Source organism: Desulfovibrio litoralis DSM 11393 (assembly GCF_900143255.1).
GTDB classification, from domain to species: Bacteria; Desulfobacterota; Desulfovibrionia; order Desulfovibrionales; family Desulfovibrionaceae; genus Frigididesulfovibrio_A; species Frigididesulfovibrio_A litoralis.
Window position 1 is genome coordinate 172,851 of the sequence record NZ_FRDI01000002.1, and the last position, 115,343, is coordinate 288,193.

General features: G+C 36.8%; 83 protein-coding genes, 1 tRNA gene and 1 pseudogene (1 of these 85 only partly in view). 44 read left to right on the forward strand and 41 right to left on the reverse strand.

Annotation, left to right across the window (positions count from 1 at the left end; all coding sequences use genetic code 11):
• Positions 1-279 precede the first annotated feature (279 nt).
• A complete protein-coding gene (gene tsaE / locus BT999_RS00760) occupies positions 280-831 on the forward strand; it encodes a tRNA (adenosine(37)-N6)-threonylcarbamoyltransferase complex ATPase subunit type 1 TsaE (protein WP_072695491.1) in 552 nt (183 codons plus the stop codon).
• 123 nt (positions 832-954) lie between these two features.
• Positions 955-2,205, forward strand: a complete 1,251-nt coding sequence (locus BT999_RS00765) for an aspartate kinase (protein WP_072695493.1) — start codon at positions 955-957, stop codon at positions 2,203-2,205.
• 74 nt (positions 2,206-2,279) lie between these two features.
• Here BT999_RS00765 and ettA read toward each other — a convergent pair whose 3' ends face one another.
• Positions 2,280-3,962 (reverse strand): energy-dependent translational throttle protein EttA, encoded by a 1,683-nt coding sequence (gene ettA / locus BT999_RS00770; RefSeq protein ID WP_072695495.1) that lies wholly within the window; start codon positions 3,960-3,962, stop codon positions 2,280-2,282.
• A 313-nt stretch (positions 3,963-4,275) separates the two neighbouring features.
• Here ettA and rpoZ point away from each other — a divergent pair.
• From rpoZ to BT999_RS00805, 6 genes and pseudogenes are all read left to right on the forward strand, one after another.
• A pseudogene (gene rpoZ / locus BT999_RS12640) lies at positions 4,276-4,470 on the forward strand (DNA-directed RNA polymerase subunit omega); the annotation flags it as partial.
• A gap of 601 nt (positions 4,471-5,071) precedes the next feature.
• Positions 5,072-6,193: a molecular chaperone DnaJ gene (gene dnaJ, locus BT999_RS00780; RefSeq protein ID WP_072695497.1), complete on the forward strand. Its 1,122-nt coding sequence runs from the start codon at positions 5,072-5,074 to the stop codon at positions 6,191-6,193.
• Between the two features lie 293 nt (positions 6,194-6,486).
• On the forward strand, positions 6,487-10,290 hold the full coding sequence (locus tag BT999_RS00785) for an FAD-binding and (Fe-S)-binding domain-containing protein (RefSeq protein WP_072695499.1): 3,804 nt from the start codon (positions 6,487-6,489) through the stop codon (positions 10,288-10,290).
• 105 nt (positions 10,291-10,395) lie between these two features.
• Positions 10,396-11,385, forward strand: a complete 990-nt coding sequence (locus tag BT999_RS12255) for a LysO family transporter (RefSeq protein WP_084650533.1) — start codon at positions 10,396-10,398, stop codon at positions 11,383-11,385.
• Positions 11,386-11,659: 274 nt separating this feature from the next.
• Positions 11,660-12,229 carry a cupin domain-containing protein gene (locus tag BT999_RS00800; RefSeq protein WP_072695501.1) on the forward strand — a complete coding sequence of 190 codons (570 nt, stop codon included), beginning with the start codon at positions 11,660-11,662 and terminating at the stop codon, positions 12,227-12,229.
• Positions 12,230-12,323: 94 nt separating this feature from the next.
• Positions 12,324-13,982, forward strand: coding sequence for an AMP-binding protein (locus BT999_RS00805; protein ID WP_425429653.1), 1,659 nt, complete (start codon positions 12,324-12,326; stop codon positions 13,980-13,982).
• 326 nt (positions 13,983-14,308) lie between these two features.
• Here BT999_RS00805 and BT999_RS00810 read toward each other — a convergent pair whose 3' ends face one another.
• Both BT999_RS00810 and BT999_RS00815 read right to left on the reverse strand, forming a co-directional pair.
• Complete coding sequence (locus tag BT999_RS00810; protein ID WP_072695503.1) at positions 14,309-16,033, reverse strand: 30S ribosomal protein S1; 1,725 nt, start codon at positions 16,031-16,033, stop codon at positions 14,309-14,311.
• A 218-nt stretch (positions 16,034-16,251) separates the two neighbouring features.
• On the reverse strand, positions 16,252-17,142 hold the full coding sequence (locus tag BT999_RS00815; protein WP_072695505.1) for a PHP domain-containing protein: 891 nt from the start codon (positions 17,140-17,142) through the stop codon (positions 16,252-16,254).
• Positions 17,143-17,246: 104 nt separating this feature from the next.
• On the opposite strand from BT999_RS00815, the gene BT999_RS00820 reads away from it, so the two are divergent.
• From BT999_RS00820 to BT999_RS00860, 9 genes are all read left to right on the forward strand, one after another.
• Entirely contained in the window at positions 17,247-18,191 is a 945-nt protein-coding gene (locus BT999_RS00820) for a glycosyltransferase family 2 protein (protein WP_072695509.1), read from the forward strand.
• Positions 18,192-18,334: 143 nt separating this feature from the next.
• Positions 18,335-22,096 carry a transcription-repair coupling factor gene (gene mfd / locus BT999_RS00825; RefSeq protein WP_072695511.1) on the forward strand — a complete coding sequence of 1,254 codons (3,762 nt, stop codon included), beginning with the start codon at positions 18,335-18,337 and terminating at the stop codon, positions 22,094-22,096.
• A 218-nt stretch (positions 22,097-22,314) separates the two neighbouring features.
• Entirely contained in the window at positions 22,315-23,994 is a 1,680-nt protein-coding gene (gene hflX / locus BT999_RS00830; RefSeq protein ID WP_072695513.1) for a GTPase HflX, read from the forward strand.
• On the forward strand, positions 23,991-24,923 hold the full coding sequence (locus BT999_RS00835) for a sirohydrochlorin cobaltochelatase (RefSeq protein WP_072695515.1): 933 nt from the start codon (positions 23,991-23,993) through the stop codon (positions 24,921-24,923). Before hflX ends, BT999_RS00835 begins: the two co-directional genes overlap by 4 nt.
• Before the next feature lie 75 nt (positions 24,924-24,998).
• A complete protein-coding gene (locus BT999_RS00840) occupies positions 24,999-25,742 on the forward strand; it encodes an AzlC family ABC transporter permease (protein WP_072695517.1) in 744 nt (247 codons plus the stop codon).
• A gap of 67 nt (positions 25,743-25,809) precedes the next feature.
• Positions 25,810-26,172 carry an AzlD domain-containing protein gene (locus tag BT999_RS00845; RefSeq protein ID WP_072695519.1) on the forward strand — a complete coding sequence of 121 codons (363 nt, stop codon included), beginning with the start codon at positions 25,810-25,812 and terminating at the stop codon, positions 26,170-26,172.
• Positions 26,173-27,111 carry a histidine racemase CntK family protein gene (locus BT999_RS00850; RefSeq protein WP_072695521.1) on the forward strand — a complete coding sequence of 313 codons (939 nt, stop codon included), beginning with the start codon at positions 26,173-26,175 and terminating at the stop codon, positions 27,109-27,111. It abuts the gene before it with no gap.
• 75 nt (positions 27,112-27,186) lie between these two features.
• Complete coding sequence (locus BT999_RS00855) at positions 27,187-27,654, forward strand: chemotaxis protein CheX (protein WP_072695523.1); 468 nt, start codon at positions 27,187-27,189, stop codon at positions 27,652-27,654.
• A 137-nt stretch (positions 27,655-27,791) separates the two neighbouring features.
• Positions 27,792-29,564, forward strand: a complete 1,773-nt coding sequence (locus BT999_RS00860) for a methyl-accepting chemotaxis protein (RefSeq protein ID WP_072695525.1) — start codon at positions 27,792-27,794, stop codon at positions 29,562-29,564.
• A gap of 227 nt (positions 29,565-29,791) precedes the next feature.
• Here the strand turns inward: BT999_RS00860 and dnaA are convergent, their stop codons facing one another.
• Positions 29,792-31,342 carry a chromosomal replication initiator protein DnaA gene (gene dnaA, locus BT999_RS00865; RefSeq protein ID WP_072695527.1) on the reverse strand — a complete coding sequence of 517 codons (1,551 nt, stop codon included), beginning with the start codon at positions 31,340-31,342 and terminating at the stop codon, positions 29,792-29,794.
• Between the two features lie 700 nt (positions 31,343-32,042).
• Between dnaA and BT999_RS00870 the strand changes: the two genes are divergently transcribed.
• The 5 genes from BT999_RS00870 (at position 32,043) to murJ (ending at position 37,383) form a co-directional block, all read left to right on the forward strand.
• Positions 32,043-32,873, forward strand: a complete 831-nt coding sequence (locus BT999_RS00870; RefSeq protein ID WP_072695529.1) for an ABC transporter ATP-binding protein — start codon at positions 32,043-32,045, stop codon at positions 32,871-32,873.
• A gap of 81 nt (positions 32,874-32,954) precedes the next feature.
• On the forward strand, positions 32,955-34,118 hold the full coding sequence (locus tag BT999_RS00875) for a SufB/SufD family protein (RefSeq protein ID WP_072695531.1): 1,164 nt from the start codon (positions 32,955-32,957) through the stop codon (positions 34,116-34,118).
• Positions 34,119-34,322: 204 nt separating this feature from the next.
• Complete coding sequence (gene thyX, locus BT999_RS00880) at positions 34,323-35,048, forward strand: FAD-dependent thymidylate synthase (protein WP_072695533.1); 726 nt, start codon at positions 34,323-34,325, stop codon at positions 35,046-35,048.
• 41 nt (positions 35,049-35,089) lie between these two features.
• A complete protein-coding gene (gene yihA, locus BT999_RS00885) occupies positions 35,090-35,719 on the forward strand; it encodes a ribosome biogenesis GTP-binding protein YihA/YsxC (RefSeq protein WP_072695535.1) in 630 nt (209 codons plus the stop codon).
• Between the two features lie 95 nt (positions 35,720-35,814).
• Complete coding sequence (gene murJ / locus BT999_RS00890; protein ID WP_072695538.1) at positions 35,815-37,383, forward strand: murein biosynthesis integral membrane protein MurJ; 1,569 nt, start codon at positions 35,815-35,817, stop codon at positions 37,381-37,383.
• A gap of 108 nt (positions 37,384-37,491) precedes the next feature.
• Here murJ and BT999_RS00895 read toward each other — a convergent pair whose 3' ends face one another.
• From BT999_RS00895 to BT999_RS00910, 4 genes are all read right to left on the reverse strand, one after another.
• Entirely contained in the window at positions 37,492-49,137 is an 11,646-nt protein-coding gene (locus BT999_RS00895; RefSeq protein ID WP_072695540.1) for a hypothetical protein, read from the reverse strand.
• Positions 49,138-49,339: 202 nt separating this feature from the next.
• The gene (gene malQ / locus BT999_RS00900) at positions 49,340-50,854 is read right to left on the reverse strand and encodes a 4-alpha-glucanotransferase (RefSeq protein ID WP_072695542.1); all 1,515 of its coding nucleotides are present in this window, start codon (positions 50,852-50,854) and stop codon (positions 49,340-49,342) included.
• Positions 50,855-50,910: 56 nt separating this feature from the next.
• Entirely contained in the window at positions 50,911-51,819 is a 909-nt protein-coding gene (gene sppA / locus BT999_RS00905) for a signal peptide peptidase SppA (RefSeq protein ID WP_072695544.1), read from the reverse strand.
• Between the two features lie 134 nt (positions 51,820-51,953).
• A complete protein-coding gene (locus tag BT999_RS00910; protein ID WP_072695546.1) occupies positions 51,954-52,868 on the reverse strand; it encodes a manganese-dependent inorganic pyrophosphatase in 915 nt (304 codons plus the stop codon).
• Positions 52,869-53,496: 628 nt separating this feature from the next.
• On the opposite strand from BT999_RS00910, the gene BT999_RS00915 reads away from it, so the two are divergent.
• The 5 genes from BT999_RS00915 to BT999_RS00935 all read left to right on the forward strand — a co-directional run bounded on the left by BT999_RS00915 (position 53,497) and on the right by BT999_RS00935 (position 59,631).
• Positions 53,497-54,936, forward strand: coding sequence for a putative sulfate exporter family transporter (locus BT999_RS00915; protein ID WP_072696096.1), 1,440 nt, complete (start codon positions 53,497-53,499; stop codon positions 54,934-54,936).
• An 18-nt stretch (positions 54,937-54,954) separates the two neighbouring features.
• Positions 54,955-55,161: a hypothetical protein gene (locus tag BT999_RS00920; RefSeq protein ID WP_072695548.1), complete on the forward strand. Its 207-nt coding sequence runs from the start codon at positions 54,955-54,957 to the stop codon at positions 55,159-55,161.
• Positions 55,162-55,165: 4 nt separating this feature from the next.
• Positions 55,166-55,381 carry a hypothetical protein gene (locus BT999_RS00925; RefSeq protein ID WP_072695550.1) on the forward strand — a complete coding sequence of 72 codons (216 nt, stop codon included), beginning with the start codon at positions 55,166-55,168 and terminating at the stop codon, positions 55,379-55,381.
• Positions 55,382-55,746: 365 nt separating this feature from the next.
• Entirely contained in the window at positions 55,747-58,575 is a 2,829-nt protein-coding gene (locus BT999_RS00930; protein ID WP_072695552.1) for an HD domain-containing phosphohydrolase, read from the forward strand.
• A gap of 210 nt (positions 58,576-58,785) precedes the next feature.
• Positions 58,786-59,631, forward strand: coding sequence for a YqhG/Tai3 family protein (locus BT999_RS00935; protein WP_072695554.1), 846 nt, complete (start codon positions 58,786-58,788; stop codon positions 59,629-59,631).
• Here the strand turns inward: BT999_RS00935 and BT999_RS00940 are convergent.
• The 3 genes from BT999_RS00940 to BT999_RS00950 form a co-directional block, all read right to left on the reverse strand.
• Positions 59,621-60,049: an SRPBCC family protein gene (locus tag BT999_RS00940; RefSeq protein ID WP_072695556.1), complete on the reverse strand. Its 429-nt coding sequence runs from the start codon at positions 60,047-60,049 to the stop codon at positions 59,621-59,623. The two genes, BT999_RS00935 and BT999_RS00940, sit on opposite strands and share 11 nt — an antisense overlap.
• Before the next feature lie 83 nt (positions 60,050-60,132).
• Positions 60,133-60,210, reverse strand: a tRNA-Pro gene (locus BT999_RS00945).
• Positions 60,211-60,282: 72 nt separating this feature from the next.
• Positions 60,283-60,822 (reverse strand): BON domain-containing protein, encoded by a 540-nt coding sequence (locus BT999_RS00950; protein ID WP_072695558.1) that lies wholly within the window; start codon positions 60,820-60,822, stop codon positions 60,283-60,285.
• A gap of 339 nt (positions 60,823-61,161) precedes the next feature.
• On the opposite strand from BT999_RS00950, the gene BT999_RS00955 reads away from it, so the two are divergent.
• Positions 61,162-62,637 carry an HlyD family secretion protein gene (locus tag BT999_RS00955; protein ID WP_072695560.1) on the forward strand — a complete coding sequence of 492 codons (1,476 nt, stop codon included), beginning with the start codon at positions 61,162-61,164 and terminating at the stop codon, positions 62,635-62,637.
• Positions 62,638-63,284: 647 nt separating this feature from the next.
• Here the strand turns inward: BT999_RS00955 and BT999_RS00960 are convergent.
• Genes BT999_RS00960 through motA form a run of 3 tightly spaced genes read right to left on the reverse strand, consistent with a single transcriptional unit; the run spans position 63,285 to position 65,605 of the window.
• Entirely contained in the window at positions 63,285-63,992 is a 708-nt protein-coding gene (locus BT999_RS00960) for an OmpA/MotB family protein (protein WP_072695562.1), read from the reverse strand.
• A gap of 12 nt (positions 63,993-64,004) precedes the next feature.
• Complete coding sequence (locus BT999_RS00965) at positions 64,005-64,724, reverse strand: OmpA/MotB family protein (protein ID WP_072695564.1); 720 nt, start codon at positions 64,722-64,724, stop codon at positions 64,005-64,007.
• 44 nt (positions 64,725-64,768) lie between these two features.
• Positions 64,769-65,605: a flagellar motor stator protein MotA gene (gene motA, locus BT999_RS00970; RefSeq protein WP_072695566.1), complete on the reverse strand. Its 837-nt coding sequence runs from the start codon at positions 65,603-65,605 to the stop codon at positions 64,769-64,771.
• 483 nt (positions 65,606-66,088) lie between these two features.
• Between motA and nadA the strand changes: the two genes are divergently transcribed.
• Complete coding sequence (gene nadA, locus BT999_RS00975; protein ID WP_072695568.1) at positions 66,089-67,147, forward strand: quinolinate synthase NadA; 1,059 nt, start codon at positions 66,089-66,091, stop codon at positions 67,145-67,147.
• 3 nt (positions 67,148-67,150) lie between these two features.
• Here the strand turns inward: nadA and BT999_RS00980 are convergent, their stop codons facing one another.
• Positions 67,151-68,140, reverse strand: a complete 990-nt coding sequence (locus BT999_RS00980; protein ID WP_072695570.1) for a hypothetical protein — start codon at positions 68,138-68,140, stop codon at positions 67,151-67,153.
• Positions 68,141-68,330: 190 nt separating this feature from the next.
• Between BT999_RS00980 and epsC the strand changes: the two genes are divergently transcribed.
• The gene (gene epsC, locus BT999_RS00985; protein ID WP_072695572.1) at positions 68,331-69,248 is read left to right on the forward strand and encodes a serine O-acetyltransferase EpsC; all 918 of its coding nucleotides are present in this window, start codon (positions 68,331-68,333) and stop codon (positions 69,246-69,248) included.
• A 107-nt stretch (positions 69,249-69,355) separates the two neighbouring features.
• Here epsC and BT999_RS00990 read toward each other — a convergent pair whose 3' ends face one another.
• The 8 genes from BT999_RS00990 to hisS all read right to left on the reverse strand — a co-directional run bounded on the left by BT999_RS00990 (position 69,356) and on the right by hisS (position 77,007).
• On the reverse strand, positions 69,356-69,772 hold the full coding sequence (locus tag BT999_RS00990) for a hypothetical protein (protein WP_072695574.1): 417 nt from the start codon (positions 69,770-69,772) through the stop codon (positions 69,356-69,358).
• A gap of 32 nt (positions 69,773-69,804) precedes the next feature.
• Positions 69,805-71,232, reverse strand: a complete 1,428-nt coding sequence (locus tag BT999_RS00995; RefSeq protein ID WP_072695576.1) for a S41 family peptidase — start codon at positions 71,230-71,232, stop codon at positions 69,805-69,807.
• A gap of 176 nt (positions 71,233-71,408) precedes the next feature.
• Positions 71,409-71,792, reverse strand: coding sequence for a flagellar basal body rod C-terminal domain-containing protein (locus BT999_RS01000; protein WP_072695578.1), 384 nt, complete (start codon positions 71,790-71,792; stop codon positions 71,409-71,411).
• Between the two features lie 58 nt (positions 71,793-71,850).
• Positions 71,851-72,027: a helix-turn-helix domain-containing protein gene (locus BT999_RS01005; protein ID WP_072695580.1), complete on the reverse strand. Its 177-nt coding sequence runs from the start codon at positions 72,025-72,027 to the stop codon at positions 71,851-71,853.
• A gap of 121 nt (positions 72,028-72,148) precedes the next feature.
• On the reverse strand, positions 72,149-73,198 hold the full coding sequence (gene fmt, locus BT999_RS01010) for a methionyl-tRNA formyltransferase (RefSeq protein ID WP_072695582.1): 1,050 nt from the start codon (positions 73,196-73,198) through the stop codon (positions 72,149-72,151).
• A gap of 117 nt (positions 73,199-73,315) precedes the next feature.
• Positions 73,316-73,828 (reverse strand): peptide deformylase, encoded by a 513-nt coding sequence (gene def / locus BT999_RS01015; protein ID WP_072695584.1) that lies wholly within the window; start codon positions 73,826-73,828, stop codon positions 73,316-73,318.
• A gap of 44 nt (positions 73,829-73,872) precedes the next feature.
• Positions 73,873-75,708 carry an aspartate--tRNA ligase gene (aspS, locus tag BT999_RS01020; protein WP_072695586.1) on the reverse strand — a complete coding sequence of 612 codons (1,836 nt, stop codon included), beginning with the start codon at positions 75,706-75,708 and terminating at the stop codon, positions 73,873-73,875.
• A gap of 60 nt (positions 75,709-75,768) precedes the next feature.
• On the reverse strand, positions 75,769-77,007 hold the full coding sequence (hisS, locus tag BT999_RS01025) for a histidine--tRNA ligase (protein WP_072695588.1): 1,239 nt from the start codon (positions 77,005-77,007) through the stop codon (positions 75,769-75,771).
• Positions 77,008-77,484: 477 nt separating this feature from the next.
• Between hisS and BT999_RS01030 the strand changes: the two genes are divergently transcribed.
• The 4 genes from BT999_RS01030 to BT999_RS01045 all read left to right on the forward strand — a co-directional run bounded on the left by BT999_RS01030 (position 77,485) and on the right by BT999_RS01045 (position 84,708).
• Complete coding sequence (locus tag BT999_RS01030) at positions 77,485-80,838, forward strand: PAS domain-containing hybrid sensor histidine kinase/response regulator (protein ID WP_072695590.1); 3,354 nt, start codon at positions 77,485-77,487, stop codon at positions 80,836-80,838.
• 177 nt (positions 80,839-81,015) lie between these two features.
• On the forward strand, positions 81,016-82,254 hold the full coding sequence (locus tag BT999_RS01035; RefSeq protein WP_072695592.1) for a cyclic di-GMP phosphodiesterase: 1,239 nt from the start codon (positions 81,016-81,018) through the stop codon (positions 82,252-82,254).
• 78 nt (positions 82,255-82,332) lie between these two features.
• Positions 82,333-83,388, forward strand: coding sequence for a dual-specificity RNA methyltransferase RlmN (rlmN, locus tag BT999_RS01040; protein ID WP_072695594.1), 1,056 nt, complete (start codon positions 82,333-82,335; stop codon positions 83,386-83,388).
• A 519-nt stretch (positions 83,389-83,907) separates the two neighbouring features.
• Complete coding sequence (locus BT999_RS01045) at positions 83,908-84,708, forward strand: 2-amino-3,7-dideoxy-D-threo-hept-6-ulosonate synthase (RefSeq protein ID WP_072695596.1); 801 nt, start codon at positions 83,908-83,910, stop codon at positions 84,706-84,708.
• Positions 84,709-84,849: 141 nt separating this feature from the next.
• Here BT999_RS01045 and BT999_RS01050 read toward each other — a convergent pair whose 3' ends face one another.
• Entirely contained in the window at positions 84,850-85,767 is a 918-nt protein-coding gene (locus tag BT999_RS01050; RefSeq protein ID WP_072695599.1) for a lipase family alpha/beta hydrolase, read from the reverse strand.
• A gap of 452 nt (positions 85,768-86,219) precedes the next feature.
• Here BT999_RS01050 and BT999_RS01060 point away from each other — a divergent pair, with 452 nt between their 5' ends.
• The 5 genes from BT999_RS01060 (at position 86,220) to BT999_RS01080 (ending at position 91,313) form a co-directional block, all read left to right on the forward strand.
• Complete coding sequence (locus BT999_RS01060) at positions 86,220-87,137, forward strand: formate dehydrogenase accessory protein FdhE (protein WP_072695602.1); 918 nt, start codon at positions 86,220-86,222, stop codon at positions 87,135-87,137.
• Positions 87,138-87,197: 60 nt separating this feature from the next.
• Positions 87,198-87,821 (forward strand): molybdenum cofactor guanylyltransferase, encoded by a 624-nt coding sequence (locus BT999_RS01065; RefSeq protein WP_072695603.1) that lies wholly within the window; start codon positions 87,198-87,200, stop codon positions 87,819-87,821.
• Positions 87,822-87,831: 10 nt separating this feature from the next.
• Complete coding sequence (locus BT999_RS01070) at positions 87,832-88,326, forward strand: hypothetical protein (RefSeq protein ID WP_072695604.1); 495 nt, start codon at positions 87,832-87,834, stop codon at positions 88,324-88,326.
• An 8-nt stretch (positions 88,327-88,334) separates the two neighbouring features.
• Positions 88,335-90,089 carry a YcaO-like family protein gene (locus tag BT999_RS01075; RefSeq protein WP_072695606.1) on the forward strand — a complete coding sequence of 585 codons (1,755 nt, stop codon included), beginning with the start codon at positions 88,335-88,337 and terminating at the stop codon, positions 90,087-90,089.
• An 84-nt stretch (positions 90,090-90,173) separates the two neighbouring features.
• The gene (locus BT999_RS01080; RefSeq protein ID WP_178139292.1) at positions 90,174-91,313 is read left to right on the forward strand and encodes a lipid A deacylase LpxR family protein; all 1,140 of its coding nucleotides are present in this window, start codon (positions 90,174-90,176) and stop codon (positions 91,311-91,313) included.
• Positions 91,314-91,321: 8 nt separating this feature from the next.
• Here the strand turns inward: BT999_RS01080 and BT999_RS01085 are convergent, their stop codons facing one another.
• The 4 genes from BT999_RS01085 to BT999_RS01100 form a co-directional block, all read right to left on the reverse strand.
• Complete coding sequence (locus BT999_RS01085) at positions 91,322-91,819, reverse strand: DUF7000 family protein (RefSeq protein WP_072695610.1); 498 nt, start codon at positions 91,817-91,819, stop codon at positions 91,322-91,324.
• A 31-nt stretch (positions 91,820-91,850) separates the two neighbouring features.
• Positions 91,851-92,750: a DMT family transporter gene (locus tag BT999_RS01090; protein ID WP_072695612.1), complete on the reverse strand. Its 900-nt coding sequence runs from the start codon at positions 92,748-92,750 to the stop codon at positions 91,851-91,853.
• Between the two features lie 29 nt (positions 92,751-92,779).
• A complete protein-coding gene (locus tag BT999_RS01095) occupies positions 92,780-93,679 on the reverse strand; it encodes a DMT family transporter (protein ID WP_072695614.1) in 900 nt (299 codons plus the stop codon).
• A gap of 81 nt (positions 93,680-93,760) precedes the next feature.
• Positions 93,761-94,966: an MFS transporter gene (locus BT999_RS01100; protein WP_084650534.1), complete on the reverse strand. Its 1,206-nt coding sequence runs from the start codon at positions 94,964-94,966 to the stop codon at positions 93,761-93,763.
• 278 nt (positions 94,967-95,244) lie between these two features.
• Here BT999_RS01100 and BT999_RS01105 point away from each other — a divergent pair, with 278 nt between their 5' ends.
• Positions 95,245-95,724, forward strand: a complete 480-nt coding sequence (locus BT999_RS01105; protein ID WP_072695616.1) for a DinB family protein — start codon at positions 95,245-95,247, stop codon at positions 95,722-95,724.
• A 44-nt stretch (positions 95,725-95,768) separates the two neighbouring features.
• Here BT999_RS01105 and amrA read toward each other — a convergent pair whose 3' ends face one another.
• From amrA to BT999_RS01125, 4 genes are all read right to left on the reverse strand, one after another.
• A complete protein-coding gene (gene amrA / locus BT999_RS01110) occupies positions 95,769-96,338 on the reverse strand; it encodes an AmmeMemoRadiSam system protein A (protein WP_072695618.1) in 570 nt (189 codons plus the stop codon).
• A gap of 64 nt (positions 96,339-96,402) precedes the next feature.
• Positions 96,403-98,955: an ArnT family glycosyltransferase gene (locus BT999_RS01115; RefSeq protein WP_072695620.1), complete on the reverse strand. Its 2,553-nt coding sequence runs from the start codon at positions 98,953-98,955 to the stop codon at positions 96,403-96,405.
• Positions 98,948-99,610, reverse strand: coding sequence for a phosphatase PAP2 family protein (locus BT999_RS01120; RefSeq protein WP_072695622.1), 663 nt, complete (start codon positions 99,608-99,610; stop codon positions 98,948-98,950). The genes BT999_RS01115 and BT999_RS01120 overlap by 8 nt, the downstream gene beginning before the upstream one ends.
• Positions 99,588-100,541, reverse strand: a complete 954-nt coding sequence (locus BT999_RS01125; protein WP_072695624.1) for a hypothetical protein — start codon at positions 100,539-100,541, stop codon at positions 99,588-99,590. Before BT999_RS01125 ends, BT999_RS01120 begins: the two co-directional genes overlap by 23 nt.
• 329 nt (positions 100,542-100,870) lie before the next feature.
• Here BT999_RS01125 and ybgF point away from each other — a divergent pair, with 329 nt between their 5' ends.
• The 4 genes from ybgF to BT999_RS01145 all read left to right on the forward strand — a co-directional run bounded on the left by ybgF (position 100,871) and on the right by BT999_RS01145 (position 105,697).
• Positions 100,871-102,226 (forward strand): tol-pal system protein YbgF, encoded by a 1,356-nt coding sequence (ybgF, locus tag BT999_RS01130; protein WP_072695626.1) that lies wholly within the window; start codon positions 100,871-100,873, stop codon positions 102,224-102,226.
• 97 nt (positions 102,227-102,323) lie between these two features.
• On the forward strand, positions 102,324-103,715 hold the full coding sequence (gene dprA / locus BT999_RS01135) for a DNA-processing protein DprA (protein ID WP_072695628.1): 1,392 nt from the start codon (positions 102,324-102,326) through the stop codon (positions 103,713-103,715).
• Between the two features lie 180 nt (positions 103,716-103,895).
• On the forward strand, positions 103,896-104,726 hold the full coding sequence (locus tag BT999_RS01140) for an HDOD domain-containing protein (RefSeq protein WP_072695630.1): 831 nt from the start codon (positions 103,896-103,898) through the stop codon (positions 104,724-104,726).
• A 23-nt stretch (positions 104,727-104,749) separates the two neighbouring features.
• The gene (locus BT999_RS01145) at positions 104,750-105,697 is read left to right on the forward strand and encodes a GGDEF domain-containing protein (protein WP_072695632.1); all 948 of its coding nucleotides are present in this window, start codon (positions 104,750-104,752) and stop codon (positions 105,695-105,697) included.
• An 81-nt stretch (positions 105,698-105,778) separates the two neighbouring features.
• On the opposite strand, the gene glpX is transcribed toward BT999_RS01145, so the two are convergent.
• The 9 genes from glpX to BT999_RS01190 all read right to left on the reverse strand — a co-directional run.
• On the reverse strand, positions 105,779-106,765 hold the full coding sequence (gene glpX / locus BT999_RS01150) for a class II fructose-bisphosphatase (protein WP_072696100.1): 987 nt from the start codon (positions 106,763-106,765) through the stop codon (positions 105,779-105,781).
• Positions 106,766-106,819: 54 nt separating this feature from the next.
• On the reverse strand, positions 106,820-107,644 hold the full coding sequence (locus BT999_RS01155) for a hypothetical protein (RefSeq protein WP_072695634.1): 825 nt from the start codon (positions 107,642-107,644) through the stop codon (positions 106,820-106,822).
• 26 nt (positions 107,645-107,670) lie between these two features.
• Positions 107,671-109,806, reverse strand: coding sequence for a glycine--tRNA ligase subunit beta (glyS, locus tag BT999_RS01160; RefSeq protein ID WP_072695636.1), 2,136 nt, complete (start codon positions 109,804-109,806; stop codon positions 107,671-107,673).
• Positions 109,807-109,872: 66 nt separating this feature from the next.
• Positions 109,873-110,742: a glycine--tRNA ligase subunit alpha gene (gene glyQ, locus BT999_RS01165; RefSeq protein WP_072695638.1), complete on the reverse strand. Its 870-nt coding sequence runs from the start codon at positions 110,740-110,742 to the stop codon at positions 109,873-109,875.
• A gap of 44 nt (positions 110,743-110,786) precedes the next feature.
• Positions 110,787-111,614 (reverse strand): DNA repair protein RecO, encoded by an 828-nt coding sequence (gene recO / locus BT999_RS01170; RefSeq protein WP_072695640.1) that lies wholly within the window; start codon positions 111,612-111,614, stop codon positions 110,787-110,789.
• A 21-nt stretch (positions 111,615-111,635) separates the two neighbouring features.
• Positions 111,636-112,484, reverse strand: coding sequence for a helix-turn-helix domain-containing protein (locus BT999_RS01175; RefSeq protein ID WP_072695643.1), 849 nt, complete (start codon positions 112,482-112,484; stop codon positions 111,636-111,638).
• A 56-nt stretch (positions 112,485-112,540) separates the two neighbouring features.
• A complete protein-coding gene (locus BT999_RS01180; protein ID WP_072695645.1) occupies positions 112,541-113,656 on the reverse strand; it encodes a peptidyl-prolyl cis-trans isomerase in 1,116 nt (371 codons plus the stop codon).
• A gap of 241 nt (positions 113,657-113,897) precedes the next feature.
• The gene (locus BT999_RS01185) at positions 113,898-115,028 is read right to left on the reverse strand and encodes a SurA N-terminal domain-containing protein (protein ID WP_072695647.1); all 1,131 of its coding nucleotides are present in this window, start codon (positions 115,026-115,028) and stop codon (positions 113,898-113,900) included.
• Positions 115,029-115,130: 102 nt separating this feature from the next.
• Positions 115,131-115,343: the 3' end of a hypothetical protein gene (locus BT999_RS01190; protein WP_072695649.1), read on the reverse strand. The gene runs 438 nt beyond the window's last position; 213 of the gene's 651 nt are visible here — the last part of the coding sequence; its start codon lies beyond the right edge, outside the window; its stop codon occupies positions 115,131-115,133.

Here is a 115,343-nt window from a genome sequence, read left to right on the forward strand (position 1 = left end):
GAAAAACTACTGTTTCCAGAGCTATAGTGCTTTCAAGTTTGAAAAAAGAAGCTGTGGATTTTTCTAGTCCAAGTTTTAATCTCTGTAATATATATTCGACTGTTTTTTGGGGCTTTTGTAAAAAGTTATAGTCTCTTTTTATGTTTATGAGATTATTGAGCAATAATAGTTTAGCAATATTTTATAAAGTGATCAAAATTTATAGTTGTTTTATTTTGTGTTTGGCTTGAGCTTGTAATAAAACTTGACTAGATAAAAAAGTAGTCATAAAATTTATAAATGGATATAATAAAAGTAGATTTTAATATAGACGGCTTGGAAGAAACCGAAAAGCTTGGGGCTATTCTCGCAGGTATTTTAGGTTCATTATTTTCCTCAACAGAAAAAAATAAACCGAGTGGTTCTGTTGATTGTAATAACTTGCCGATTATTTTGTTAAATGGAACTTTAGGTGTGGGAAAAACTACTTTTTCCCGCTCGATAGTGCTTTCAAGTTTGAAGAAAGAAACTGTTGATTTTTCTAGTCCAAGTTTTAATCTTTATAATATATATCCGACTGATCCTTTAATTATTCATGCCGACTTATATCGTTTGGTTCAAGGTTCTGTGCCTGATGAAGAGTTTTTGGAATTTATTGAAAACAAAAATGCCGTGATTTTACTGGAGTGGAGTGAACGATTGCCCGCTTATCTTTATCCGTCCGAGTATTTGCGTTTTGATTTTTCTTTTATAGAACAAGACTTTGAACTTAATCAAAAGCGTAATCTTGAAATAAGTGCCAAAGGGAAAAATGAGTGTTTGATTTTAAAAGAATTAATTTTAGCTTTTTAAAAAAACGTGTAACTTTTTAGTTTGTATAAAGTTATTAAAATGTATAGAATATTTTTTGTCTAAATGCTGTATTACATAGAATTTAGTTTTTTATGATATAAAGTTAAAACATAAGGATATGAAATGTCTATTATAGTACAAAAGTTTGGCGGAACTTCCGTTGCTACTTTAGAGAGAATGAAGTCCGTACAAAAAAAAGTTATGGCAGCCAGAGCCAAAGGTTATAAGGTGCTTGTTGTTTTATCTGCAATGGCCGGTGAAACAAACAGGTTACTCGCTTTGGCGAATGAATGGTCTGCTAATCCTGACCCTGCTGAAACTGATGTTTTGGTTGCTACCGGCGAACAATGTTCCATTGCTTTGTTTGCCATGTTGTTAAAAGATTCCGGTGTTAAGGCTCGCTCTTTACTTGCACATCAAATTCCGATTTATACTGATGACAGTTATGGAAGGGCAAGAATTCACGGCATAGAATCAGGCACTTTGGAAAATCTTTTTAATCATTATGATGTTCTTGTTGCCGCCGGTTTTCAGGGTAAAGACCATAAAGGTAGAATAACCACGCTTGGTCGAGGTGGTTCTGATACTTCTGCTGTTGCTTTGGCTTCGGCTCTTGGTTCGGTTGAGTGTGAAATTTATACTGATGTTGAGGGTGTTTATACGACTGACCCCAATATGTGTAAAGATGCAAGAAAAATATCCCATATTTCTTATGACGAAATGCTCGAAATGGCGAGTATGGGAGCAAAAGTTTTAGAAATTCGCTCTGTTGAGTTTGCAAAAAAATATGATGTACCTGTTCATGTCAGGTCTACCTTCAGTGATAATGTCGGTACACTTGTAACAAAGGAGAATAAAATAATGGAACATGTTTTAGTTTCCAGTATAGCTTATGATAAAGATCAGGCAAGAGTTACCCTGCGTTCTGTTCCGGATACTCCGGGTGTGGCGGCAAAAATTTTCAGCCCTCTAGCTGATGCGGGAATTGTTGTTGATATGATAGTTCAAAACCCGAGTCGTGATGGCGTTACTGATATGACCTTTACTACACCGCGTAAAGATATTAAAAAAACTATCGCCATAGCTGAAGATATTTGCAAAAAACTAGGTGGCAACGCAGAATTGACTTATGACCTTAATGTTGCCAAGGTTTCTGCTATCGGTGTTGGAATGCGTAACCATTCCGGCGTTGCGGCGATTGCTTTTGCGGCTTTACAAAAAGAAAATATTAATATTATGATGATTAGCACATCAGAAATAAAAATTTCTATCTTAATTGAAGAAAAATATATAGAACTTGCCGTAAGAACTTTGCACGATATGTTTATCGGAACAGCCGATAAAATAGTTTGTGATGAAACCAACTATAATTAAATTTTAACAACAATAATAAAAAACAGCCGAATATGTTTAAATATCCGGCTGTTTTTTATTTTGAATTATTTTAATTAACGAGTTAATTTTCTAAATTTAATACGGTGTGGTTGTTCCGCCGCTTTGCCCAGACGTTTTTTACGATCTGCTTCATATTCAGAGTAATTTCCTTCAAAGAAAAATACTTTGGAATCGCCTTCAAAAGCGAGAATATGGCTGGCGATACGGTCTAAAAACCAACGATCGTGGCTGATTGTTAAAACACAGCCGGCGAAGTTTTCTAAAGCATCTTCCAAAGCTCGCATGGTATTTACATCAAGGTCGTTTGTCGGTTCGTCAAGCAGTATAACGTTTGCACCGGATTTAAGCATCTTTGCAAGATGCACTCGGTTACGTTCACCGCCTGATAAAACATCAACGTTTTTTTGTTGGTCAGCACCCATAATATTAAAACGAGAACAATAAGCTCTTGAATTTATTTCTTTATTACCAAGTTTAATGGTGTCATATCCATCGCTTATGACATCATAAACACTTTTACCTTGTTCGAGTGAAGCTCTGTCTTGGTCAACGTAAGCAAGCTTAACGGTTTCACCTATAGTCATTGTTCCGCTGTCAGGCGTTTCTTGTCCGGTAATCATTTTAAACAAGGTGGTTTTACCGGCTCCGTTTGGTCCGATAATTCCAACAATAGCCCCGGCGGGAATAATAAAATTCATATCTTCAATTAAGAGCGTATCGCCTTTAGTTTTAGAAACGTTATTCGCTTCGATAACGAGCTTTCCAAGGCGTGGACCGGGTGGAATATAAATTTCTAAATCTTTTCCGAGTCGTTCTGATTCATGAGAGAGCATGGCTTCATAAGCGTTAATACGGGCTTTGCTTTTTGCGTGGCGACCTTTTGGAGCCATGCGAATCCATTCTAATTCTCTGGCAAGAGTTTTTTGGCGTTCGGCTTCGGTTTTTTCTTCGTTGGCGAGACGTTTTTGTTTTTGTTCAAGCCATGAAGAATAGTTACCTTTCCAAGGAATCCCGCGACCTCTGTCAAGTTCCAAAATCCAACCGGCTACGTTATCTAAAAAGTAACGATCGTGGGTAACGGCGATAACTGTTCCCGGAAAACTTTGAAGAAAGTGTTCAAGCCAAGAAACCGACTCTGCGTCAAGGTGGTTTGTGGGTTCGTCTAATAATAAAATATCAGGGTTTTTCAAAAGTAAGCGACAAAGAGCAACACGGCGACGTTCACCACCGGAAATTACGGAAACAGAAGTTTCGGGAGGTGGACAACGCAGTGCGTCCATAGCCATTTCGAGTTTTGCGTCTAAGTCCCAAACTCCCTTTGCGTCCATAAGTTCTTGAACTTCCGCCTGTTTTTCAATCAAAGCGTCCATTTCGTCAGCTTCCATTGGTTCGGAAAACTTTGCGTTTATGGCTTCAAACTCGTCTCTGATTTTGATAAGCTCACTTACGCCTTCTTCGACAATTTCTTTGACGCTTCTGGTTTCGTCAACGAGAGGTTCTTGAGGAAGATAACCTATAGTATAGTTAGGGGCGAGTACGGTTTCACCATCAAAGCTTTTATCTTCTCCGGCTAAAATTTTTAGGAGCGAGCTTTTTCCGGACCCGTTAAGCCCTAAAACTCCTATTTTTGCTCCATAAAAATAAGATAAAGAAATGTCTTTCAAGACTTCTTTTTGACCATGTTTTTTAGAAACACGAATCATCGAATAAATAATCTTATCAATCTCTTGGCTCATTATGCACCTTTAATAAATGGAAATATTGATTTAATAAATAATCATACTCTATTTTATTTATTTGAACAAGTTGTAAAACAAGCTTTTTATCTTAATGAAATATTTAAACTAATCTAAATTAGGCTGAAAAATAATATTATGCTTGACAGACTTTGAAATAATATATAATGATTTATACCCCCTCTTTAGTGAAAAGGGTCGGATTGGTAATTAAGTTAGTTTTAAAAAGAGTCATATTTTTTATGATTATGGCAATTTTTATTTTTTATAACAGCTAAATTTATAGTACTTTGGCTCTGCCTTAGGAGTTTTCATGGCACGCATTACCGTTGAAGATTGTCAAGAACGTGTGAATAATCGTTTTTTATTGGTGCAAATGGTTATTAAACGTGTGGCTCAATATCGTGAAGGGTATGAGGCACTTGTTGGCTGTAACAACAAAGAAATCGTTACTGCTTTGCGTGAAATTGCCTCAGGAAAAATTATTCCTGATGATTTTGCTCAATATAACCCTATGGAAGGGCAGGTTATGCCTGATCCAAATAATTTAGAGGCACTTTCTGAATCACAAGATTTAAGAAAGCCAAAGATATACTTTGAAGACCATGTAGATTAACATAGTTTTTTAGCTTGTTCTTATATCTTTTAAACCACCGTAACACACTCAAAAAGTGAGGTTATGGTGGTTTAAACTTGGAATCAAATTAAAATTTTGTTTGTTTTTTACCCTTGACATTTGTGTTGGCTGTATAATGTTATTTCATAACTAAGACCATTGCAACACTCGGTTTTGCGTACTTTTGTCATCGTTTTATACTCTGTATGCACATAGCATAAAACGTCTTAAGTCTCAAAAACCACTCATTTTACAGGGAAATTAAATTTTCCCTTTGTTTCGGGGGATTCCCCCGAATCTCCCAAGTCCACTGGCAGGCAAAGCCAGCCTAGTGTCCTTATTCGTGGTTTTTGGAGTGTCTTTCTGGCGAAAGCCACTTTGAGCCTATTGTGCAATAGTCTCTAACTTATGTTTAACCATAAGTTTTTTATTTTATTGTCATCTGAAAAATATTGTTTATAACCCATAAATATTGGAATAATGGCTGTTTTATATGAGTCGACGAGATTATTATGAAATTTTAAGTGTTGAACGTACTATTGATGAAGATGGTTTAAAAAAAGCATATCGTAAAATCGCTTTTCAATATCACCCCGATAGAAACCCTGATGACCCTGAGGCAGAAGAACGCTTTAAAGAAGCGGCGGAAGCCTATGAGATTTTGCGAGATCCAAATAAAAGAGCTCGCTATGATCGTTTTGGACATGAAGGTGTAAGCGGTGGCGGAAGCGGATTTAGTAGTAATGATGATATTTTTAGTAGTTTCGGCGATATTTTCGGCGATCTTTTTGGTTTTTCATCAGGTTCACGCTCTCGTGGCCCTAGGCCTAGCGTTGGAAACGACCTGCGATATAACTTAAATATTAGTTTTCGTCAGGCTGCTAAAGGTGATGAGGTCAATATAAAAATTCCTCGTATGTCGACTTGTCCTGAATGTAAAGGGAACAGATGTGCCGCCGGTTCAAGCCCTGAAACCTGTCCGCAATGTCAGGGCAGTGGGCAAGTTAGGCACAATCAAGGCTTTTTCCAAATTTCCGTTCCTTGTAATCGTTGTAATGGTGAGGGTGTTATTATTACTAACCCTTGTCCAAAATGTAAGGGACGTGGACAAATTCAAGAATTTAGAGAGTTAAGCGTTAAAATTCCTGCCGGTGTTGATAGTGGTAATCGCCTTAGAGTAAGGGGCGAGGGCGAAGCCGGTAAAAACGGCGGCCCTAACGGCGATCTTTATGTGTTTATTAAGGTTGATGATGATAAAACTTTTGAAAGGCAAGACCAAGATTTAATATATACAACTGAAATTACTATGGTTCAGGCGGCTATTGGAAAGCGTATAGAAGTTCCTACCTTAGATAGCCCCGTTCCTATGGAAATTCCCGCCGGAACTCAGAGCGGTGAAGTATTCCGCCTTGACGGTCTTGGATTGCCGAACCCAAATAATCCTAAGATAGTTGGAGATTTGTTGGTTGAAGTTAAGGTTTTAACTCCAAAACGCCTTTCAAAAAGACAACAAGAATTGCTTGAAGAGTTTGAAGCTTTAGAAGAAGAAAGACCAATTAATAAAGCAAAAAATATCTTTAAAAAAGTTGGAAAAGCCATGGGGCTTGATGATTAGTGGCTTACCGCAAAACAACGCCAACCTTTATTGATTAAAAAACCTTTTGGAATAAAGCCTAATTAAGGCTAGACAATCAAAATAAAGACCATTACAATATAAGTTTAACGGCTTATTATAATGGTCTTTGTTGTATAAAATATAAGGTATAATGCCAATAGTTAATTTTTTAGACGTTTTATTCTATTTACAACAGAGCATAAAACGATAAAAAAAGAACGCAAAACCGAGTTTTGCAATGGTCTTTATTTTGAAATTTACCTTTAACTAAATTATTTTTGAGATAAATTTTTATGTTACATAGTGGAACTCATATATCAATTCCGGCATCAGCTTTTATCCGAAAAACTCTTTTTTTGGATCCCGAAAGCTTTAAAGAATATCCTGAAGGCGTGCGTAAGCTTGTTATGGAGCTTGCCTCAGAACTATATTTAGTTTGTTATAACCCTTTTATTGATGCCAAAAGAGTAAAAGCAAGCGTAAATAAGCGTTTTTACTCTTTAAAAAACGGTTTATCCGATGAATACGCTAAAAGTATTCAAGAAGGGATAGATTCTTTTTGGGACGTCTACGAAGGCGACTTACGCTTTCGAGATACGATTATCGAACGTTTAAAAACTGTTTTGCCTGCTGATAGTATAGATATTCGCCCTTCCGCCAGAGTGGAACGTGCGACTGATGCGACCGATTTAAGAATGGAACTGCCTTTAATGGTGCTTTTACCTCATAATACTGAGGAAGTTAGTGCGATTGTGCGTTTAGCTAACGAGCTTGGTTTTGCGATTGTTCCTCGTGGTGGGGGAACGGGCTTAACCGGCGGAGCTATTCCCGCTAAGAGGCGTTCTGTTATTTTAAGTTTGGAAAAATTAACGGCGATTAAAGAGATTAATGTTGAAAATCAATATATTTGTCTTGAAGCCGGCGTAATTACGGTTAATGCATTTAAAGCGGCGGCGACCAAAAAATTGTTGTTTACCGTTGACCCTGCCTCTAAAGCTGCGTCAAGTATAGGCGGAAATATTTCAGAAAACTCAGGCGGACCAATGGCTTTTGAATACGGTTCGGCTATCGACTGTATTTTATCTTATCGCATGGTTTTACCTGATGGAAAGGTTGTGGATATTGAACGCCAAAACCACCCGCGTCATAAAATTATGCCTGATGAAACCGCTGTTTTTATAATGAAAGACTCGGAAAGCGGAAAAGAAATAAAACAAATTTCTTTAAGCGGAACTGTGGTTAGAGCAGAGGGTCTTGGCAAAGACGTTACTAATAAAACCCTTGGCGGATTACCCGGAGTTCAAAAAGAAGGCGTAGACGGTATTATTACCGAAGCCTGTTTTGTGCTTTATCCCAAGCCTGAACATATGCAGGTCATGGTTTTGGAATTTTATGGGCAAAGCATGCGTACCGCCATGAACGTTATTAAAGAAATCGTTGAGTTGCGTAATGCGGAAAGGGAAAATGCGGATAAAGTCAAAATAACCGCCTTAGAAGAATTTAACAGTAAATATGTTAGAGTTATCGAATATAAGAAAAAGTCTCATAAATACGAAGGCGAGCCGATTTCTGTTTTAATTTTACAGTTAGACAGTAACGATAAAACCGCCCTCGAAGAAATGAGTAATAACATTATTGCGATTTGTGAACCTTTAAACGAAGTTGATGCCTTTTTAGCTAAAGACGAGAAAGAAGCCGAACTTTTTTGGGAAGATCGCCATCGTTTATCCGCTATTTCCAAGCGTACTTCTGGCTTTAAAATAAACGAAGATATTGTTATTCCAATGGAAGTAATTCCTGAATTTTCTGTTTTTTTAGAGCGTCTTAATGTAGAATGTTTAGCTAGTGCTTTCCGTGATGCGTTAAGAGATATTGCGGGGCTTGAAGACTTTCCTAACGAAGACAAAGAGTTAAACCAAATGTTTAGTTTGGCGTCTCGCTTGATGCAAGATGGTGGTTTGAATAATTACGAAAATGATTTGAGAGAAGCCAACTTGCTTAAGCGTTTAATGAGACAGGGAAAACGCATTCCTACGCCTACTTTTACTTTAGATGCTTATGTTGAACAGTTAAGAACCAATACCCTTAAACCTTTGGAAAAAGACGAAGAAGGGCTTGAATTACAGTGTAGCTTGTTCTTTTCCGAGTTGGTGGAACGCTATCCTTACTTGGCGGAAGAAATTTATAAAGCTGAAAAAATGATGCAGGATAAGCGTGTTATCGTTGCCAGCCATATGCACGCAGGCGATGGAAATTGCCACGTTAATATTCCCGTAAACTCCAATGATGCCGTTATGTTAAGAAAGGCAGAGTTGGTTGCAGGCGTTGTGATGAGCGTTGCTCAAAAACTTGGTGGTGCGGTTACCGGTGAACACGGCATTGGTATCACAAAAATTGCTTTTTTATCTGATGACGAGATGAATGCGTTAAAGGCATATAAAAAAGAGTGTGATCCCAATGACTTATTTAACCCTGCTAAACTCACTCAAAAAGAACTTCCAACACGCCCCTTTACCTTTTCATTTAACAAGTTAATTCAAGATATTAATCAAAGTGGCTTAAGGGAACAAGATAGAGAAACATTAGCTTCTTTATTAAAAACAGTACAAGTTTGTAACCGTTGTGGAAAATGTAAAGACGTTTGTCCGATGCATTATCCTGACCCGACTTTCTTTTATTATCCACGGAATAAAAATATTTCTATTGGGGCTTTGGTCGAAGCAATTTTTTATTCAAACGGCTACCAGAATACGCCTGATCCCAAACTCTTAGCAGAATTATTGCGTATTATGGAACACTGTACGGGCTGTGGAAAGTGCATGGCGGTTTGTCCGGTTAAAATTAATTCGGCGGAAGTTGCCTTAAAACTACGTTCTTTTGTCGCCGAACGCAAAGCCGGCGGACACCCGATAAAAACTCAAGTTTTAAATTATTTAGCTCACAAACCCGAAGAACGTATTCCTAAAATGGCAAAGATGGCGGCTTTTGGGCAACATGTTCAAGAAAAGCTTTTTCCTTTATTGCAAAAACTGCCCGAAAGTTTCAGATCACGCATCAACAACCCCTTATTTAACAGTAAAACTCCGCCCGTAGGAAATAAAACCCTTGCCGACGCTTTACGTTTAATGCGTGGTAATATCTTTTTGCCTAAGACAGAACCGTCTTTTGATGCACAAAAGTCCGGGGCTTTGCCTGATGCGGTTTTATACTTTCCGGGTTGTGGGGCTTCGTTGTTTTATCGCAATATTGCTTTGTCATCTATTCAGCTTTTGTTGATGGCGGGTTATGCGGTGATTATGCCTGATAAACATTTGTGTTGTGGTTATCCTTTGTTATCTTCCGGTGATGAAAAAAATTATGAAAGAAATCGCCAGCATAACAATGAAACTTTAAAAAGTCTTTTAACTGCTGCTGATAAGCTCGGTTTTGAGGTTACACATTTACTAACCGCCTGTGGTACTTGTCGAGATAGTATTGGGAAACACCAACTCAAGGAATTTTTGCCTGAAAATATGCCTGAACCTGAATATATGGACGTTATTCAGCTTTTAATGGCGAACCACCTTGATTTATTTACTAATGCTTCCGATAAAAAGCCTGTGGTTTATGATAAACTCTTATATCATGCGGCTTGTCATAGTGAGTGGGTGGGTGTGGCTAAAATGAAAGCCGCCGGTATTTATGCAAAAGCTTTGGAAAAGGCGAGCGGCAGTAAGGTGAATATTAGCCCCGGTTGTTGCGGAGAATCAGGATTAGGGGCTTTAAGTTCGCCTGAGATTTATAACTATTTGCGTAAACGTAAGAGTCTACAATTGTTTGAAGAATTGAATAATTATACGGCTGATACTCCTATTATTGTTGGTTGTCCTTCTTGTAAAATAGGTATTTCGCGTATTTTATTGGAACAAGGCGATGAACAAAAACGCGTGGTTCAACACAGCCTTGAATACTTGGCGAATAGAATTTGTCCTGATAATTGGCGTATGCAACTTTTGCATTCACTCAAAGAAACGCAAGCAATAGGTGGATTACGTTATATTGACCCTTATGCCCAAGTTGTATTAAGCCCCGAAGAGTTAAGTCAAAAAGACGACTAATAAAATGACTGTTTAAGTTGGTTAGTATTAAAATATATCTTTTTATTTTTTTAATACTAACCAATTTTTTATTGATATTTTTTATAATAAATAAAGGTAAGTTTAATGCTTGAAGTTATCTGTTCTATGCTTTTAGGCGGATTTATTGGTTTTTTCTTTAAAAAACATACTTGGTTTTTAAACGGTGCGGATAAAATTACTAAACCTGTTCTTTATTTGTTACTTTTTTTATTGGGTTTAAGCTTAGGTAGTAACGCTCAAATTATGAGTCAAATTTCGACTCTTGGTTTGCAGGCGGTAATTATCGGTTTTTGTTGTACTTTTATTTCGGCATTAATAGTTTTTTTCTTGGATAAATTTTATTTTGTTAAGTTGGTTGAGTTTAGTCGTTATATTAAAGTCAACTCTGAACAACAAGCACCTCAAGCTGAACAAGAAAAAAAACAACGCTTTATTTCGTCTTCTATTATTGCGAGTGTATTAAGCAGTTTCTATATTTTAGCCGCTTTTGGGTGTGGAATTGTTATTGCTTTATTTTCATATCACCCTGAATTTTTAACGAATAAAGAATTAGTTCCGAGAGTTTTTTATTTTTTGTTGGTCTGTGTTGGTGTGGGCATTGGTTCAAATTTGAATTGGATTCATATTATACGCCAATATTCTTATAAGGTTGTTTATGTGCCTTTGGTGGTTGCTTTTGGAACCTTGCTTGGGGCTTTTATTGCAACTTTTTTGCTTTGGCTTTTGCCTTTGGAACAAACAACGTTAAGTTTAAAAGATGTGAGTGCCATTTCTTGCGGCTTTGGTTATTATAGTCTAAGTAGCTTATTATTAACACAAATAGCCAACCCCGTAATTGGTTCTATCGCTCTTTTGGCAAATATTTTTCGAGAGCTTTTAAGTTTAGTGGCGACCCCTTTGCTAGTGCGTTGGTTTGGTAAAATGTCGCCGATAGGAGCGGCCGCCTCTACGTCGATGGATACTGCGTTACCTGTGATTACTGCTTACTCCGGTGAAATTTATGGAATTATCGCAATATTTAATGGAATGATTTTGACTTTATCGGTTCCTTTAGTTTTACCTTTGTTTTATTAGAGCTTTTTCCTTGTTATATTATATTGTTAGAACTGAAATGCTCTTTAGGCTTGTATTTTGTTTTTTTTTCGCTTATTTTCTAAAAAGGGCTAAAATTATTGAAAAGGGTAATATTTTATTGTGAGTCTTAGTTAGAGGCTATTGCACAATAGTCTCTTAGTGGCTTTCGCCAGAAAGACACTCCAAAAACCACAAATAAGGAAAATTTAATTTCCCTGTAAAATGAGTGGGTTTTGCGGTTTAAGACGTTTTAACAGTTAAGTAGGAGTAAGTTATGTCTAAAACAACGCTAGGACAAAGAGTTTCTAAATTACGCATAGTAAAAGACTTAACAAGAGAACAACTTGCCGAACTTTCGGGTTTATCGTTGGAATTTATTACTACGCTTGAAGAAGAAGACCTTTACCCTTCTATCGGACCTTTACAAAAAATAGCCAGAGCTTTAGGCGTTCGTCTAGGCACTTTTATGGACGATTTGGTAGCAAAAGATCCGGTTATCATAAAAAAAGATGCCTGTACCAGTGATTTGGTTATGCAAAAAACACGTAATAACTCAGTTAAATATACCTATTATTCTTTAGGAAAAGGCAAAAGTGATCGTAACATGGAGCCTTTTTTGATTGAAATTTCACCCGATGAAGAAGAAACCAAAACACAACAAATGCACCAAGGTGAAGAATTTATTATTGTTCAGGCGGGCAAACTTTTGGTGCGTTATGGAAAAGATGAACATATTTTGTTAGCAGGCGACAGTATCTATTTTAATTCAACAACTCCGCATTATGTTACGGCTTATGGCGACCAACCTTGCACTATTTATGCGGTAATTTATAACCCTGCGTAATTTAGTTTTAACTTGTTTAATGAAAATATAACGATACTGAATCAATTGATATTGTTGTTATTATCTGTACGTACTTTAAACAGGATTTTGAGTTATGAAAATTGAACCTTTTGTATTAAGAGAAAAAACGCTTGGTCAACTTTTGGACGAAACTGTTTCTCGTTATCCTAACAAAGAAGCGTTGGTATATGCAGACAGGGATTATCGCCAAACATGGAAACAGTTTGACGTGCTTGTTGATGATTTGGCTAAGGGGTTAATGGCTCTTGGTGTGCAAAAAGGGGAAAAAGTTGCGGTTTGGGCGACTAATGTTCCTTATTGGATTACTTTACAGTTTGCTACGGCTAAAATCGGGGCAATATTGTTAACTATTAATACTAATTGTCGTGAAAGTGAATTGCGTTATATTTTGACCCAATCAGACTGTGAAAATCTTTTTATTATCAGTAATTTTAAAGATCATAGTTACTTAGAGACGATTTATAAAATAGTGCCTGAACTTGGGGTTCACCCGCGTGAAAATTTGCGTTGTCCTTACTTTCCGCATTTAAAAAGAATCATGTTTTTAGGGGCGGAAAAACATAAAGGTATGTATTCCGTGCCTGAAATTATGGGGCTTTCTTGCATGATTTCCGATGAGGAATATCAAGAACGTCAAGACAGCTTAAGCCCTTATGATGTTGTTAATATGCAATATACCTCAGGAACAACCGGCTTTCCCAAAGGGGTTATGCTTACGCATATAAATATTTTGAATAACGGTTATTGGATTGGGTATCATCAGCGTTTGAGTGCTAATGATGTTGTTTGTATTCCCGTTCCTTTATTTCACTGTTTTGGTTGTGTTTTGGGGGTTTTGGCGTGTGTTAATCACGGGGCAAAGATGGTTGTTTTAGAATCATTTAACCCCGGTTTTGTGATGGCGGCTGTGGAACAAGAGGCTTGTACTGCTCTTTACGGTGTTCCGACCATGTTTATTTCCATAATCGAACACAGAGATTTTAAGAAAACCAACTTTTCATCATTGCGTACTGGTATTATGGCGGGTTCTGTTTGTCCCGAACCTTTAATGCGTAAAGTTATAGAACTTATGAATATGAGTGAAATAACAATTTGTTACGGTTTAACTGAGTCTTCGCCGGTAATGGCACAAACTCATGCCGATGAAGCATTTTTAAGACGTGTTTCGACGGTTGGGCGGTGTATGCCGGGAATGGAAGTAAAAATTGCCGACCCTGAAACTTGCGAAGAATTGCCACGTGGAACTCAAGGCGAGATTATGTGTCGGGGTTATAATATAATGAAGGGCTATTATCATATGCCTGATGCGACAAAAGCGGCAATTACCGATGATGGGTGGTTGCACAGCGGCGACCTTGGAGTAATGGACAACGAAGGTTATATTGTTGTTAACGGGCGTATTAAAGATATGATTATTCGTGGAGGAGAAAACATCTATCCTCGTGAAATCGAAGAATTTATTTTAGGTATGCAGGAAGTCCTAGATGTTCAGGTTGTTGGAGTTTTAAGCCAAAAATATGGCGAAGAAGTAGGGGCGTTTATTATTGTCAAAGAAGGTATGAAGTTAAGTGCAGAGGCAGTGAGATCTTATTGTAGAGGGCGTATTGCCACTTATAAAATTCCTAAATATATTGTTTTTGTTGAGAGTTATCCATTAACCGCCAGTGGAAAAATCCAAAAGTATCTTTTAAGACAACAAGCTGTCGAACTTTTTTCCGAGGCGATGAAGTAAAGCGAATAGATAAATCATTTTGATATTTCTAAGTGTATTTGCCAAAGCTTTTTTGAACATGATATTTTGCTGTTTGTTTACTTATAAAAACAAATAAAATAAACAAATAAAAGATAATAGTGTAATCAATTTATTTTTTATTTTTATATAACCAACGTAGTTAAACTTTTAAGGTTTTATCATGTTGGTTTTTTATTGTGTATTAGTCGAAAAAATAGTTGTGTTATTATTCTTTTTAACCAGAAATAAAAAAAGGTGAGTAAAAATACTCACCTTTTCTATTATTTACGATTTAACGAATTAACGAATTAATTTAAACTCACTAATTATTCTGCGTCTTCTTCCATTTTTTGCTTAAGTAGATCACCTAAGTTTTGTCCGGAAGCTTCGCTTGTTGTATTAGGTAATTCTTTATTTGGTTTTTTGCGTTCTTCGTCTTCTTTAATTTGTTTAATAGAAAGACCAAGACGACGCTCTTCAGCAGAAACATGAATAACTTTTGCTTGAATTGTTACGCCTTCTTTGAAAAGCTCAGAAGGAGATTTGATTTTTTTGGAACTGATTTCAGAAACGTGAACCAAGCCCTCAATTCCTTCTTCTACTTCAACAAAAAGACCAAAATCAGTAATATTGGTAACAACGCCGTTAACTAAAGTTCCAACAGGGTAGCTGGACGGTACGGTTGCCCAAGGGTCTTCCGTAAGTTGTTTGATACCGAGAGTGAACTTTTCATTTTCTTGATCAACGGTAATAACTTTTGCTTGAATGGTGTTACCGACTTGATAAACTTCGTTAGGGTGGCGGATTTTCTTTGTCCATGAAATATCAGAGACGTGGATAAGACCGTCTATTCCGTCTTCTATGCCGATAAATACACCAAATTCAGTGATGTTTTTAATAACACCTTCAATGATAGTACCTTCGGGGAATTTTTCAGCAACAAGTTCCCAAGGGTTTGGTTTAACTTGTTTCATTCCGAGAGAAATACGTTTTTTATCTTGGTCTACGCCTAAGATCACAACTTCTACTTCGTCGCCTACTTTAAGCATTTGAGAAGGGTGGCGTAATTTTCTTGTCCAAGACATTTCAGAAATATGTACAAGCCCTTCAACGCCCGGCTCAAGCTCAACAAAAGCACCGTAATCAACAAGATTGGTTACTTTTCCTTTAAAGCGAGTTTCCGCAGGGAATCTTATGGTTATATCTTGCCAAGGATCAGAGATAAGCTGTTTAAGACCTAAAGATACTTTGTGGTTCTCACGGTCAAAAGATAAAACTTTAAGTTCAAGCTCTTGTCCCATGCTGACCAATTCTTTAGGGTGGCGAATTCTCTTCCAAGACATATCAGTAATATGTAAAAGACCGTCAAGACCGCCAAGATCAACGAATACACCGTATTCGGTAATGTTTTTAACTCTTCCGACCACAACTTGGTGTTCGTCAATATTTAGCAATAAATCATGGCGTTTAGAATCGCGTTCTTCTTCTAATAATACACGGCGAGAAACAATAACGTTGCTTCTGCGACGATTAATTTTTAATACTCTAAACTCATATTCTTGATTAACCAAAGCGTCCATATCAGGCACAGGGCGTAAATCAACATGAGAACCCGGCAAGAAAGCTTCGATTCCGCCGAGGTCAACGGTATAACCACCTTTAATGCGACGTTGAATGCGTCCTTTGCAGATAGTATTCTTTTCTTGAACATCTTCAAGTTTGTCGAATAACTGCATACGCTTGGCTTTTTCATAGGAGAGGGTAATAGTGCCTTCGTTTTCGTTTTTACGCACTACATACACATCAACGGAATCGCCCACATTGTGGTTACAGTCTCCGTTAATATCGTTAAACTCTGATTTAGGTATTTGCCCTTCTGACTTGAAGTTTACGTCTACCAATACATTGTCATTGTCAATTCTAACAATGATGCCTTTAACTATATTCCCGTCTTCTAGTTCGCCAAAGTCAGGGTTTAAATAGTTTTCAAGAGCACTCTCAAAATTGAAATCACCGTCAAAAGTTTGATCCATTTCGTTGTTTGTTGCCATTATTTCCCGATCCTCCACCTATAAACAATAAATTTCCGTATAACGGAATAAACATTATACTGCAAAAATATTGTGTTTGCAAGTGTTAATTTTTTGTATAAAATTCACATATAACACCTGAGGGTACTATCTTTTGTCTAAATATGCAACAGTTTTTGAAAGAGTGTTTCAAATAAAAATATAACTTTTTTAATTTTTTAATCTAATATCTTGTTTTTTTATATCATTAAGCCTTGTCTTTTTCGGCGTTCTTTTAGTTTTTCCAAAACAAACTCGGCAACTCTAAGCCCGCCACGTCCTGACCCTAGTTTTACCCCGGGTTTTAATTCGCCGTGATAATCAGAGCCGCCGCTGATATCAAGGTTATAGTTTTTGGCAAGCTCAACGCAAAATCTGGTTCCTTCGCTTGAATGTTCGCTGTGATATACTTCCAAAGCGTCTAAACCATAATTTGTCATCTCTTTAACTTTTTGTTCAATTAGTTCGTTTGGGGCAGAAGTCAACATTGGGTGGGCCCAGACAACGGTTCCGCCGGCATTTTTTAATATTTCAATAGTTTTTTTAAGGGGAAATAAACGCCGACTTACATAAGCCGGAGCATTTTTTGCCAAATATTTTGTGAAAGCCTCTTTATTGTTTTCCACTTCTTTAAGTTCTATTAAAGCGTGAGCGATATGTGGTCTTCCGAGGCTTGATTCGTTTATTCCCTGAAGCTTGTCTTTGTTACAGATTTCTTTAACGTAATCATATTCAATTTTTATATTTAAACTTTGCAACTTTTTTATAATTTGTATATTTCTTTGATACCTTGCATTTTGAAGTTCTTTTAATTCGTTAATGAGGTTTTTGTCGTCGTGTTTCACCCACAAACCCAAAATATGTATTTCGCCAAACTCCCATTCTGTTGCGAGTTCACAGCCCGGAATAAATTCTATGTTTAGTTCTTGACTTTTGGTCTTTGCTTCGGGAATTCCTGCGATTGTATCATGATCGGTAAGGGCGATCGCCGATAACTTTGATTTTTTAGCTTTTTTTATCAGTTCGCTCGGAGAGTCGCTACCGTCTGAACAGTTGGAATGAGTATGTAAATCTATAAAGTTAAGAGCCATACATTTACCTTGTGTTAAAATACATATATTATATATTTGGGTTTGTTTTTAATGAGTGAATATGATTTCTTTTAATTTACTATAGTTTAGCTTTTGGAGCAAGCATGTCTTTAGAAAATAAATTAACTGTTTTGTTGACTGTATATAATGGAATGCCTTATTTGCCTGATACTGTAAAAAGTGTGTTAAACCAGAATGATAACTCGTCTGGTTCTCATGTTTCGTCTGAGTTGAAAGAAGATAATTCTTTAAAATTCAACTTGTTAATTATTAATAATGCCAGCACAGATGGTACGGCAGAATATTTGAAACAAATAAACGACCCGAGAGTAAAGATAATTCACAATAAAGTTCAAAAAGACCGCACTCAAGCCTTGAACCAAGGTTTAGAATTAATTTTTACCGAATATACCGCAATTATTGATGCAGATGACCTTGCTCTTGACGGGCGTTTTGTCAATCAATTAAACTTTTTGGAAGAAAATCAAAATATTGTATTACTTGGCTCAAACATAGAATATATTGATACCGAAGGAAGAGTTATCGGTTTTGAAACTTACCCCGTTAATCATAAAGATTTATGTAGTCGCCTTCCGCTTTTTAACCAATTTGCCCATGCGGCCTGCATGTTTAGAACAGAGGCGGTTAAGCTTGTTGGTGGGTATCCCGAAGATTTCAAATATGCTCAAGATTTGGCATTATGGCTAAAGCTTATTACAAATAATTATCAGGTTGCGAGTTTAGCTCATAATTATGCGGCAATCAGATTGCACAAAGCCCAAGCAACACGTTCAAAAGAATATCAAGAATTACGCTTGTTAGACGAATTGCGTTTACATAAACTTATGTTGAAATTGCCGAATATTGATGCAAATGTGCGACAGTTTGCGTTGTTTAGAGTGGCGGTTGCCGCCTTTAAACTAGGTAGACGTAATCAGGCAAAAAGAGCTTTTACGGAAGCTTTTAAAGAAAAGTTTTTTCTATTTAACCCCTTGTTTTGGCTCAGGTTAAAAATAGAATTAAAACGTTTGTACAAAAAAAGTATTTAAAAACGACCTTCTTTGAAAGTTTATTTGACTTTTTCTTTTTTATACTAATTTTTATAAAATATTTATAGTTAAAGAATATTTATAGTTAAAGAATATTTATAGTTAAAGAATATTTGTTTAGTTGAATTTTTATAAGGTAAAACATGGATTTTAAAACCAAAGAACCCGCTTCTCAATATCTTGAACTGCTTTCTGTTCTTAGCCAAGCGAATCAAAAGCCAAATTCTGTTAAAGGCGAAACGGAAAAAAACGCAATTTTTATATCACGTTCGGGTTTGGCGACTCGTGCCAGAATGGCTATTTCTCTATTGGAAAAGGGAAATAATGTTCTTTTATTGACTAAAAACTCCGAAGAACTTTCAGAGTTAAAGGCTTTTTGTACTCTTTTTCACCCTGATTACTCTGTTGATAATCAAAATATCGAACGCTCTCTTTGGGAAGAAGAAATTCTTGTCTTGCCTGAATATCCCAATAATTTACAAAGTAAAACCGCTTGGACAAACCGTTTGGCGGCATTTTACGCTTTAAAATGGACAAACAGACCAAGAGTGATTCTTTGTTCTTTGGCGAGTTTGTTATATCGTAGTATTCCTCTTGATTTTTTTGACAAGCGTTCATTAAGCATTAAAAAAGGTGAAAATTTTGCACCCGAACTGATTTTGGAACAAGCTGTCGAATGGGGTTATATCCGAACTCCCTTGGTAAATCGTCCCGGTGAAGTGGCGTTAAGAGGGGATATTTTAGATATTTATTGTCCGGGATATTTAAAGCCGTTACGTCTTGAATTTTTTGGTGATACGCTTGAAGATATTCGTATTTTTGAAGCCTCGAATCAGCGTTCTTTAGCGAAGATTGCGGAAATTACTTTATTACCAAGTTCTGTCGTTTGCGGAAAAGATACGGAAGAGCAAGCCTTAACTTATTGGCAAGCTTTATTAAAAGACAAAAGGCTTAATGAAGACGATATTTATCCTTTAAAGAAATCTTTGCAAAACGGAGCAGGCAATATTTTAGCGGGAATGTTAAACCCTCTGACCAGTACCTTGGAAGACTGGCTACCCGCTCATACTGTTTATCTTTTGCCCTCAGAAAACTGTTTAAAGCCCGAACTTGAAAACGCCGCCAACAATCTTAGCCTAACTTTAGAAAAACAAGAACAAGCGGAAGGGATTCATCAACCTAAAACTCTTGTGATGCGTAGTCCGGAAGAAGCTCTTGAATTAATAAAAAGACAACAAAAAGTCTTTTTTGAAGATTTATTGATGGGCATTGAAAAACGTGGACTTGAGCTTCAAGAACGTAAAATATGTTCTTTTAAAGAACTTTTTTTGAGTGCCAAAAACTTTGAAGAAAAAAATAGTGCCGCTGCTGTTGATGATACGGATAGACCTTGGCAAAAATTGATTACGGCTTTAAAAAAATGGGCTTTAAATAAAAGAAGGGTTTTGCTTTCTTTTTATTCAGACAGAAGCAGGCAAAAATTTTTAAAGTTGGCGGAACAAGACGGAATTTTTCCGCATTTACGCTGGAATGTAAACGAAAGGGGCGTGTTTGCTCTTATTTCTCCCGTTAGTTTTGGGGCTGAACTGTCTTGGGATTCAGATCTGTTAATTATTGGCGAAGAAGTTTTACAACCTAAAACAACTCGCACAACAACCCGTTCGGCAACAGGAGCTTTTAAAGGCTTAAATCGTTACGAGGGGCTTTCTGATGGCGATTTGTTGGTTCATAGAGATTATGGAATTTCTCGATTTGGCGGTCTACACCGTTTAGATTTAGGCGGGGCTTCCAATGATTATTTACTGCTTTATTATGCGGGTAACGACAAAGTCTATTTACCGGTTGACCGTTTAAGTTTAATTCAAAGATATAAGGGCGGAGAAGACGGCGTTGCCTTAGATAAGCTAGGCGGAACAGCTTGGCTTACAAGTAAGAGTAAGGCTAAAAAAGCTATTGAACTTATCGCCCAAGATTTAGTTGAAATGTATGCTTATCGTAAACTTGCCAAAGGTTTTCGCTATGGTCCTTTGCCTGAGCTTTTTAGAGAGTTTGAGGCTTCTTTTGGTTTTGAAGAAACCCCCGATCAAATTCGTACGATTAATGAAGTTTTAGATGATATGGATAAAGACGAACCGATGGATCGTTTGGTTTGCGGTGATGTTGGGTTTGGAAAAACCGAGGTTGCTTTGAGGGCGGCTTTTAGGGCGGCGTGTGCAGGTAGACAAGTCGCCATGCTTTGCCCCACAACGATACTTGCGGAACAACATTATCAAACTTTTCGGGCAAGATTAGCGGCGTTTCCTCTCAATATCGGTTTGTTGTCTCGTTTTGTAACTAAACAGAAACAAAAAGAAGTTTTGGAACAAGCGAGTAAGGGGCAAGTTGACATTCTTGTCGGAACCCATCGTTTGTTGTCTCAAGATGTTGTTTTACCTAAACTTGGTTTACTTATTTTAGATGAGGAACAAAAGTTTGGGGTTAGGCACAAAGAAAAAATGAAACAAATGAAAAAAAATGTTGATGCTTTAACTTTAACCGCAACTCCGATACCCCGTACCTTGCAATTATCTATGTCAGGAGTTAGAGAACTTTCGGTTATTGAAACCGCACCGCCTGAGCGTAAACCCGTTGCGACTGCTTTAATCGAGCGAGATGAAACAACTTTACGAAAAATTTTAGAAAGAGAGCTTGAACGTGGTGGGCAAGTTTTTTGGGTGCATAATCGTATTCAAGGTTTAGAGCGAGTTTGTGATTTTGTGAAAAAACTTGTGCCAAGTGCCAGAGTTGCTATGGCACACGGTCAAATGCATGAAAAAGTATTGGAAGAAACCATGCATAAATTTTGGCATGCCGAATTAGATGTTTTGGTTTGTACGGCGATTGTTGAATCAGGTTTGGATTTTCCGAGGGCAAACACTTTGATTGTGGATCAAGCTCAATTGTTTGGGTTAGGTCAATTATATCAACTACGTGGAAGAGTCGGACGCTCTGATCGTCAGGCTTATGCGGTTTTTGTTGTGCCTGATATTGATACTTTGCCACAGGTTACCAGAGAACGCATGAAAGTTATTTTGGAAATGGATTATCTTGGTGCGGGTTTTCAGGTGGCTATGGAAGATTTGCGTTTGCGTGGAGCAGGCAATATTTTGGGCGAATCACAGTCAGGACACATGACCAGGCTTGGTATTGACTTATTCCTTGAACTTTTGGAAGAAGCCGTGGCAAAACTTAGAGGTCAACCTTTAAGAGAAGAGCAAGAAACCGAACTTAACTTAAGTGTTCCGGCTCATATTCCCGAAAACTATATCGCTGATGCGAGTGAACGTTTAAGTTATTATAAAAAACTAAGTTCTGCTCAAAATGAAAATGAAATGCAAGAAATTTTATATGAGGTACAAGACCGTTTTGGCGTGCTTCCTTTAGAGCTGAAAAACTTTGTGGCAATTTTATATTTCAAACGTTTCTTGCAGGAAAATTTAGTAAATAAAGCAGATATTTATCCTGATAAAGTGCGTTTGACTTGGAATGCGGAAGCTCAAGGATCGGAAAAACAAGCGTCTTATTTAAAGCCTGAAACTTTGTTGCCTTGGCTTGCCAAACGACCAAGAACTGCCAGATTGTTGCCACCAAATACTCTTGAAATTGCTTTTGGCAAAGAAAGTTTGGCTCCTTTGGTTAAAGCCCCGGCTCCTTATCTTTTGCCAAATAAAACAGCGAATAAGCAAGTAAATTCTCAGGTTGTAAAAGGTCAACAGTTTGGCGGCAAAAAACAAAAAACAGAGCATGTAAACACATTGGCAAAATCGGAAAATGTTAAAACGGAACAAGTAAACACAAAACTTGTGCCGGATTTAGAAAAGCTTTTAGATGAGATGAAGGGCGAATTGAAAACACTGTTTATATAATAATTGTTTTATTTTTGTGTTTTTTATATAAACAAATTAAGACCATTGCAAAATCTCGTTTTGTGTATTTTTTCATTGTTTAAAAACATAACTATTTAATTTTTGAGGAGGCTACTATTTCTAAAATAGAAGGAAATCTTAACGGCTTAAAACCTAGTGAAATTAAAGCCTTAAATCGCCTTTATACAAGGCGTTATCCTGCTGATGCCCCTTATCGCTTGGAACAAGCAAGGGAGCTTGCGGCTTTATCTCGTTTAATCGGGCGACAAATTGCCTTGTTAATAGACCGTCAAGGACGTATAGAATTACTTATCGTCGGCGAACCCGGTCGTATCGTTATTCCCGAATTACCTCGTGCCAGAGGGGCAAGCGGGCGTTTGCGTGGTTTGCGTTTATTACATACACATTTAAACGATACTTTGCTTGATCAAGAAGACTTAATGGATATGCTCACTTCTCGCTTAGACAGCTTTTCTGTCTTAAGCGTTTCGGAGTGGGGCGAACCATTATTGCATCAACAAGCACACCTTTCGCCTGTTGTTAAGGAAAATCAAGAACTTTATCAAGTTCACCCGGCAGAACATTGGGAAAAAGCTTCGGTAAATCATACGGAACAAGTTTTAGCTTTGGAAAATGAACTCAGCCGAGTTTATACGGAAGCCCAATCTCTACAGGCGAATACAAAAGATGCTGTAGTTGGTTCTAAAAATATGGGGCGAGCGGTTTTGGTTTCCGTTTCCAATCAAACCAGAGACGAACAGGCTTCGTCTTTAGCCGAGCTTGAAGAACTTGCAAAAACAGCAGGCGTTGTTGTGGTCGGAACTTTGACCCAAAGAGTGCCTGTTGTAAACCCTAAATTTATTATGGGTAAGGGAAAGCTGATGGAACTTGAGGTGCTTGCATTGAGAACGCACGCATCTTTAATTATTTTTGATTCGGAATTAACAGCAACTCAACAGCGTAACTTGGCGAACCTTAGCGAACGCAAAATTTTAGACAGAACTCAATTGATTTTAAGTATATTTGCTCAAAGAGCGAGTTCAAAAGCCGGAAAATTACAAGTAGAATTGGCACAACTTAAATATACTCTACCTCGTTTAACCGGTGGGAATAAATCTTTTGACAGGTTAGCCGGCGGAATAGGCGGAAAGGGACCGGGAGAAACTCAACTTGAAACAGACCGCAGGCGTATCCGTGAACGTATAAGCAAAGTCAATACTGATTTAAAACAGTTACGCAACCAAAGAGCCTTAGCCAGAGACAGACGCTCAAAAGGGTTGATTCCCGTTGTTTCTTTGGTCGGTTATACTAATGCAGGTAAATCAACCTTATTAAATGTGTTAACTCGCTCTGATGTTTTGGCGGAAAACAAGCTTTTCGCTACTCTTGACCCAACGACAAGACGTTTGCGTTTTCCGCATGAACGTGAGTTGATTTTATCTGATACGGTTGGGTTTATTCGTTCTTTGCCGAAAGAACTTAAAGAAGCTTTTCAAGCGACCTTAGAAGAGCTTGAAAGTTCCGACTTGTTGATTCATGTGGTTGACACCTCTCACCCTGAATATGAAATGCAGATGAAATCAGTAGAAAAAATCTTGGCAGAGATGGAATTAAACGATAAAAACTCTTTATTGGTGTTTAATAAATGTGATAAATTAGACGAAGAAACGTTGGGGATTTTGAAAAATCAATATCCCAAGGCAGTGTTTATTTCCGCATTGAATAGTTTTGGACTTTTGGAGTTAAATAAAGCTATTTTGGAAAATTTACACTGGGAGCATTGGTTAAAACAAACCCAAGGTAATATGGTTTCAACAGATGAAACAAGGTCTGACCTTGATGAAGAATATTTGAAAGAGTTATTGAATAATTCGCACAGTGAGTACAGAATACAGTGAAAAAAGCGATATTAATTATTGTTGTGGGTTCAACCGCTCTTGAGGCTCAAGAAACTTTAAGGCGTTTTTGTGAAAAAGTGCAAGTAGCGTTTGTTGATGCCGATGTTTTTTTGGCGTTTACTTCTGATAGAGTAAGACAGCTTTTAAAACAAGAAGGTAGAGAGGTTTATTCCATAGAAGAAAATTTACAGCGAATTTATGATAAAGGTTATAATCAAACGGTTATTCAACCGATGTATACACTTTCCGGTGTGGAATATAATGAACTCATTAAAATCGTTGAACTTTTTACAAGCAAAGTAAAAGAAGGCAAGGCAACATTTAAAATTCAATTAGGTTCTTCGCTTTTGCCTTTACAAAAAATATCTATGGTTCATACAAATCAAGTAAGCGATTATCAAGATACCCAAAGTTCTCCAAATTCCCAAAGCGTTATAGATAGATATTATAATGAATTTATTGTTGATTTAGAGAAAATTTCCTCGGCTTTAATTGGGGAACTTCCTTCGGAGCGAAAAGCTTATGAGCCGGTTATTTGGATGGGACACGGTAGCCCCGATACTTCTGATCTAGCTTATGCCGCTTTGTCAAAGGCAATAAAAAACTCAGATAGTTTGGGGTTTGTTGCCACTTTAGACGGTAAAATCAAGCTTGAAACGATTTTGCCCGAGCTTTTGAATTGTTTGGCGAAAGTGCAAAAGCAATATCCTAATGAAACCATTCATGTCTGGCTTATTCCTCTTTTATCTATAGTGGGTCGGCATGTTTTAGAGGATATGGTGGGTGAGAACAATCATTCTTGGAAAAGCCGTTTGGAAAAAGCGGGAATTAGCGTTAAAGTTGATTTAACCGCTTTGGTTGATAATGATAAAATCGCCCAGATGTGGATAGATAAAGTAAGGGTTGCTTTTAAGCTTTTGGCAGAGTAAATAGAGCTTTGTTTTAAATATTTCACTTTTTAACTTTATAAACCTTAGGCTGTTGAAAGGTCTAATTTTAATAATATGATAGAAGCTAACTCTCAACAAAAATCGCAAAAATCTTTTTATTTAGAAGTAAGTAGTGGCATGAAAAGGGCTATTCCTATTGTATTAAGCTATTTCCCCGTTTCTTTTGCTTTTGGTGTTTTAGCTTCGCAAGCAGGACTAACCCCTTTGGAAGCTTTGGCTATGGGGGTTTTGGTTTTTGCAGGTTCAGGTCAGTTTATAGGAATAGGGCTTTTGGCCGGCGGTGCGAGTATTGCTAGTATTATTTTTACTACTTTTATTATTAATCTTAGACATTTATTGATGTCAGCCGCGATTGCTCCATATTTATCCAAATGGTCTCGTTTTTATCAATGTTTATTTGCCTATGAAATGACCGATGAAACTTTTGCGGTCAATATTGCTTATTGTGGTCAAGAAAAGGGTAAAGATGTTGATTTTAGCCCTAATATCGTTGAAACAATTTCTTTAAATATGTTTTCTCATTTCGCTTGGTTTGGTGGTGGTTTTTTAGGGGCTTTGTTTGGCGATGTGTTGGGCGATGTGAAACAATATGGTTTTGATTTTGCAATAACGGGTATGTTTATTGCTTTGGTTGTTCCTTTATTGAAAAACAAAACCTTTTGTATTGTCGCTTGTTTAGCCGGTCTTCTGTCTGTTTTATTGTTGATGGCGGGCGAAAAACAGTGGAATATAATGATAGCAACTATTTTGGCGGCGACTATAGGTTCTTTTTTGCCAACTGATCAAAAAGACCAATGATTTTTAGAGCTTCTAATCTTTTTTTATGTAAATATAATTTTTTTATAATTGATGAAAAGGATCAATAATGTTTAGCCTCGATCACGCCATATTAATTTTAGGCATGGCAGCCGTAACATATTTTTCAAGGGCAACCCCTCTTTTACTTTTATCCGGTAAAAGGCTTAATCCTTTTATTGAACGCTGGCTTAAGTGTGTGCCTGCTGCGGTTTTAACGGCTATGCTTGTGCCTGATTTAATTATGAATAAAGCTGATACAAGCACTTTGTTTTTGAGCTTTCAAAATCCTTTTATTTTGGCGGCGATACCGAGTTTTTTAATAGCCCGTTTTCGTGGCGGTTTTTTTGCTCCTGTTTTAACCGGGGTTGGAACTTTAGCTTTTTTACGTTATTTAAGCACAAATAGCGCACTATTTAAGGGGCTTTTTTAAATGCGTATATTAAAATTTTATAAATTTTTACCGGGTGGAAACTCTACGATTTTAATCGAAGATCAGGGGTTTAGCGATAAAGAACGTGTAATGATTGCTGATGAGTTAATGAAAGCTGATAGGCTTTGTGCTGAACAAGTTGGTTTTATTAGTTTCGGCGGTAATGGGGTTGAGCCAAAAATTGAAATGATGGGTGGTGAGTTTTGTGGAAATGCTTGCCGTACTTTTGGGGCTTTACTTGCGTTAAAACATAAACTTAAGCCTGATAGTACAACAATTGATTTTTTGTCTTCTTACGCTGATAGATTCGATTCTTTGAGCGGAACTCTTTTAAGTTCGGGTATTGATACAGCGATTGAAGTTAAGATTTTTTTAGATAAAAACGAGCCTTCGTTATATACCTCGGAAGTATTTATTTGTCTTGATTTAAGTGAGGCTCCTGTTTTCAAAAATGGAGTTAAGTATTTAGATAAGGGTGCATTTTTAATTGAGCTTAATGGGATAGTCCATCTTATTTTAGACCAAGAGATTTATAAAAAATATGATGCAAAAGGGCAAGAAATTGACCTTATTCAAGAAGCCGAAAAGTTGAGAGCTCGATTTAATTTGAATGATTATACGGCGGTTGGAGTAATTTGGGCTGATTTAAACATTGAAAATTGTGAAATTACGCCGGTGATTTGGGTAAAAACCATGAATACGGCACATCTTGAAACCGCTTGTGCGTCTGGTTCTTTAGCCTTGGCGTTATATCATTATTATAATTTGCAAAAAAATATAGACTCAGGCTTAAATTTTAATATAATACAACCAAGTTTTTCTGTTTTAAAAATATTTTTGTCTGTTGAGACAGGTTTAAAGGCTTGGTTAGGCGGAGAAGTTAAATTTATTGCCGCCGGAGAATGTTTTTTGGATTCAGATATAAATCTTATTGTCTAGTTTTTTATCTTTACCTGAAACAGACTTTGATTTAAAATGATAGATATGCTTATATACTTTTATTGAGAGGATAAAGTGAGTTCAGATCTTAATATAGCAAAACCTTTTATTGATGCCGTTGTTGTTATTTTGTCGACTATGGCGGGAATTAAACCAAAAGTAGGTACTCCGTTTGTAAAAAAAGACAAACAGGCAACGGGAGATGTTACCGGGTTTATTACACTATCAGGAGACAAAAGCGGAAGTATCGCCGTATCGTTTGAGCTTCCCTGTGCGTTAGCGTTAGTTCGGGGTTTGCTGGGTGATGATGTTGAAGATATTATCCAAGACGCTGAAGATGCGGTTGGCGAAGTTACTAATATGATTTCAGGTCGAGCAAGAGCGAAACTTTCGGAACAGGGAATAACAATGAGCGGTTCTACACCGACAACCTATTTTGAACCGGGTCTTGAAATTCCGCATATTATAGAAAGCGGAAGGGTGATTGCTATTCCTTTTAATACCGAATATGGCGATTTTTCCGTTGAGTTTTGTTTTAGCTAACTTAAATAACTTTATATAGATAATAGTTTTGTATCAGCCTTTGTATAAAATATTTGATTTTAATGTAAAATTCGCCTATATTTTATTTGTGGTGGTTATATTTTAATATTATTATTTATATCAAGGAGCTTGCTTTTATGTTCTCTAACTTGAGTACAATGTTTAAGATTATGATCGTTGTTATTGTTATGACAATAGGTATGTCAGCAATAAGCTTTATTGCTTTATCCGGCTTATACCGTGTAGATGCGATAACCAACAAAGTCGTAGATACAGAACTTCCGGGTATGATGGCAACGGATAGCACTTTAATGTCTATAATGGACATTACTCGTTTAGAGAAAAATATAGTATTGGAGCAAGATCAAGAAAAAATAAAAGTATACTTGGAGGAATTACGTTCTCTTTATACTCAATTATCCAATAATTTAAGTTTGATGGATAAATTTTATTATACTTCTGCCGGCGTTAACAGTATGACGGAATTACGCACATTGGTCGATAATTGGCTTACGGAACATAAAAAAGTTGTTGAACTTGGTGTATTAGAAGGTGGACATGAAGATATTTTTATTCAGGCTCGTGCTTTGTCAACAGGAATTGTAAAAGATAAGTTAAATTCATTGCAAAAAGCTTTAGAGTCTTTATCTAAGGTTAAAGTTGATGTAATTAGAAACGGTTCTGAGGAAGCAGGAAGATTATTTGATTTTGCACAAATTACCGTTATTTCTGCTACAGTAATTTCTATTTTGGTAGGGTTGTTTTTTGGTTGGTTGATTTCTAAAAATATTATGAAACAACTTGGTGCAGAGCCTAATGACATTGGGATTTTAGCTGATAAAATAGCCGGTGGTGCTTTAGATACAAAATTTGATAAGACGATTACTTTTGGTGTTTATAATGCCATAAATCGTATGACCGACAACTTGAAAGCCAAAATATTAGAAGCAGAAGATGCAAAAATACGGGCAGGGCAGGAATCAGAACTTGCTAAACAAGCAGCAAAAGAAGCAGAAGAAGCAAAGCGTATGGCAGAAAATGCTAAACGTGAGGGAATGTTACACGCAGCAGGACAGCTAGAAGAGGTTGTAGGGCGTATGACTTCGGCTTCAACTCAACTCAGTATTAATGTTGATGAAGCCAACCGTGGTGCAGGTGTTCAAAAACAACGCGTTAGTGAATCTGTTGTGGCAATGGAAAAAATGAACGCTACAATTATGGACGTTGCTCGTAAAGCCGCAAACACTTCCGAGTTGTCCTTGGCAACTAGAAGTAAAGCCATAGAAGGTTCGACTATTGTTAATAAAGTTGTTGGTGCAATAGGGATTATCAAAACGCAGTCAGATACTTTGAAAGAAGAAATGAGCAGTTTGTCAAAACAGGCTGATGATATTGGTCAAATCATGAATGTAATTTCGGATATTGCCGATCAGACTAACTTGTTGGCGCTAAACGCCGCAATAGAAGCCGCCAGAGCCGGAGAGGCCGGGCGTGGTTTTGCCGTTGTTGCCGACGAAGTGCGTAAGCTGGCTGAAAAAACCATGCAGGCAACAGAGCAAGTAGGTAATGCGATTAACGGCATTCAAAACGGAACTCAACGCAGTCGCAATAGCGTTGATACCTCTGTAAAAACAGTAATAGAAACCACAGAGCTTGCCGGACATTCCGGTGCTGCTTTAAATGAAATTGTAGAATTGGTTGGAACAGCCGCAGATCAGGTGCATTCAATTGCAATCGCCAGTGAAGAAGAGTCTGCCGCCAGCTCTGAAATAACCACAGGTATGGAATTCATTAATACTCTTGCCGACGAATTGTCTCATTCCATGGAACAGTCGCATATCGCTGTTAATGAAGTTGCACAACAAGCCAATACAATTCAGAATATTATTCATGAAATGAAAAAAGCATAATTATTTTTTCTACTAATAAAAAAAAGCCTCTTAATTTTTAAGGGGCTTTTTTTGTTTATAATGATATTATTGAAAAACTATATCAGTATTAATTTTAGCTACGTTTGCTTGAATGTTTTTTCAGATAAAGCCACTTATAGCTTTGCATGACTCTAATTAATTTAAGAGATAAGTTTGCCTGACTGTCTTTTAAGTCGAAGGCGTTTAGAGTTTATGTATAATAGACTCTAATTATAGCTCATGCTGTTTTGTTCAATAAGAGATATAGTGCGTTTAAGCTGCATTCCGAGTTGGGTTTTTCTGTTCATTTCTTCTTCTAATGAGGTGATTCCTTTGATAACGCTTGAATGTTTTCTGTTGAAGCGTTCACCAATCTGTTGGAGGGAAAGGTCTGTATATTTGCGAGCGAGAAAATAAGCTGTATTACGGGCGAATACATATTCTCTTTTACGGCTCTTAGATGAAATTTGTTCAGGAGTGAGTTGTAGCCCCTGGCATATTTTTTCTAAAATCTCATTAAAACTGAGCTTTACTTCTGAATTAATATAATTTTTTAAAATATCCATTGCCATATTTAAGTCGACGGGAGCATTAAGCAATTTGGCTTTTAACACCAGATTTTGAATACAACCTTCGATTTTTCTTATGTCGCTTTGAATGTGTGAGGCGAGAAGTTCGGTAACTTGTTCGGGTAAAACAACTTGATGTAATTTAGATTTTTCTTGAATAATTTTAACTCTGGTTTGCAAGTTGGGACGTTCGATATTGGCGATAATACCTGATGAAAAGCGTGAAATAAGTTGGTCGTCAATGTCGTGTAGCTCTTTTGGAGAAAAAGAACTTGATAAAACAACACGCCCACCTCGTTCGGTTATTGCTTTAAGAGAGGCAAGCAACTCGTCTTGTATTTTTTGTTTTCCTTGTAAAAAGTGAACATCTTCAAGCAATAAAATATCGAGCTCTCTAAATTTTTCTTTAAAGCTGCTAGTGGAATGATTCTTTAACGTTGCGACAAATTGAGAACAAAACTCTTCTGCTGTTAAATAGGCAGTATTAAGCTTTTGTTTGTTTGCCGAATTTTCAAGAAGCTGTCCTGATGCTTGGGTTAAATGGGTTTTTCCAAGCCCGGGTGCAGAATTTAAAAATAAAATATTTGCAAAACAATTATTTGTACAAAGGCTTTTTGAGGCAGCATAAGCAAATTCGTTGGAAGCTCCAACCACAAAACTATCAAAGGAATAACGCCAAGAAAAGTTATTTTTAGACGTTCTTTTATAGTCTAAACCTTGGTAAGTAACAGGTAGGCCGAGTTGTGTGATTTTTTCGGCTGATAGTTCGGTTTTTGTGGGTTGTGTGCCCTGTGTGAGTGGTGATATTGTTTGTGGGTTACAATTTTCAAAAGAAGACAAAACCTCAACATAGTCTGTTTTAGGCGTTTGGGAGGGGAGTTTATAAGAGCTTGGAACAGGCAAGGGCATAAGAGAGTTTGTTCCTGCTTCGTCTTTGCTGTTTGGTGGGGAAGATGAAAGGCTTAGATCGCAAGCATTTAAAACCGCGAAACGTAAAACGGTATCTTGTTCTAAAATATTGTCGGCGACTTCTTTAATAATAGTCGCAAACCTTTCTTTAACCGCATTAACAACAAAGGTGTTTTTTGCCTTAATGGTTAAAATATTATCATTAATTTCGCCCTCGAGCTTAGACACCCAAATATTAAACAATCCGGGGTCTAAACAATGCTCAAGCACTTGTAATATTTCTTGCCATCTTTTTTGCATGTTGTTCTTCTACTCTGTTGTGTGTTTTTATACAAATTTGAAAATGCATTACAGTTCAAAAAAAAATATCTTCTATACACAAATTTTTTTTCAATCTAACATATTGAAATTATGTATATTTATCTTTGAGTGCCGATAATCTACGCCTGTGTTAAAGTCTACTGAAAAAGGGGTTATCAGACCTGTCAAGCGTTGTTTCCACATGTATTGATAAAAAGTTTTCCACAGGTATATTCTTTTAAATCTTGTTTTTTGTTATAAATATATCAAAAAATCTTTTTACTCTTCTAAAGATTTTTTAAAGTAAGTCTGTATTGTTGATTATTTTGTTGATTATAATTGTTTTTGTTATAGATTTTTCTATCAAGGAGTGATATTTTTAAAATATATTATTTTTTTTGAGCAATAAAAAATATTTTTTTGTTTAGCTTTGTAGTTAATAGACTCTAATTTTAAAATATGATATTTTAATAAATATTAAAACAACTGATTTTTTTGTAATATAAAATTCACCAATAAGAGTCGTTGTCTAAAAATTAATCTAAAAATCAAGATAGTTAGATTAATTTTGTAGCATGAAAAATTTAATATGCGGTTTTGTATCTTTTATGTTGACGAATATGATAATAATGATTATCGTTATCACATAAATGTTTATCAGTCTGAATATTTACTTAACTAAAAAATATAAGGAACAATTATGTTAGAGATAAAAGATTTACATGTTAATATCGGAGATGTCGAAGTTTTAAGAGGCATTAATCTTACTATTGATGCCGGTGAAACTTTTATTTTATTTGGTCCAAACGGTTCGGGAAAAACCACGCTATTAATGACTTTAATGGGCTTTAATAACTATAAAGTTACTTCAGGAAAAATTATATTTAAAGGCGAAGATATTACTGATGCCCCTATGTACGATCGTGCGAGAATGGGTATGGGTATGTCTTTCCAACGTCCTCCGACTATTCATGGTTTAAAAACCAGACATTTGGTTGAAATGTGTGGACAAGGCAGAAAGGTGCCGGTTGATGATTTGGCCGCACAGGTAAACTTTGATCGTTTTTTAGAACGTGATGTAAACGCCGGTTTTTCAGGTGGTGAAATTAAACGCTCAGAACTTTTACAACTTATGGCTCAACAACCAGATTTGGTGCTTTTTGACGAACCTGAATCAGGCGTTGACCTTGAAAATATGGTGTTAATCGGTCAAACCGCACGCAAACTTTTAGACGGATCGGTTCAGCCAGCCTCTTGCTCCGGTGCTGCTTTGTTTTCCAATAAAGAAAGCATGAAATCGTTGAAAGCGAAATGTAGCACCGCCGGTTTGATTATTACTCATACCGGTTATATCCTACAGTATGTTAATGCAGACCGAGGTCAAGTAATGTTTAACGGACAATTGTGTTGCGAAGCCAGACCGTTGGATATTTTGGATCATGTGCGTCAATATGGTTATAAAGAATGTATGCGTTGTTTTTCCAATGATAATACCTGTAGTCCTCTGCCTGATATGACTTCTAAAAAATAGAGATAATATCTTTATTTATTTCGCTTAAATTCTTTTAGCCTGAAAATTAGGCTCTTTAATATAAAATAAAGGGGAAAATCAATGAGTTCTTCAATAGAATTAACTAAATATAACTTTAATGACGGTCAGGAAAGTCAAATCAGCGATTTGCGTAACTTGAACAACGCCGATAAAAAACGCTTGCTGTTTGCTGGTATTGACGTTGAAGCAAAAAACAGTGCCGGAACTTTTATGCACTTAAACCACTCAGGCGTTCATTGTCAAAGTCGCCACGAAGGGCTTGAAATACTTGATATTAAAAGTGCATTGAAGAAATATGACGGCTTACCCGAATATTTTTGGAAAATGGTAAACCCTGAAAAAGACGAATTTACTCGTGCGGCAAAAGAACATTTGCATGGCGGTTATTTTATTCGTGTTAGAAAAGGGGTAAAAATCACCGAACCTGTCCAGTCATGCCTTTTTATCAGGGGTAAAAACGTAGGGCAAAACGTGCATAACATTGTTGTAGTGGAAGAAGGTGCAGAGCTTCATGTTTTAACGGGCTGTGCCACTTCTGAAGATTCTAAACATACGGCACATATGGGTATTTCTGAATTTTATGTACATAAAGGCGGAAAGCTTACTTTTACCATGATTCATAACTGGGGCGAAGATGCTTTGGTGCGTCCGCGTTCTGCCGGAATGATGGACGAAGACGCTGTTTTCATTAATAACTATGTGTTGTTAAAACCTGTTACCGATTTACAGATGTATCCGAGTATTTCTTTAAACGGTGCGAATAGCGTAGCACGTTTTAGCTCTGTGGTTGTTGCTCCCGAAGGTTCTCATATTGATAGCGGTAACCGTATATTATTGAATGCCCCAAAGACACGCGGTGAAATCGTGGCACGTACTTTAACCACAGGCGGAACAATTATTAACCGTGGTTTTATCGGCGGACATGCACCAACAGCCAAGGGACATTTGGAGTGTAAGGGTTTAATTTTAGGAGAGGGTAGAATTTACGCAATTCCTGAACTTGATGCGACTGTTGACGGGGTTGACTTATCTCACGAAGCAGCCGTTGGAAAAATAGCCCAAGAAGAAATAGAATATTTAATGGCGAGAGGGCTTGATGAAGATCAGGCAACCTCAACAATTGTACGCGGTTTCTTAAATGTTGATATTATGGGATTGCCTAAAGAATTGGAAACAGCCATTCAGTCTCAGATTGATCAGCTTAATTCCGGCAACGCCATGTAAGTTTATTTTACTTAACTTATTTTGTGTCGAGTCTTTTTGAGGCTCGACACTTTTTCGTTTATAGAACAAAAACTTTTTAGTCTGTTCTTGCTTAATTTTTTGATTGTTCTTAAAACCTCTTTATATAATTTTGTCTCTCTGATATTATATGGCGTTATATGCTTAAAGCGTACATTGTCTTAATCATCAAAATAAGGATTTTATATGCCACCTGTATCTTGTAACGTAAAAATATTAAATCATACTCCCGAACCGCTTGCCTTAATATATGCCGCATTTCGTCAATGTTATCACTCAGGATATATTGTTGATATGTGGGAGCGGTTGTTGAGCGGGGCTGTTTCTAAAGAAGAACAGGCGGAATTTGTGCGTAAGGTAATAGAAAGCGGACATACCAGCCCGATTGAGCATGTCAGTTTTACTTTTGCCGCCGAGGGAATTTCCAGAGCTTTGAGTCATCAGCTTGTACGCCATCGTATTGCCTCTTACTCGCAACAAAGTCAGCGTTATGTTAACGCTTCGGCTTTTAACTATATTTTGCCGCCTGCTATTGCGAAAAACCCAGAAGCGAAAGCCTGTTTTGAAAAATGTATGTTGGATATCACCAAAGCTTATGGGGAATTAAAAGAATTATTGGAAAAAGATGGGCGTGGCGACAAAGCTAAAGAAGATGCACGTTTTGTTCTACCTCAGGCAACGGAAACGCGTATTGTTTTTACCATGAACTGTCGCTCTTTGTTAAACTTTTTTGAACATCGCTGTTGTTTAAGGGCTCAATGGGAAATTCGCCATTTGGCAGAGCTTATGCTTGAAGAATGTAAAGAAGTACTGCCGGTTGTTTTTCAATATGCCGGAGCAAAATGTGAAAGCCTTGGTTATTGTCCTGAAAGCGAAAAATTTACTTGCGGGCGTTATCCTCAAAAAAGTTAAATATATTACAGCAGTTAAATAAAAAACAAAAAGATTGAATTATGACAGAAAATATTGATATTACAAAGTTATTTATAGGCATTGAGTTAAAAGCAACAATTTTTAATTTAAAACAATTAGATGAGAACAGTGAATTAACAGACTTGCCTCATCTGGCTTTAGTCGGGCGTTCCAACGTTGGTAAATCAAGTTTGCTCAACTGTTTGGCGGGGCGGAAATCATTAGCCAAAGTTAGTGCCAGCCCGGGAAAAACTCGCAGTATTAATTTGTACCAAGGGCATGATTATAAAGGAATTCCGCTATTGTTGGCAGATCTACCCGGTTATGGTTATGCAAAGTGTAGTCATTCCGAACGAGAATCTTGGCGAAAGCTGATAGAATATTACTTTGATAATGCACAAGGATTAAAAGGACTTATCTTATTATTAGATAGTCGGATTGCACCGCAAGATTCAGATAAAGAAATGGCAAGATATGCTTTAAATAGAGGAATGTTTTTAGTTCCCGTGCTGACTAAAGTTGATAAAATAAATCAGCGTGAAAGGTCTTTAAGACAAAATGAATGGGAAAATATTTTAAATATTACTCCTCTTTTGGTGTCTAGTAAGAACCGCTTTGGAGTTATTAAAATGTGTGAAAAAATGTTGGAACTGTTAGAAATAAGCGTTTAAAGCAAAAGAGTGAATATTCCAGTTTTTACTTGAGACTATTGCACAATAATTCAAAAATAATTTCATAACATAATAATATTCTTGGTTTAAATTTAATGTCTATTTTTACACGCAACCAACATTTAGGTTTAGCCTCTCTGATTTTATCTCTTAGTATTTTATTGTCTCGCTTTATGGGCTTAATCAGGTTTAAGGTGATTTCATATTTTTATGGGGTCAATATTGATACGGATATTTATTTTGCCGCTTTTGCTATTCCTGATTTTATTAATTATTTGTTGGCGGGCGGTTATTTTTCTATTACTTTAATTCCGCTTTTATCGGAAAGTTTTGCCAAAGACCAAGATGATGCATGGACTTTTTATTCTGCCGTTTTTAACTGGGTTAGTTTGGCTATTCTGAGTTTAACAGTAGTGGCGTGGATTTTTGCTTTTGAACTGGCTCGTTTTAGTTTTCCTCTTTTAAGCGTAAGCGAACTTGAACGCTTAACATATTATACGCGCATTATTTTGCCTGCTCAGGCGATGTTTTTGCCGGGTGCTTGTTTTACGGCTTTATTATATTTGCGTAAACAGTTTGTTGTTCCCGCTTTGACCCCTTTAATTTATAATGGTTCTATTATTTTGGGTGGAATAGGGGCATATTATTTCGTGCCTGATGCCGGAATGGAAGGATTTTGTTGGGGTGTTGTTGTTGGTGCGGGGCTTGGAAGTTTGATTTTGCCTTATTTTACGGCTTTAAGCGGTGGTTTAAAGTTGCGTTTAGCGTTGTTCCACCCTTTGCTTAAGCGTTTTATCATTTTAGCCCTTCCTTTAATGCTAGGGCAATCGATAGTTGCCTTAGACGAACAAATGTTGCGTATTTTTGGAGGATTGGCAGCGGTTGGATCGGTGAGCTTATTATCTTACGCCCAAAAAGTTATGCAAGTGCCTGTTGCGGTTTTTGCTCAAGCGGCGGGGGCGGCTTCTTACCCTTTTCTTGCTTCTCTGGCGGCGAAAGGCGATGAGGTTGCATTTTCCGAAACTTTGGCACGCTCGCTAAAAAATACCTTTTTAATGATAACTCCGGTTGCTGTTTTAATGATTGTTACGGCCGAACCGATTATTAAATTATTGTTTGAACAGGGTGAATTTAAGAATACTCTTGAATGTGCGATTTTATTGCAAATTATGTTGTTGGTTGTACCTTTATGGGGTGTTCAACAACTACTTGGCAGGGCGTTTTATTCACGGCAAGATACTTTAACTCCGGCTATTTTGGGAACAATTACTACCGCAGTCTCGGTCTTTTTTTATTGGCAAGGTGCTGTGCGTTACGGAGCTAGAGGGGTGGCGATTGCAACTTGTATTGCCTTATTTTTATATACTTTTGCCTTAATCGTAGTTTGGAGCTTTAAGTTTGGCTCTCGAGTTTTTTCGGGTATTAAACTAACTTTGTTAAAAAGCTTGGGGTCTTCTATTTTGGCGGGCTTAGTTTCACATTTTCTTTTTATTTCAATATATTACTCAAACGAATTTCAAACTATAGTGGGTAATAAGTTTCTTTTTGCATTTTTGACGTTATGTTTGGTGAGTTTTGTGTTTGCCCTGGTGCATCTATCTTGCAATAAGGTTTTAGGTTTACCGTTTTTACCTCTTATGTTTTTCTCTAAAAAGAATAAGTAGATTTTATTTTCCTATTGTTTTTATTTATTATTTTTTTGTCTGTTGTTAGACATTAAAAAAGCCCCGACCATGTAACATGATCGGGGCTAAGTTTATTGTTGTTTTTTATTAGTTGGTTAATTTAATAAATTGTTCCAAGAAAGCAATTTTCTCCAGATGATCGCTATCAACACCGCTATAAGCATGAGCAAAATCTACACCTGTTTGGGTTTCACCATGAACGATAATTGTTTGCTCCGGTGTACCATCATCAGACTTAATAGTAAGCTCAAGAGCTTTATCATTACTCTCACTTACCTTAACGTCTAAACGATTGTTAGTAAGCAGATTGCTTAGGTTAAGAGTTTCGGAAAAATCAGTAAATAGATCGTGTAGGTTAATAGTATCACCGTCAGCAAGATTCAGATCTTTGATGGTATCTCTTCCACCATCAAGGTCTTCCTGATTCCAAACAAAGGTATCTTGTCCAATTCCACCAAAGAGAATATCGTCGCCGTCTCCACCATTTAGGATATTGTTTCCGATTCCGCCATATAGAGTGTCATGTCCAGCACCACCAGTTAAGGTGTCGTCTCCGGCTTGACCGTAGATAATATGGTTATAATCGCTATCAGCATTAATCGTATCAGAATAATCCGTTCCAATGATTGGGATTTGAGCTAAATCTACATCGCTGAACTGATACTCAGGAGTAGAGGCCCCTGTTTCGTAAGAACCAGCAACAAATTTTAACTCAGCACCGTCAAAACCATCAGGTACATTTAAGCTAAAGGTAGCATTAGTGTTGCTGTTGTCATCTAAGCCGACTTTGTAAACATCTCCGCTTAGACCTGCGTCATTTAAGAGATTGCTATCGGTTACTTTTTCCCAACCGTTAGGAACGTCTGTATCTGTAAATCCATCAGGTAATTTTACGAAGAAGAAGTGTTCTTCTGAACCGTCATTATCCACAAAGTTAGCAGAGAGTGTAATTTCTACAGCTCTGTCTACAGGGCTTCCGACAAGTCCTTCTGGGTCAACATGTGTTGCTGTAACATTATCAATGTTGACCGAAGCAGAATTATTGGTGAAGTTTTTCGGTACATTAGAATTATTATCACGGACTTCAGCGTCGTATCTTAATTCAACATTTCCGTCAGTGCCAGGTGCCGCTTTAAAGCTATACTCTTTAGTGAAGTCGGTAATTGTTACCTTGCCACCTGAAGCGGTCATAGGTTGATCACCACACAGAATCTGTGCACCCGTTGGTACTGTGATAACAACCTTGCTAATGCTGTCGTTGTTGCCACCTTGGAGATTAAAGTTAAGTGTTTGGAGTTCGCTTCCTTCTTGACCTTGTTCGCCAATTTGTAACTCTACGCCAGTAGCACTGACCACTCCGATATTAACAGTAACTGTATCAACCACTTCTGCACTTGCAGCAGTACCGTCTTGAGATACTACTTTAACGTCTAGGTCGACAGGTCCATCAGTTGCGTTAGCAGGTGTTGTTAAGGTAATAGTAACAGTTGGGTTAGGATTATTGCTTGCTACAGGAATTTTGAAGTAGCTTGTACCACCAACATTCACTGTGGAATAGCCTGACCAACCTGTTTTTGCTTCTACTAAAATATAATGCTGTTCAGAGCCATCAAAATCAGCAAACTTAGCGGAAACGTTAAAGGTTACGGTCGAACTAGCACCAACCGCAGTATTAGAACCATAGTTAGTAGGATCAGTTACATTAACCTCTGTTGGAGCATCAGAAGTAGCCTCAACGCTAATATCAAGTGTATCAGTAAATGATTTTTCTTCGCCAGACTTGGTATCAACCACTGTACTTTCAGTGTTAATAGTTACCTTGCCGCTGTTATGGTTGTTTGCGTCCATAACAAAGCGGAATTCTTTTGAGCTATCAAACTTTGGTGTAAAGTCGATAGAGGCAGTCGCTTTACCGTCTGCACCAACTTTAACTTCATATGAAGTACCATCGTAGATAATATGACCAATCACTGTACCTGCTGTTGTTGAACCAACTTGGCTAACAGTAAAGGTTGTTTTGGTAATAATTTCATCATTCGCAAGATCGTTGTTAATGTCTTGGGTTTTAACACCGCTCAAAGAAAGCGTAACACCGTTAGTAGCATCTTCTTTCAGTGTGCCTGAGAAATCAATATCCACTTCTTTAGTTTCAACGATAGCCATATCAACAGTGATGTTTTTAAGACCTTCACCCCAGTTGTTGTTAAGGCTAGTTTCTTTGTCAGCACCTACACCGGTAGTTTGTTCAACAGAAATACCGCCAACTTTTAAACTACTGTGTTGATCGCTTGTTCCTTTTGGAGCAGAGAGGTTAAACTGTGCTGTTATGGAACCGCTAGGGTCAAGCATGGATCTACTTACTTCAAGGGCATATAAAGGAGTACCATCATCACCGAAAATTGTTGTCAATTTAGGGTCAGTGGTAGCACTGTATGTATTAGCACCAATAGTAATACTATCACAGGTCCAGACTCCGTCTTGTTCTAAAACAATATAGTGTTTTTCGCTACCGTCTTTAAAGTCTTCAAAGCTAACAGTAGTATCTATAGAAGCCTTAGCCCCAGATACAGCAGCTATTTTGCCACTTTGAATATTACCATTAGCATCTCTTGCAACAAAGCTAGTATCTGTAACATCAGGAGCTTGAGCTATAGCATCAACGATAGTTTTAACTGAGCCATTTATGTTGACCTCGTCGCCAGACTTACTGTCGGTTGCGTTAGCCTTATAAGTAAAGTCAATATCTTTATCGCTATAAGGGTTTGGCGTAAATGTAAACTTAGACTTATCAGCGTCTGTTGGGTTAGTTATTTTTAATGTGAATGTACCATCATGGTTATCTGTTAAGCTATAACGGCTGTCTTGGGTGTCAGTATAGTTAAGCACACCTTGAGCAGATTTATAAGTAAACTCAATAGAGTTAAGAGTATCATTCGCTCCTACTGTCCAGCCAACAGTTACAGGAACAGGCCCGTCAGTGGCTGAAAGTTCGTATGGTATGTTTAAACTGGCCGACATAGTAGTATTAACAAGAGAAACATCGATAACGGTTGTTCCACTAAGGTCGTAACTAAGGTTATTGCTAGTATCTACTTCATAGTTACTAGGATCACCAAAGTTGGTTTCTTCAGTTAATACACCGGTTTTAATTGTGTGGCTTCCTTCTGTTGGGTTAGTAAGTCTAACTTGAATATCTACAGAAGTTTGACCTTTTGGAATTTCTATTTTAAGCCAAGATTTACCATTACCATCTGTATCATAGAGGTAAATTGAGGTAGCACCTGCAGGAGATACAATTGTGAAATCGCCGGTATTTTCTAATAGAGCATAATGCTTTTCAGAACCATCATCAGAGTCAGCAAACTTGCCGCCAACTGTAATGGTGGCTATGCCTTCGTTACCGCCGTTACCAGCCGCACCCATGGCTGTATAGTCATAGCCACTGCCGTCTGACTGCGAGTTGCCATAATCTACATCACTTTGCCAACCATTAGCACTATTGCCATCGAAGTCTGTAGGTTCTGGTAATTGAGCCACAGCGTCAATAATAATAGGGAAGTTGTTAGGTCCAACTGTAGTAGTACCATCAGACAGCGTGTATTTCATATCTACATCGTTGTCTTTATAGTTTGGATTTGGCACAAAGTAAGCGTTTTGCAAAGCTGGACCGCTTAGATTAGCTGTTCCTTCAGTATATTCTGTGGTTGAACCATCGCCGTTTTTAACAACAATTTTACCCGCAGTCTTATCCCACTCTAAATCAGCTTTTGTAATACTTCCACCACCACTAATTGTACCAAAGGTGATTTTACCGCCAGTTCCGGGTTGTTCGTTTGGTTGTTGACCAGGTTGACTTGCGTCATCTAGATTAGCGTTTGGCGTATTATTTTCATAAGCCGGGTTAATCCAGATGGTGTTTCCACCGGGCCAGATGTTGTTAACGGTAATTGTTTCGCCTGCTTTAAAGGCTGTGTTATTATCTTCTGATATTTCACCAGCACCAAGCGTGGCTGTTTCTTCGGCTAAGGCACCGGTTTTAATTTCTCTTTTCTTGTCAGAACCATCGTTGCTAAACATACGAGAATAAGTGGTAATGTGAATATCTTGAGACACATCGCCGTCTGCGTCAAATGATTCTGTTACAGGAACCTTATAATAACGCACTCCGCCGGGACCGTAGAAGATTGAACATTCTATCTTATTGCCACTTGCATCAGAAATATAACTATTGGCTGTTGCTTCAATAAGAATAAAGTGTTTTTCAGAACCGTCAGTTGTATCAGTACCAAAATTAGCATCTACCGTTACTTTAATAGTTTGGAAGCGTTCACTGCTACCAGTGTCGCCACCAGGAATTTTGGTTTTGTGATCCATTGTAAATTCATTAGCATCAGTACCAGCTCCACCACTTACGCCGACATCTTTTGGTTGGTCTGCCACAGCGTCGACAACAACTTTGCTATTACCGCTATTAACAGCAATATCACCAGAGCTTGGGTCTTTAGTTGTTGCGTCATAGTGAAAGTTAAAGTCTTTGTCGCTATTGGTGTCAGGAGTGTATTTTAATTCAAGGTTGGTATTATTGTTTTCACTTGGGGTAATAGTAATTGTTGTTGTGCCATTAGTTGCGTCACCAGTTTGGTTAATAACAATCTTGTTACCGTCAGCATCAGTATATGAACCATCGGTATTGGGGGAAGCACCAGTAATATTACCTTTACTGTCAATTTGCATAATACCATCAGGTAAGGTAACTGTTCCTTCGATTGGAGAGTCATATTTTATAACAACTTCTGTCAACACCTCATCATCTCCACCAGGGGTTTTATTGGAAGAGAAAGAGATAGAGGCAGGGTTACCTTTTGTTGAGTCGCCCTTATGTTGATTTGCCATAAGATCTTCATAGACTTTACCAACGTTAACTTTAGCATTGGTGGCATCATCAAAATGAATTTTAACAGTTTTGTCGTTAATCACGGTAGCTGCGTTGTTGCTATCTGGGCTTTTTCTACCGTCAAAGTCTACGTTATTCACGCTGTTTATCTGACCAGCGTCTTCGTATGCTCTAGCACCAATTTCAAACTCAGTATCCCCTGTGCCAGAATTTTTTATATATATTTTGGCATCAATTGTTCCATTAGATTGTCGGATAAGATCGTTAGGGATTTGAATTTGGTTATATAGCGTTCCCTTGTATGATTGTGTGTTTATAATCAGCGGGGATATTTCATATTCTGTGTCACCAATGACGATGGTTACTTTATTGGGTGCTACCCAACCACCTTTTGCTTCAATAAGTAAATAGTGGATTTCAGAACCATCTTTGTAGTCTTCAAAGGCTACCTGAGTTCTTATAATCACGTTTTCTACATCAGATTTAAAGGCACCACCATCATCAGAGCTTTTTCCGCCTGTTTCTTCATAGTATGCTTTTCCATCTCCATCAAAGACCGGAATTTGAGCAACGGCATCAACCTTAATGGTTAAATCATCTTGTCCATAGGTTGTGTTCTCAGCAGGGTTAGATACTGGTGCAGTATCAGTTGTCCAATGTTTTTGTGCACCAGATGAATTGTCGGTTACTGTAATGTCATAATCGATTTTAACATCTTGGCTGTTATGGTTATGACCCGGATTAAATATAAGCTTACCGTCAAGGTCAGCGGCTGAACCGTTAACTGTGATTTCACAAGTCCAATTGCCGTTAGCATCTTTAGTAATTGGGTGGATTTCATTGGCTTCAATGATACCATTACCATCACTATCATACCCAATGCTCATTAAGCTAGATGGGTTGCTTTCGTCAAACTCTTCATCAAAATCAAAGCCAGCTTTATTACTGCTGAAGGTTAAGGTGATAGTAGCGGTTTCATTTGCGTCTATTCCTTTAACATCAATTTCGGCACCATTTGACTTGCCGACATTGCCTTTATTGGCGTTAGGGGTAAGATTTTCGTAAACTCTGTCTTCACCTGTGGCAATATTGATTTCAAGTTTAGGAATAGAAGTTACCGGTTTAACGCTAATATCGATAGTTTTAGAGTCTGTAGTTGTATTATTACCAGTTGTGATTTCGTCTGCAGTAGTGTTATTAGCTGTTTCAGCAGCTTTACCACCAACCGTAACTCTATAGTTAGTATCTATAGAGGTATCAGGTGCTGTAATAGTTATTTTTACATCTATGCTACCATCTTTGGTCGCTTGTAAAAATCCGTTTAATACAGGTGCTTGAATAGTAGTACTATTAGTAAAGAGAGAGTCCCACTCTGTTGATGTCAATGATCTGGTTTCTTTTACTGTTCCATTAGCATCAGTAAATGAAATAGTCGATGTATTATAATTAGTTCCAAAAACTATTGTTTGAGTAACCGTATCACCGTTTACATCTTTTCCTGTAAACACAAGGTTCTCTTTTACTAAAGAGGCACTTGAGTTAGAAACTCCAGAGGTAAGACTTGTTAAAGCTTTGTTTATGTAAACATAATGTTGTTCAGAGTTATCTTGATAGTCGCCAAATTTAACTGTAGCATTTAAAGTAAGCTCTTCACCTGATTTAGCACTCTTGGTTGTGTCATTTCCACCATTTTCAGCTTCATAATCAACTTGAGTACCATCGTCTTTAATTGCAACACCAGGCTTATCAGCAACAGCGTCAACTTTAACTTCGCCACTTCCACTGAGTTCGTTAGTATCGTTAGATTCAGTATCTTTAGTGGTTACTTTATAAGTAAAGTTAAAGTCTTTATCACTGTTATCTTTAGGCTCAAAATTGATGACAGATTTGTTGCCAAGGTTACCACTAGGGTTAGTAATAACAATAGTAGTTTGACCATTATTATAAGTCGTCTCGCTTATTTGACTACCCGTAGGAAGAGTCAATGTGCCAAGGTCTTCTAATTTACCATCAAAAGTTAAAGTAATATCGGTAATAACTTCGTTCGTTGTATCGTTGGTTGAAAAGCTAATATTACCCCAATCAGCTACTTTGTGAAGAGTGGTACCAGCACCTGTATTTGTTGTATAATTACCATTAGCATCAAGTGTGCGGTAATCTGTAGCATTTCCAGTTATGTTGTTATTATGATCTTCAAATGTATTTTCTGTTTTAAGAGTAACACCATCAGCAGGAGAAACTTTAAAGTTAATAGGGCTTAAAGTTATAGAATCATTGTTGTCGTCTCTGATTTCATTATCATTAGGTGTGCCATCGTTTGTATTACTAGTCAGAGCTTTTTCAGTCGCTTGACCGCCAACGTTAATTTTGTAGGTAGTATCAACACCTGGAGTAGCCTTAACTTTAATATCAACGGTATATTCTGGCTGATTATCAGTTACTTGTATTCTATAATAACCGTCAGAATTTGGTGTAAGAGAAGAGGCGTCATATTCTGTTCCATTAACAATAATCTTTTCGTAATTAACGCCAGACACTTTTTGAACTAAGATATAATGGTTTTCAGAACCATCAAGGTCATTAAAGCTAACTTTAGCGTGGAGCGTAACGATTTCGCCAGGTTGAGCGGCTTTTGTTAAATCATTACCACCATTCTCGGCAACGTAATCAACTTGAGATCCGTTATTAGCGATTACAACACCAGGTTTATCAGCAACAGCGTCAATAACGATAGTTTTAGTATCGCTAAAGGTTGTTTCAGCATCAGAAGCGTTATCCTTAACAGTTATATCGTATTTTAGTTCAACATCAGCATCGCTGTTGTTTTTAGCCGGAATAAACGTTAGGGAGTCCGTGGTAGTGTTTTCAATTTTTGGATCAAAGTTATCAATTGTGAGGGTTACTTTGCCGGTATTATCCATAGTGCAAGTATAGTTATCGCCATTGATTGATCCATTTGAAGGAATACTAATTGCTGTACCTTTATATACAAACGTACCTGGCGCTGTATCCATTGAACTATCTTTAGAATCTATTGTAAAGGTAGCTTGTGTAATTGTTTCATTAACACCACCTGTCCAATTTACCGTAATAGGTGCACCGCTATCAGGGGTTTGTGATGTGTTAGCATCATGGACAGTAGCTATATTGTCTTCGTAACCTTGACCTGGATTTACTGTTATTGTTGAAGTAACAACGCCAGCTTTAATATCGATCTCTTTATAAGTTCCAGACCAGTTGTTGGTAGTATTAAGTTCTTCTCCGGAGAGAGTTCTTTCATTGGCGGCCGCACCAACTTGAATGCTATATGTAGTATCGCTTGTAGACTCTGGGGTTTTAACGTCAAACGAAGCAGAAACCTCACCACCAACTTTTTGTAAAAATTCGTTAGGAATTCTTATTGATACACCATATTGATCTTCAACTCCATAGCCTTCGTAAGATACTGTCTGTCCATTTTCTGTATAAGTTACCTTATAGGCAATGTTGCCATTAAGATCCAGCTTTGGGCTTCCATCAGCATTCCGATAAAGTTCAATCTTTATATCTAAAGTTAGAGGCTGACCTGAACTATTTTCACCAGTAATATGAATTGTTTGGTCAGGCAAGCGACCAAAATCACCACCTGATACATTATTAGTTTCAAAAAACTCACCCTTGGTTAAGATGCGTAAAAAGTGAAGTTCTGAACCGTCTTTATAATCATTAAATTGAATATCATTGACTTTTATATTAACAAGTTCGCCAGATTTAGCGGCTGTTTGGCCTGCGTTATAATCAACATCTGCACTATCAACAACAGGCTTATCAGCAACAGCGTCAACGGTAACAGATGAGTCTGATCCACTGGCAGCACCCTTGCTAGCAATAGTTGTGTCTGTAATACCGTCTAGCAACTTAGTGCCATCATTATCACCAACATAAGAATCATTGCTCCAACCGTTAATATTTGTGCTAACTGTGGTATCGCCAGAATCTGGATCAATAATCGAAGCTGCAAATTCAATATTCACGTCTTTATCGGAATTGCTACCATCATTTGGTACATATTTTAGATCACCATCGCCAAGGTCTGCTACGTTTAGCGATTCAAACCCGCTAGTTGAGCATTGACCAGTGGTTGGGTCAAATTCAAGCATAGTACCGCTAGGAATTGTTACGTTATTGCAGATTAAGGAGCCTTCGCTATCTTCGTATTGTAAGTATACACGACCGATATATTCATTATCTGTTGCATCTGTTAATTTAATTTTTACCGTACCGGCATTTGTTCCTGGAGTAACGTGAGGTGTACCGTGCTGGTTAGCATCGTTGCCTTCGTAAGTTCCAACCGTGGTAATTTTTACATCAGCATTGGCACTAGCAACTTTAACGGTAGTTGAAGCATCAGAAACAGCGACATTGTTTTGGTTATCACGCTCTCCGCCAGTGCTTCCATCAACGTTTGTGTTTAGGCCGTCTTTATCAACAGCAACAGCTTTAATATCTATTGGTAAATCTTGATCTGCGGTATAGCCGTCTTTAACTTGTACTTTTAAATTAATATCAACATTTCCATTACGAGCACTATCTTGTAAATAACTGTTATCAACTTTAATAACAAAAGAATTATTACCCAGTCCTGAGTTGCTTGTGAAAGTATTAAGATCAGCACCAGATAGAAGGGTCATTCCTGCTGGTAAGTTATTAGGGTCAATATTATTGATATTGTCTTTACTAATAACTATATAATGATTTTCAGAATCATCAGTATAATCACCAAAGGTAGCTTTGATTTTTAGAAAAACTTCGCCACCGGGCTTGGCTGCTGTAAAGTAGTCGTCGTCAGTGTCAGATGTTAGGTCGTTAAGTTCATATTCATGACCAATATTTAACTCAGTTGGCTTATCAGCAACAGCGTCAACAACGATAGTAGAGTTACCGTTAAATGTGGCAGTCGCACCAGCACCGTTCTCGACGTTTACAGTATAATCTAACTTTACATCTTCATCACTATATGAATCAGGATTTGGTTTATAATTTAGGTCAGAACCTAAATTTGTTTTTCCGCTGGAGAATTCAATAGTAAAACCATTATTGGCATCATAACTAACAGTATCACCACCAATATTTTGTGGAAAAGAATCAGATGGGTCAAGAGGAGTGCCTTTATAAACAAAATTACCATCACCATCATGATTAATAGTAATGCTTGTCATTTTCTCTGTTGTATCTGTTGCTCCATCTAATTTGATTTCAATAGGAGCTATACCGTCATTGGTGGCATCTTTTTCTGTACCTTGATATTCATAAGTACCAGTGCCTTTATATTTATTGTCGTCAGAACTCTCTGATCCCCAACCAGCTTTTATTTCTAGCTTAGAGTCAATAGTGTCAACAGTAAAAGAGGCTTTTCCATCTGCTAGGTCATAAGCAGTATTATTGTCTGTGGTTAACTCACCATCTGTGCCTGTACCTTCCGCCGCTTTGGCACCAGTGATTAAATCTATTGTAGTATCTTCTGTTAAATTAGTGTCTGTACCCTTAAATGTAACATCAAGAGTATAAGAACCATCAGGGTTGATTGCTGTATTTGGAACATCAATTTCAAAGAATTGTTTTTCTTCGGCTCCGACAGTACCTTCAGGAACTACTTTTTCCTCTCCATCTACCTCTTTTACAAATAAAGTAATCGGTCTATTTGCAAGCGGTGTATCCAATGTCCAAGTGCCGGGGGAGGGAACTTCAACTAGGGCGTGGTGTGTTTCGGAGTTGTCGTCGGCTTTTATGTCTGAGCCAAAATTAATTACAGTTGTAAAAGGTACGGTAACGCTCACTGCTTGTGCATTGGTCTCGTCAACATTCTTTTCTAGTTTGTCTACCGCATAACCATCTTTAAATTCTTGTGTGGAATTGTCTTCTGTTATTTTAATGGAACCGTCTAAATCTACTGTTCCAAATGTTCCATCAGAAGCCTCAGGCTTATCAGCAACAGCGTCAACTATAAAAGTTGTATTACCACTAACTTCTCCATCTCGTCCGCTACTGTTATTATGTAACTTAACCAAAACACCGATATTCATATCAGCGTCGCTGTTGGCAGGCGGAACAATATAAACACCGGCATTTAATTGAGCGAGAGTAAAGCTATGACCAGCACCGCCAACAGTAATGTGAGGAGTGTTGGGATCATTTGGATCGCCAAAGTATAATGTTGTGCCTTCGGTAAAGCCGGTTAATGTAACATTTGTAACAACAGTATTTCCGGAAGGGGTAAAATTAAAGTTTATTCTAGCGGGATCTGCTGTGTAATCACCTTCATTTTGGCGAGCTTGACCATCTTCATACATCCCGGCACTTATTTTGCCATTAATATCAGTAGTAGTAACATCAAGAGTAAAAGTTCCTGTGGCAGGGGAGGTATCTGTATAATTTTCATTAAGTTCGGTATCTCTAGCCCATTGGTTGTTACCAAGTCCGCCTAAACGGTTAAGGCCGTCAATAAGATTTCCGGCATCATCAAGGTATTCACCTGCACCACCACTTCCGGCGGCTCTAGCAGCAGCACCGGCAGCAGGGCCGGCAGCAGGCAAGAGAGATTCATCGTTAAATTGAGCTAAAAATTGTTCAGCGGGAATATCAACGCCTTCTTCAACAATAAAGTTTGGCAATTCTTCTTTGGGTTGAGCGTAAAAACCTTCTAAAACGATCTTTCCGCCATCTTCAAAGGCAATAACAAGGTTTTCGCCTTCGTGAGTATATAATCCTGCACCGGTTTCAAAGCCGAATTGTAATTCCATTTTTGGTGTTATTGCAATATTAACGGTTTGTCCCTTTGGATTTACTAATTGAGTAGCCATATTTCTCTCCTGTTTTGTAAGCTATTGAAAAAATAAAAAAACGATAAGTGAACTGTCCCTATAAGTTCCACTTATAACTATAATAGCATATTTTATAACGCTGTCAACATACAAGTTTGTTTTTTATGCGGTATTTTTGAAAAAATAATATTTTTATTATAACATCTATGAATTACTTGATTATTTTTTTATTATTTTTTTATTATCTGGCAAAAAACTTAGTTAGCCAAGAAAGGACAGAGAAGGTTTCTGAGTTAAGTTGAGTCTCTGTCATTCGCCAGCTCCAGTTGCCGCTTGATGATGAAGGGGTATTCATTCTTCCCTCTTCTCCCAACGCCAAAATATCCTGCATTGGAATAATAGCTATATTGGCGATACTTGCCATAGCTAAACGCATTAATACTGCGTTTGCGTTATGCATTTGAACTTCATGTCCGACATAAGCTTGTAGTTGTTGTTTTTCTTCTTCGTTAGCAATAGAAGAAAACCATTCTTTGGTCGTTGGATTATCGTGTGTTCCTGTATAAACCACACTGTTTTTAGTATAGCTAAAAGGAATATGTGGATTTTCCGATAAATTACCGCCAAAGGCAAATTGTAAAACTTTCATTCCCGGAAATTCAAAGGTATCACGCAAATCTTTTACGCTTGAGGTTATAATTCCAAGATCTTCAGCAATAATAGAGAGTTTTTCAGGTTTTGTATTGAGGGTTTCAAACAATTCAAAGCCCGGTGCGTCTATCCACTCGCCGTTAATGGCGGTTTGTTCGCTTGCCTCTATTTCCCAATAATTTACAAACCCTCTAAAGTGGTCAATGCGTATTGTGTCGAATAAATTAAGGTTGTGTTTTACTCTTTTAACCCACCAAGAGAAGTTATCATGCTTTAGCGTGTTCCAGTTATAAACCGGGTTTCCCCAACGTTGTCCTGTTTCACTGAAATAGTCTGGTGGAACGCCTGCAACATGAGTTGGTTCGAGGTTATCGTCAAGTTTAAAATATTGCGGATTTGCCCAAACATCAGCACTATCATAAGTAACATAAATAGGTAAATCGCCAATTAATTTTAAGCCGATTTTCTTACAATGATTATAAAAGGCGTTCCATTGTTGATAAAAGATAAACTGAATAAAACGCTCTTTGTCAAAAAGTTCACAGTGTTCGGAAGACCAACTATCGACGACAGCTTGTTCCTTATGTTTCAACGGTTCAGCCCAAAGTTTCCACTCTAAACCTTGATGATATTCTTTTAAAGCACAAAAAGCCGCATAATCGTTAAGCCAATATGCTTCTTTTTTACAAAAAATCTGAAAATCTTGATTGTTTGAAAGTTGTAATTTGTTTTTTTGATATGCAAAATCGAGGAGTTGTTTTTTTTGTTTTTCTACTAACTCATAATTTATATGAATATTTTGTGAATTATTTTCTTGATTACTTTGAAAAATATTTTCGAGTTCTTGCCATGAGATAAAATTATCTTGTACCAACATTTCAGGGCTGATAAAAAGATAATTTCCGGCAAAAGCCGAGGGGCTGGAATAGGGAGAGTTTCCCAAGGCGGAATTAGTAGGGGTTATAGGTAGCATTTGCCAATAGAGTTGGTTTGCGTTTATGAGCAACTTGGCAAATTCATAAGCCACAGTACCTAAATCGCCTATTCCATATTTTGAAGGAAGAGAAGAAATATGTAATAAAACACCACTCGATCTGTTATTCATAACTTACTCCTAGAATGGCGATAAAATATTAATTAAATTTTTATTTAGCTAATAGACTAATAATAGAAATTATAACTGACACTGTGAGGACTTTGTATTTTTATTCCCAGATAAGAAGTTAACAAAGTCTTTAAAAAGCCAACTTCTTTTTCAGGCTCTTCTTTAAGTTCTATTTCACTATCTTCCAACCCGGTGATTTTTTTTGCCAAATCTACGGCTGTGTTAAAATCTCCAAGTTCGTCTATTAATCCGAGTTTTTTGGCTTCATTTCCCGTAATCGCTCTTCCGTCTGCGATTGCAACAACTTTTTCTTTTGCTAATTTTCTGCTGGTTCCGATTACTTCAATAAAGCGATTGTTCATATCTTTCATAATGTTCATAAGATATTCTTTTTCTTGTTCTGTCATGGGGCGATACATGCTGCCTGCGTCTTTTAATTCTCCGGTAACCAAAACTTGACTGCGAATTCCCAAAAAGTTCATCGCACCTTCAAGATTGGGAATTTCCATTTTAACGCCGATACTACCGGTTAGGGTAGTTTGGTTGGCAACAATTTTTCTTGCCCCCATAGCAACAAATAAACCGCCCGAAGCCGCAATGCTGCCCATAGAGGCGATAACGGGTTTTGTCTCATTGAGCCTTGCCAGAGCCGTATAGATTTCTTCTGATGCTCCAACGCCTCCGCCAGGTGAGTCTATTCTAAGGATAACAGCTTTAATATTCTGATCTTTTCTTATTGTTTCTATCCAAGCCAATGTTTTATCAGCTTCAAGAATCATTCCGTCTATTCTGATTACGGCAAAAGTGTTTTCAAAGCTACTGCCTGATTTTATTTTACCTGCAAATGATTTCAGAATATTAAACAGGCTTAAAACTGTTAATAATACGGCGACCCAAAAGATAAAAGGGTGGCGTTCTTTAAAAGAGGGGAGTTGTTTGCTTGTTGTATAGTATGTATCGTTCATAAGTTTAGTCAGTAACAAAAAAAAGTTTAAAAGTGAAGGATATTTTTAAGAGTTATGTTTTAAATTTTGTCTTTTAATAAAAAACACTCCCGAATAAGATCCGAGAGTGTTTTTTTATGAGTTCTTTTTAAAGCTTATTTAAAGGCGGCTTCAAATTTTGGAACAACGTCTTTTTTACGGCTCATTACTCTAGGTAACCAGACAGACTTGTCGCCTTTAACTCCGAATGCTTTTTCAACAACACTTGGATCGTCGGAACAAATCAACATTTCTGAACCTTCTTGCATAATATCGGTTAAAAGCAGGAATACGCTGTGGCGTCCGTCGGCTTTGGCTTTTGCAATTTCTGCTACAAGGTCAGGTTTACATTTATCTAACATTTTAATGTCGATTACTTCAAGTTGACCTATACCGACTTTTTTGCCGTTCATGTCAAAGTCTTTATAATCACGGAATACGAGGTCTTTAGCAGGAACGCCGTCAACAGCTGATTTAACTTTGAACATATCCATGCCAAGTTCTTTATAGTCTTTAACTCCGGCTATCTTCATTAAACCGTCAACGGCTTTTTTGTCGTCTTCGGTAGTAGTAGGAGATTTAAAGATAACAGTATCGGAGAGGATAGCACAAAGTAAGCCACCGGCAATGTTTTTAGGAATTTCTATTCCGTAATAATCATACATGTGTTTTATAACTGTTCCCGTACAACCAACAGGCCAAACCCACATTAAAAGAGGGCTTGAGGTTGTAATATCACCAAGTTTATGGTGGTCGATAACGGCGATGATTTCAGCATCTTTTAAATCGGCAGGAGCTTGTGCCAAGTCAGAATAGTCAACCAATACAACTTTTTTTCCGGCAACAGAGCTTACAACTTCCGGAGCTTTTAAACCAAATTTATTTAAAACAAATTCGGTTTCCGGTGTTGGTTTGCCTTGTGCAACTGCTGTGCTTGGAATACCGCGTTTACTCATAAGATCAGCGGCGGCGATAGCAGAAATAATACTGTCAGTGTCAGGGTTTTTGTGGCCAAGAACTAAAGCGGACATAAATCCTCCGTTTTTATAGGGTGTTATCCAAATAAAACCATTAAATTGCCTTTAACGCACATAAGCACATGATAAAAAACTCAACGTTTGTAACTTTATAGCTTATAACTACCGTATAAGTCTATAAATTTTTTTATTGTGCGATGTTTTCTTGTGTTATTTATCACAAACGTTTGTTGATGCCAAGAGGTAAATTGCATATATTTTGCTTTTTTTAATAAAATGTTTTTTATCAATAGGTTGTGAATTATATTTATATCTGTTGAATACGTTTTAAAGACTATAATTGCAAGACAAACAGCTTAATAAATATTTTTATTATTCTGGCGAGTATTTTTTATAAGTTTGGTTTTGGCTGAATATGTCGATAGTATAAAAAAGAACTTATTGATTTTTTACAATAGGTTATATAAAAATTTATATTCTTTCATTTGGTTGTCTTTCTTCCTAATGAATTGGAAAAAATTATAAGCCAGCCTTAAAGGTGGCTTGCAATCAGTTTTTTAGCTCTTTAATTTAGTGAGGTATACTTTTTTAAAGAGAGTATTTTTTTATGTACACGGCATGTGGCGTGTATATTTTTTATTGTTGTGTTTTTTTTAACTGTTTAAACTATTCTGGAGAACCTATGGGTACAAAAAAGGTTGTATTTAACGAAGATAGAGTTGCCTTGTTAGTAGGTAGCTTTCTTTTTGTTATGGCACTTTTACAAATGTTTGGGATTGATACTCTTGGTTGGGTGGTAAAAACAAATATCTGGACTTCTCCGGAGATGATTTTTTCTGCTTCAACTTATACTAATCTTAACGGTATAGTGGCGTTATTTGTTACTTATTTAGGATTAATGGCAATTTTGGGTACCGGAATCAAGCTTTTGAACGGGGATCTTAAAAATTTCTTTTTTTCCTTTACAGTAGTATTTTTTGTTAGCTATTTGTGTTATGCAATCGGGTCTTATGCGTATATTGCCGCTACGCCAGACCAGCTTGAAAAATATAATATTGCGTGGGGAATGAGCTTAACCGGTGAAGCGGGCTTTATTATTGCCTTAGTTACCGGTGTGTTGGTTGGTAACTTAATGCCAAATGCTTCAACCACTTTGCGTGAAGTTTGTCGTCCTGAAATGTTTGTTAAAATTGCAATCGTTGTAATGGGTGCTGAACTTGGCGTTAAGGCGGCCGACGGTATCGGGCTTGCTTCTTCTATTATTGCCTTGGGGCTTTGTGCTATTGTTGCTGCTTATTTGATTTATTGGGCTGTTGTTTATTATATTGCTCGTAAATATTTTAAGTTTAGCAGGGAATGGGCGGCTCCGCTAGCATCAGGTATCTCAATTTGTGGTGTATCCGCAGCGATTGCAACAGGTGGAGCTATTCGTGCCAGACCTATTGTTCCGATAATGGTTTCTTCTTTGGTTGTTGTTTTTACCTGTATTGAAATGTTGATCTTGCCTTTTATTGCACAACAATTTTTATATCATGAACCATTGGTTGCCGGCGGTTGGATGGGCTTAGTTGTAAAATCAGACGGTGGTGCTATGGCTGCCGGTGCTATTACCGAAGCTTTAATTCGTGCAAAAGCAATTTCGTCTTTGGGTGTAAACTTTGAACCGGGTTGGGTAGTTATGGTTACTACTACGGTTAAAATTTTCATCGACGTATTTATCGGCGTTTGGGCTTTTGTTCTTGCTTATATTTGGTGTACAAAGTTTGATCCTAGTGTTGCCGATGGACGTATGAAGTTTTCTGCAATATGGGAGCGTTTTCCTCGTTTCGTATTTGGATATGTTATTACCTTTGCGGTATTGTTATTTATTAGTACCCAAATAGAAGGTGGACATGCCAATGCTAAAGCTATGGTTAAACCGCTTAACTCATTGCGACTTATTTTCTTTACCCTAACCTTTTTTACTATTGGACTTGTTTCAAACTTTAAGAAGTTGATGGAAGAAGGAATAGCCAAACTGGCAATTGTTTATGTTATCTGTCTGTTTGGTTTTATTATTTGGGTTGGATTGGCAATTTCTTGGATATTCTTCAGCGGCATTTTGCCTCCTGTTGTCAGTTAACTTAAAGGAGTCATTATTATGAAACAAATGAAAGATCTTAAATTTAAAGATGAAATTCAGGCTATGGAATATGAGCCGTTAAACGATACAGAAGTTAAGCTTGTACGTAATAGTGTTTTATTGGGTATTGGCTTAATTGTTATCTTTTATGTCTTGAGTTCTACGTTTTTCCCAAAACAAGATTTTAACTTTGCGGTTAAACCGACTGTAACAGAACAGCATTAATACTATGAATACCTATAAAATGCGTTATATCCATGGTCCCCAAGAACATCTTATTTCTCTTCATGAACATGAAGTTAAAGCAGAATCAGTTAAAGAGGCTCTTCGTTTAAAAAGTGCATGGCCTATTCATCTAAATATGTATAATAATTGCGGTTGGGCACAAAAACCCGGAAACAGTATTTATTACATAGAAGCTTGGGAAGCAGAACAGGTCGTTTAATTAGTCCAAAGAAAAAAGTAAAACACGGTTGCAGGATATGTAACCGTGTTTTTTTATAGAGACTATTGCACAATAGTCTCTAAGTGGCTTTCGCCAGAAAGCCACTCCAAAAATCACGAATAAGGAAAATTTAATTTTCCTGTAAAGTGAGTGATTTTTGTGTCTTAAGACGTTTTAGGCTGTGTTTATACAGAGCATAAAATGATGATAAAAGAACGCAAAACGGCGTTTTGCAATGGTCTTCTATAAATAAAGTAAAATTATTTGATATTCCATAATTTTTATTATATATTTAATGTGAAAAATAATAACTATATACTTCTTTAATAAGGCTATTAATAACAAACATTTGCGGAGTTTACTCTATGAATAAAAAAACAATATCATTGCGTCTTGTTGTTTCAATTTCTATTACTATAGGCATGTTGTTGCTTGCCGGTATTATTTTATTCCAAAATTTCCGTAACTCCGTTGACAACACTATGTTTGCAACCAGAGTAACTGCAAAACATGTTTCTGATTCCATAAATATGTCAATACGTTTTCCGCTTGCCCCATCAGGGATTATTTTAAGGCTTTTAAGTAATACAGTCATGGTAAACGCACTCACAGTGGAAGAACGTATTCAACGTCTACCTTTATTTGTCTCTGTTTTAAATGAAAACCCTTTAACAAGGGCAGTTTTTATCGGGTATGATAGCGGTGAAATTTTCCTCGTCAGGCGGGCGAGTGAAAAGGGAATACCTTTTATGAGTGATATGCCTGAAACTGCCAGTTTTATTGTACAGTCAAAAAGCTTAAACCCAGAGGGTTCTTTTTTAGATCAGGTTTTCTTTTTTGATGCTAAATTACATTTGATAAAACAACTGGAAGTTCCATACAACATAGATCCGCGTCAACGAAAATGGTTTAAACTTGCCCTTGCAACAGATGATATTGCCGTTACCAAACCTTATATTTTTTATACAACCGGAGATGTCGGAATAACCGTTGCGGCACACGGGGCAAACAAAAAATCTGTTGTGGGTCTTGATATAGCAACAACAGATATAAGTAATGTTTTAGCAGAGTTACGCATTACGCCAAATACAGAAATGATTATTGTTGATAGTGAACAAAATATTTTTGCTTATCAAGATATAGATAAACTTGGAATTAAAGATAATCATTCCACAGAATTACCTACTCTCAACAAACTTGAAAAACCTATTTTAAATAGTATTATTCAAAATACATCAAAGTATGGTGTACTTAATTCTTTTCGTTACAATAATGAAGATTGGTTTGGAATAGTCAGCCCGATTACTGCGTTAAGGGGGTCTTCATTTTTTATTGTAATTGCTATTCCTGCCAATGAATTACTAGCCGAAGTCTGGTCTGATATTTATAAACAGGCGTTGATTGCCTTGAGTGTTGTAGCTATTATGTTAATAATCGGTTGGCAATTTGGACGCAGCATTACTAAACCCCTTCATCACCTGACGGAACAAGTTATTAACATAGGTAATTTTGATTTTAATAAACCAATAGAAAGTAAGAGTATTTTAACAGAAGTACAAAGATTGGCTCAAACGTTGAGCTTAACTCGCGATACGGTCAGGCGGTTTTTGCAAATTTCCTTTACTCTTAATAAAGAAAAAGATTTAGAGCGTATGCTTGAAAATATTTTGGGTGAACTTTTGCAACTTGTACAAGCAAAACATGGTGGCATTTACCTTTATAACGAAAAAAGCGGACAATTATCGATAGCTGTTGAACAAGGTGTTCATTATGAAAATATTAATTTAACAAATTTAGATATTAGCGACGAAAACTTAATTGCGATTATACAACAACAAATTAATGGCGATGAAATTATTATTCCTTTGCGTAATAGAAAAAACGAATTAATAGGTTGTTTTTGTTTGGAAAATCCCGGTAACGCCGAAAACAGAGACGCTCTTATCGGGTTTATGGAACAAATTTCAAAATCGGCTGCGGTGGCTATTGAAACAAGACAATTGATTCTTGCACAAAAAACCTTGTTAGATGCAATTATCAGCCTTATCGCAGGGGCGATTGACGCTAAATCAAAATATACCGGTGGGCATTGTCTGCGTGTTCCACAAATTGCTTTAAACCTTTTGGACAAAATATTGGAAGACCAAAGTTCTGTTTTTTCAGATTTTAAAATGTCTGAGAATCAGAAAGAAGAGTTTAGAATTGCCGCATGGTTACATGATTGTGGAAAAATCACAACGCCTGAGCATGTAGTCGATAAGGCAACCAAGTTGGAAATGATTTACAACAGGATACATGAAATCCGTATGCGTTTTGAGGTTTTACATCGTGAAGCCGAATTGTCTTGTTTGAAAAATATTCTTAATGGCGTAAACCCCATAGATGCCGAACAGCAATGTCTTGAGGAACAAGCTAAATTAGCCGAAGAGTTTGCCTTTATTGCCAAGTGCAATGTGGGCGGTGAATTTATGAAAGACGAAGATTTAGAAAGGCTTTACGCTATTGCCAAAAGAACGTGGCTCCGTTACTTTGATGATACGCTCGGACTCTCGCACGAAGAGGGAGAAAGAGTAAAAAAAGATCAAACGTTGCCTGTTGTGGAACAACTTTTGGCAGACAAAGAAACAGATAAAATACCTTGGACAAAAGATGGGGTTCCGCCGGTTGAGGCTTCTGATCCTCGTAATATTTGGGGTTTTGATATGAAAGCACCAAAATATATGGCAAATCATGGAGAGCTTTATAATCTTGGTATTCGACGTGGAACTTTAAATGATGAAGAGCGTTTTAAAATTAATGATCATATTGTACAAACAATAAAAATGCTGAGTGCTTTACCGTTTCCAAAAGCTATGGAACATATTCCCGATATTGCAGGGGCACACCATGAAAAAATGGACGGAACCGGATATCCCAGACGTTGGAACTCAGAGCAAATGGGGGTTACAGAAAAGGTTTTGGCGGTGGCTGATGTTTTTGAGGCTTTAACGGCGGCCGATAGACCTTATAAAAGCGGAAAAAAACTTTCGGAAGCGATTAGTATTATGTCAAGAATGGCAAAAGAAAAGCATTTGGATATAGCCGTTTTTAACTTTTTGCTGACTTCGGGTGTATATTTGGACTATGCTAAACAAAATTTGGCACTTGAACAAATAGATGCGTTTGATATTCAAAAGTTTATTGTGTCTGAATAACAAATAGAGACTATTGCAAAACTTCGTTTTACGTGTTTTTTCACAGCGTCATGCTCTGTATACATAGAGCATAAAACGTATTAAAAAACAAAAGCCACCTAGCGTCCTTACTCGTGTTTTGGGGAGAGACTTTCTAGCGAGAGCCATTTTGAGACTATTGTGCAATAGTCTCAACTAGTTAATATTGAAATCAAACGGTGTGGAATAAAAATGAAAAAAAAATGTCTGTTTAAAATAGTCTTTATATCGCTTCTTATTCTTGTTTTTAATTATGCGTTGGTGTTTGCCCAATCCCTTAACCCTGAGAAATTTGTAGAGAATTTTTATCAATGGTATTTAGAAAACGAGATGAATGTCAAGATAGACGATAAAGCTTTTGCTCAATATTTATCTCCTTGCTTGATTGAACAGATCAAAAAAAGCCAGAGTAAGGGTGCGTTACCCGATGGTTTTAATTATTTTATTAAAGCCTCAGATTATAACGATGAACACCCTAGAAAAATTAAAGTACATAAAGCCACATGCTTTAAGGATAATGTGATTTTAGTGCCGGTTACTTTCGGAGAAGGATTTGCTTACAGCGTATTGGTTTTTTTGCGTAAAGATGGAAATGCTTTGTCTATTATAAAAATTGCTCCAACCTACAGCTATGGAGAGTATCCGGTTAGTGGTAACCCAAATAAAATTAATGCTTCTCCGGAAAAATTTGTAGAAAATTTTTATCGCTGGTATCTAAGCAATGAGCATGGTGAAAATTTACCGGAAAGAAATAAAGAGATTTATAATTATGTTTTTGAAGCTACCGTAGAAGCGGTAAAAGCAAGACTAGGTTTTTATTATACTAGCTATTTTACTGCTACAGCCGTCAATGGAGCTGATTGGGAAAATAATATTCATGTATATCAACATATTACCTTGCCGGACAATCTTATAATAGTTCCTGTTTCTTTTGGAAAAGACAAAGATACAAACGTTGTGGTTATTTTAAGTGCCGAAGATAAAGGCTTGCGTATTACAAGGGTTGAAGATACTTGGGGATATTCAGCTATTCCTTAGTTGTTTTGGTGTTATTTTCCGCCATATCAATTAAGGTACGAATAGCTTGCGGAAGCTCTCTTTGTGTTTCTTTTCCGAATAGACGTTTAAAGAGAGGGGTTAAGAAACCTCGCATTTCTACTTTGTGAGTTATTACTCCATTACTTATTTGATGTCTAAAAATAATGGTCGTGAAGGGCAAATTATTACGAGTTGTAAAAGACTTAAAAGGCGTTACTTCTTCAAGCAAACAACGTACTTTAGGGCCGTTTACAGGCTTTATGCTAATGTATTCCCCTTGGGAAAATGTTGTTTCTAGCTTTGCCCATTTTACGCCACAATCCCATTTTGACCATGAGTCAACGTTTGACCATAGTTCCCATATTGCTTCAGGGGAAGCAGTGGTTGTAGCTGATTCTTCAAATGTCCAGTAAAACATTGTGGTTTATCCTTTTTAGAGTTTAATGTTTATTAAGCTAATAAAAAAAACAACCTAACTAAATAGGTTGTTTTCAAAATTTCTGGTCGGGATGAGAAGATTCGAACTTCCGGCCCCATGCACCCCATGCATGTACGCTAGCCAAGCTGCGCCACATCCCGACGAAGTCGCTTTTATAGATAAAAGAATCTGTGTTGTCAAGGACAACTTTTATTTTTAAGATGGTTTCAAATCTAATATTGAGTGTTTGTTGCAACGTTTAAATAATTTGTTACGCTTTTAACGTAAGTCATAGTTTTTACAAGATTAACAACGCGGTCTATTTCTCGTTGACTGCTCATTAATCCTAAAAGAACAACATGTCCGCCCCAAACATCAACTCTTACTTGAGTGGATTTTATATCTTTATGCAAAAGAAGTTCTGAGTCAATATTCGCCTCGAGTCTAGTATCATTTATCGTGCTTGATGAATCAGTCGGAAACCAATGGGCGGTTACTTTGTTTACTCCGTCAACGCTTTGTGCTTTATTTACCGCAAAGGTGCGTAATTCTTTAGGTAGTTGACCAACAAGATAAACATCACCGTTAAAAGAATAGATATTCACATCTCTGATTGATTTTATGGGGCTTTCAAAAAGAAGGGCGGTTTTAATTTTGGTTTCTATACTTGTATCTGAAAGTTGTGTACCCAAACTACGTTCATCGTTAATTGTGGCACAAGCTCCAAGCAGGCAGAGGGAAAGCAAAAGAAACAACAATAATATTTTTTTCATAACTCACCAAAATTTATTTTATGAACTTATTTTGTCCATTGTTAATACAATATATTTATGCTATCTTAAATTAAACTTAATGAAGATCATTGCAAAACTGTATTTTGCGTGCTTTTGTTATCGTTTTATGCCTATGTACAAACAGAACATAAAACGTCTTAGATCGCAAAATCACTCGTTTTACAGGAAAATTAAAATTTCTTTATTCGTGTTTTTTTGAGTGTCTTTTTAGCGTAAGCCACTGAGCGACTATTGTGCAATAGTCTCTTAATGATAATTATAATGAATTTTATAAATTAAGCAATATATTAACAAACACTACTAGTTGGAGTTTTCTCAATGTCAATAAAATCTAAAGTAATTTCAATTGTTATGATACTTGGTGTAATTGGTTTTGGTTATTGGTTTTGGTTAGGCGGTCAAGAGCTAAAAACTGATAATGCGGTGGTTGAAGGCGATATTATCCCAATTTACGCAGGTATTTCGGGCTATATAAATAAAGCTGAGTTGAATAATAATGATGAGGTCAAAGCGGGTGATTTATTAGTCAGCTTTGATACAACGGAATATATTATGGCGTTAACCGACGAAAACGCAAAACTTGCCAAGATGAAACAACTTTCTCCAAATCTTGGTATGAGCGATGCTCCAACAAGAAACAGCTCATTACAGCAACTGCAACATAACGAAGAAGTTTTGAAACAAGAACTGAGCCATTATTCCACGCTTCATGCACAGGCGATGATAGAACTAAGCCGAGTGAAAAACCTTGTTGCCCAAGGTTCTATGTCTGCTGAACAGTTGGAAATTGCACGTAATGCCGAAAACGTAATCAAGTCTAATTTAGAACTTGTTAAATTTAAAATGGAAACGGCGAGTCGGGCAAGGGCGGCAAAAGATCAGGAAATTCAACAAACTTTGTCTGACCTTGATTCCGCTTATGTGCGTTTTACTAATCAAGACTACGAAGCTCAAGTTGCAAGAGTGAGAAAGGCTGAAGAAGAGTTACAACGTTGCTATATTAAAGCTCCGATTAGTGGATATATTATTAATAAAAATGTAAAAGTCGGCAAAATGGCAGAAAAAGGACAAGAATTGTTACAGATTATCCCAAAAAACCCTAAGGGGCTTTGGATTAATTCGACTTTTTCTCGTACAGATGCAGAAAAAATAAAATTAAATCAGTATGTTGAGTTTAGTGTTTCCGCTTATCCAAATACGGTTTTTTCTGCCTACGTTGCAAGCATAGAAGAAAAAGAGATGCCGATTGTAGAAAATACGGGTGATGTTGCGAAAAAATTGGATAGTCAAGTCAGTGTAAAATTTAATCTTTTAAATCAAGAACAAATGATGCAACAGCCATTACAAATTGGAATGCAGGCAAATCCAACTATTTTTTTAAATAAATTTGTTTCGCTTGAACAACAACGTCCGGGTTTATTTAATCAAAACTCTGAAAATAGAGATAACAAACCCAAAGAAGAAAATAAGCTGCCACAACAAACCACGCAAGAGCTTCAAAATGTTTCCGAAACGAAAAGTCCACCCCAAACTTTGCCTCAAAAAGTAGAACTTCCGCCTATGCAACCTGTTGCTCCCTCGGGTGAACAAGCTGCAACTGGATCAAGTCCTGGTCAAATTTTTCAAGATCAGGGCTATAATTCTTTATATGAAAAAACTGCTCCTCAACAAAATGTGGAAAAGCCTTTAAACGAAAACAAGAGTAATGATAAAGCCGAAGCTGTCAGTATAAGCCCGAATATGATTAACAATGGTGTAATCAAAAGTGCAAACCCTGTTCAAGATCCAAGATAAAAATACCAAGATAAAAAGACTAAAATGGAACAGTTTTAACTCGACTTAATAGCCCAGAACAGTAGACATTTTGTCAGGTTGATGGAAGAAGAATTCAACTCTGCGGTTTTTTGCCGGACTGTCTTCGCCTTTGGCAATTGGCCTTGAAGCCCCATAAGTAACGCTACTTATTGCTGCGTGGTTACTGCGGGGTTTACGCCTTTGTCGATTAAGTAGTTAGCGTACGGCAACAGTGGAACGTGCAAATATGATTAACAATGGTGTAATCAAAAGTGCAAATCCTGTTCAAGATCCAAGATAAAAATACCAAGATAAAAAGACTAAAATGGAACAGTTTTAACTCGACTTAATAGCCCAGAACAGTAGACATTTTGTCAGGTTGATGGAAGAAGAATTCAACTCTGCGGTTTTTTGCCGGACTGTCTTCGCCTTTGGCAATTGGCCTTGAAGCCCCATAAGTAACGCTACTTATTGCTGCGTGGTTACTGCGGGGTTTACGCCTTTGTCGATTAAGTAGTTAGCGTACGGCAACAGTGGAACGTGCAAATATGATTAACAATGGTGTAATCAAAAGTGCAAATCCTGTTCAAGATCCAAGATAAAAATACCAAGATAAAAAGACTAAAATGGAACAGTTTTAACTCGACTTAATAGCCCAGAACAGTAGACATTTTATCAGGTTGATGGAAGAAAAATTCAACTCTGCGGTTTTTTGCCGGACTGTCTTCCCCTTGAGCAATTGGTCTTGAGGCCCCATAAGCAACGCTACGTATTGCTGCGGGGTTTACGCCCTTGTCGATTAAGTAGCGTACGGCAACAGTGGAACGTGCAGAGGAAAGTTCCCAGTTTGAGGGGAAATATTGTCCGCCTGTTTCGCTGCTGTCGGCGTGTCCTCTAATTACTACAAAGATTTTGCGAGTTTTCATGATATTCGATACTTCGTTTAAAACTTTTACTCCTGCGGGTGTAAATAAAACGGAGTTTGGTTCAAACAAAACATCGCCTGATACTCTTAATAATACGCCGACTTCGCTATTGGTTATTCCGTTTTCAGCAATAGCTCTTGTATCTTGGTTAAGATTAAGCGAGCGTTGTAATTCGTAAGAAATAGCTTGGAAAGCCTTATTGTCTTCGCCTTTTGTTCCACCTGTTGTTAAAGATGGGGCGGGGGTTGCGGCTGAACCTTGAACGGGCGTTGTTGAACCATCGGCAATATTATAGTCGGCTTGGAACATTGGCGCGAGTTCTTTTTTAGTCTCAGGCGGAGTCATGTTGAGAATCCACATAAGTAAAAAAAACGCCATCATTGCAGTAACAAAGTCTGCGTAAGCTACCTTCCAAGAACCGCCACTCATATCAATAAACTCCTAATATCCCAGAGTCAAAGACAGACTATCGGGTTTGTGAAAATAAAATTCTACTCTGCGATTTTTAGCACTCGCGGGGTCGTTTGGTCCAAAGCTTGGAACGAGAGGAACGGTATCCGCATATGCCACACTGCGAACTCTAGACGGATCAACGCCTTTATCAACCAAATAACGAACGGCAACCGTTGCACGTGCAGCCGAAAGTTCCCAACGAGAAGGAAAATAAGGCAAGCCTGTTTCTGATGAATCGGCGTGCCCTCTAACTACAACATAAATATTACGATTTTTCAGTATTTTGGCAACTTCGTCTAAAACTTGCATGCCGGCTTGAGAGAAAACAACGGAGTTTGGTTTAAACATTACGTCGCCAGCAACACGCAAGAGAACACCGGCATCGCTTCTGGTTAAACCGACACTTTTTTGTGCATCAGCTTCTTCGGCGAGCAGTAAAGATTTTTGTAATTCGTTTGATATTGCTTGGAGGTTTTCGGCATCTGCCTTGTCTCCGCCTATTGTAAGACTTGAGATAGGCGAAACACCTTCGCCGGGCATAGGAGCCCTACCTTGTTCATCGGATAATTTATAGTCTGCCGTAAAATATTGAGCCAATATTTGCTTGGTCTCAGGCGGAACCATATTTAAAATCCACATAAGCAGGAAAAATGCCATCATAGCCGTTACAAAGTCTGCATAGGCTACTTTCCATGAGCCACCGCCCATAGTTAACTCCTTAATTTAATATCTTGACTGTAAATTTTATAAAGTTACCCTTTTACTTTTTGTTCCATTTCTAAAAATGATGGACGAAAAGACATTGGAATAGAGCGTCTACCGTATTCAAGGGCAATTATCGGGCTTGAACCACGCATGGCGGCACCGATTGCTTCTCTAATAGATTGAAAGAAAAAGTTTTGTTCTCTGGCTTGGTTTTCCATTTTGGCAGCAATAGGTCCAAACACACCATAACAGAGTAAAATACCTAAGAAAGTACCAACAAGAGCCGCACCGATATGGTGTCCTAAAACTTCCGGTGGCTCGTTAATAGCACCCATGGTAACAACAACACCCATAACGCAAGCAACGATACCCATACCCGGTAATGAATCTGCCATGTGTGCGACGTTATGAGCCCCGACCATTTCTTCTTCGTGCATAATTTCCATATCAACAGACATAAGGTGGTCTAACTCGCCGATACTTCCTGTTGTTAAATATACACGAAAAGTATCACCAATAAACAAACAGGCGGATTTGTTTTTTGCTAAACCTCGAAAAAGCGGGCTTGATGCCGGGTCTTCTATATCTTTTTCAACGCTGATAACACCTTCACGGTTTATTTTTGCAAAAAGAGCATATAAGGCACTTAAAAGTTCGAGATAATCAGCTTTAGATGGTGTTTTTCCAAAATAAGCGTGCCCTGCACCCTTTAAGGATAATTTAAGAGAGCAGGCTGTTCCAGAGGTAATAAACGCACCCATCGCCGCACCGAAAATAATTATTAATTCTGCGGGTTGCAATAACATGGCAAATGGACCATTAACCATGGCAAACCCACCTAAAACCGAGGCAAAAACAATAATCAAACCGGCAACTGCAATCATAAAACGCCCCCTTGGGCAATAATTATTTTAAGTTTAGAAAAACAGAGTTATAAGTAGTTATTTTATAAGCTGCAAATTAAATCATAAAGTTAACCGATATGGTTTTTCTTTAATATTTAGAAAGTGTTAGCATTACAACTTAACTTATGTTGATAAACAAAAACAAGCAAATTATCTTGCTTTTATACTGGATATTGAGCATTTGTCAAGCCTTATGGAAAATTATATGAAATAGCAATTAGTTATATAAAACAACGCATGATTGCTATTTTTTAATTGTCCATTTTTTAAGCAATGATCTTTTTCTTTTAACTGTTTTGTTGCATAAAACAAAAAGTTAAGGCAAACTTACCAGATAAAACGTTATGGAATAAATTTTTCATAAAGAAATAGCCTGATAAGTTTCTAGCAAATATCTTATCGACACTATTTTAAAAAAGTTATGAGATTTTTTTATTTTTTATTGTGAACTAAGAGGTAACTATGAATATAACTCAAGAAAAGATTTCCAAAATACGTCAAGAGTTAAAAAAAGATTTGTTTATTGTGGGACATCACTATCAAAACGATGAGGTTATAAGACACGTTGATTTACGTGGCGATTCGTTGGAGCTTGCTAGAAAGGTATCCGATAACAATGCGAAATATATTGTTTTTTGCGGTGTATACTTTATGGCAGAATCAGCCGCTTTACTTGCCGAAAAAGAACAAAAAGTGTTTTTACCTGATAAAACGGCAAATTGCGTGATGTCGCAAATGGCACCGGCACAACTTTTGGATACGGTTATTTCAAAACTAAAAGCCAAGGGAAGAAAAATTATTCCTCTGGCTTATGTTAATACTTCCGTTGCCGTTAAAGCGGTTTGTGGTAAACATGGCGGGGCGGTTTGTACTTCCGCCAATGCTAAAACCATGTTAAAATGGGCGTTAAAACAGGGCGACGGAGTTCTTTTTTTACCCGATAAAAATTTAGCAAGAAACACAGCGAAAGATTTACAATTGCCAGAGTTAGAACAACGCATTATTGATATTCGCAATAATGGCAACAATCTTGAGATAAGCGAACTAAATAAGTTTAACTTATTAATTTGGCCGGGCTGTTGTGCTATTCATGCACGTTTTAATACGGAGCAGATTGAAAAAATTCGTAAAAACAATATAAATGCAAAGATTATTGTCCACCCGGAATGTTCTCCTGAGTTGGTTAACTTGGCAGATGCCTCCGGCTCTACTTCTTTTTTGATTAAATATGTGGCTGAGTTACCAAAAGGTAGTGAAGTTTTTATCGGAACGGAGTGGAATCTTGTCAAGCGTTTGGCGGAACAATATAAGGGCATTATTCAAGTTAAGCCTTTAATTCAAAGTTCTTGTTCTCATATGAATAAGATTAACGAAGAAAAACTTTTGGCTGTTTTAGAGCGTTTGCAAAAGGCTACGCCTGATGAGCTTGAAAAAATGGCAATACAAGTTCCCGAGTTGTTGCGTGAAGATGCTAAAAACTCTTTATTGCGTATGTTAGAAGCTTGTAGCGAAAACGCCTAGTTTTTAATTAAAAAATATATAAACAGCACAAACAATAACTAAACTTAAAGCTCGCCAAATTTGGTTTATACAAACTAAATAAAAGGCGAGTTTTGGTTTGAAATATCCCACATACGCAGGGTATTGGTGGCGTATTGCTCTAATTGGAGACGATAAAATATTGCCGACAAGTAGGGCTATGATAATATCTTTATTTTCCAGAGATTGAGTGTGAATTAAAGCGGACGCAGCGGAAAATGAGGCTCCTGATTCGGCAAAAATATTAAACAAAACTATAGTCATAGCTTCTGGTTTTATAAAGGTAAGCCAGTTTAGGTGAGTTCCTAGCCAAAGTTCAAGGGTATTAAAAGTACCTGTTTTATTTAAAATAAAAAACAAAATATATATGGGAACGGTAAAGACTAAGAGTTTGCGAATGCGTTTTTGAAAGCGTTTTACGCTAAGCCTGACTGCTTCTTGAAAACTTTTGCGTTTTATTGTTGTATCTGTTGAAAACTCAGGCGTCTGATTGTTTTGTGTTGTTGGTTTTAAAACAAAACGTCCTATAAAAATAATGCTGATACTGCGTAAAATGGCGGCAAAAAAACTTAAAGCGATATAAACAAACGCCAAAGACCCCAAAAACGAAAAGGCAACCGAAAATAAAGTAGGCAGATGAACCAAAAAAGTTGGTGAGCTGTTTAAGATATTTGCCAAAACAAGTTCGTTTCGGCTGATTTTTCCTTCTTCTTGTGCCTCTGCTAATAGGGCGTTTGAGCTTTGTGCCGAAAAAAACGCTAAGGCAAAAGAGGCGGCCGAGCTTTCGCTGAAATTTCCAACTCTTACTAAGGGGCGAAATACTCGTGCCAGATATTGACTCCAGTTAAAGGCTTCAATAATATTGGCGATTAAAAGTCCTATAGAAAGATAAAGCAAAAGCCTTAAAAGCGGTATGCCCAAGCCTTGCCAAAGAGTTATTAAAAAAGGGATATGATCTTGTATTGATGTAAACATTTTTGTATTTTTAAGATTTAGATTGGTTATTTGTGGGAATGGGAAATGCTTGTTGTTTGTATTTTAAACTGTGTTTGATATTATCAACGTGTTGACATAATAACAAGAATATGTATAGCTTATTTGGGTTATAAACTGACCTTAAGTGAATATTTTAAAAGAACTTTATTAGTAAATGCAGGCATAAATCATGAAAAAAGAAAAGTCTGACTTAAAAATTCCTGTTTTAGATAACATTGTTGATGCGTTATGCCAACCATCTTCTTATGAGCCTGTATTATATCGGGCAAAGAGCCATTTGCCAATGTTGTCTGGGGTTGAGCTTCAAAAAATTGTCTCTTTGTTGCGTCAAGCTCTTTTTCCCGGTTATTTCGGCGAAACTACCTTGCGTCTTGAGTCTATGCGATACCAGTTGGCCGCTAATTTAGATACTATTTCTCGTTTACTGAGTGAACAAATTGCCAGAGCCTTGTGTTTTGACTGTGATAATAGAGGCGTTGAACAGTTGAGCGTAAAAAGTATAGAAAGTCGTGCGAGCGAACTTGCTTTGGCTTTTCTTTCGACTTTGCCAAAAATACGCCATTTGTTGGTGAGCGATGTTGTTGCGGCTTATGAGGGCGATCCTGCTGCTAAAACTCCTGCGGAAACCATACTTTGTTATCCATCGATAAGCGTAATGATTAATCACCGCATAGCACACGAGCTTTACTCATTGAATATACCTTTTATTCCTCGAATTATTAGTGAATCGGCTCACTCTTTGACTGGAATAGATATTCACCCCGGGGCAAATATCGGAGAAGAGTTTTTTATTGATCATGGAACAGGCGTTGTTATTGGCGAAACGTCCATAATTGGGCAAAGGTGTAGACTTTATCAGGGTGTAACCTTAGGGGCTTTAAGTTTTCCTAAAGAAGAAGACGGAAGCCTGACTAAAGGGATAGCCAGACACCCTATTTTAGAAGATAGAGTAACGGTTTATGCCGGAGCGACAATTTTGGGGCGTGTTACGATTGGAGCCGATGCGACTATCGGCGGAAATACTTGGATTACGCAAAACGTTCCTGCTGGCACAAAGATTTTACAGACAAAATATGTGAATGATTAACTAATTTATTTGTAATTATGTTTTACTAACAAAAAAAAAGCCATTATTCTTTGCTGAAATAATGGCTTTTTTTGTTAGTGAGTAAACTTTTGTTTTGTCAATTTACGTTAGTTAGCGTTATTCTTTTTGGCTTTTTTATTCTTTTTTCTTGTTGGTGGTTGCCAATTTGGGTTAGCTTTTTTATGAGCTACGGTCGCTTTAAATTGAATCTGGGCTATTTCGCTGTTGATTTTTTGAACTTCGTCAAAGGTCTTTTGTGCTTCAGCTTCGTTAAAGCTTGACGCTTTGAATAGCTCATTTAATTGTTTACTTTTTTCTCTGTGTTGAGAACGCAGTGTTTTGATTTTTTCTTTGTCTTCAACGCTAAGAGGAGAATTATAGCGTGTAGTGTCTTGTGCTTTTTGTATTACAGGCGGTTCTTTTTTAGTGTCTTGTGCAACTGCTTGATTTAAGGGCATTAAACAAAATGAACCGATTAATGCAAAAAAGGCAATACCGTGTAAGGCTGATTTTAAATTTAACATGAGTGATGCTCCTTTAAACGAGATACCAATGATTAATATGGCCGTTCAATGTTTTGATTTTCTTTGTTTTCGTTGTTTTCTTTTACGTTTTGATATTCTTTGATTTCTTTTACTCTGGGAATAGCTTTTAAAAGTTCATATGCCATTCTGAGTTGATTATCTTTTTCATATTGTGGTAAAATATCAGGGTTGATATTTGCACTGCGGCTTTTGACGTCTTTATTTTTTAATACGTCTAAAGGAATATCTTTTTTATCCTTATTATCTTTTTTGTCGCTTGGCTTATTATCTTTTTTATCTTTTATATTACCATTTTCCAAGTGTTTGGACAGGTCTTGTTCTCTGATTGAAAAACCTAGCTTGTCGGTTTCTCCCGTGGTTCCAAGCTCAAAAGGAATTTCCATATCAGGCTCTATACCTTCTGCTTGAATAGAACGTCCGCTCGGAGTATAATATAAAGCAACCGTCAATTTAATTGCCGAATCATCGGGGAGGTTAATAATGCTTTGCACAGAACCTTTTCCAAAGCTACGCTCTCCGACTAAAAGGGCTCTGTTTTGGTCTTGAAGAGCTCCTGCAACAATTTCAGAGGCGGAAGCTGAACCTGCGTTAATTAAGACAACAAGCGGAACATCAATGTCAGAAGTTTTATTTTTTGCTTTAAAGCTACTGCTTGAACTTCCGGCTCGTCCTTTAATAGAAACAATATCGCCTGAGCGTAAAAATACGTCTGATACTTCTACGGCTTGATCCAAAAGTCCGCCGGGGTTGTTGCGAAGGTCTAGAACAATTCCTTTAATCGGTCCTTTTTTGGCGGCTTCTTTAATGGCATTGTTGAGATCATCAACCGTGCGTTCGCTAAAGCGAGTAAGACGTAACCAATAATATCCGTCTTCGATTTCTTTTGATTTTACGCTAACGAGCGGGATACTGCTTCTTGTTAAAACTATAGTTTCAGGGGCTTTTGCGTCTTTATGTAAAATTAATAACTCTACTTTTGTATCTTTTGGACCACGAATTTTGGAAACAACTTCTTGAGGTGAAAGATTTTTGGTTGGAGTTCCGTCAACGCTTAGAATTAAATCACCGCTTTTTATTCCGCCTTTATAAGCCGGAGTATCTTCAATCGGTGAAATAACAATTACTTGTCCGTTTTCGGTTGAAAGTTCTATTCCCACACCAAAAAATTCAGAGCTGATGTTTTCTTTTGTTTCTTTGTATTCTTCGGGAGTTAAAAAGGTAGAATGAGGGTCAAGGTTTTGCAACATTCCCTTAATTGCTCCGTCGATAATCTCATCAAAAGTTACTTCTGTAACATAATTGCGTTTGATGAGTTCCAATACTTTAGTAAAACGTTTGAGAGGATCATAGTTTTCCGCCAATGCACCCGTCGCAAAAGTTATTAATACAATAAATATTGTTAATTTTCCCAGTGTTTTCAACTTGCCTCTTAAGTGCATGCAGTCCTCCGTTTTATGACAAAACCTTGTATACTTTATATATTAAAATAATATTAAATAACGATTTACTCTTAAAGCTTCGTAGTATTAACTATTTTTTTTGACAAAGCAACAGCTTTATTAAGTATTCTCAATAAATATTTTTTATAATAAAATTATTCAAAATATTTACGCTGTTAGGCAATCATATTAATCAAAGTGCCTGACATTTCTTCTGTGGCTGTAATTGTTTTTGTGTTTGCTTCATAGGCGCGTTGAGTCATAATCATTTGGCTGAATTCTCTGGTTAAATCTGTATTGCTGGCTTCAACAAGTCCCATCTGCAAGCTTTCGCCACGATCTGTAATATTTACGATTGTTCCCGGCATAAAAGCTCCGGGAACTGTGCTTGGCGTAATCGCCCCAACACTAACTCCGGAACTGTGGGGATTATCCATAAAAGAGACGGAGCTTGCTTTAAACTCTTGGGTGTTGATATTGGCGATATTGTTAGAACGAACCAACATATCAACGCTAAGAGCGTTAAGTGCACTTGCGGCCGTGTTATTTGAGATATTCATATTAACCCCAACTTGTTGTTTTTGTGATAAAACAGGGTTTAAAAGATGATTTTATTTGTTATTTAGGAGTTGGCTCATAAAAACAACGCTTTGGCGAATGAACTTTCCCTTCTTTTTTAAGGGTATCAATTGCTTTACTTACTTCTTTTGAATCAACTCCGAGAGCTTTGGCTATATCACCGGGGCGTACCGGTTTCCCTGCTTTTTCCATTTCTTTTAAAACTTTGTCTTGCATATTATTATCCTTATTTAAAGTTTAATCTTTTGGTAGTAAAAAATATCAGTTCATTTTACTAAAAGTCAAGCACTTTCAAAGGCAAAACAGGTCTTTTTATGCTAATTACAACAATAAAATTTTACGTAAGACTAAAACGACAATGTTTAAATTTTGCTAAATATCCGTTATAAAAAGCAACAGCAGACATAATTTTTTTCCCTGCCGGTTGCAATTGGGGAATAAGATAGATTTTATCCTGACAAACTACTGCCAATTTATCGTTTTCAAGTCCTAAAATTGTTCCATGTTTTGGTCTTTCGTTTTGTTGATTAAGAGCGATATAGTTGTTGTAAGCTGTTGAATCATTAAGCATTTCTCCGGCAAGAAAATTAACTTTTATTGACGGTTCGTCGTCTCTTGTTAGAAAAGCAAAAGCACCGGGGTATGGTGTAACCCCTCGAATATGGGCATGTATTTTAAGGGCTTTTTGATTAAAATTGATTAAGCCGTCTTCTTTGCTGAGTTTTGCGGCATAGCTTGCTTTTGTGTTATCTTGAGCTAAGGGTTGTATTTTTCCTTGTTTGATTTTTTCTAACGCTTCTATTAATAGCTCGGCACCCAACTCAGCCATTTGATCATGCAAAGTTCCGGCAGTTTCGTTAATTCCTATCGCCAAGGCTTTTTGTAGTAAAATAGGACCGGTATCAAGCCCGGCTTCCATTTTCATAATTGTTATGCCACTCACAACTTCGGCATTCATTACAGCTCGTTGAATTGGTGCGGCACCACGATAAAACGGCAATAAAGAAGTATGTACATTTATTGGCAGATATTTTGGAATATCAAGAACGGCTTGGGGTAAAATAAGTCCGTAAGCGGCAACAATTAAAAAATCAGGTTTAAAGGCGGCTAAATTTTTAATGTCTTCATGGTTTTTAAAGTTTAACGGTTGATATACACTGAGCTTATGTTTTAGAGCCAAAGTTTTAACTTCTGATGCTTTAAGAGAATAACCGCGTCCGGCTGGGCGATCGGGTTGAGTATAAACGGCGATAATTTCTCCGCCTTGCCAATTAATTAGTTTATCTAAGATAGTAGCTGCGAGTTGTGGAGTTCCCATAAACACAATACGAGACTTTTGGGGAAAAGAAGCTTGGGTGATGTTTGTGGTATTGATGTCTTGTGGCATTGGTTAGCTCCGAATAAATTTGTTTTTTATATATTTTTTACTAAGAGTTTATATAAATAATTTAAGGGGTTTAACGCTATAGCACGTAACCCCTTAAATAGAAATAGCAGTTATTTCTTATTGTTGTTTTTCCGCTTTAAGCTGTTTTTTTAATCTGGCATCATATAAACTGCGTTTTAAACGGCTCATACGGTCAATAAAGAGTATTCCGTCGAGGTGGTCGCATTCATGTTGAAGACAGATTGCAAACAGATCGCTAGCTTCAAGTTCTATTTTGTTGTTATCTAAATCAGTCGCTTTTAATAAGACTTTATCGTGTCTGACCAATGTGTTGCGATAATCAGGAACGGAAAGGCAACCTTCTTCGGCTTTTTGTTTTTCGCCGATTAGTTCAAGCGTTGGGTTAACAAAAACTTGAGGTTCTTCTTTAAGTTCAGGGCCTGATAAGTCTATTACGATTAAGCGGATCTGTTTTCCTACTTGCGGAGCAGCCAGACCTATACCTTGTTGTTTATACATGGTTTCGATCATGTCAGCGGCAAGAGTTCGAATTTCCGGAGTAATTTCGGTGATTGCTTCTGATTTTTGTTTCAGGAGCGGATCAGGGTGGGTTAAAACTTCAAGTATCATCTTTAATATCCTAGTGCTGTCTTTTAAATTTTTTATAAGCCAGCTTAGCTTTTCTTTTCGTTAGTATTTTCAGAGAGCTTCAAACTCAACTCTTTAAGTTGTTTTTCGCTAACTTCACCCGGGGCTTTAGTCATCAGGCAGGTAGCCTTTTGGGTTTTAGGAAAAGCAATAACATCTCGAATTGATTCAGATTGAGTAAGTAACATGGTTAAGCGATCCAAGCCAAAGGCGATACCTCCATGCGGAGGAGCACCTAGCTCTAAAGCTTCAAGTAAAAATCCAAATTGTTTTTCTGCTTCTTCGGAATCAAACCCCAAGGCGGCAAACATTTTTCTTTGTGCTTCGGCGTTATGGTTTCTGATTGAGCCTCCGCCGACTTCCGTTCCGTTTAAAACCAAGTCGTAGGCTCTGGCTTTAATTTGATCGGGAGAAACGCCAAGTTTTTCGAAATCTGCTTGCACGGGAGCCGTAAAAGGGTGGTGGCAAGCGATATAACGCTTTGAATCAGGGTCATATTCAAACAAAGGAAATTCCGTAACCCAAAGAAGGTTAAAAGAATTGTCCGGTATTAATTTAAAGTGTTTGGCTACTTGAATTCTTAAATTCCCAAGAGCCGTATTAACCATATCTTTTGCACCTGCTTGAAAAAATATAAGATCTCCGGCTTTAAGGTCAAGGGCTTTTTCCAAAGCGGTTTTTTCTTCGGGGCTGATAAATTTTGCAAGGGGCGATTGCCACTCGTCTTCTTTAACTTTAATCCAAGCTAAGCCTAAGGCTCCGTATGTTTTGGCAAGTTCGGTAAAGGCATCGATTTCTTTTCGGCTTAAAGAAGCACCATCAGGAATACGCATGGCTTTAATCAGTTCTGCACCTGCAAAAACTTTGCTTTCACTGTTTTTTAAAATCTCGGTAACATCTTTAAGTTTAAGTTCAAAACGTAAATCGGGTTTATCGACACCGTATTCAAGCATGGCTTTATCATAGCTTAGGCGAGGAAAAGGCGTAACGACATCATAATCCAAAGTTTCTTTAAAGACTTTTTTTATAAGCCCTTCTGTCATGCTCATAATATCTTCTTCGTTGACAAAAGACATTTCTATATCAACCTGAGTAAATTCCGGTTGACGATCGGCTCTTAAGTCTTCGTCTCTAAAACAGCGTGCAATTTGATAATAACGATCTGAACCGCCAATCATAAGTAGTTGTTTAAATAGTTGAGGCGATTGTGGTAGTGCGTAAAAATGTCCGGAGCTTATGCGACTTGGAACTAAGAAGTCTCTGGCACCTTCAGGAGTAGAGCGGGTTAAAAGAGGGGTTTCTATGTCTAAAAATCCGCTTTCATCAAGATAATTGCGAACCGCCATGGTTATTTGGTGGCGTATTTTTAAATTTTTTGCCATAACAGGGCGACGCAAATCAAGGTAGCGATATTCAAAACGTAAAGTATCAGACGCATCAGTATCGTCTTCTAAAACAAAAGGCGGAGTTTTAGAGGTGTTAAGCAGTTTCCACTCGGTTACGTAAACTTCAATTTCGCCGGTTTTTAAGTTTTTGTTGGGCATTCCGTCAGGACGTGGACGCACAATCCCTTTAATGGCAATTACATATTCAAGACGTAAAATATGAGCGTTTTCATGGGCTTTGGCGTTTTCATCGGGAGAAAAAACAATTTGAGTGAGTCCGTTTCTATCTCTTAAATCAACGAAGATAAGTTTTCCTAGGTTACGACGTCCTTGAACCCAACCCATCAAACAGACTTCTTGTCCGAGCATGTTTTTGTTTAATTCGCTGCAATTGTGAGTACGCTTGAAGTTTCCAAGGTCTTCAACATATTGTTGGTGTTCTTTTTGAATATCGAGTGTGCTTTGTTGTTCGCTCATTTTTTTCTCGTAATTTTTTATTATAGCGTTAGATGAATATTTTTTGTTGAGTTTGAAAGTTTAAATATGTTCCAAAATATTTTCTTGGCTGATTTCGGTTTGTTCGCCTGTATCCAAATCTTTAATTGTTACAGTTTTGTTAACCAGTTCATTTTCGCCTAAAATCAGACATTTTTTTGCTTTTATTTTGTCAGCTTGACGCATTTGGCTTTTTATACTTTTTACTGAAAAACTAAGTTCGCCTTTTTTTCCGGCTGAGCGTAATTTTTCTGCCAACAATATAGAGTTATTCAGACCTTTTGGTTCTAGATTGATGATAAAAAAGTCAGGTCTTTGTTCTTCCAACTTTTCCATTAACATTGCCAAGCGTTCCATTCCGCAAGCAAAGCCTATTCCCGCAACATCAGGGCCACCGAGTGAAGCAACTAATCCGTCATAACGTCCACCGCCGGCGATTGAAGCTTGAGAGCCGATATTTTTTGAAACAACTTCAAAGGTGGTGCGGTTATAATAATCTAAGCCCCTTACTAAGCGGTTGTTTTGTACAAAAGGCAGACCCGCCAATTCTAAAATTTCTTTTACCGAAGCGTAATGTTGCTTACAGGGTTCACAATTGTAATCCAAAATAATAGGAGCGTCTTTGGCATATTCTTTACAATGCGGAACCTTACAGTCTAAAAGGCGTAAGGGGTTAGTTTCGAGCCTGCGACGACAATCTTCACATAATTCATCTTTTGGTATTTTAGAAAAATAAGCATCAAGGGCTTTTTTATATTCCGGTCTACATTCTTTACAACCCAAAGAGTTTATTTCAAGCTCTATATTTTTTAATCCAAGTTTTGTTAAGAAATTCATTAGCATAAGGATTATTTCCGCATCAGCCTGTGGCTCAACCGCACCAATACATTCACAGTCAAGTTGATGAAATTGACGCATACGTCCCTTTTGTGGGCGTTCATAACGAAACATAGGACCAAAGGAAAAATATTTTGCAACAGGTTCAAGCGCTTGGCGATTATGTTCTATATAAGCACGCATAATTCCCGCAGTCGCTTCGGGGCGTAAGGTTAGCGACCTGTCTTTGCGATCGGGAAAGGTATACATTTCTTTTTGCACAACGTCTGTTTCTCCGCCTATAGAGCGAGAAAACAACTCTGTTTGTTCCATAATGGGAATGCGCAACTCTGAGTAAGCATAGGCAGAAAACACCTCTCTGGCTATTGTTTCCATGAAGGTAAACATATCACTTTCGGGGCTAAATAAGTCGGCAAAACCTTTAATGCTTTGTATTTTATTCATAATAATAGAACTCGGGTTTATTTAAAGCTTGTAGCTATTGAAAAAATGTTAATGATCGGTGTATCTCAAAGCTATTTTCATAAACTATATATATATTGCTGTCAAAGGGTGATTTTTGGTTTTATGTTTAATAAAAGGTATTTAATATTAATGTGTTATATGAGTTATGCACAAATGTTCGTAAGTTAGTAAAAGTTAGCTACACTAGTATATTATTTTTAAAGTTAAGAACATTTGTTCCTATCTTTAAAGTTTTTATGCACAATTGTGCGTAAGTTTAAGAATAAAAATATAAAAATATTAGAAATTTATTTTAAAATTGTATGATATTTATCTTATATTGTTTTGTATTTATTATAGTTAATATCAAAAAAACACAATTTATAAGCACTCTTGCTAAAAATCATAAAAAAAATATAATAGAAAGAGTATGTAGATATTTATGCTTTATTCTTCGCATGATTAAGGAAAGCTCAAATGAATTCAGCCAAAAAACGCCCTATAGATGAAACAGAACAGTGGCTTTTGTTATTAAACCCGATGTTGCAACAAAGTCAGTCTGTTTTGGTTAAGCTTAATATTATTGAAACAAAAGCCGTGTTAATTCCGAGTTTTGGAGATTTCTCCGTTCTTTGTCGTGATAATAAAGAAGCAGCTTTTGATTTTTATGAATATATAGCCTCGACGTGTCATCAAGACGATCAGGAAAAAGTAAGGAAGAGTTTAGAAGAGCTTGTTTCAAATAGCAGTAATCTCAGCTTTTTTTGTGTGTTTAGAGCGTTTGATAAAAATTTGCAAAAATGGCGTGAGCTTTCTTTTTCCGGTTCTGTCTCTCGTAGTAAAAAAGAAACAGTTGTTGTTGGAATAATTAAAGATACAACACCTTGTTCTTCTGAACTTAAGTGTTTAAACAACAAACCTAAGAGCGAAGTATCAGAGATAACTGGGGCGCTAGGGGTATCAGAGGTATCAGGTTCTGGTGGCGTTGATGAGATCTGCAAAGAACAGGAAGTAATTTTTAATAATTCGGTCAATAAATTAAACAAACATATTCAGCAAATAAATTCTCTTGCACCACTTGTTTATAATTCCTCAGGTTTATCGTCTCTTACAACCTTTTTTAGAGAAGAAAAAAAAGAGGAAAAGGGTTTAAGAAAGCTTGTAGCTTTAATCGATCAAGCCTTACTTTTAACTACCAAAAAAATGCTTTGGTATAAATCGGTTTTAGACGGCATTCCCTTTCCCGTTTCTATCGTTGATTTAGGGCATAAGTGTTTATATTTAAACCCTAAAGCCGTTGAAGACTTGCCGAATAAAAAATCAGAAGAGGCTATAGGGCTTTCTAATGAACGTTTTGGAAGCAGTCTTTATGGATATGAAAAAGAAAATATCCGTGAACTTGGAGCAGGACAAAAAAGTTTTACCTTATATCACCCATTATTAAAAAAATTCTTAAAAGGGCAAGTTGCCTTAATCCATGACCCTAATGGGTTTCAAGCCGGTTATGTGGAAACGGTTCAAGATATAACCGATGTAAACGAAGCGGCGGAAAGAGGGCGTATTATGCTTGATACCGCCCCTGTTTGTGCAAACTTTTGGGATAAAGATTTTAATAATATTGATTGTAACCAAGAAGCGGTTAAACTGTTTGGACTTAAAAACAAACACGAATATTTACAAAGATTTTTTGAGCTTTCTCCCGAATTTCAGCCTGATGGAATTTCATCTCAAGAAAAAGCCGTTAAATATATTACAGCAGCTTTTTCAGAAGGTTATCAACGCTTTGAATGGATGCACCAAAAACTTAACGGAGAGCAAATTCCATCAGAGATTATTCTTGTGCGCGTTAATTGGCGAGATGCTTTTATTGTTGTTGGTTACACCAGAGATTTGAGAGAGCTTAAAGCGGCTCAGGCAGAACTCGATAAAGAACGCATGCTTTTAAAACAGGTTTTGGACAGTAGCCCGGTTTGTCTTGCTATTTTGGTAAATAATAATGTGCGTTTTGTTACGCCTTTTACGATGCAATTTTTGGGAATGCAAATAGGCGATTTGTTTGAAGATTATTGTCTGAGTTCTGAAGAAGGCGTTGAGCTTATGCATAATATTACCGAGGGTAATATGCAACGCTGGTCGCCGATCAGTATAAAGTCTAAAAATTGTACTGTAAAAAAAATGTTGGCCAACGTATTTTATGCCAACTATTACGAAGAACGTGCCGTTATGGTTTGGCTTATTGACGTTACTGAAATTCGTAAAAAAGAAGAACAACTACGCCTTGCTCGTGATGCTGCCGAAGAAAGCACAAGAGCCAAAAGCGATTTTTTGGCAAATATGAGCCACGAAATTCGTACTCCGATGAATGCTATTTTAGGTATGGCACAACTCACTCTGTTGACTGAACTTAACGAAAAACAACGTATTTATGTTGAACGTTTGAGAGATGCGGCAAAATCTCTTTTGCGTATCCTTAACGATATTTTAGACTTTTCTAAAATTGAAGCCGGCAAACTTGAAATGGAAAGTATAGATTTTTCTCTTGGCGATGTGCTTAATGGCATCTCTGCGATAGTGCTTGATAAGGCAAGAGAAAAAGGGCTTGAATTTAACTTGTTAGCTGAAAAAGATATTCCGCCTATTTTATTTGGAGATCCACTTCGCTTACATCAAATTTTATTAAATTTAGTCAGTAATGCCCTAAAATTTACTGAAGAGGGTTCTGTTTCTTTAAGTGTCGCCTTAAAAAATCATATTGACAATAAAATAGAACTATTCTTTTCGGTACGTGATACCGGTATTGGAATGAGCCAAGAACAAATATCTCGTTTGTTTTCAGCGTTTACACAGGCAGACACTTCTACTACTCGCAAGTATGGTGGAACAGGGCTTGGGCTTATTATCAGCAAGAAACTTGTGGAAATGATGGGTGGAGTGATTCATTGTGAGAGCGTTGAAGGTAAGGGAAGCGCCTTTTTCTTTTCCGCTACTTTCGATGTTCCTATGGAAAAAGATGCGATAAAGCTTAGTGGAGTCAATGTTCTGCTGTTTTGCGACAATTTGGCGAAACAAGATGAATTAAGTGATATTCTTCAAACTTTGGGGTGTGTTGTTTCACGTGTTTCAAATTTTGAAGAACTTACAAATTTGCTTCAAATAAACAAGAATATTTCCTGTGATTTAATCGTAATCAATAGCGATGGTTCCTTAAAAGAAGTAGTAAAAACTCTTGAATTTTTACAAGAAAGATTTGTCGGGAATGTTCCTAAAATGTTAATGATGGCTACAGAATCAGAACAAGCTAAGCTCGAGTTGCTTCCATACTTGGGCATCACCGGTTTTATTGATAAAAATTTAGACGGTTCTTTGCTTTCTCATAGCATTTTATCTGTTTTTTCATTAGAGTCTAACAACCAGATAAATAACACGAATAACCTTTCTCAATCTCCTGATTTTACTAGTTTAAAAGGCGTTCGTGTGTTGCTGGCTGAAGATAATGAAATGAACCAGATGATTGCCCAAGAACTTTTAGAAGAACAGGGGGTAATTGTTGATATAGCAAATAATGGACTTGAAGCTATTGATTTAGTTGAACAAAACGACTATGATGTAGTATTGATGGATATTCAAATGCCTGAGCTTGATGGTCTTTCTGCTACGGCAAAAATTCGTAAAAACCCTCGTTTTGAATTTTTACCCATAATAGCTATGACTGCACACGCAATGGTCGGCGACAAAGAAAAAAGCCTTGAATCTGGCATGAATGACCATATTACCAAGCCTATCGATGCTAATGAACTTTATCTGACAATAATGCGTTGGATAAAAAAATAAAATTTTCAATAAGTGCATTTAATTGCTTGCATAAATATATTACTAGGTATATTTAATTATACTACTCGTTATGGTTTGTTTGTTTATAAAGAAATTTATATAAATAAAATATTTATGATTTTTATAGTGTAATATATATTATGATGTTTTGTTTGAGGTATAAGTGTGAGTACTTTGATGAAAAAAGTTAATATTACAGACCTAAAACCCGGAATGTATGTAGTCAATCCGGGAGATAGTTGGCTGATGAATCCTTTTTTGTATACACATGAAGGAAAAATAGAAAAAGAAACCTCAATTATCGAAAATATTCTTGATTCAGGTTTCTTAGAAGTATTTATTGACTTAAAACGCTCTGATCCTGATTCTTTGCCGCCTGATTGGCGAGTTTCCGACGATACATCTACAGAAGATATTTTAAACAGACAATCAGAAGAAGAAAAGTGGAATACTCCTTTGCCTACTGTTCCTATTGGCGAAGAGATGGCGGAAGCTAACAAAATTTGTAGTGAAACCTTAGATTTTGTTCGCGGAATGATTGATGGAAATCATGTTGAGGGTGAACACGTTGAAATAGCTCAACCTTTTGTAGAGCGAATGCTCAATAGCTTACAACGCAATAGTAACGCTTTATTGGGTCTTTGTAAGCTTCGCATGTCAGACAACTATACTTATACCCACTGTGTCAACGTAGCGGTTTTTACCTTGTCGTTTGCTCGTGGTCTTGGTGTTCCCGAAGATAAACTTCAACTTTACGGTTTAGCCGGACTTTTCCATGATATTGGAAAAACAATGGTGCCTCAAGAAATTCTTAACGCCCCGCGTAAATTAACAAACCTAGAATTTGAGGTTATGAAAACCCATAGTTCTCGTGGCTATGAACAATTAAGTAAAATTCCCGGTATATTTCAAGAAATACTCGATGGAACTTATCAACATCATGAAAAATATAATGGTTTGGGTTATCCGTTAAACTTAAAGTCTGATGAAATTTCTATGGCAGGAAAATTAATGGCGGTTGTCGATATTTATGATGCCTTAACTAGCCAAAGGGTTTATAAACCGGCTATGCCTGCTGTTAAAGTGCTTGGAATTATGTACGGTATGAGAGAACAAGATTTTCACCCGGGTGTTGTAGAAAGTTTTATTAGAATGCTTGGCGTTTATCCCGTTGGAACTGTTGTTAAACTGACCGACGGAAGTATGGCGGTTGTTAGTGGAATTAACAACAATAGCGGAACAAAACCACAAGTAGTGCTTATAAAAGACCCAAAAGGAAAGTTTGTTCCTCGTCCTGTGGTAATAGAGCTTGAAAAAGAAGCTAATCTTGCTATTGATACTTGCCTTCTTCCAAATCAGTATAATTTTAAAGTAGACGAAATTTTAAAGAACGTACAAGAAATACCTCCTGTATAATTTCAATTTTAAACTTTTTTTATAAAACAATATGTATAAAGCCAATGTATTTTTGCATTGGTTTTATTTTGGATATTTATGACAAATTTATTAAATTTATCACAACAAGAATTAACAGAATATATGCAATCCCTTGGGGAGCCGCCGTTTAGAGCTAAACAAGTTTGGGAATGGCTTTGGCAAAAAGGGGTAAACGACTTTGATGCTATGACCAATGTGTCTAAAGAAACACGAAAACGCTTGTCAGAATCCGCTTCTATTATTTTGCCTACCCTTGAATTACTTAAAGAGAGTTCTGATGGTACAAAAAAGCTTTTATTACAATTGGAAGACGGAGCTTTAATTGAAACTGTTTTGATTCCAAGCTCTTCTCAAAAAGGCGAAGAGCGTATGACGCAATGTATTTCCGTTCAGGTGGGTTGTGCGATGGGCTGTACTTTTTGCAGCACTGGCCAGATGGGTTTTAAGCGTAATTTAACCATGAGTGAAATTTTGGGGCAGTTATTGTTTGCTCGCAAGCTTTTGGGCGATAATCAACCTTCGCGTCCGATAATTCGCAACCTTGTGTTTATGGGAATGGGCGAACCGCTTTTAAACTTTAAAGAACTGATGCGTTCTTTACATACTTTAAATAATCAAGCAGGTTTGGCGTTTTCACCAAGGCGTATTACAGTTTCTACTTGTGGAATTGAAAAAGGCTTGTTGGAACTTGGGGAAAGTGGTCTTGCTTTTTTAGCAATTTCTTTACATGCTTCAAATCAAGCTTTAAGAGCGAAAATAATGCCAAAGGCAGCTCGCTGGTCTTTAGACGATTTAATGAACGCCTTGGAACGTTATCCTTTAAAAGCTAGAGAACGCTTAACTTTTGAATATTTACTCTTGGGAAATGTAAACGACAGTTTAGATGACGCAAAGGCACTTGCAAGGTTAATGGCAAGAGTTAAAGGAAAGTTGAATCTTATTGTCTATAATCCCGTAGAAGGGTTGCCATATAAAGCACCAAGCTCGGAAAGAGTTTTGGCGTTTGAACAATATTTGTGGTCAAAGGGGTTAACGGCGATTATTCGTAAAAGTAAAGGGCAAGATATTAAAGCCGCCTGTGGACAGTTAAGAGCAGAACATTCAGCTGAATAAATCATATTAAATAACAAAATTTTTTTTAGTAATAACGAAAAAGTTAACTGAAAATATGTTTTGTTTTTTATGGCGACAATTCAATAAATATAGATAATTACGTTTGTTTTTGCAAGATATCACTCAAATCATTTTGCAGAAAGAATTATTTTTCTTTATTCGAGACTATTGTGTAATAGTGTCAATAAGATATTCTTTAGAAAAAAAAATGTTAAAAATTATTTATTTTTGATGAAAAAACTTGACAAAGAAAGTTGAATTATATTAGTAAAAGAAGAAATAAATTTTACTTGAGGCATTACAATGCAAAACCCAGTTATCATCAACAGCTCTTTCGTACCTTTCTTTTGGTACTTTTATAGCTTCGGTGATAACCGTGGCTCTTTTGAGTTGTGTGAAAAGTAAAGTTTAAATTACTGAATAACCTTAAAAGACTACGGAAAACCACCGTAGTCTTTTTTTGTTTTTGGCGTTTGTAAAATTGGTTTGAAAACTAAAAACACTTTTAAGGAGCAAAAAATGAGAATAGGGAAAAAAGTAAGAATGGCACGCATTTTTAACCGTCAAACAAAACGTACGGTTATCGTTCCGATGGATCACGGCGTAAGTATAGGACCTTGTGAAGGTCTGATTAATACTCGCGAAACAGTAGATAAGGTAGCCGAAGGACACGGTGATGCCGTTTTACTACATAAAGGTCTGGTGGAAGCCGGTTCCAGAGAGGGCGGACGCGACGTTGGTTTAATTGTTCACCTTTCCGCTTCTACTTCTTTGTCTCCTTTCCCAAACTCCAAAACCCTTGTTGCTACCGTTGAAGATGCAATTAAACTTGGAGCTGATGGTGTTTCTGTTCATATCAACGTAGGGGATACAAACGAAAGTGCCATGTTGGCTGACCTCGGGCGTACGGCTTCTACCGCAGAACATTGGGGAATGCCTCTTTTAGCGATGATTTACGGACGTGGACCTATGATCAGTAACGAATATGACGGAGCACTTGTTGCTCACCTTGCAAGAGTAGGGGCAGAACTTGGAGCTGACGTTGTAAAAGTTCCTTATACCGGTGATATAGAGTCTTTTGTCAAAGTAGTTGAGGGTTGTTGCGTTCCTGTTGTAATTGCCGGTGGTCCGAAATTAAATTCAACAAAAGATTTTTTAGTCGTAGTACATGATGCAATCAAAGCAGGAGCGGCCGGGTTATCGGTTGGACGTAATGTATTCCAACACCCTAACGTTACTCAACTTGTTCAAACGTTGCGTGGTTTGGTGCATGATGATTGGAGCATTGAAGAAGCTTTGGATTTTATGAAAATAAAATAAATAAGTATTGAAAAAAATCTTTATTGTTCAAAGCAATAAAAATATTTATTTAAACCGATTATGTTAAGTTAATATAGTCGGTTTAAATAAAAAATATAATTTTGCAATAGTCTTCAGTATGAAGTGATTTGTTCGCTTTGATTATTTGTTGTTATTCTCAAAGCTATTAGAATTGTCAGGCAACTTATTTAAGTGTCCCAACATCTTATTGAATGTGCGTTTACAAAGCATCATTGCAACGTGGGTAACCTGAGGAAGAGTGTCTTTGTTCCACTCAGACGGGGGCATTAAGTTGTCAGTAGGTAAGACCAAGTTGTCGGCTAAAGAATATAACGCTATTTTGGGAATCCATTCAGATTTAGTAATACTTTCTTTCGCCACTAACTCTTTAAAAAACGGACCGCTTGGTGATAAACTGCGAGAAGTTTTTTCTATGCCAAATGCGGCGAGTTTACTACCGGAATGTGGTGTTCCAAGGGTAATAACGGCTCTGATGCGATCATGATTGGTTTTTGTCGTTCCGTTTTCTCTGTTTTCAACACGAGGGTCGGTTTCACTCATCCAACCGCGAATCATAAGCCCGCCAAGGCTCATTCCAATCAAAATCGGTTTTTCGCCGGGGTATAAACTTTCTACTTCAGACACAGCCTTTTCAAGATATTTGGTTAAGCCCCAAAGCTCTTTCCCATGAACGGGATAAGAATATAGGTGTACTCTGGTATATCCTGCTTTTTTAAACCAAAGTTTATAAAAAAACCAAGTGCTTGCGTTGTGAAATAAGCCGTGTACCAAAATTAGTGGCGGTTTTTTTCCGTTTTTGTCGACTAAAGGTTTGGCTAACAATCTTACAAACGGATACATTAGGTAAACAACTATCCAGCTTACAAAAGTTTCGATTACACGCCAAATTAATTTCCACCAAGCTACTTTGTTATTATTAAAAACAGAACTTGTAGAATTTTTATATTCATACCAATAAAAACACTCTGTTAGCGTTGCTAAAGAAAGTATAATGCTACATAAAATAAAAAATATATTTACTAATATATCCCAAGACATAATATCCGCCTCTGTTTAATTGGTTGAAAAATATAAGCTCAACAAATAGAAAAAGATACACAATACTAAAATATCAATAATTATGTGTTGAAAAAGTCCTTTTAATTCTTTGATAAATACTCCCCATAATGTTATCCCCATATATTCTTGTTTGTTTTTGTATTTAAACAGATAAGTAAAATATATAAGAACAAACATTACAAAGAAAAAAGTTAAAAGCTGAGCTAAAGAGCTGTCCATAAAATCATTAAAATAACTCATTTTTACTCATAACAAAAAACACAGTTTTGAATATTAAAAAGAAAAATAAATACGTTTAAATATAAAACAGTATACCAAGACTTGCAACAAAAACCTTAAGCTTCACAACTTGACTCTATTGAAATTAAATGTTTAACTTTACTTTTAAATAATCTAATGTGCTATGTATTTTATCTTAGGAGAATACTCATATGTCAGACTCTATACTTTCACCGGAAAAAATTAGTCGTCGTTTTCAAGAAATTGTTCAAAAATCTTATTTACCGGCTCAATTGCTTTCAATAATCAAAACAGTATTAGAACTTGACGCCAACTCACAAGACCAAGTAAAGATTAGTTTAAAGAAAGATGCTAAAGAAAAACTCAGTGATAAAATAAAGTGTTCTCAGGGCGTTGCTTTATTACCCAAAGAATATTTTCCCCTTGATCAAAAACACGCCGAAAAAATGGCTAAAGAAATTTTAGTTGCAATCTCAAAGATAGACAAAGAACTTGATCAAGGTTTACTCTCTGCTATTAAAGAGCTTGAAGAAAAAGTTAACAAAAAAGAATTAAGCTGGAATACTGCCTTTGAAGCAATTTTAAAAGATGACCAAAAGTTTTTTAAAACATGGGCTGAAAAGCTTCCACAAGCTCCGGCTTTAGTACGTTTTATTGCTATGAGTGCGATAATGCCGTCTCTTTTTAAAATAAAAGCCTTGCTTGTTGAAATACTTAAAGAAAACACAGAACAAACAGGAATTGTTTGGACACACGGTCATTGTCCGCTTTGTGGTTCTTTACCTTTTCTGAGCCGTTTAGTTAAGAAAGAAGGTTTTCTTTATGATTCTTGTTCCTTTTGTCAGCATGAATATCGAGTTAAACGCTTGCAATGTCCGTTTTGTCTTAACGACAACACAGAGTCATTAAAACAATACAGCGTTGATGAAGAGCCAAAATATCAAATTCATGCTTGTAAAGAATGTAACAACTATATTAAACAAGCGGATTATAGAGAGCGTTTTGATGACTTTATTGCTTCTTTAGACGATCTTGATTCTTTGGCTCTTGATATTTTGGCAAAGCGTATGGGCTATACTCGCCCAACCTTGTCATCATGGGGTTTTTAAAGAACACGAAACTGTTTTGTGTTGAAACTGTAAAACCATAAACTTTAGAACCCTATAAATATGATGAAGCAACACAATAAATTAAATCAAAATGATATTATAGGCGTTATCTTAGCCGGTGGTTTATCTTCTCGGATGGGACACGATAAAGCGAGTATTGCTTTAAGTACCGATGATGATTTGGATTTGTTGGGAAAAACCTGTAAACTACTAACAGAAACCGGCTTAGATGTTTGGATTAGCGGGCGTGAAAACAAAGCCCTTAACTTATTTTGTTTTCCTGATGCAAAAAAAGGTTTGGGACCTTTAAGCGGTATAGTCAGGGCACTTGAACTTTCCCAAAACCGTGCTTGTTTAATATTGTCTTGTGATTTGCCTTTTATGGATCAAAAAACAATTAATGCCTTAATAGAGTGTCGCAATCAACGCAAACAGGGAACGGTTTTAACGATTTATGTACAGAAAGAAACGGGTTATCCCGAACATTTGGCGGCGATTTACGAACCCGAGTCTTTACCTCTTTTAAAAGAATCATTGGAAAAAGAGCTATTAAAGCTAAATAGAATTATTCCGATAGATAAACAAGAACGTATTTATTATAATAGCGAAGATTCGTTACCTTTTTTTAATATAAATTATCCTGCTGATCTTGAAGTTGCAAGGCGTATAATAAGATCACTGTAAAGGTTGTTGTATGCAGTTTGCAAAAATTTTGTTGATACTTTTTGGCGTTGCTCTGGTTTCTTTATTGATTTGGAGTCTTTTTAATAAAGAAGAGATAAAATTAGTTCCGTCTTTAAAAAATATGAATGTGAGCGTATCGCTTCCTAGTGGCGTAATGATCGTTCCGACCGCACTTTTTTCTCCGGAAGAGTCAGAATTGATTACTAGTGAATTACAAAAATATAAGAATTTTTATAAATCCATGCATATCAATCTTGATGTTCACGGAGCTTATAATATTCGTAGTTTTAAAGAGGCACACTCTCCAACCGCAAAGGCTTCTTTTAGTATTATCATGCAAACAAAAAACGGTTGCATACTGGAAAGTGCCAAGGTTGAAACCAACGGTAGAAGATTAAGCGGTGAAATTAAAAATCGTATCAGTAACGGCTTTACTTTATATGAACAAACCGTACGCCCCTACAGCAAAGAACCGGCAAACGTTAAATTTATTTCAGGTTTTTAATAGTTCATATGTTGGAATATCAATATACTCACGATCAAACAACTTCGACAACCGGTTTTTTTTCTTGTATCCCAACTCAAAACGGACAACCCATGAGCCTTGAACAAGGCTTGCTCTTGTTGCAAAAAACTCCAAACGACAGCTTTTTACACCGTTATATTTTAAGACGGTTAGTCAACGAGAAAGCTGCTAATATAGACACTCTTTTAGTTGATTTTCAGCAAACGTTTAGCCTCGATAAGTTAAATATTTGTAACGCATTATTGGCGGAAATTTTTGAAATAAATCCAAAGCTTTTAAGTGAACAAGCTTTAGCACAAATAAAAAATCAAACTAAGTTCTCTTTATTGTCAAATTTTAGCCCTTTGGTTTATTTACAAGATAAAGTAAAAACAGATCAAGAGCTGCAAAATAGTTGGCGTAAAGTCTTTTTAAAAAATATCACGGCTCATTATAAAATTCCGAGTTTAAGCGAAATCAAGCTCACACCGCTTTATTCAGAAGTAGAACTTGCTGCAATCAAAACTCCAAAAGTCAATTTAGAGGAATTATATCAAAAATATAAGCTAATTGAAAAACAAAACTCTTTTGCAACAACAGTTCAGACTAGTCCCAAAGAAATGGCGGAAGTGGCGTTTGAGCGTTTAAGCGAGTGTGGAATAATCGCAGGCAGAGAAATGCGCCACCAAGCCTCGCTTAGCCCTGTGGCGTTGCAAAGACTTTGGAATATCAACCTTAAAGTTCAACAGGGAAAACATAATTATATACTAAAAGGACAAGCCAATACCTATGGTCGAGGTTTAACTCTCGATATTGCAAGAGTTTCTTGTTTAATGGAAATGGTAGAACGGGCTTCGGCTTATGCCTCAATCACAGAGCAAGGTGTTTTGCATAAACAAGAGAATGCAGAGATATTTTATGGAACTCGTTCCTCTCTTTTGGCTCAAGGTTATGAGGTTCTAGACTTTGATACCTTAAATCTTGATATAAAGTATCAAGATCAGGCGTTGCATTTTATAAAGGGCGAATATCCCAGTTGTAGTGGGTTAAATGCTCCATCAAAAACAGTTTTGGTGCCTATGCAACTTGTGTATCTTTTTAATAATTTAGATGAACCTGATTTGTGTGATGCACCAAGCTCCACAGGGTTGGCAGCAGGCAAGAGCCTAACCGAAGCAAAAATTTCTGCTTTAACCGAGGTTTTGGAAAGAGATGCCGAAGCGACTCATATTTATCATAAAAAACTTTGCTTTAATATTCAAACCCAAGACCAAGAGCTGTTAAAACTTTTTAGTGCCTATCGTTATCAAGGTATAAATATCCAATTTCAAGATTTAAGCGGTCAATTGGGAATGCCCTGTGTAAAGTGTTTTGTAATAGGCAATAAGGGGCAAGTTTATCGTGCAACCGGTGCCGGGCTTGATGCAAAACGAGCTTTAATATCCGCACTCACCGAAACACCGTTTCCTTTTCCTGATGGTCCAAGTTCAGGTCCCGGCTTGAAAAGCTTAGAGCAAGTGAGTTTTGAAGCCCTTCCGTCATATCGTTTAAGTTCGCCTGAACTTACTTTAACAATGCTTGAAGAATTATTGATAGAAAACGAACTCACGCCAATATATATAAATTTAACTCGTTCTGATCTTTCTCTACCTGTTGTAAAGGCGATAATTCCCAATTTATATACTAATTCTGAGCTAGACGAAAACAATAAAATACCTTATAGGCTTTACTCACATTATTTAAAGTTAAATCAAAATTCTTAACTCTCAATAAAATATAAAGAAATTTGCCGGTTCATTATGTATAATATAAATAAATCTTTTATATTGCTTCTGTTGCTAAGTTTTATGGCGTTCAATTCTGTCGCCAATGCCCAAGAAACAAATTTTTCTCACAATACGCTCGCTTATAATAATGAAAATTCTTCTTTTAGCGAAGATGCCAAAAAGCTTGATGCGTATGCCGAAAAAGACAAAAATCAAGCTGATAGCGAACAAGATAAGCAAAACACCGAAGACACGATTGTAATTCCCAAAGGTTCTTTGACTATATATTTTGAAAATGACTTATTTTATAACACAGACAAATATTATACAAACGCCGTGCAAATGCGTTTTGTTTCGCCACCTTTGGCGAGTTTTGCCGATAACAATATCCTGCCTGATTTTTGCGATGAGTTATTAAATAAAATACAAAAGTTACAAGATGAGGACAATATCCAATATAATGTATCTATAGGTATGGGCCAATCAATCTATACACCTAAAGATACCTATACGACTTTACTGCAAAAAGACGATAGACCCTATGCGGGTTATTTATATGGCTTTTTAGCTTTACATGCGAAACAAGAAACTCAGATGGATACCTTTGAGCTTACGGGTGGTATTGTTGGACCTAGTGCCTTGGGTGAACAATCTCAAAACGAAGTACACCGAATTAGAGGGTTTGAAACGGCAAATGGTTGGGAACATCAACTGCGAGATGAACCGGCCTTTATGTTTTCTTGGTCAAGAAATTATCGCTTAAATAAAGATAGTGCTTGGTCCGGTTGGAACTGGGATATACTGCCTTATCATACTATGAGTGTCGGAAATATTTTTACCCAAGCTACTATAGGTAGTGAGTTTCGTTTTGGTTGGAACCTTCCCTCAAGCTTCGGAACTTCTTTAATACGCCCCGGCTCAAGTGTTGACGCTCCGACTCCGAGATCTAAAAAAAGCGTTGAAGAACAGCAATATGGTTATTATCTTTTTGCCGGAGCAGAGGGACGAGCCGTTGCACATAATATTTTCTTAGACGGAAATACCTGGAAAGATAGCCACAGCATAGAAAAAAATAATTTTGTGGGAGAGCTGAACGGCGGGGTGGCTGTTACTATAAACGAAGTAAGAATATCCTATACGCATGTTTTTACAACCAGAGAATTTAAAGGGCAACCTCGCCCTCAAAATTATGGTTCTATTACCGTGATGATGCCGTTTTAGCTTTGAGTTTATTTACATAACTTTTTGATATAAATAATTAACTCTTCTGAAATTAAAATAAGTTTTTTCTTTATTTCAATATTTATTTGAACCGAGTTGTTAAAGTCAGGTTTTTCACACAAAACGCACTCAAGAATAGAATATTGTGGCATAGTTAACACTCCTTTATTCCATTTTGTGTCTTTTAACAAATTCCAATATTTTTTTTGAATTTGTGCATTTTGTCCCATAAGCCAAAGCTCAAATCTCATTTTTTGATGATTTAAGACTATTCCGAAACGTAACTTTTCGTTTCGTAAAAACTCATTAAAAAAAGGAAAATAACTAAAATCCATATATCCAGGAGAAAGATTGCCAAAAGAATATTGATCTACAAAAGTTTTTTCGCAGTCAGTCTTTAACTCCATCATATATTTTAGCAATAGTTTATATGTAATTTGTATCTCACCATTTTTTAGTAGAGATTTATAAATTAAAATATAATCATTTGTAGTTTTATTTGTCATATTATCATCTTTTATTTGTGGTATTTATATTCTAACGACGTGCGGCAATAGTTGCAATACATACGCCGCTTAAAACAAGAATACCGCCGATTAAATGCACAAAAGTCAGGTGTTCGTTTAAAAATAAAACAGCCCATAAACAACCAAAAATAGGAATGGTATAATAAACTAACGAAGCTTGAAAAGAGCCGATTTTATTAATAGCGGCGTTCCATAAAAAGAAACAAATTACCGAAGTTCCAAGCCCGATATAAATAATCGTACCCACGGCTTGCAAGCTGTTAATATGAATCATTCCGCCAAAATATAGTTCGATAAGTGTCATTGGAATTAAACATAAAACTCCAATAATAAAGATAGTATTTAAAAAGCCCAGTTGGGAAATTCCTTTTGGCACAAAACGTACTAAAATAGAATAAACTGCAAATAACACAGCGGCAGTTAAAGAAAAAATATCACCAATAGAAAATTCTAAATCCATTAATGCACCAAGGCTCCCCTTGCTGGCAATAACGATAATACCAATAAACGCAAGCAAAGCACCAAAGATTTTTCCGCTATTTAAAGGTTCTTTTAAAAAAATACTGCCTAAAAGCATGGTAATCATAGGGGCGGTTGAAGCGATAATAACCATATTAATGCTGGAAGTATAGTGAGCCGCATAATAAATTAAGGTATTAAAAAGACTTATTCCCCAAAAGGCAACCAGAAGATGAAAGCCTAAATGCTGGCGAATAATATGCCAGTCTTTTATCATGGGTTTTAAGCCAAAGGGTGCTAAAAAAATACAAGCCGTTGTCCAACGCAATAAAGATAGGGCAGACGGACTTATATCTGAAATTTGCTGTTTTGCTATGATAAAATTTCCTGACCAAATAATAACGGCACACAAAGCCATTAAAACACCTTCAAATCTTCGTAAGCCTGACATATCACTCTCTTTTATTATTACAATTTGACTTAACGTCTAGACGCTATTGTTGCAGTTAATACTCCAACCAAAACCAAAGCTCCGCCAACAAAGTCCATAAACATTAAGCGTTCTCCCAAAAATAAAATTGCCCATAAACAACCAAAAACAGGTAGGGAATAATAAATCATAGAAACTTTAAAAGGACCGATTTTTTTTATAGCTTCGTTCCATAAAAAAAAGCAAGCAACCGAAGAACCAGCACCGGCGTAAGCAATTCCTGCAATGCTTTGCCAGTTGCGAATATATATTGTTCCGCCCAAATAAAGTTCAACAGCCGTCATAGGAATAAGCCACAAAGCTCCCATAAAGAAAATTGCACTTAAAAAGCCGAGTTGTGAAACCCCTTTGGGTATAAAACGCAATAAAATCGAATAAACAGCAAACAAAAAAGAAGCAATTAGGGCAAGCCCATCACCCCAAGAAAAACGCATTCCAATTAATACGTCTAAATCGCCACGACTTGCAATGGCAATAATTCCGCTAAATGCGAGCAAAGCTCCGATTACTTTCCCAAAGTTTAATGTTTCTTTTAAAAACATACAGCCTAAAATCATAGTCATCATAGGGGCAGTAGAGGCGATAATAACCATATTAACCCCGCTTGTATCGTGGGCGGCGTAATAAATTAAGGCATTTGAGAGGCTTATTCCAAAAAAAGAAACAGTAAGATGAAAACCTAAATGTTGGCGTATTATCTTCCAATCTTTTAGCAAAGGTTTAAGTCCAAAAGGTGCCAAAAAAAAACAGGCACTTGACCAACGTAATAAAGATAAACTAAACGGACTTATATCAGGGGCAAGTTGCTTGGCGACAATAATATTGCCTGACCAAATAATAACGGCGGCTAATGCCATTATAAAACCCTCTAGCTTGCGAAATTCTATCATATATTTTTGCTCTTTTTATATTAAATTTAGATATGTCAGTATATTACAGAAAAAATATTGGCAAATGTTTTTATAATAGAACTAAGGGCTTAGGGCGTGTTTTTTATGAAACAAAAGGTGTGTGATAAAAATCAAAAACAAGACTAAAAAAATAGTACCTGTAAAAATCGCATCAACATCAAAAAATCCTTTTAATAAGCCGGCAAATAGAGGGCCAAGAGATTGTGCTAAACGTAAAATCGTGCCGTTTAAGCCCATTAAAACAGCTCTCTGTTTTGGAGGAGACTGGGCAAGTAGTTGAGACGAAATACAAGGCAGGCCTATCCCTTGCCCCAATCCATACAAAGACAAAGGTAAAATAAGCCACCAAAAACTTGTTATCAAAGGCATTAAAATTAAAGTAGCAATATAAAAATATTGGCTAATCATAATTAGGGTTTTAACCTTAACCTTATCGGAAAAGCGACTAACATTCGCAGCACCAAAAGCAGTTCCTGTTGCCGAAATAGCCATCAGAATGCCAATATACATGGGTTCGGCTTGAAACTTTAAATCTGACAATAAAGGCAAGCCGGTAACAATAGCTCCATAAAGAATAACAAAAGTGCCCATGCTTAAAGTAAACAATAATAGTAGTTTTATGTTTTTAAGGCTTGAAATTGTTGTCTTTGTATACTCAGCAATAATAATCTTTCGTTTTATTTTATCAAGCGGTAACCCTAAAACCAAAACGACGGAAATTAAAGCAAGCAAAGGTAAACAAAAAGTTAAACGCCAGTCAATTTGAGCCAAAACTCCGCCTAAAAAAGGGTAACAACCCGTGCTTACGCCAATCATGGTTGTATTATAGCTAATCATTTTAAAGCGTTCATCACCCTGATATAAATCTCCGATAATCGTAACATAAAGCATTCCGAGGGGAGCTGCTCCTATTCCCTGTAGAAACCTAAAAAATAAAAGCATTCTAAATTTATATTCGCCAAATTCAGGAGCAAACGCACAAGCAAAACCGGCAAAAGCAAATAATAATAAAGAAGGTATTAAAACTTTTTTTCGCCCGAAATAATCGGCACAAATACCTGATGGGATAGTAAAAATAACCCCGGGAATAGTAAAAGCCGCCACAACCCAAACAATTTGATTATGTTCAACCTCAAACACCTTTGCCAATAAAGGCAAAATCGGAACAATGCTCGAAACCCCCAAGACTGCCATGAGCGTAACGCTCATGATACTGATACGGGTATATAAACTATGCATAGGAGCTGTTTCGTTTGTGGGCAACATTTTTGACTTTTTGTTAATGTTAAACAGGCGAGTTTGATAAAAGTTTTTTTAAAAGGCATGGACATGAAATTTTGCATCAGAAGTCATATCTCTTTACAATGACTTTTGAACGGCGTATAATTTAATCAGCAAGCAGTACTATAATACTGCAAAATAGAAAAGTAAAAAACTAACTGTTTTAAGGGAAATAAAAAAGATTATGCCTATCACAGAGTTTTTTAGTTAATATTTTTAAGCTTAATTTATATAAATATTTCAACCAAATAAGAAGGTGTACCATGTCTAATATATTTGTTACTGATGTAAAAAAACATATTGATCGTTTTTGTGGTTTTTTGGAACAACAAATAGGGTTGTGTCCCGACGAGCTTTGGACAAAAACAGCTGGGGGTTACCCATTTTGGCAACAAGCTTTTCATACCTTTGCTTTAATGGAATTTCTCGCAATTCCGGAAGGACAAGAGTCTAAACAAGTTTTTTATCCGAGAGAGGTCGTCATGCTTGCCACTTTTCCGGAAAAAGCAATGAGCAAAGCCGAGCTTTTAAGTTTTGCCCAAAGTGCTAAAGAGTGTGTTTCTGCTTTTATTGCATCAATGACTGATGAAAAGCTACAGGCGATACACCCGAAGATGTCTCAAATTAAGGGTAGTAATGTTACAAATCAAGACGCACTATTAATGTTGGTTACCCACAATTCTTATCATGTCGGTTGTTTAGACTCTGTTTTAAGAGATAATGGGGTTAAAGGCGTATATTAATTTTTGAAGTCTGCTTTTTATGCTTAGTAAAGATGATCTCTTCTTTACAGTATAATACCTTCAAACCAGAGAATTTCCACATTGTCGTTTTGCCATGCTGCCTCTGGTAGGCCTGCTTTAACGCAAGTTTGGGCTAGAAACGTATCTAGGTTCCAACCTTGTTCTATTGGAACTTGGGGGAGCAACAAGCCTTGTTTCCTGCCGTCTTTTGTTCGCATTATTAGGCCGTGTTTGCCGAGTTCTATGTCTTTGGGGTTTGGGCAAGGGCTGATCTCGCCCATCACAGTAATGGATATTTCCACATCTTTTAATTCTTCACTTGTAAGAGGGCGAAAGCGAGGGTCGTTAAACGCAGCGGCTCTCGCCATTTTCCAAACATTTACAAAAAGTGGTTCAACACCGATTAAGGTGCCGATACACCCTCTTAAAGCATGATTCTTTTTTAATGTAACAAAAGCACCAAGTTTTTGTTGCAACACTTTTGATTTTGGCGTTTGTATTTCATTTATTGTTTTTTGTGGTTCATTAAGGGCTTGAGAAATACTCTCTTTGGCAATTTTATATAAGTATTGTTTTTCCGCTTGAGAAAACTCCAACTCTTCTGTTTTAAACATAATATTGCTCCTTAAGCTTTGTTTTGCGAGGTAATTTTTACTTCGCTTTTTGCTTGTTTAGAGTTTATTCTTGTGGGCTGTTGGTCGGTTTGTTTGTGTCTGTGGCGTTTGTTTGTTTTTTGCTTGTTGCGTTTAGCTCTGAGGGAAACAAGCGTGTTGAATTGGTTACTGTAATTGTTGAACTGGTTGTTGAGCCTGTTGTTGAGCCTGTTATTGAGCCTGTTATTGAGTTTATTGTTGAGCCTGTTATTGTCGCATTTGTGCTTGTATTATTTGTATTTAAGTCTGGTATTACTGTTGGTTGAGTGTCAGTTGTTTGGTTATCATTTGGAACAAGTTCTTTGATTTCAGATTCCGTTTTAGGTTGTTCGCTTTGATTATCTGTAGCCAACAAGAAGATTAGTTCTTCTGCGATACGTTGTTGTCCAATCTTTTTAAGTGGTTTTAATATCTCCAATAAACGTTGTTTTTCTTCTATAACATTGTGTTTATTTTCTTTTTGTAGTTTTTCAATTTGCTCAGGGGTAAATTCGTTATAGTCTTTTGCTTTAATGGCTAAGATAACTTTTTCATTGCTGTTAATTAACTTATCTAAAACTTGGGCGGTATCAAGCTCTATAAGCTTATCTTCAAGATAAAAGCTGTAAATTCCTTTATATACCCTATAGCTGGCGGGTGTATATCCTTTTGCTTTGTATTCTTTTAAAACTAAAGCTTGAGCGTGTGGACTAAGAATATTGTTCATGGAAGGTGCTGTAATTAAAAATATTGGCTGCATCAGCAGGCAGATAAATATAGCAAAAGTTAAGAGTAGAGCTTCCGGACGACGTTCTTTTATGCCTGCCCAAAAAATAGCAGAAAAGACAACGGCAATGCCGGCGATAAAGATAGTGCCTAAAATTCTGACATCTTCATTGGCGTAAAAATCAGGCAAGATATATGGTGCAACAAGAGGCAACCCACCAATAAGAATTAATAAAGTTGCAAAGATCGCTAAAATGTAACGAAAATAAAGACTTTTGCGTTCTGAAAAACTTAAGATTTGTTTAGCACTGATTGCCGCCAATGGTGCAAAAAGTGGTAATAAATAAATATGAATTTTAGTACTGATCAAACTTAAGAGTATAAAACCTGTGAGTGCAAAGATCCAGATATAGGATAAACCTTGATATTCAGGTTCTCTTGAGCTTAAAATACGTTGTTTCAGGTTTTTAAAGTTAGCAAGCGGCAATAATAATGAAAAGGGTAGATATATCAACGGCAACAACCAGATATACATGTACCAAGCTTTTTTATGATGCCAAGCGTCTAACCCTCGTTGAATAACTTGTCTGTCTACGATTGAGGAATAAACATAATTAAAATCAAAACGTAAAATTAAAATAACGAACCAAGATAAGGTAACCGCAATTCCAACGCCGAGGGCTATGAAAAAATCGCTTGCAATTAAACGGCGTAGGCGTTTTTGCCATAATAAATATACAATTACGCTTAAAAGAGGAAAGGCAAAACCCAAGGGGCCTTTTGTTAAGGTAGCGAGCCCCATAAACACAAAAGCAGAAATCATCAGAGGAAAACTTTTATCTTTTTGGACGGCTTTAAAGAGAAAAATTTGACTGATTATGATTAAACTTCCAAAAAATAAATCCATTCTGGCATAGTGGGTTGTTCCCATAAAATAAATGCTAGACAATAAAACCAAACCGGTTGCAAAGCTTAAACGGCGGTCAAAACGTCCAACTAGTTTGGCAAAAAAGTAACTTGACCAAAGAAAAAATAAACCGGAAATGCTTGCACCAAGACTCATTAATTGAGGAACTATTCTCTCTTGGTTTAAAAAGCTGATATTAAAGCCCGTAAGGCTTGTTAAAGTCGGTGCGAGAGTTTGATCTAAAAAGACTAAAATATATTTGAGTCCTACTAAAAATAAAAAGTATAAAGGCGGTTTATCCGGATAAAATTCGCCGTTAAGATGTAAAACAAACCAGTCTTTGCTTTCCAGTAAATATCTTAGGACATCACCGTGGCGCACTTCGTCGGAGTACCAAAGTTCATGGTTATCAATTAAAAAGAAGGTTTGTGCAATATATAAAATGCTCAAGGTTAATAAAGGCATAAACGCCAATATATTGAAAATGCGAGAGATTATGGTTGGCGAGCTAGCGTTATCAGCCGTAATTTTAAATGCTTTATTTATTGTTTGAGTCGGGTTAGTTGTGGGTTCCGTATTATCGCTTTGTATTTCTGTAATATTTTCAGGGGTTATATCCTGTATTGAATCTTGCTTTTGAGTTTCAAAGGAAGTTGTAATAAGTTCCTGATCCGTTGAGAGGTTTTCAGCAGAGAACGAAACATTAGGGAGGGAAACATTAGGGAGCGAAACATTTCCAAGTTCTTGCGGGGTTTGTTCGTTAGGCGATAACTCCTGGTTTTCGCCACTTGTTTCTGATTCGCCTGAGGATAAAGATGTATTTTTTATTTCAAAAGATTCCGCTTGTTTGTCTTCGGTATTGTGGTTGGGTTCGATAACCGGTTCGGTTTCTTTCGTTACTTCGTTATTTTGTCCTTCTTCGTTTGTCAGGAGTGTTGATTCTATATTCTCATTTTTATTATCCATTTTTGAGGCTCCTTTTATTCCAAAATAGAACGATTAAGACAGCAGACAGAGAACCGAAGAAAAGACCTGCCCATGTGTCGGATATATGATGTTGACCTAGGTATATTCGAGAATATGCCATTGTTGCAATACACAATCCAAATATAAAGCTATAGAACATATTGCGATAAATCATGCTAAGAGTCAATGCTGAACCACTTATTTCGGTTACATGTCCGGATACGGCAGAGTGGTAATAGCTGTTGAAAGAAAAGGGCATAAAAGATCCTTCTATATTTGGTCTTGGTCTGCCTATTGAAATTTTTAAAAAGTGTACTAACAAGACGCCTATAACTATTTGAAAGAAAATATAATATAATGTGATAGACCAAAGTCTTTTGTCTTTTGTTTTGATTCCAAGATAGAAAAAATAAATATAAAAAGAATAGAACATCATATTACCATAGTCTGAAATAAATTTCATTATCTTGGTTGTAGTGGTGTGTATTGTTCTTAATTCTTTATAATAAACGGCGACGTCTTGCGGTGAATTAAAACTTAAGGTTAAGTATGTGAGTAGTAATACCGCAGGTAATATCCCCACAAGATAAGCGACACTATATTGTTTACTCCAATCAGAGTTTTGAGCATGATTAAGAGGCGGGCATAATTTCATTGGTCAATAATATTTGTGCGGTAACGCTTAAAATTAAAAAGATTAATGCAAACCACGCACTAAATTTATGGCGTAGCGGGGTATTACTTCTTATGATAAAAAGCCAAAGCAAACAAGCAAAAGAGGGTAGGGCTATATTGGTGATTAAAAGCCAAGTTTGTGGAAACTGTGCTAAACTCGGAGACATTCCAACCCAACCTCTGTAAAAAACAAATGCCCCGGTGACTAAGCCGCCTAAAGTGCCTAAAATTGCCCAAGCGGAAGAATAAGACAAGGTAAAATTATAATAATCTCGCCCAAAATTATCTTTATTTCTTACGATCATTATCCAAACTAGGTTTAAAGCTCCAATGGTTGCAAAACCCAAAAGAAAGGCTTGGATAATGAGAGGCCAGACTATTGAGTTTAAAGGAATTGAATTAAACAGCTCGGTAACAAGAATAATTATAGAACTATATTCCGTAAGTTCAGAGCCTGAATGTAACACGGTTCTTAGAAGCATAGCGATTAACACAAAGGCTGAACTTAATATTAAGGCAATTAGAATACCTATCGATAAGTGAATGATCTTTGCTTTTTTGAGTGTTTTCCATGTGGCAAGGTAAAGGGAAAACAGTAAAAATGCTGTACCCAAGAGAGACATAATCAAGGTAACGGGAAGAGCCAAAACTCCTTCGAGTAAGTTGTTGCCGTTTTGTATATTCACCGAAATTAAACTAATAAACGCTAAAATATAAGCAATTAAAAGAATAGTGCAGAGTTTTCCCGTTTGAAAAGCACACTTATCTTGAAATTTTTTTTTTGTTGCTATACCGCTGGCCTCAGTGATTACTACAAACCATGCCCCGGAACAAACAGCCGCGAAACAAAGCATGCAAAAAGCAAGGGCAAACGCAAACAGTAGTATATCAGTATTTATAAATGGCAACATATGTAACCTAATCCTTTATAAATATTTATTTTTATATAAAGAGAGTCTTTTGACTTAAATAAAAATGTATATTTTATTCTGTAATATTTCCTGTGTCTTATCTTAAATCTTAAATAATCGCAAGAGATGATAATCATTTATGCTTGATAATTTTATTGTTTATATATATATGTAGTACAGTGTTGTTTAATTAAGAATAATATTCTATAAACAATGTTTGATGTTATAAGTTTACTAGAGTTGACATGAGTTGATATGCGTTGCGTTAGCTTAAGGTTAAAGGGTTGTTTTTTATAACTTTCTAAGTTGTTTTTTATTTTGGAGTGTGCATGTTTACTAAGTATGTATATGGTTGTTTTATCGGTTTGGCTGTTTTTGGGTTGAGTGCTTGTTCAACTTCTTTATCAGAAAGGGTAAGCTCTTTGGAAACTCGAGTTGGTAGCTTGGAACAAGAACAACAGGTTCAGCGTTTGAGTGATGATGCACGGATTGACTCTATTACCCAAAAAGTAGCCGAATTGTCTGCTCCTAAAGACAGCGTAGTGCTTGCCAAGACAAAACCTCTGAAAAAAGATAACAAGATTGCTTTAAAAAAGACTAACGAAGTTGAGCCTTCTTTAAAGAAAAAAGAGGCTAAAGAAAACGCCAAATCAACGCAAACCGTGCAAGCCTCACAAGCTCCGCAATTATCTTTGTTAGAGAAATTAAATCCGGCTCCTGAGTCTTTCAAAAAAGCTAAAGAATTGGAAAATACGCCAAAAGCTACGACGCCACCTGTGAATACTGCGGAATTAAACAATAATCCAACTCCACAATCTCAATCCGTAAATATTCCACAAACAAATACTGCCCCAGTTGTTACCCCGGTTCTCAACCCGGTCGCCGAACCAAAATATTTGGCTCAAAATAACGTGTCAACACATAACGCCGTTGTAACAGACGACTATGACCCGGTTGCAGAAGCTTTAAGGGCTGTACAATCTAATCCTCAAACTCAACAATCTAATCAATCTAATCAATCTAATCAATCTAATCAATATGCCGGTGCTGCTCCAAAAAAAGAAAATAAAGAGCTGCCTCAAACAAATAATACAAACCAAGCTGTTGCTGTTCCTCTAAATGTTACACCGGAAAAGACAAATACGGCAAAAGCGGAAACCTTGACTCCTGTTGTTCAAGTTGAACCCAAACAAAAAGTTGAACCGCCGGTTACAGCTACTTCAACAAAAGCAACAGATGATAAAAACGTTGTAAAACAAAAGAAAAATACAGAGCTTGTACCACCTGTTGCCGGTGGAAGTTTAAGTAAGTGGCAATCTTCCGATGCTACTTATAACTCTGGTTTAAATTTGCTTGATGCCAATAAACCGGCGGCGGCGAAAGAAAAATTTGAACAATTTATTATAGATAATCCAAATAATCGCTTAATTCCCAATGCTTATTATTGGCTTGGTGAATCTTTTTTTGGAATGAACCAATATGACAAAGCGATTTTAACTTTTAAAGAAGTTACAAATAATTATTCAAAACACCCTAAGGCAGCGGCGGCAATGTTAAAAATTGCTTTTTCTTATCAAAAATTGGGTGATAAAGATAATGCACGTTTTTACTTGGAAACACTAATTTCTCAATATCCAAAATCAGAGCCTGTGGCGTTGGCGAAAAAACGTTTGGCAACTTTATAGAGCTTTGGTTGTTTATTTTAATTTTAAAAACCATTTTGCAAAGACAAAATAAACTTTGTTCGTGATAAACTTTGTTTGTTTTTAGAGCTGTTTTGTAATGTATGGAACTTTTTCTCAGTTAGATGATGCGACCAAGATAGAATTGTGGTCATACATGGCGTTGAAACATACCTCAAAGTTGGGTGTTAGGCGTATTAACAGGCTGTGTAAATATTTTGGATCGGCACATCAAGCTGTTTTAAACTGTAAAAAATGGGGCGTTTGTCGAGTTCCTGCTGATGCGGCTTCATCTTTTCGTTCTGAGCTTTGGCGAGAGCCGGCTAAACAAGAATGGGGAAAGTTGCGTGATACCGGGTGTGGAATTATCTTGCAAAAAGATTTTCCCTTGTTATTAAAAGATATTATTGATGCACCTTTATATTTATATTATTGGGGTGATGTTTCTTTACTCTTTGGTTCTTGTATTGCGGTTGTGGGTTCTCGGCGTTGTTCAAGCGAAGGTCTTGCAAGTGCGGCGAGACTTTCCAATACCTTGGCGTCAATTGGCTTTACGGTTGTTTCGGGTATGGCTCATGGAATTGACAGAGAGGCACATCTTGGAGCTATCAATGAGCTTGGTTCAAGTATCGCCGTTTTAGGAACAGGAATTAACAAAGTATATCCACCTATAAATTTAGACATCTTTACTCAACTAATTGACAAGGGGTTAATTATTAGCGAGTTGGCTCCTGATTGTGAAGCCGAACCAAGACAATTTCCTATAAGAAATCGTATTATAAGCGGCTTATCTCTCGGTGTTGTGGTTGTTGAAGCGGCACAGCGTTCAGGTTCTTTAATTACGGCACGACATGCCCTTGAACAAAACAGACAGGTTTATGCCGTTCCGGGTTTGCCTGATGCGGAAAGCTCGGTTGGTTGTAATGATTTATTAAACCAAGGGGCGATAATCGTAAGAAATATCGGTGATATTTTAGTAGATTTAAAAGAAAGTTTAACAGGTATTTTAGAACAAAAAAATAAAAACGAAACAGTTAAAGAGAGTAGAGTTTGTCCTGATAATATGGATGTTTTTGAAAAAAGACTTTATATCAAAAGACCAAAAACCCCTGCAAAACAACAAAACATTCAACCTGAACTTAAAACTGAGTTTAAACGATTAGTCTCAGATGATCAGGGCAGTTTAATAAAAAGCATTTATCAAAACGATATTATTTCAACAGTCTGTTTTGAAAACAAAAATATTTTGTCTCAACAGAATAAGATGGAAGAGCTTAAAGGTTCGTTGTCAGAGCTTGAGTTTAATATAGTTTCTTTATTAAACAAACATACGGAAAGTTTACATATAGATAAAATTGTCGAGTTGCTTAACCTTGAAAACGCTACAAGTTATGAGGTTTCTGATGTTTCTTCGACAATAACTATTTTAGAAATTAGGGGGTTTGTTTTCTCGAAACCTGGGTTGCGTTATGTTATTGGTAAAATAAAATAAAAAAAATCTTTTTTGAGTCTTGCTCAATTATCTTGAATGTGTCAAAATTCATATTTGCAAGGGATATATTTTATTGTTGTTTTTTCAGATCGGTTATTTTAATTTTTTATTATAAATCTTTATTTGTTTTTTATTTATGTTTTTGTTATAGATATATTGATACTTGCTTAGGATAAATTAATGGAAGATGTAACAACACTATTTCAAGGTAAAAAAATAACAGCCAATAAGTTGCCTGTTCTGCCGTCTGTTTTTTATGAATTTAGCACAGAGATGGCATCGCCAAACGCCAATGCTGACTCTTTATCGGCTATTTTGTCTAAAGACCAAACGCTAGCAGTAAAGATATTAAAAATGGTTAACTCTCCGATGTATGGCTTTTCAGGAAGAATTTCATCTTTAAAACATGCCGTGTTATTACTTGGTGCTAATGTTTTACGTGGAATTTTAATTTCTACTGCGGCTTTTGACAAACAAGAAGTAAAATTTCCCAATTTGTCGACACATAGCCTTGCTTGTTCTCAAGCTTCCGTGATTATTGCCAAACATTGTAGTTTTCCTATGAGTGATGAATTTGGTGTTGCCGGTTTGTTACATGATATTGGTAAACTTGTTATAAAACAACAGCTTCCTGATGCAGTAGACAGTATATTAAAAGTTGTTTTGGAACAAAAAATTTCTTATTATCTTGCAGAAAAACAAGTATTGGGAATAACTCACGCTCAAGTTAATTTGTTTTTATGTAAGCAATGGAGCTTGCCGGGGAACCTTACTACAGGTATGGTTTTTCATCATGATCCTTTTTCCGCCAAAGAGTTTCAAGAAATGGCACTTGTTGTTTGTCTTGCCAATTACTATGCGGTTAAACTTGGTTTAGGTTGTTGCGGTAAGGAAGAGATAATAGAGTTCAATCCTGACGTCTATCGTGCTTTATCTATTAATGAGAGTCATTTGGCTGAGTTAGAGAAAAGTATTACCGAAAAATTTTATCAAAGTGGTTTGTTATCCTAGATTGAGAAGTGAATGAGATTATTATGAACGACCAAGTTGTAAATAAAAAAATGTTGTATTTAGTCAGCCAGAACAAAGAGCTGTGTGATATAGTCTCTGAACTTTGGGGACAAGATAATATGCTTGAGTTTCAAACTGCAGGCTCAGCTCTTGAATTCCTTTTGATTGACCCGCCTGAGATTCTTATTATTGACATTTCTCTGCCTGATATGTCTGGTCTAGAGTTGTTGCGTTTGGTGAAAGAAGAAAACGTATATCGTCAGCTTTCTACTCTTTTATATATAGAAGATTTTAACCAAACTAAAGACTTTGACTGGAGCAGTTTAGATGTTGATGATTTTATTTCTCCTCCTTTCAGTCTTGAAATGTTAAAAGCCAGAATAGAGCTTGGAATTCAACGCAGTTCAAGAACACTTGACGCAAGCCCCTTAACCCATTTACCCGGAAACACCTCTATTATTAATACAATTAAAGAGCGTATCCAACAAGGTGAAGATTTTGCCTTAGGATATTGCGATTTAGATTATTTTAAATCATACAATGATAAATATGGTTTTTCTCGTGGAGATGAGGTTTTAATGATGACCGCTCGCTTGGTGGTAACAACCGTACGCTCTTTTAAACTTAAAAATGCTTTTGTCGGGCATGTTGGCGGCGATGATTTTGTTTTTGTTATGCCTTCTAAATATGCAGAGCTGGCTTGTGAACACATTATTGCTAGCTTTGATGCGATTATTCCGCAATTTTATGATGCAAAAGACAGGGAACAAAAAGGTATTACTTCTATAGATAGACAGGGAATCTTAAGAAAATTTCCATTTATGTCTATTTCTATTGCGGTTGTTGTTAACAAAGACTCTCGCTTGGAACATTACGGTCAGGTTTCTCAGATAGCTTCTGCCTTAAAAAGTCAGGTTAAATCAATGCCGGGAAGTAGCTTTCTTATTGATCGCCGTCCTATTCTTATTTAATCATATTTTCTATAAAACAAAAAACTGTCTTAAAATGCTGTTGCGTTTTAAGACAGTTTTTTTAGTTTGTGTGTTTTTTTATTAATCGTAATCAACCGAACTAAATTTCATCAATTTATCCCAGTTATGGAAAGATTGAATATAACGTAACGAACCTGTTTTGGCACGAATGAGCATGGAGTGTGTAACAGCTCCGTTTCCGGTATAACGAACTCCATCCAAAAAGCTTCCGCCTGAGATGCCTGTTGCCGCAAAGAAGACTTCGTCGCCTTTAATGAGGTTATCAACAGTTAATATTTCTCTTAAATCAATACCGGCATTTAAAATTGCTTCTTTTTCAACATATGACTGAGGGTCGAGTCTTGCCAAAATTTGTCCGCCAACGCCTTTGATGGCACAAGCCGCCAAAACGCCTTCGGGTGTACCCCCTGTTCCCATCATTACATCAATTTCTGATCTGGAATCAACCGCCATTAAGGCACCGGTAATATCTCCGTCTCTGTGCAGTTGGATTCTGGCACCGGCTTGACGGATACTCTTGATCAGTTGTTCGTGGCGAGGTTTATCAAGCACAAAAACAACAAGGTCGTTTACATCTTTACCAAGGGCTTTGGCGATGTGTTTTAAGTTGTCCGCAACAGGGGCATCAATATCAACAACACTTTTTGCGGCATTTGGCACAACCAATTTTCTCATATAATGGCTTGGACCCGGGTTATACATAGTTCCGGCCGGCGAAGTTCCGACAACAGAGATAGAGTTTGGTCGTCCAAAGGCCAATAAATTAGTCCCTTCAACGGGGTCAACGGCAACGTCAACCTCAGATCCGTTTCCTGAACCGAGTTTTTCTCCGTTATATAACATGGGGGCATTATCTTTTTCGCCTTCGCCGATAATGACCGTTCCGGATAATTCCAAAGAGTTAAAACAAAGACGCATGGCATCAACAGCCGCTTTATCTCCGGCTTCTTTTTCGCCTTTTCCGAGCCAACGAGCCGATGCAAGGGCGGCCGCTTCGGTTACGCGCATTAAATCAAAAGCCAAGTTTTTGGCAGGAGCTTCTTTCATTTGAGTATTTTTCACGTTAAGCCTCCATTTTAGGCAATAATAATAAGTAAAATTTTATAACTCTACTTCTAAAATATAAATATAGCGTTCTATACCGTCTTTTTTAGGATAAGCCTTAAAAATGCGTTCAAGAGAACCAGCTTTTTTCAAATCAAGCTTTACTACGCCACCTTTGCGTACGGCATGATACATAAAAGCGGAGTCTGGCTTTGTTCCTTCGGTTAATATTAGACCGACATGATGATACTGTAAAGGTTTATCTGGCGTTTTACGGCTCATTGCCCAAAGGTAAATATAGCCGTTTTTCATGCGAGAAATTACATTATTCCATGCAGCTTTATCATGCAAAGAAAAACCTCGCCCATCAGGCAAGCTTATTCCGTCAAGTGTTTTAGGATCGGCATAGCGATTGTTGGGCAACATAACTTTAGCGGTTTTGCCGTCTGAGATATTCAACAAAAGGTCGAGACCAAAATCCCAGTCTTCTGCTCGAGTGGCTGTTTCGCTGTTGTCATTTTTACGATCAAATTTAGCCGTATCAATATTTAGATCAGGGCGAAAAATTTTGTTACTCGCCGCCAATACAAAACCGCTACAGTTTAACCCCGGGGTCTTCAAGGTTTTATTTTGGTCGGCAAACAAAGTATAACGCCCGTTTGTGTTAGCTTTGTCGCTAACCTTGCTAAAATCTAAAGCCCCGTCGTCTCTATAGGGAATACCAAGCAAGAATTTATTTATTGTTTCTATGGCTTGTATATTTTTAGTAGTATCAACAGCATAAACCTTGTTTATCAAGACAAAGTTTAGCATAAACAACAAGATAAAAATAAAAAACTTGTAGTTTATAAGATGCTGATTATTTTTGTTTACGTTTGACATTGTTTTCTCGAATATTTTTTAACGTGTTAAATTTGCAAAGCGTTAAAATCGGCTAAACGGCTAAGTAGTGAGACCAACGCAAACAACAGTTGCAACCTGTTATAGCGTATTTCCTTATCATCAGATATAACCATGACTTGATCAAAAAAAGTTTCTACTTTGGGTTTTAACTCAAAGAGTAGAGCGAAAAGAGCGGAAAAGTTTTGTTCTTTCCATAACTTATCAAAACGTGGTGTAATATTTTCCAAAGCTGTTCCCAGATCTTTTTCGGCCTGTTCTGAAAAGAGCTTGGTATTATATTGACCGTCAAGTTTTAACGTTTTATCTTCTTGACCTTGTTTGCGAATAATATTGGCAGCCCGTTTAAATGTTAACACAGCTGTTGCAAAATCGGCGTTTTTGCTAAATTCACCCAAGGCGTGTAATCTTTTTTCGGTTAGAGCAATATTTTCATAACCGGCGGCGAGGCTTGCTTCTACTAAAAGGGTTTCGTTTGCGACAAGACCGCTTAATGAGCTACAGAAATAATTTTTTAGACGCAAGGCAAAAAAGTCATCTAATTTTGCCAAGGCTTCACTTTCACTTAACTTCCATTTACGTTCGCCATAAAGTTCAAAAGCTTTTTTAAATAAAAGGTTTGGAGTAAGGTCAAACGCATATTCTTTAAAAATCCGTATAATCCCTAAAACGGCACGGCGTAAAGCGTAAGGGTCGGCCGTTCCTGTTGGAATCATGCCAAGTCCGAAACAACCCACCAGGGTATCTGCTTTATCGGCTAAAGACAAAATAGCTCCGCCAAGACTGCTTGGTACGGGCGAATCAACCCCGGCAGGTAAGTATTGTTCTTTTAAGGCTTGAGCCACGAGTTCGCTTTCATTGCGTTTGGTGGCATAGATTCCGCCCATAACTCCTTGAAGAGTATCAAATTCTTTAACCATTTCAGAGACTAAATCGGCTTTTGACAAGCGTCCGGCACGTTCGATTTCAGGAAGTTTAACGCCTTTTTGTTCAAGCCCAAGCTCTTTGGCGATAAAGACACAAAGTTTTTCAAGCCTGCGAGTTTTGTCGCCCATACTTCCGAGTGGTGCTAAGAATATAACATGATCAAGTTTATCAAGCCAAGTTTCCACAGGTGTTTTTAGATCGGTTTTCCAAAAGAATCTTGCATCTTCAAGTCTTGCACGTAACACTCTTTCCCAACCTTTACGCACTAAAGCTTCATCTTTTGAGCTGATATTGGCAACGGTTAAAAAGGCGGGTAGTAAGTTTCCGCAATTATCTTCGAGTCCAAAGCTTTTTTGATGGCTTTCCATACTTGTTAATAAAACTTCTCTGGGGACTTCTAAAAAAGAGGGGTCAAAAAAACCGATTATCGGAACAGGGTGTTCGACTAAACCACAAACTTCATTCAGCAAGCTTTCTTTCCAGATTATTTTTGCTCCGTTAAATTCAGTAAGATTTTTAGCCAATTCGTTAGCTTTATCTTTAATGATTTTTAAACGTTCTTCGGGAAACAAAACGACTTTTGCTTTTTCTTTCAATATATTTAGATATTCTGAGGCGTTGCGTAATTCAAAAGGACCGGCTCCGTGGATTCTGTGTCCAAAGGTTTGACGACCGGAAGAAACGCCGGCGATTTTAAATTCGACTAATTTATCTTCATAAAGTGCGAGTATCCAACGTAAAGGGCGAGCAAAAGTAAAACCTTCGCTATCACCCCAGTGCATACTTTTGGGAAAAGATAAAGCTTGAATAATAGAAAGGCAGATATTTGGAAGAAGTTCAAGGGTTTTTCCGCCACCCATTTGTTTTTTGACGGCGAGATATGTTCCTTTTTCGGTTTCTAAAAGAAAAGTATCTTTAAATTCAACGCCCTGAGTTTTGGCAAAACCCAAACCGGCTTTGCTTGGTTCGCCGTTTTCCATAAAAGCAATTTTCTTTGGCGGACCGGAAACAAGCTCTTCAAACGATTTTGCCGTATCAGCCAAACCGTCAATCAAAACAGCAGCCCTACGAGGTGTAGCGGCAACATTTATTTCTTTAAAATCAACGCCTTGTTCTTTTAATGCTTTTTCAAAAGCTTCTTTTAAATCTTTTTGTATATTTGATAAAAAACGAGCAGGTAATTCTTCCGTTCCGATTTCAAGTATAAAGTGGGACATTTTATATCCTTTATTGACTAATTAATTCAAAATGTTCGTACAATTCTTTGCGTTTTTAGTTTAAAATTATTTTTTTAAAAGAGGATAGCCCATTTCTTCTCTTTGAGTCGCATATAAATGGGCAACGGCTGAGGCGAGAGTTCGAACACGCCCAATATAACCGGTTCTTTCGGTAATGGAAATTGCCCCTCTGGCATCAAGCAGGTTAAAAGTATGGGAACATTTCATTGTATAATCATAAGCCGGCGTTAAAAGACCGAGTTGAACCAAACGTTTGGCTTCATGTTCAAATTCGTTAAAATGTCTTAACAATAAAACCGGGTCGCTTTCTTCAAAGTTAAAACGAGATTGTTCAACTTCGTTTCTGTGATAAATATCACCATATTTGACATGGTCATTCCATTGTAGTTCGTAAACAGACTCTTTTTCTTGAAGATACATACAAAGTCTTTCAAGCCCGTAAGTAATTTCAGCACTAGCCGGCTTTAAATCAATTCCGCCGACTTGTTGAAAATAAGTAAATTGAGTAACTTCCATTCCGTTGAGCCAAACTTCCCAACCAAGCCCCCAAGCTCCGAGAGTAGGAGATTCCCAGTCGTCTTCAACAAAGCGAATATCATGTTTTGTTGGGTCAATACCTAATGTTTTAAGACTGTTAAGGTATAATTCCAAGACATTTTCAGGAGAAGGTTTTAAAATTACCTGAAATTGAAAATAATGTTGCAGGCGGTTTGGATTTTCTCCGTAGCGTCCGTCGGTTGGACGACGAGAAGGTTCAACATAAGCAACATTCCAAGGTTCAGGACCTATAACTCTTAAAAAAGTCGCAGGGTTAAAAGTTCCAGCTCCACACTCTACGTCATAAGGCTGTTGTATTGCACAACCTTGTTTACTCCAAAAACTTTGCAGTGTTAAAATCACGTCTTGAAAATTCATATTAGCCTCAATATCGTTATATTTATAAAATAAAATTTTTCAAATTAACAACGTATAAAACGCCCGTTATGCCAACGCAAACCCACATGATATTCAATAAAAGCATCTATTGAACGAGATAACTCTCTGCGTGTTAGCGAGTCAAACTGGAAATAGTGCCAGTCTGAGAGTGGAAGCGTTTTAATCAAATGTAAAAAGTGTAAACTTTGCGTGCTTAATCGTGATAAAGTTCCGCCAGAAACAGGAATTTTAGAAGCACAAGCTTCACAAAAAACTTGCCCTTCGCTTGCTAATAAATAGCAGGACTCTTGTTTATAAGTTAAGTCATAAGCCAGATTGGACATATATTCCACATCGCATTCTCTTTGAGTTTTGGCTTGTTTTTTTAATAGGCTTTGGCAATTTCCGCAACTCTCTAGGTTAATCGAATATCCATGGTCAAAAGCCAAGCGTAAACGAAAGAGCAGGGGGAAAAGTTCCGGCATTTGTTTTTCGTCTTCTGATAATAATAACAACTCGTTAAACAAAGTAAAAGAGTTTAAAGCACTATCAGACGAAACGCCAAAGGCCTCCAAAAATTTTAAGGTGTTCATAACTATACCGAGGCGTTTAAAGTCTGAACGCAAGTTAAGCGGACCGGAACGCAAGACGGCTTCGTCTAGACAAAGATATTCACCTTTTTTTGATTGGCTTACGCTGATAGATAGTTTGTTTAAAATATCCAAACAGCCACAAAAACGTTTGCGACTTTTACTTCCGCCAAATGCAAACACGGTAAAAATTCCTCGAGTGGGAGACAAAAGGCGTAGCCAAAGGTCTGATTCTCTAAAACGTCCAAGACTTAAAACAACTGCCTCATCGGAAAAATACATAGCTAACCTGAATAATGTTTTTTAGTTAGTTGCACTTGGTGGAAAGACCAAGGTTTTTTCTCCGCTACCGGCGATATAGTCAAAAGTAAAATCTTGATTATTATACTTTAATTTTATGACATTTGGGTTAGACATTTTTAAGGTCAAGTCGTCTTTAAACTCAAAAACTCGAGATTGATTTTTAGCCAAGTCTACTTTTTCTGTTTGAGCCTCGTCTATGGTTACTTCAAGTTTTGTACTGCGTCTTGTGCTAACTTCAAGTGTTTGAGTAATATTTTCAATCTGTTGAGTTGTTTCTGTGGAAACAGTTGGCGTGTTAGGCAGGCTCGGGGTTGTGTTTACGCTTGTTGTTTGTTCTTGAGTATTGTTGGCGTTAGGTGCTTGAGTTGTGCTGTTTTGTTGGGTTTGGTTTGTTTCATCTGTGGAGTTTGAGAAAAATGAATTATAGGTTTGTTTTATTCCGTCAAAAGAGCTATCTTTAAACTTTTCAAACAAAAACCATATTCCCAAACAAAGCAAAGAGAATACTAAAATCATAATTAATAAATTTAGTATCTTAAAACCGTTTCTTTCTCGGTTTGAGGTGGCTTTTATAATTGGACCGGGTTCCGGTTCTTCGTCTAACTCAGATGGGGGAAACGCTTTGTTCAACATTTCCGCCAATTCAACTTTGTCAAATCCCAATATTTCGGCATAAGACTTCATGAACCCTCTGGCATATACGGGGTGGGGCAAATCAGATATATCACCTTCTTCCATAGCTTTTATCACTCTGGCAGAAAGTTTTATCTTATTAGCGGCTTCGTCTAAACTTAGACCTTTTTCATCTCTTTTTTGCCTTAAAATGGCACCCAATTCTTGTAAGTTCATAAAGTTAACCTCTATGTTAAAGCGTAAATATATATGATTTGAAAATAGTTCAATTATTAAAGCTTAATATCAATAATGGCTTTACTTTTTAATTGAGCCAAATATTCATCAAAGCGTGCATTTAACAAAGGAGTTCTAACTTCGTTATCGACTATGGGTTTGGCTTCTTCAAAGGTCATTTGCACTCCGGGGTTCATGGAGTTTAGTTTGACTATTGCTTTAAAGTTTCTGACATCAAAGATCTTGGAAATTTCGCCAACAGACATGGGTGCAATTATATCCTTCCAGTCTGTTGCCATTTCTTCCCAAGGAAGTTTTCCTAAAACCCCGCTTTTTTTAGGGTTTGGGCCAATTGAAAATTTGGCGACTGCATCTGCAAATTTTAATTTGCCTGATCTTATATCCGCCAATACTTTTTCGGCGTTTATATTTGGAGGAAACAGCAATAAAGAAACATCAACGACTTTTCCTTTAATATATTGATCTTTATTTTTTTCGTAATGTTCTTCAAGTTCTTTTTCGGTTACGCTAACTTTTCGGCTTATCATATAGCTGATTATGCGTTTAGTTAAGATATTATCGCGCATTTTATCTTTAATAAACGCCATGTTTTCGCCTTTTGCCTTAAGTTCTTTTTCAAACTGTTCTTCGGTCATTTGGCTACGCTTAATGAAACTTTTGAGTTCATTATCAATATCTTGAGGTGAAACGGTTATTTTGAGGCGTTCCGCTTCTTGGCGTAAGAGAATATCGTTTATTTTATTATCAAGGCTACGACGCATAATTTCTTTAACAGCTCTGTCATAGCGTGGATCGGCGGGAGTAATTCTAAGTCTTGCAAGTTCAGAATTAGTTGCGGTTTGAATATCATAAAGAGAAATCATCTCGCCGTTAACAACTGCTCCGATTTTTGTTACCAAAAACTTATCATCATTCAAACTTGTGTTAGTTGTTGCACCTTGGTTTTTTGTTGTAGTGCCTTGGTTTTTGGTTGTTGTGCCTTGTTTTTTTGTTGTTGCACCGGCAGTTTTTTTATTTGTTTTTTTCTTTGTATTTTGTTTTTTTGTGGTGGTTTCTGAGAGAGAGTCTTTAACAAACACACCTGAGGTAGAACAAATAATACACGTTGCCAACATCAACACAAACATAAAAGATTTTTTTACTTTAAACACGATAATTCCTCTCATTAAAGCTGTAAGATAAAAATTACTATTTTTTTTATTTAATTATATGATTTAATTTATTTAATAAATCAAGTTTCAACCTTTAATCAAGCTAAAGTCGCTGAAGAAAAAGCATATTTTCAATGAAACTAACTAAACTTTTTTCAAATTTTATGCAATGCCTTAATCTAAGTTTAAAACTATTTTGTTAAAATATTAAAAATCATTTTTTTGATTTCAAATTAATAACTTATTGTTTTTGGTTTTGGTTTAGCTCGTTTTGGGGTGGCGAAGGCACAGACGGCGTTAATATCGGGTTAATTGTTATTTTTTCTGTTGCGTTGTTTAAATCGTTTTCTGTTTGATCCGGTTTAGGAAGGCTCGGCAGGGTGTTGCTTTCCGTTGCGTTAGTGTTTGGGGTTGGAGTTATTACTTCCGTAGGGTTTTGTTTTTTATTGTTCTGAGCTGTAAGCAGGTAGCTTGAAATTCTTATTTTGGCTTTGCGAACAGTTCTTTCTATCCATATTTTGAAAGCGAAGTCGATTTTTTCTTCTAAAATTGCTTTTTCGTTTAATTTAAAGAGTTCGCTGAATTCCATTGTACGTTCTTCTATGTTTTCCAATAAAATATATGCACCATACTCGTTTGATTCCGGGTCTTTAAAGATCAAACCGGCTTCCCCGGGTTTTAATTTATTTATTTGGTTTAAGGTTTTTGGTTCTATTCTATTTATGGCAAGACGTACTTCTTTGATTGACACACCCGGAAAAAGTTCTTGAAAGTTGTTTGGGAGTTCTTTGTTGACGGCAGTTTTAAGGGCATTTTCAAGCATGCTTTTATTTTCTGATTGTAACAATCTAAAATATTTTTGACTGGGAATATTTTTTGAGTGAAGTTGAGAATATTCTTTAAATTCTTCCGTGCTGACCGAAATTAAAGGTTGAAGAACCTTTTCATGAAAACGGCGAACAGCCAAACGGCCTTTTAATTGTTTTCTCCATATATCTAAATCGAGTCTGTCTTCCAAAAGTTGACGTTCAAATTCATGTTCCGGATAGTCGCCTCTAATTAAATTTTCTTCATTCGCAACATCTTCTTTGGTAATTGAGAGCCCTAATTTTTCAAGTTCTTCTTCGACTAATGTTACAACTATCAGGTCGCCGAGAGCTTTTGTATAGTTCTTTCTTACCCCTTCAACAGAATAGTCGAGCTTATCTGATAAAATACCTGCGGTGTTGCTGTCTGCAATTGCTTCAAGGTCTTTTATCGAGATATTTTTCCCGTTAATTTGAGCGACGGTTCCATAAGGAAGATAATAATCATAACAAGCAGTCAGGCTGAGAAGCGTTGCAATTATAATTGTTGTTAGTAAAGCTTTCATAGAGGCAGTTTTAATTTTTATAAGGTTAGTTTGTTTTATTAGGATTGTTTTGTTCAGCTTTTATACTAACCTTTTATTATGATAAAAACAAGCTTGAGAATATTAGACTTTTAAAGAAAGACGTGAACCTTTTGACGGAAGATCGAGAGAGGTTTGTTCATAATTAAAGACGGCACGTCCTAAAATGCGGTTTTGTAAGGTTGCCAAAAAAGAAAAAAGGCTTTTGCGTGTGTTTGTTGCGGGTGTTGTTTCGTTGATTTTTGGTTGCTCTTTATTTTGGGCGGTTTCTTTGCTTGTTTCGGTTTTGACGAAATT

Excerpts from the sequence above, each read along its gene's own strand:
- BT999_RS12255 (WP_084650533.1), top strand. The coding sequence starts at position 10,396 with ATGCTTGAAGTTATCTGTTCTATGCTTTTAGGCGGATTTATTGGTTTT.
- BT999_RS00820 (WP_072695509.1), top strand. The coding sequence starts at position 17,247 with ATGTCTTTAGAAAATAAATTAACTGTTTTGTTGACTGTATATAATGGA.
- BT999_RS00845 (WP_072695519.1), top strand. The coding sequence starts at position 25,810 with ATGTTTAGCCTCGATCACGCCATATTAATTTTAGGCATGGCAGCCGTA.
- BT999_RS01045 (WP_072695596.1), top strand. The coding sequence starts at position 83,908 with ATGAGAATAGGGAAAAAAGTAAGAATGGCACGCATTTTTAACCGTCAA.
- tsaE (WP_072695491.1), top strand. The coding sequence starts at position 280 with ATGGATATAATAAAAGTAGATTTTAATATAGACGGCTTGGAAGAAACC.
- recO (WP_072695640.1), bottom strand. The coding sequence starts at position 111,614 with ATGTATTTTTCCGATGAGGCAGTTGTTTTAAGTCTTGGACGTTTTAGA.
- BT999_RS01105 (WP_072695616.1), top strand. The coding sequence starts at position 95,245 with ATGTCTAATATATTTGTTACTGATGTAAAAAAACATATTGATCGTTTT.
- BT999_RS00910 (WP_072695546.1), bottom strand. The coding sequence starts at position 52,868 with ATGTCCGCTTTAGTTCTTGGCCACAAAAACCCTGACACTGACAGTATT.
- murJ (WP_072695538.1), top strand. The coding sequence starts at position 35,815 with ATGTCTATTTTTACACGCAACCAACATTTAGGTTTAGCCTCTCTGATT.
- BT999_RS00925 (WP_072695550.1), top strand. The coding sequence starts at position 55,166 with ATGAATACCTATAAAATGCGTTATATCCATGGTCCCCAAGAACATCTT.
- BT999_RS01155 (WP_072695634.1), bottom strand. The coding sequence starts at position 107,644 with ATGTCAAACGTAAACAAAAATAATCAGCATCTTATAAACTACAAGTTT.
- BT999_RS00785 (WP_072695499.1), top strand. The coding sequence starts at position 6,487 with ATGTTACATAGTGGAACTCATATATCAATTCCGGCATCAGCTTTTATC.
- dprA (WP_072695628.1), top strand. The coding sequence starts at position 102,324 with ATGTATGGAACTTTTTCTCAGTTAGATGATGCGACCAAGATAGAATTG.
- BT999_RS00875 (WP_072695531.1), top strand. The coding sequence starts at position 32,955 with ATGAGTTCTTCAATAGAATTAACTAAATATAACTTTAATGACGGTCAG.
- BT999_RS00920 (WP_072695548.1), top strand. The coding sequence starts at position 54,955 with ATGAAACAAATGAAAGATCTTAAATTTAAAGATGAAATTCAGGCTATG.
- BT999_RS01060 (WP_072695602.1), top strand. The coding sequence starts at position 86,220 with ATGTCAGACTCTATACTTTCACCGGAAAAAATTAGTCGTCGTTTTCAA.
- malQ (WP_072695542.1), bottom strand. The coding sequence starts at position 50,854 with ATGAATAACAGATCGAGTGGTGTTTTATTACATATTTCTTCTCTTCCT.
- BT999_RS01095 (WP_072695614.1), bottom strand. The coding sequence starts at position 93,679 with ATGATAGAATTTCGCAAGCTAGAGGGTTTTATAATGGCATTAGCCGCC.
- BT999_RS00990 (WP_072695574.1), bottom strand. The coding sequence starts at position 69,772 with ATGTTAAATTTAAAATCAGCCTTACACGGTATTGCCTTTTTTGCATTA.
- BT999_RS01145 (WP_072695632.1), top strand. The coding sequence starts at position 104,750 with ATGAACGACCAAGTTGTAAATAAAAAAATGTTGTATTTAGTCAGCCAG.
- BT999_RS00895 (WP_072695540.1), bottom strand. The coding sequence starts at position 49,137 with ATGGCTACTCAATTAGTAAATCCAAAGGGACAAACCGTTAATATTGCA.
- glyS (WP_072695636.1), bottom strand. The coding sequence starts at position 109,806 with ATGTCCCACTTTATACTTGAAATCGGAACGGAAGAATTACCTGCTCGT.
- BT999_RS01080 (WP_178139292.1), top strand. The coding sequence starts at position 90,174 with ATGGCGTTCAATTCTGTCGCCAATGCCCAAGAAACAAATTTTTCTCAC.
- motA (WP_072695566.1), bottom strand. The coding sequence starts at position 65,605 with ATGATTGCAGTTGCCGGTTTGATTATTGTTTTTGCCTCGGTTTTAGGT.
- BT999_RS01185 (WP_072695647.1), bottom strand. The coding sequence starts at position 115,028 with ATGAAAGCTTTACTAACAACAATTATAATTGCAACGCTTCTCAGCCTG.
- BT999_RS00960 (WP_072695562.1), bottom strand. The coding sequence starts at position 63,992 with ATGAGTGGCGGTTCTTGGAAGGTAGCTTACGCAGACTTTGTTACTGCA.
- BT999_RS01140 (WP_072695630.1), top strand. The coding sequence starts at position 103,896 with ATGGAAGATGTAACAACACTATTTCAAGGTAAAAAAATAACAGCCAAT.
- BT999_RS01035 (WP_072695592.1), top strand. The coding sequence starts at position 81,016 with ATGAAAAAAGTTAATATTACAGACCTAAAACCCGGAATGTATGTAGTC.
- ettA (WP_072695495.1), bottom strand. The coding sequence starts at position 3,962 with ATGAGCCAAGAGATTGATAAGATTATTTATTCGATGATTCGTGTTTCT.
- BT999_RS00805 (WP_425429653.1), top strand. The coding sequence starts at position 12,324 with ATGAAAATTGAACCTTTTGTATTAAGAGAAAAAACGCTTGGTCAACTT.
- BT999_RS01075 (WP_072695606.1), top strand. The coding sequence starts at position 88,335 with ATGTTGGAATATCAATATACTCACGATCAAACAACTTCGACAACCGGT.
- epsC (WP_072695572.1), top strand. The coding sequence starts at position 68,331 with ATGAAAAAAGAAAAGTCTGACTTAAAAATTCCTGTTTTAGATAACATT.
- BT999_RS01070 (WP_072695604.1), top strand. The coding sequence starts at position 87,832 with ATGCAGTTTGCAAAAATTTTGTTGATACTTTTTGGCGTTGCTCTGGTT.
- BT999_RS00965 (WP_072695564.1), bottom strand. The coding sequence starts at position 64,724 with ATGGGCGGTGGCTCATGGAAAGTAGCCTATGCAGACTTTGTAACGGCT.
- BT999_RS01120 (WP_072695622.1), bottom strand. The coding sequence starts at position 99,610 with ATGAAATTATGCCCGCCTCTTAATCATGCTCAAAACTCTGATTGGAGT.
- BT999_RS00860 (WP_072695525.1), top strand. The coding sequence starts at position 27,792 with ATGTTCTCTAACTTGAGTACAATGTTTAAGATTATGATCGTTGTTATT.
- BT999_RS00940 (WP_072695556.1), bottom strand. The coding sequence starts at position 60,049 with ATGTTTTACTGGACATTTGAAGAATCAGCTACAACCACTGCTTCCCCT.
- BT999_RS00930 (WP_072695552.1), top strand. The coding sequence starts at position 55,747 with ATGAATAAAAAAACAATATCATTGCGTCTTGTTGTTTCAATTTCTATT.
- BT999_RS00800 (WP_072695501.1), top strand. The coding sequence starts at position 11,660 with ATGTCTAAAACAACGCTAGGACAAAGAGTTTCTAAATTACGCATAGTA.
- def (WP_072695584.1), bottom strand. The coding sequence starts at position 73,828 with ATGATACTTGAAGTTTTAACCCACCCTGATCCGCTCCTGAAACAAAAA.
- BT999_RS00995 (WP_072695576.1), bottom strand. The coding sequence starts at position 71,232 with ATGCACTTAAGAGGCAAGTTGAAAACACTGGGAAAATTAACAATATTT.
- BT999_RS00935 (WP_072695554.1), top strand. The coding sequence starts at position 58,786 with ATGAAAAAAAAATGTCTGTTTAAAATAGTCTTTATATCGCTTCTTATT.
- aspS (WP_072695586.1), bottom strand. The coding sequence starts at position 75,708 with ATGAGCGAACAACAAAGCACACTCGATATTCAAAAAGAACACCAACAA.
- BT999_RS01090 (WP_072695612.1), bottom strand. The coding sequence starts at position 92,750 with ATGTCAGGCTTACGAAGATTTGAAGGTGTTTTAATGGCTTTGTGTGCC.
- mfd (WP_072695511.1), top strand. The coding sequence starts at position 18,335 with ATGGATTTTAAAACCAAAGAACCCGCTTCTCAATATCTTGAACTGCTT.
- BT999_RS00840 (WP_072695517.1), top strand. The coding sequence starts at position 24,999 with ATGATAGAAGCTAACTCTCAACAAAAATCGCAAAAATCTTTTTATTTA.
- BT999_RS00765 (WP_072695493.1), top strand. The coding sequence starts at position 955 with ATGTCTATTATAGTACAAAAGTTTGGCGGAACTTCCGTTGCTACTTTA.
- BT999_RS00850 (WP_072695521.1), top strand. The coding sequence starts at position 26,173 with ATGCGTATATTAAAATTTTATAAATTTTTACCGGGTGGAAACTCTACG.
- glyQ (WP_072695638.1), bottom strand. The coding sequence starts at position 110,742 with ATGAATTTTCAAGACGTGATTTTAACACTGCAAAGTTTTTGGAGTAAA.
- BT999_RS01050 (WP_072695599.1), bottom strand. The coding sequence starts at position 85,767 with ATGTCTTGGGATATATTAGTAAATATATTTTTTATTTTATGTAGCATT.
- BT999_RS00815 (WP_072695505.1), bottom strand. The coding sequence starts at position 17,142 with ATGGCTCTTAACTTTATAGATTTACATACTCATTCCAACTGTTCAGAC.
- BT999_RS00870 (WP_072695529.1), top strand. The coding sequence starts at position 32,043 with ATGTTAGAGATAAAAGATTTACATGTTAATATCGGAGATGTCGAAGTT.
- amrA (WP_072695618.1), bottom strand. The coding sequence starts at position 96,338 with ATGTTTAAAACAGAAGAGTTGGAGTTTTCTCAAGCGGAAAAACAATAC.
- BT999_RS01115 (WP_072695620.1), bottom strand. The coding sequence starts at position 98,955 with ATGGATAATAAAAATGAGAATATAGAATCAACACTCCTGACAAACGAA.
- dnaA (WP_072695527.1), bottom strand. The coding sequence starts at position 31,342 with ATGCAAAAAAGATGGCAAGAAATATTACAAGTGCTTGAGCATTGTTTA.
- BT999_RS01065 (WP_072695603.1), top strand. The coding sequence starts at position 87,198 with ATGATGAAGCAACACAATAAATTAAATCAAAATGATATTATAGGCGTT.
- BT999_RS01175 (WP_072695643.1), bottom strand. The coding sequence starts at position 112,484 with ATGAACTTACAAGAATTGGGTGCCATTTTAAGGCAAAAAAGAGATGAA.
- BT999_RS01000 (WP_072695578.1), bottom strand. The coding sequence starts at position 71,792 with ATGAATATCTCAAATAACACGGCCGCAAGTGCACTTAACGCTCTTAGC.
- fmt (WP_072695582.1), bottom strand. The coding sequence starts at position 73,198 with ATGCCACAAGACATCAATACCACAAACATCACCCAAGCTTCTTTTCCC.
- yihA (WP_072695535.1), top strand. The coding sequence starts at position 35,090 with ATGACAGAAAATATTGATATTACAAAGTTATTTATAGGCATTGAGTTA.
- nadA (WP_072695568.1), top strand. The coding sequence starts at position 66,089 with ATGAATATAACTCAAGAAAAGATTTCCAAAATACGTCAAGAGTTAAAA.
- BT999_RS01125 (WP_072695624.1), bottom strand. The coding sequence starts at position 100,541 with ATGTTGCCATTTATAAATACTGATATACTACTGTTTGCGTTTGCCCTT.
- ybgF (WP_072695626.1), top strand. The coding sequence starts at position 100,871 with ATGTTTACTAAGTATGTATATGGTTGTTTTATCGGTTTGGCTGTTTTT.
- glpX (WP_072696100.1), bottom strand. The coding sequence starts at position 106,765 with ATGAAAGAAGCTCCTGCCAAAAACTTGGCTTTTGATTTAATGCGCGTA.
- BT999_RS01085 (WP_072695610.1), bottom strand. The coding sequence starts at position 91,819 with ATGACAAATAAAACTACAAATGATTATATTTTAATTTATAAATCTCTA.
- dnaJ (WP_072695497.1), top strand. The coding sequence starts at position 5,072 with ATGAGTCGACGAGATTATTATGAAATTTTAAGTGTTGAACGTACTATT.
- thyX (WP_072695533.1), top strand. The coding sequence starts at position 34,323 with ATGCCACCTGTATCTTGTAACGTAAAAATATTAAATCATACTCCCGAA.
- hisS (WP_072695588.1), bottom strand. The coding sequence starts at position 77,007 with ATGAATAAAATACAAAGCATTAAAGGTTTTGCCGACTTATTTAGCCCC.
- BT999_RS00955 (WP_072695560.1), top strand. The coding sequence starts at position 61,162 with ATGTCAATAAAATCTAAAGTAATTTCAATTGTTATGATACTTGGTGTA.
- BT999_RS00980 (WP_072695570.1), bottom strand. The coding sequence starts at position 68,140 with ATGTTTACATCAATACAAGATCATATCCCTTTTTTAATAACTCTTTGG.
- BT999_RS00915 (WP_072696096.1), top strand. The coding sequence starts at position 53,497 with ATGGGTACAAAAAAGGTTGTATTTAACGAAGATAGAGTTGCCTTGTTA.
- BT999_RS01005 (WP_072695580.1), bottom strand. The coding sequence starts at position 72,027 with ATGCAAGACAAAGTTTTAAAAGAAATGGAAAAAGCAGGGAAACCGGTA.
- sppA (WP_072695544.1), bottom strand. The coding sequence starts at position 51,819 with ATGAACGATACATACTATACAACAAGCAAACAACTCCCCTCTTTTAAA.
- BT999_RS01030 (WP_072695590.1), top strand. The coding sequence starts at position 77,485 with ATGAATTCAGCCAAAAAACGCCCTATAGATGAAACAGAACAGTGGCTT.
- BT999_RS00810 (WP_072695503.1), bottom strand. The coding sequence starts at position 16,033 with ATGGCAACAAACAACGAAATGGATCAAACTTTTGACGGTGATTTCAAT.
- BT999_RS00950 (WP_072695558.1), bottom strand. The coding sequence starts at position 60,822 with ATGAAAAAAATATTATTGTTGTTTCTTTTGCTTTCCCTCTGCCTGCTT.
- BT999_RS01100 (WP_084650534.1), bottom strand. The coding sequence starts at position 94,966 with ATGTTGCCCACAAACGAAACAGCTCCTATGCATAGTTTATATACCCGT.
- rlmN (WP_072695594.1), top strand. The coding sequence starts at position 82,333 with ATGACAAATTTATTAAATTTATCACAACAAGAATTAACAGAATATATG.